We start from the raw sequence: 115,343 nt of genomic DNA, 5'->3' as shown, positions 1-115,343 counted from the left end.
ACGGCGGCGTTTCTACTTTAAACGGCGTAACACTTGAGCTAAGTAAATACTTAAAAGTAGCTTTTATGCACCGTTTTTATAGTGCCAAATATCAAACCCTTAATGCCAGCGCCTTTGGCGAAAACAGCCAGCCAAACAACGAAACCGGATTGTTTACGGGCGTGCAGGTTGTGCCATTTCCAAAGTGGACACTTACAGCCTATGTAGATATGTACCAACACCCCTGGCTGCGGGCATCGGCAAACGCGCCTTCAAACGGCGTAGATATAAAAGCGCAGGCAAATTACAAGCCATCACGGTATATAGAAATGTATTGGCGTTTTCAAAACGAAACCAAGCTAAACAATATTGATATTGATGAAGAAGCAGAAGAAGAAACTCCGGAAACTGATATTGTAAGTAATTATTTGGTTCCGGAAAAAACCGGAAGAGTGCGCTATAATTTACAATACAGTCCAAGGTCAATTTTACTTCTAAAAGCACGCGCCGAGGTAAGCTGGTTTAAAAACGGAGACCAAACCATTCAAAATGGTTATTTTTTAAGCCACGATTTTAAATATACCCTGCCTAAAAATTTAAAAATGATAGTATATGGCCGGGTTGCACTTTTTGACGCTAAAGCCTTTGATACCCGTTTTTATACCTACGAAAGCGATGTTTTATATAGTTTTTCAGTTCCGGCACTATCGGGGCAGGGGTTGCGTTGGTATGGAATGGTTAAATTTGAACCACACCGTAAAATTGCCTTTTGGCTGCGTTTTGCCCAAACCCGCTTTACCGACCGCCAAACTATAAGCGCTGGCGATACCGAAATTAAAGGGCGCATTAAGTCAGAAGCCAAATTAATGCTGCGCTATAAATTATAAATTTTTATCTTTATTAAACTCTTAATTCTGTGATAAACTGCAAATAATAAAATTCATTTTGTAATATATACTTATGTTTTTGGATGGTAAACTGGCCTTTATTAAAATTGACTTCCTTGAAATAGGATTTTGGGATATTATTGACATTCTTTTAGTTGGCATTTTGTTTTACAAACTTTACCAGCTTTTACGCGGCAGTTTTGCCTTCACTATTTTTATTGGCTTTTTGGTCATTTATTTGTTATCGTTAATTGTACACGAATTAGGAATGGGTTTATTGGCCAATTTGTTAAATCAGTTTATTGGGGCTGGTATTATACTTTTGGCAATTGTTTTCCAGCAAGAGTTGCGCAGGTTTTTATTTTATATTGGCAAGGGCAGCGGTATAGGCAACGATGGGCTTTGGCGTAGAATTTTAAACCGAAATATTAACGATAAAACGCAAAAAAGCAAATCGAAAGAAGAATTATTAAAAGCTATTAATAATATGGCTAACAACAAAGTAGGTGCGCTGTTGGTTTTTGCCGACGAAAGTGAAAAATTGTATTTTGCCAATACCGGCGTGGCTTTAAATGCCGAAATTTCGAGTAAAATTGTAGAAAGTATTTTTGCCAAAAACAGCCCCCTGCATGATGGTGCGCTCATCATTGCAAATCAGCGTATTTTGGCGGCAGGTTGCATTTTGCCAGTTTCTGAAAACCCCGACCTGCCCAAACGTATTGGTATGCGCCACAGGGCGGCAGTTGGCCTAACCGAAAATTTAGATGCCCAGGTAATTGTTATATCCGAAGAACGGGGCAAAATATCGCATGCCCATAATGGGCAAATAAAACTTAACCTAACTCCTAAAGCCCTTAACGACGCCTTAGATGCTGCGTTATAAGATTAAAAAACACACAAAACCTAAGCCTCACTAAGCAACAAACCACCTTGAATTAATTACTGTTGTTTTGAATGATGATATTAATTAAGCAAATAAAAATATCCGGATTTAATTTTGATACACTAAAAGCAACCGCAGTAAATTTTTTACTGACGTTTCTGTTTTTTAGTGCTGTTTCTATTTTGTTTCATCCGGATAATAAATTGATGGCACAAACGCATACTGATACTCACCTACAATTTGGAGACGACAAAAAATTAATCGAAATTGAAAAATCCGATTTACTTCAAGGAACCCGAACCAAAGCGGGGGGTGATATAAAACGTTTGGTTGGCAATGTGCGCCTAAGTCAAGGCAATACCATTTTATACTGCGACAGTGCTTATTTTAACACCAACGCCAATACCGTTGAAGCCTTCGGAAAAGTACATATTGTAGATGGCGACTCGGTTCATATTTATGCCAACAAATTAGATTTTGATGGCAACAAACGCACTGCCTTGCTGAAACGCAATGTGGTAATGAACGACGGAAAATCGGAGTTAAAAGCTGAGGAACTGAATTATAGTTTAGCCAACAAACGCGCTATTTTGACCAAAAATGTGTATCTAACCGACCATAAAACACAGGTTAGAGCCGAAAGATTAGTTTATGACGTAAAACCCAAATTTGCCCGCCTAAGCAAAAACGTTCGGCTAACCGATGGCAACGTTAATGTGCGCAGCGATAGTTTGCATTACGACGTTAATACCACCCAGTCCGATTTGTTTGGCCGCGCCCAATTAGTGGATAAAGAAACTGAAATTACCTCTAACCGAATGCGCTATAACTCGACCACGCGCGAGGGTAGCTACCAAAAAGGAGGCAAACTAAAAGGGCGCAACAGCACGCTAACAAGCGAAAATGCCCAATATTATGGCGAAAAACGCTTAGCTGTTTTTACAAATAACGTCGATTTAACCTCACCTCAATACCACCTCCGCACTGCCCAGTTAGATTATTATTTAGATACCGAAAAGGCCGAATTTAACGGCCCTACCGTTATCAATACAAACGACGGTAACACTATACACACCAACAAAGGTGTTTACGACGCCCAAAACGACGAGTTAACCTTATTAGAGCGAGGCAAAGTGCGGCAAGATGGCCGGGAAATTGATGCCGATAAATTTAATTACAACAAGCGCACCGGAATTGGTATTGCACGCGGCAACGTGGTATTAATTGATACAGCCCAAAACCTTACCATAAAAAGCCAAAATATTGATTTTTTTGATGCAAAAAAGGAAATGATTGCCTACGGAAAACCGCTGCTAATGAATGTAATTGACAACGACACCTTATACATTACAGCCGATACACTTAAATCTATTTCAAAACCAAGACAAAAAGCAAACAATAATCCGGAAGACAGCACCAAACTAATTGTAACGCCCGCCCCTCCTACCCTACCCGACACCATCCGAACGTTTTACGCCTACCGCAATACACGCATCTTAAAATCAGATATGCAAGCCGTTTGCGACTCACTAACATACGCCTCCTCCGATAGTATTTTTAAAATGTTTGGCACTCCGGTTCTATGGTCAGACAGCACCCAGTTTACCGCCGATACTATTTATTTGCACACCAAAAACAACAAAATAACCCAAGTAGCTTTGCTTCAAAATGCCTTTGTGGCCAACAAAGTGCAGCAAGGTATTTACAACCAAATTAAAGGCAAATTTGTTGACGGATATTTTACTAACGGCCAAATTAAAACGGTACACGTGCGCAATAATGCCGAAAGTATTTATTTTATGCAAGACGAAAATAAAGCCTTCTCAGGGATGAATCAAAGCCGCAGTGCCGCCATCCGGATGGATTTTAGCGACAAAAAATTACACGCTATTTCTTTCCTTACCAACCCCGAAGTAGTATTAACTCCTATAGAGCAAATAAAACCCAACCAAATAAGGCTAAAAGGTTTTGTTTGGCATCAAGATAAACGGCCTTTAACATTGAACGACCTGTTTTAATGAGGTAGTTAAAAAAAGCAAATAACTCCGGATAAAATTTTCTATCCGGACAACAGCATATTAAACAAGCCCTTAATTTTGCGTTAAACTACCAAGCCGTCTTTCATGGTTAATTTGCGGTCGCTCATATTGGCAAGTTCGGTGTTGTGCGTTACAATTACAAAAGTTTGTTTAAAGGTTTCGCGCAGTTTAAAAAATAACTGATGTAGCTCTTGCGAGGTATCACTATCTAAATTCCCCGATGGTTCATCGGCCAATACCACTGCCGGACGGTTGATAAGTGCGCGGGCAACGGCTACCCGCTGCGCCTCGCCACCCGATAATTGTGCCGGTTTATGGTGCAGTCGTTGGCTTAAGCCCAAAAAATCAAGTAAATCTGTTGCCTGTTTTTTAGCTTGTCCTTCAGTTGTTTTGGCAATATAAGCCGGGATACAAACATTTTCTAAAGCTGTAAACTCGGGCAATAAATGATGAAACTGAAACACAAAGCCAATATTTTTATTCCGGAAACGAGCCAATTCACGGTCATTAAGGGATGCTATTTTTTGGTTGGCAATTTCAAGTTCACCACTATCGGCGCGGTCTAAAGTGCCAATAATATGTAATAAGGTGCTTTTTCCGGCACCCGATGCGCCCACTATCGAAACAATTTCGCCCTGTGCAATTTGAACATCAACGCCTTTTAGTACGGTTAAATCGCCGTATTTTTTCCAAATTTTTGAACCGTTTATCATCATGCGGCAAAATTCGGTAAAATTTTATGTTTTACGGCTTAAATTTGCCTATTTTTTAAAATTCGTTTTAATTTATCACTCGCAACCCAATGAAACGCTACTTTGTTGAAATCGCTTATAACGGCTCGGCCTATTGCGGATGGCAGGTACAAAAAAACAAACCAACCGTACAATTAACGCTAAACAATGCCCTTAGCACCCTGCTAAACCAACCCATTGCTACGCTGGGATGTGGCCGTACCGATGCTGGCGTTCATGCAAGTTCGTTTTATGCCCATTTTGACGCCCCCGACCCACTTCCGGATGATTTGTTGCACCGCCTAAACCGTTTTTTACCCACCGATATTGCCATTAAAAACATATATACCAACGTTCCGCCAAATGCACATGCCCGCTTCGATGCCACTTACAGAGCCTATCAATACCACCTGCATTTTAATAAAAATCCGTTTAAACACAGTTTTAGCACCTTTTTTCCATGGCTACCTTTGAATATTGAACTTATGCTTCAGGCTGCCCCACTTCTTTTGCAATACAGCGATTTTCCGATGTTTTGTAAAACTAACGGTGCGAATCAAACCACTATATGCCAAATTTATCGCTCGGAATTATGCCACGACCCGCAGTTACAAACGCTTACTTACCATGTGGCTGCAAACCGGTTTTTGCGCGGCATGGTACGGTTAATTGTAGGTGCTTTAGCCTGGGTTGGGAAAGAAAAATTGCCGTTATCTGTGTTTGAAGAGGTATTGGCAACCAAAGGTAAAATACCCCGTAGTTTTTCGGCTCCGGCAAATGGCTTGTTTTTATCCGAAGTTCGATACCCGTATATTGTTAATGACTAAAAACTACACTCAAACATGCATAATGCTAATCATCTGATACCCCTTTAAATTGGTGGTCTTTTTCTTTGAATAACAGGTTAAAAGTAGTTAGCGAGCCATAAATCCGGGTTATATATTGTTGCAAGTTAATTTTTTCTTCGTCAGTCAGATTGCTGCTATTGATGCGTTGCTCCATAACGCGCAAACGGTCGCGTACCATTATAATTTTATGGAAAAAAGCCTCAATAGGTATTTCTTTGGGTTTTTGGCTCTCATCTGCGGGTTTAATAATAATTGTTCCACCCTGCCAGCGGCTGCCCAAAGGTACTACTTCGCTAATATGCCCCCATTTATCGAACATCCTTTCTAATAAACGCCCCACTTGATGTAGGGCAAGGCCATCTAAATCGGGCGAAATTGCGTCAATAATTTCGTCAAACTGGGTATTTATGGGTAGTTCTTGCAGGCCGTGCTGTACAAAACTTAACTGGTAGGTTGTGGGCGTTAATTTAACCACTACACCCAAACCAAATTTAGCATGTCGTACTCTGCTTCCGGGGCCTAAAATAGTAGGATTGTTCATAAATAAAGTTTTGTTACATGTATTGTTGTTGCTATAAATTATTCACTACTATAAAGTTAAGGTCAGGACAAAATATTTAAAAAATAGTAATTGAGCAAAAAAATGCAGGTTAAACGCATTAAAATAGTGGTTGGATTAATTTGAGGAGATACATATCGTTCCAAGCGGCGATGTGTCTTCGTTTTTAATACTGTTTTTGTCGTCATTTTGGGTTAAGATTTGTAGGGCTATTTTTCTGAGAGTAGCAAAGTTTTCAGCAGCATATTTGGTTCTGCTACGATTATGGTCTTCATTAAAGACAACATCGAGCATCCAGTGTAGGTTGTTTTCAATACCCCAGTGGTTTCGGCAAATTGTCAAAGCGTTTTGTGGACTTATATCGAGACTGGGTGAGGTAATAGCGAACTTCCTGAGTAGTTTTTTCGGGTTGGTTTTTCAAAGTTCGCTCGGCAATAATACGAATAATTGATTGGCAATCCTTGAATTTTGCAGCCGAATCGACAAAAAACAATTGATTTAGCACCGTACAGGTGCGTTTTTTCGATGCGTCCGCCGTTGTACTCCACTTTTTCGAAACTTGGCAGTTGAGCAGCTAATGATGAAAATCGGCTGACGGTTTCTTCAAACAAAACACCTTGGTTCTTTTTCAGTGCCAGTACATAATCTGCCTTTTATTACGGATTTGCTCGGCTATATGGGGCTGACAAGCAATGGCATCTATACTAACTATGCTGCTGCCAGTTCGAGAGCATCCAAAGTTCGGGGATTGCCGTCTTTTCGTTGCTCTTGCTGCCACCTTTGCTGCCCCAACACCAAACGCTGCTCACACGCCCAAGCAGTTACAATGCATATACCGCTTTTTTTGACCCTGAACGGTCGGTTCCGCATAAAACCTTGCCATCAATACAGACCTGTTTGTCGGCTAAAAACCTAAAAAGTTCCTTCGACCAACGATATAAACTTGACGAAAACGCATCTTTGTCTAAGTGCTGAAATACTCGGTTGAAAGTGTCGTGAGAGGGAATGCCGTTGGGTAATTCCATAAATGTCTTTAAAAAGACAATTTTTGACGACCATACTCGGCTATTTCCTCAAAATCCTCCGCACCACTTACCACTGCACATAAACTAATAAGCAATATCTCAGGCAGGCTATACAACTTCTTGCGGTTTATACGAAAATCCTTTACTTCGGCGAAAAATTTAATTGTTTCCATGCCGCAAAAATAATTCCTATCTGGCTTTCTTTTATTTTTAATGCGTTTAACCTGTTAAAAATGCCACTAATTGTTTAGATTGAATTCTGAATTAAAAAAATCCGGATGCACAAAATTTATATCGTTCATCCGGATTTTTTTCTTGCGACTGCCAATTGGTTTTTAGTTTTATCAACAATCTCATCAAATAAAACTGTTTGTTTACCTTACAAATCGTTTTGTATCGGTTTGTTGGCCATTGGTAACAGTTACAAAGAAACACCACTGCTACCAGCGTTTGGCAGGGTAAATTAGCAGTGGTAATGCCTTTGCGCCGGGGCTTGATTTACTACCTGACGTGCGCTTACATCGTAAACACTTAGTTGAGTGGCTGGTGAGGTGGCTTGGTTAAACAGTAGTTGGTTGCTGCCATCGGTTAAAGGGTAATGGCGGCAATTTTAAGGTGTTGCCTACTTGTTGTTGCTGGCGGTTAATACTTGCCGTAGCCAATAACTGCGTTTGACCACTAAGGGCATCGGTGCTAAATAGTTGGTAATAGGTGGTGGCGTTAAATGCTTTAGCATCGATATCAATAAATCCGGTAGTCGTTTTGGTTTGTGGTGGTATTGTCTTTGGCCTCAATTTGTGCTATAGTTTCAAACTTGTTCTTGCTGTTGGCACTGCTTTTAAGCGTGTAAAAATCTATATTTACTCGGTGGCAGTTGCCCAATCAAGCTGGTTGCCATTTTGCAGGGGTTTGCCACTAAAGGTAAGGAGGTCAAGTGGTGTTTTAATACATAGTACTTCTTCGCTATAAGCGCCCTGGCAGCCCATAACATCGGTGGCCGTTAAACCCCATAAAAACGTTTCGGCCTCTTGAAAACTAAGTTCTACCGTTTCTTGGTAGGCTAAAATTGTAGTGGCATTACCCGCTACCTCGTAGGTGCTGGTATTGTCGTATTGGGGATAGCCACCTTTAAACGAAGCAACAACAGTGTAAAGACCTATTGAATAATCGCAGTATGCATTAATAACAGGTTCTATGGGTTGAAGAAATACAATAGGTGCGGCAGGACTAATTGAAATACATTGGTCGGCTAAATCGGGGTAGCCATTGGATAGCGAGTCGGCGGCTATGGCCGTAATATATAGGGTAGTATTGTACGGATAGCTGCCGTCGTTGGCAAAATTTCGGATAAGTTCGAATCGTATAAAGGTAAAACCGGGGCATTAAAATCGCTGTCGGGTTATTGTGCAGGTAAAAGGCAAGGGCATCTTCGGCTTGTAAAGCGTGCCATTGGTGGTGGCGGCAACAATATCCCGGCGCAGGCGATGGGTTTCGTTAAGCGAAACAGTGCCAACAACAGGGTCGGTTTCGGGGCTGCAGGCCTGAATAAAAATGGTAACCTCTTTTCGAGTATGCACGAGCCGACAATACTTTGTACGGTATAAGTAGTGGTGGCCAAAGGTATGGCGGTGGTAGTGGCCTCGTTGGGCGTGCCTAAACCTACCGAAGGCATCCATTTGTATTGGCCGCTGCCTCCCGTTGCACTAAGGGTAACAATGGTGCCGGGTTCAATAAGCGTTTGGTCGGCACTTTGGCCGTTAAAGGCACTAAGTCTTCAATATTTAAGGTGGCAGTTTGAAAAAACTGCATCGCAGCTGGTGGCAGGTTGAAATTAATGACAATACTTTCAGCACCTTCGGCCAAACCGTCTTCAATGCCATCAATTATAAACTCAACCTCTTGTTGTCCGGCTGGTATGGTAATAGTTTTAGGAAAAGAAACGTAGTCTTCGCCTTCGGTAGCAGTTCCGGCAATTTCAAAGCTCAGTACTAAATCCTCTTCAACCGGATTATTGGCAACAAATTTAACCTTTCCGTCCACGCAACCTTCTACCATATTATCAAAATCGGTGGTAGTAGTTGAAACGGTGGAGGCTAGCACTTCTACAAAGTCGGTATTTAAACTACCGGCCTCTAAAAACACACCCGAGTCGAGTACACAGTCGCCAGCATCGGCAATAGCTAATTTCAGGTGGTAGGTTTCGCAGGGGGTTACTTTAATTTTAGCTTGTAATTGCACAGTCAAGCCATCGTATTGCACTGTCGAGTTGGGGTCAACAGGGAAGCCACTGCCATTGTCCACATAATATTCAGAGTTTGAGGCATCGTTTAGATTATTAATGGAAACAGGAACGGTGGTGCCCGGAATAAGTGCAATATTTTGGAAACGGCACGCCCGCCCTTCGATAAAAAAGGCAAAAACGTCATTAAAACTACTTCCTACATACTCCAAATATTCTTCAGAGCCAAATACGTAATTAAACGACAAATTTTCGGAGTAAGGTATAAAGTCAAACTCCAAAATACAGGCATCGTTGGTGGTAAAACCAATGATAATATCGTTTAAATCCTGGTCGCCATCAACACAGGTATTTATGCCGGCTTGCACCACTTTCGTCATTGGGTCCGGGCATTTCATCAATGGTGCCCGAGCAAAGGGCAATACCTTCGTTAATGCCTAAATTGGTAAAACTCGCCGTTAAAAAAACCTGATCCTCCTTCGGGGCAGGTAAGTGTGGCATTAGAAACCTCAAGACCAATACCTACAAAGGCTTTAGCTAATTTTTCGGCATCAGATTCCTGAGTTACTTCTAATTGGGCAAATGCAGCTTGGTTAGCAAGCAACAAAGTCATAACCCAAAAACAGGATATAAAAAAGTAATTTTTGCTCATAAGATAAGAAAGGTAGCGTTATAGTTGTTATTATTAAATTTATTTATTTAATGGCACATGGGTAGAAAGCGACCATTTTTAAATATTGGGCAAAATTAAGCAAATATTGGCGAACTTGTATGAGATTAAGAACAAGCAAACCAAAAATGATTTGATATTTACTTAGCACACAACCAACTGGTTTTGTTTGGGTAAAAAGGTTTGATATTTGTGTTTTGGGCGAATTGATAAAACTTTAGTGCAATTAAAATAAAATCCGGAAAAACTTGCCTTTTTACTAATAAAAATAGCTTTTTTAATTGTAAAATCTGTTTTTTTTAGTAATTTTGTGTTCCAATCAAAAAATATAGTAAATTTGCAGTTAAAACAATAATGGCACACGAAACTAATAAACCCGCTCCACCCGAAACACCCCTAATAACTTACAACGAGGATAGTGTACGCTCGCTCGACTGGCGCGAGCATATACGCTTGCGCCCTGGCATGTATATTGGCAAATTGGGCGACGGTTCGGCACAAGACGATGGCATTTATATTTTACTCAAAGAGGTAATAGATAATTGCATCGATGAATATGTTATGGGGTATGGCAAAAAAATTGAAATTAAATTAGACAGTAAACGCCTGATTGTGCGCGATTACGGGCGCGGTATTCCGTTGGGCAAAGTTATTGAGTGTGTATCAAAAATTAACACCGGCGCTAAATACGACTCTAAATCGTTTCAAAAATCGGTTGGATTAAATGGTGTAGGCACCAAGGCAGTAAATGCACTTTCGGCCTCGTTTAGCGTACAATCGGTTAGAGATGGGCAAGTTAAATTAGCCGAATTTAAACAAGGTGAGTTAGTAAACGACCATCCGGTTAAGCCTTCGAGTGAACCAAATGGAACAAAAATAATTTTTGAACCGGATGAGCATATTTTCCGGAACTTTCATTTTATTCCGGAATTTATAGAGAGCCAGATTTGGAATTATGCCTATCTTAATGCCGGATTAAATCTTTATTTTAACAACCAAAAATTTTACTCACAACATGGTTTATTAGATTTGTTGTCGAGAAAAACGGATGCGGATGAGCTTTGCTACCCCATTATTCATCTTAAAAACGATGATTTTGAAGTGGCCATCACCCACGGAAACGCTTATGGCGAAGAATACTACTCGTTTGTAAATGGCCAATACACGCCGCTTGGTGGTACACATTTGGCAGCATTTAAAGAAGGTTATGTAAAAACTATCCGAGAGTTTTATGGTAAAAATTTTGATACTGCCGACATTCGAAGCTCTATCATTGCAGCCATTAGCATTCGGGTTCAAGAGCCAGTTTTTGAGTCGCAAACTAAAACTAAATTAGGTTCGCTAAATATTGACCCCAACGGAGGGCAGTCGGTACGCGGTTTTGTTAGCGACTTTTTAAAAGCCAATTTAGACAATTTTTTACATAAACACAAAGAAACTGCCGAAGCACTTCAAAAGCGCATATTAAAAAGTGAGCGCGAACGCAAAGAATTAGCCGATGTTAAAAAATTAGCCAAAAAACGCGCCAAAACCGCCGCCGTTCATAACCGAAAACTGCGCGACTGTCGATTTCATTTAACCAACGACGCCAAAGAGCAGCGCCGCTTTGATAGTACCTTGTTTATTACCGAAGGCGACTCGGCAAGTGGCTCGCTCACCAAATCGCGAAATGTTGAAACACAGGCCGTATTTAGTTTGCGCGGAAAACCTTTAAACTGTTACGGTTTAACTAAAAAAATTGTCTATGAAAACGAGGAGTTTAATTTGCTGCAACATGCCTTAGACATTGAAGATGGTATTGAAGGGCTGCGGTACAATAAAATTGTTGTTGCTACCGATGCAGATGTTGACGGCATGCACATTCGTTTGTTGCTATTAACGTTCTTTTTACAATTCTTTCCGGATGTTGTGCGCAACGGCCATCTTTATATTTTGGAAACGCCATTATTTAGGGTGCGCGACAAACAGCAAACTTTTTATTGTTATGACGAAAAAGAAAAACGCGCTGCTATCAAAAAACTAAAAGGAAAACCAGAAATTACCCGATTTAAAGGCTTGGGCGAAATTAGCCCCGACGAATTTGGCAAATTCATTGGCTCAGATATTAGGCTCGACCCCGTTATTTTAACCGGAGATACCTCAGTACCGCGTGTTTTAGAGTATTATATGGGGCGCAATACCCCCGACAGGCAATTATTTATCATAGAAAACCTACACACAGAGGAAGCACTGCCAACCGACAACATAGAAGAAGTGTCAATGGCTACCGAAAATATTTGATTGATTATTGCTTGGCTTTGGTTTGCAGCCAAATAATCATCTCCGGATTAATTACCGCTTACTTATGCAACTCGGCAATAACAGTTTTGCCCGACCGTACTTTTTGCTTTAATTGCACGTTAATCTTAGCGTTGATAGGCAAAAATATATCCACACGCGACCCAAATTTTATAAAACCCAACTCATCGCCTTGCGACACTTCCATACCTACGCTCAAATAATTTGAAATTTTACGCGCCAATTTGCCAGCTATTTGACGAATTAAAATAGATGAGTTTCCGTTTTCAATGACGCTGGTATATCGCTCATTTAAAATAGATGATTTAGGATGCCATGCTACTAAATAATTGCCCGGATGGTAGCGTGTGTATTTGACAACACCACTGATAGGCGTGCGATTTATATGTACATTAGCCGGCGACATAAAAATAGAAACTTGTATCCGGCGGTCTTTAAAATATTCTGGCTCATCTACTTCTTCAATTACTACAATTTTACCATCAGCGGGAGCTAAAATTTTGCCGTCGTCAAAAAAGTCAATAATTAAATTGTAATACCTGAAAAACGATACAACACCCAAAAACAACAACACACTAGATACAGCAAAAACTATAAAACCTAAACCATTGACACCTAAAAAATAAAATAAAAGGATGTTAAGGACAGCCAATAACAGAGCCGAAACCGCTATGATTTTATATCCCTCCTTGTGTATCCGAGCAATTTTAATACGCATAATTATACAATACAATAAAATAAAAAAAATTAGTTAATTTGTAAACCAGGCAAACCCCTACAGCGCAGGCAACAAAGGTTTTAAAGTACTAATTAACTAATTAATTTGAGCCGCAAAGATAGCCATTTTTTTGCGTAACTAAACGCCCCACAAATATAAAAACGCAAAAACAAAGGGCAAGACAAATAAAAGTGCATCAAAACGGTCAAGCACACCGCCATGTCCGGGCAATAAACTACCCGAATCTTTAACCCCTAAACTTCGTTTAAGCAAGGATTCAATGAGGTCGCCCCAAGTGCCACAAAGAACAGCTAAGGCAGCTATGCCTAACCAGGTTGTAAGTGAAAAAACCGGAAACAAAATGCTTAACAGCCATCCGACAAATAAGGTAAACAAGCCGCCACCAATGGTACCCTCCCAAGTTTTTTTAGGCGAAATCCGCTCAAACAATTTATGCCGTCCAAAAGCACGCCCACTTAAATAAGCGGCGGTATCATTTGACCAAACTAACAACATAATTCCTAAAATACGTGTTGGTTCAAAATGGCCGTCAAAATAGGCAATAACATTTACCAGTGCACAAGGCAGCGTAATATAGATAATTCCGGTAAGGTTTAACGATAATTTAACAAACGGACTAATGGCCTGCGCGTATAGTTCTTTAACAAAAAGTCCAAATATAATTGGCAAAATCCAGGCGATATGATGCCAGTCAATCATAGATAATGCCGTGCCAGTTAAAACAATATATATTATACTGCTTAACAGCGATAAAATTATCTTTTCTTCTAAGGGAAGTTTGTGTTTGTTGTACGGGTATTGGTCAACTAAACTTTGGTATTCCCAAATGGCTAAAAAATTAACCACCATCATTAACAAAATTAGACTGGTTTGGCTATAAAAAAGCCCCGACAGCATAACAATTAAGAAAAAAAATGCTGTAATTGCGCGCCTAACTATATCGTTCATAGTTAGTTTAGATTAGATTTCGCGCTTGGCATCAAAATTTTCTAAATACCAGGCGACCTTGCTTAAAAACGAACTACCTAAAGCGCCGTCAACAATACGGTGGTCGTAAGATAAAGACATCATCATCATGTGCCTGATTGCAATTACGTCTCCGTGTTCAGTTTCTAAAACGGCGGGCTTTTTCCGGATGCTGCCCGTCGCCAAAATAGCTACTTGTGGTTGGTTAATAATGGGCGTTCCCATCAAACTGCCAAAGCCACCTACGTTTGTAAGCGTAAAGGTTCCGCCTTGGATTTCTTCGGGTTTTAATTGGTTTTTTCGGGCGCGGTTGGCCAAATCATTTAAGTTTTTTGTCAGACCTAATAAATTCATACGGTCGGCTGCCTTAATTACCGGAACAATTAAATTGCCGGTTGGTAACGCTGCAGCCACTCCTATATTTATGTCTTTGCGCACAACAATATTATAGCCATCAACAGAAGAGTTAATGAGCGGATAGTCTTTAATGGCTTTTACACATGCCTCAATAAATACAGGTGTAAAGGTAATTTTTTCTCCTTCGCGCTTTTCAAATTTCGATTTTACGGCATTGCGCCAATTTACCAAATTTGTAACATCTACCTCTACAAACGAGGTTACGTGTGGCGCTACATGTTTAGACATTACCATGTGGTCGGCAATAAGGCGGCGCATTCTGTCCATTTCCTGTATTTCAACATTGCCACTAATATCAACCTTGGGTGGTGTTAGATTGGGGGCTGTTGATTTTGCGCTAACTGCCGGTGTGGTTGTAGTGGTTGCGCTTTGTTGTTGTACGGGCGCAGTACTGCGGTTTTCGATATAGGATAAAATATCTTTTTTTGTTACCCTGTTATCTTTGCCGGTTCCGGATAAATTATTGAGTTCGGCTATGGTTATATTTTCTTGTTTGGCTATATTGCGCACCAAAGGCGAATAAAACCTGTTTGCTTGTTGTTCCGCCCCCTCATTGTTATTACTATTAATTGGCAACTGTTGAGCTGGTACTACAGGTTGTTGTGCAGCGGCGACCTGGTTATTCGATTGGCCACTTCTGGAGGAAGTATTTTCCGTTGTTGTTGCGCCCGCGCTGCCCGATGAAATATAGGCAATAGGCTCGCCAACTTTTACTACTGCCCCTTCGGGATATAAAATTTTGGCAATTGTACCCGCCACAGGGCAAGGAACTTCAGAGTCCACCTTGTCGGTAGCTATTTCTAAAACGGCTTCTTCTTCGGCAACCATTTCGCCTTCTTTTTTCAGCCATTTTAGTATGGTGGCTTCCATAATACTTTCGCCCATTTTAGGCATTACCAACGGAGTTTCGGCCATAATATATATCGTTGTAATTTTAGTTTGATGCGTGCAAAGTTACACATTTTTTGTCAGGTAAAGCCTAATCCTTTATCCGGAATTTTTTTTCCTTGACCAATAAACTAACTTTGCGGCCTATACAGCAATTGCTTACGCTCTATTTCTCTTAAATTATGGCTCAAAACGACCGTTCATTAAACTTTGAATCCATATATATAGCTGCCCGAAGAGCCGAAGGGCGCATTTTTACCGATGATTTGGTTGCCCAACTTCCAAACCTACCCCCTAACCATAAATTAGCTAACGAATGGAAAACACGAAAGGCAACATTAAAAATTTTAGAAAAATGCCTTCCGCCCTCTAATAGTTTACCCCTTACCTCCAAACTATTAGATATTGGTTGCGGGAATGGATGGTTTACAAATTGGTTGGCAAACCGCTATCCGGATGCCCAAACTTACGGCCTCGAAATAAATCAAACTGAATTAGAGCAGGCAAAGCGCGTATTTAAGCATAGTTCAATTTTTTGGGACTCGACCGATATTTTTGACTCAAATCATTGGCAACCCAATTCCTTCGATTTCATTTTTTTAAATAGCGTAGCCCAATATTTTTCAAATTTTGAGGCGGTTTGCCTTCATTTGCGGCAACTGCTTACCAATAAAAGCGATGCCCGCATTTTTATTACCGATACGCCTTTTTACCCTTCAGACCAAGTAGAGGCGGCTCGCCAACGCTCTAAAACTTATTACACTAATCTGGGGTATCCGGAAATGGCTGATTATTATTTTCACAGGCAATTACCCCTTGATTTGAAGGGGCACCCACATCAATTTTTATATCGCCCAACATTTATAAATAATATGTGGAACAAAATCTTTGGGGGCGTAATGCCAGTTTTTCCGGTAATTGCCATTAAAAAATAGTTTATTTTTAATTACTCAACAAATACACATTAATTTCGCGATAATTTTGCGCTTTGATACCATGAAAAATTTATACTCTTTTTTGCGCGTTAAGCCCAGCGGTTTTTTTAGAAGATTGAGCTTTGTTGTTATACTGATTTTTTTAAGTGTTTCGTGCCAACAAAAAGCAAGTGAGGGGGGCAAAGTGTTTCGCTACAACCAGTCGGCGGGCATAACCTCGCTCGACCCGGCTTTTGCCAAAGACCAGGCCAATATATGGCCTATTAACCAAATTTATAACGGCTTGGTTCAGTTTGACGATGCTTTAAATTTGCAACCTTGTTTGGCAAAAACCTGGCAAATTAGTCCCGATGGATTAACCTATACCTTCCAGCTACGCACTGATGTTTTGTTTCATCCGGATGCTTGTTTTAACGACCCTAAGCTCCGGAAAATGACTGCTCACGATATTGTTTATAGTTTCGAGCGCTTAAACGACGAAAAAATAGCCTCGCCAGGGCGTTGGATTTTTAACAACCGAATAGCGGCGCAAAACCCTTTTGTTGCACCAAACGACAGCACTTTTGTTTTGCAGCTAAGCAAACCCTTTAGACCCATGCTTAGCCAATTAGCTATGCAATATTGCTCGGTTGTGTCGAAAATTGCCGCCACACATTATGGCACTGAATTTAGGGCGCACCCCGTAGGAACAGGGCCTTTTTTATTTGGCAAATGGGTAGAAAACGAGGCAGTTATTTTGCGCAAAAATCCGGATTATTTTGAACGCGATATACAAGGAAACAATTTGCCCTATATTGATGGTGTTCGGATTGAATTTGACAACAACAAACGCAGCGAGTATCTTAAATTTATAGAAGGACATTTTCATTTTTTATCCGGATTAGATGTGGCATGGAAAGACGAGTTATTAAACGCATCGGGAGAATTGAAAACGGAATTAACTTCAAAAATTCAACTTTTGCGCTCGCCCTACCTAAACTCCGAATATTTAGGGTTTAATACCGCCTCGCCTAAACCTGCTATTTTGGGCAATACTAAAATAAGGCAGGCTTTAGCCTACGCAATAGACCGCAAAACAATTATTGAAACCTTGCGCAACAATATAGGCACGCCCGCGCATAGCGGATTTGCCACCCCCGGACTTCCATCGTATAATGACAAAGCCGTAGTTGGTTATATTTTTAACCCCAGCAAAGCCCGGCAGTTATTGGCCGAAGCAGGTTACGCCGATGGTAAAAATTTGCCGCCTCTTACCCTCGACATTTCGCAAAACTCGGCTGAACTGGCAACCGCCCTTCAAAAACAATGGGCTAATATTGGTATAACCGTTAAAACCGAACTGCATCCGCCTGCCTTATTGCGTACCAAAATGGCAAAAGGTGAGTCATCATTTTTTCGTGGCTCGTGGATAGCCGACTACCCCGATGGGGAGAGTTTTCTATCAGTATTTTACGGAGAAAACCCACCCCCGCCCAACTACACACAATATAAAAATGCAAAATTTGACGACCTATACCAACAGGCATTGCTTGAAAACAACGACCAGCAACGCTATGCTTTGTACGCCGCAATGGAAAACGAAATTTTAAAAGATGCGCCCGTAATTCCCTTGTTTTACGACGAAGTATTGCGTTTTACCCAAACCAAAGTACAAGGTCTAGGCATCAATGCTTTCAATTTGCTTAATCTTAAGCAAGTAGAAATTGTTGATTAAGAAATTAATCGCCTTGTAAGGTTAAAACGGCAACTATTTTACGACTGTAACCGCCAAACGTTTTCCATCAGGCGAGGTAGCTATTCGGCTAAAATTAGTTATACCTACTTGCGTAAAATCGGCAATTAACTCCCATTTTAACAAGTTTTTATCGCGTTGTTTTTCGGCCTCGGTGGTATTGTGTAAATATAATTTTCCATCTTTTCCGGTTAGAATTTCATCGGGAGTGCGCCAGCAAAAATCCTCACTCCCTTCTAACATTGGAATTATGGTTTCAATGTCCCAATTGTCTAAGTTTAAACGTTTTAAAAACCATCCATTGGGTGTTTTATGTACAAAACTAAGCGCATTTTGTTGCGGTATGCGCTGTAAGCAACGGCCAATTTGACCTGTTATCAAATTGGTTAGTGTGTCGTTAAAATTGTAAGTATGTAATGATACTGGGTTGGTTACTAAGAACAAGGCAACAGCTTGGTTGGTTAGCCACTCGTAATAGCCTATCACTACAACTTTTGGTAAAAGAACTTGTGGGGGTTCAGTTTTATTATTTAATGGTAATTTTACCAAATGTTGAGTTATAGTATCTTCTTCAACACGCACAACGGTAAAATAGTCGTTGTTTGGCATTAACTTAGGCGAATACTCGGCTGTTGTGGGTGTATTTGTTAAGTTTTCGTGGGTATTATCTTTTACCGAGTAGCGATAAATATCGGTGTATTTACCTTTTTGGCCGCTATACATCAACGAGCCATCAGGCATAAAATAGGGTTGATTTTCGTAGCCTTTGCGGTTGGTAATATTTACAGGCGATTTTACCATCCAGCGGCCTTTTTTGTCGCGGTCAATCTCGGTCAGGTAAATATCGGCTTCGGGCATTGTTTGTGCACATAAGTCATAAAAAATGCTTGTTAGCCAAAAAATAAGCAACAAAATTATACGCATACGAAACAATCAAATAATAAAATAGACACGAAAAGTTAATGTGGGTGGTAAAATTGTACTTTTTAGATAAGCAAATAGAAAGAAACTGCTTAATAGGCAAAACCATATAAAATATCCGGAATAGCTATAAAAATCCGGAAATTAAAACTATGGCTTCAAATACAAACGAAAATTGTTGGGCAAATATTAATCCAATGTTCCTCTAAGTGATTGCTCATGCTCTATGGCCTCGAACAAGGCTTTAAAATTACCTTTTCCAAACGATTTTGCTCCTTTTCGCTGAATGATTTCAAAAAACACTGTTGGTCTGTCTTGCACGGGTTTAGTAAATAATTGCAATAAATAGCCTTCGTCATCGCGGTCAACCAAAATATTATTTTTGCGCAAGTCGGCAATATCTTCTTCAATCACTCCAATCCGTTCCATTAAATCGTCGTAATAATTGTCGGGGACGTATAAAAAGTCAACGCCTCTTTTGCGCAATTCGGTTACAGTATGTATAATATCGTTAGTTGCAACGGCAATATGTTGTACGCCTGCACTCCTGTAAAAATCTAAATACTCATCAATTTGCGATTTTTTACGACCTTTGGCGGGTTCATTTATTGGAAATTTTATATAACCATTTCCATTACTAACAACTTTGCTCATCAGTGCCGTGTATTCTGTCGAAATATCATTATCATCGAAGGTAATTAGCAATTTAAAGCCCATTACCTCTTCGTAAAACTGCACCCACTCGTTCATGTGGCCAAGTTCTACATTCCCTACACAGTGGTCAACATATTGAAGGCCAACGGGGGAAGCTGCTATTAAACTTTGTGCGGGTTTAAATCCGGGCATAAAAGCACCGTTATAGTTGGCTCTGTCCACAAAAATGTGAAGGGTTTCGCCGTAGGTATGGATACCCGAATAAGTTATCGAGCCAAATTCATCGGTTAAGGTAGTAGGCTCAAAAGCGGGCATAGCGCCGCGTTTAACTGTTTCGTTAAACGAGTATTCGGCATCGTTTACCCATAGCGCTATTACTTTTACGCCATCGCCATGGCGGCGCACATGTTCGGCTACTGGCGAGTCGGGGGTTAGTGCTGCTGTTAGTACTAATCTTATTTTGCCTTGTTTTAACACATACGAGCAGCGATCTTTAAGGCCTGTTTCAAGCCCGGCGTAGGCAATTAGCTCGTAGCCCCAGGCAGTTTGGTAGTAATAGGCAGCTTGTTTGGCATTGCCCACATACATTTCAACGTAATCGGTGCCGTTTAAGGGCAAAAAATCTTCGGAGTTTGGCATGGCTACCGCGGTAGCTTGTTGGTTATCGAGGTGGTGTTTATAGTATGGTTTCATTGTTTATATTTTTTATACGTTGTGAACAAAAAATTGAATTAATAGTTGTAAATTGCGGTATTGCGATTGAAAAAATTTTATAATTAAACAGAAGATGCCTTATAATTAGCTTGTTTTATCCGGATGAAAAAAACGATTCCGGATAAATAAACATCCGGATGAGCCGAATTGTTAATTATAGTGCTGCTGGCTTCAAACATTTATCCTGCATAATCTAACCAAGATTGATAATAGGTGGCGTCTTCAATAGCCAGGGCGGCTTCAGTAATTTGCAGGGGTTTAAAAGTATCGACCATTACAGCCAACTCGTGTGTTTCTTTAACACCAATACTTTTTTCGACTGTTGTAGGGTGTGGCCCATGCGGAATGCCGCCCGGATGGAGTGTTATTTGCCCGCGTTCAACGTTTTTGCGACTCATAAAATCGCCATCAACGTAGTACAATACTTCGTCGCTGTCAATATTACTATGGTGGTAAGGTGCTGGAATTGCCAGTGGGTGATAATCGTATAAACGGGGGCAAAACGAGCATACCACAAACCCACGCGATTCAAAATTTTGATGAACGGGCGGTGGTTGGTGTACGCGCCCTGTTATTGGCTCAAAATTATGAATAGAAAAGCCATAAGGGTAATGGCAACCATCCCAGCCTATTGCATCAAACGGGTGGAAGGCATATAAATAAGGGTACATCATGCCCTCTTTTTTAATAAACAGTTCAAAATCGCCTTTTTGGTCAAAGGTAACCAAGTTTTGCGGTGTTTTAATATCGCGCTCGCAAAATGGGCTATGTTCTAAAAGTTGGCCAAACTCGTTGCAATACCGTTTAGGGTAACGAACTGGGCTAAACGATTCGACAATAAAGAGTCGGTTTTGGGTGCCGCTAAACTCAATTTGATAGATACAACCGCGCGGAATTACCAAGTAGTCGCCATATTCAAATTCAATTTCACCGTACAGCGATAATAATTTTCCGCTTCCTTCATGAACAAATAAGATTTCGTCTGCATCGGCATTTTTAAAAAAATATCCGGAAGTGCCCTGCGTAGGTGCAGCTAAACTTAAATGGCAGTCGTTATTTACTAAAACGGGTGTACGGCTTTTTAAATAATCAGCTTGGGGGGCAATTTCAAAGCCTTTTAAACTGCGGTGTAATAATTGTTTATGGTGTGCAATTTTTGGTGCTGCCGAGTAAGGGTCGGCTATTTGCCTTATTACGGTGGGTGGGTGGCAATGGTAAATCAGCGAATAAACATCGCTAAATCCTTCGGTCGAGAAAAGCTCTTCGGCATATAGTGCACCGTTGGGTTTCCTAAACTGAATATGTCGTTTTGGTGGCACTTGCCCTCGACTAATATAGTGTGGCATTTATAATTTATTATATTTATTTATATGTGAAATTAATTATTAACGAACAAAGAAAGCAAAGACAATTTTATTACTAATCAAAATGAGCGTATTCATCGGTCATCATAATAGCTTGCTGTACTTTTTGAAAATCGGGTTGGATTAAAAAATCGGGTAGTAGCTGGTAAGTCTCTGACGAGTTGGGTTTTCGGGCTAAAAGGGTTTCGTAAGCCCAAGTAATGAGCCCTTCTGAGATTTCGGGCGAGGCTGCAATAATATTAATATACCCTTCTTTTGAGTTGGCAACTTTACCCCAAAGTGTAGAGGTTTGGTTGGCTTCAATCATTGGAAAAGCAGCGTTGAACTCTTCGTCAGTTGGAAAACGATAAAACAAATTATCAAAGGTTGCCCTAATATAGTTAAATGTATTCATGTTTATTTCGTCAAAAATAGCATTAAAGGCCAGCCTGCGCATGGCTTCGGTTATGGTAATTTGCCCATTGTAATACTGGTTATCAATTTTTAAGACATCTTTTAATTTTGTAATTTCTTTTTTTACAGCCATATATTCGGCAGATGTTGAGTCGCCCTCTAATTTCATTATATATAAGGAAAATTCTAATGGGCCAATGCGCTCGTTAATTTCGTCATCGCTGGCGCCTTCAATTAACCTCGATTTCATGAGGGCATAAAGCCATTTATGATAGGTGCGTTTATACGAGCTATCTCCTACCCGAAAGCTAGTATCTGTTTGTAATTTCCGGATAAGGCTTATGCGAACGGCTGCATTTAATTTTGCTGCTCGCAATGTTTCAGTTTCGGCTGCCAGTTCTTCATCTGTAGCCTCTCGCCCTAATAAATCAATAAATAGTTTGTTGATGTAGTTATGAATTAAAAGGGTGGGCGTTTCATCGTAAAACGGTGGGTTATTATTCTCAATTACAACGAGTTCGTGTTCATGGCACGAGGAAATGCCTGTTATTAAAAAGGCAAACAGTAGGGCTAAACCGCAAAGCGAGATGCTTTTAGTGCGCATTGTCAAAAGCGAGTTTATATTGTTAGAGCTGATTTAGCCGCTAATTTAGGGTATTTTTCCGGATTTTTGCACTAAAACCCATCTATCCGGAATAAAAAAAAGTGGCTACCGCGTTGGCAACCACTATCTTTCCGTTTTAGGCTAACAAATTTTTTATTTTATTTTTGAAGTCAGCGGGTATTTAAGTCCGCTAAAATCGGTTAAGTATGCTTTGCCCCAACCAACTTTTAGGGGCGACTCTATATAAACAGGGAGGCGGTTCTCGTCATCAGTTACATATATAGTCATGCTTTCTGTATCGTCAAAAACATCGCCTTTAATTAAAGTGGGTGTATATTTTACGCATCTGAAAGTACCTACATCCGTTTTTATTTTACTTTTGCCAATATAGGTCAGGGCTATGGGGTATATTTGATTATCTAAAATTAAATCAACCTGAATTTCTTCTCCGGGGCCTAACGAGTTTTGGTCGGCGGTGCGCATATAATACAAGGCCGAAAGTAGGTCTTGGGTACAATTTGGTATGCTCATCCATTTGTTTTTAGCTTGAACTACCCCTTTGCGTATTTGGTGGTCAATTAAAACTTGTTGGTTGTCGTGGTAAAAAGTTAATTGATTTTTAAGCGTATAATCGCCCTCTTTAATATCGCGTATAAATTTAAGGGGTCTAATATTGTAGGGGTCTATATAGCTTTCGTAGCGGTCGTTTACATGAAAAAACCAATTAAACGCAGATGCCGTTTTGCCTTTACAAACCATGTGAAACACGTTTTGGCCGCCAAGTTCGGCATCATTAACTTTAAAGGTTACATTTCCGGCAGTCATCCAAACGGCTGTCCAGTTATAATAAACTTTATATTTTAGATATTCGCCTGTTTGAAAAGCAGGCTCGCCCAATTTACAGCCCCCGCCATACGACTCGGTGGCCGTCATATTAGGTTGGTAGCCAATTCCATTTGCCGCCCTAACTTGCATTAAAAATTGTAAGCAGGTAAAAAGCAGCGCAAAACTAAAAAACCGAAATAAGTGTTTCATATATTAATACTTGTATTTTTCTTGAGAAATTAAAATTCAATATTATGGATATAGTAAATTGACTGTAAGTTGTAATAAGCGTTTAATTTGGGTAAATTTTACTTCAAAAAACAAGAAACCAGAAAGGGCATCAATTAAAAAGCGTTAATGCATTCTGTCGCCGCGGGGTGTTAGTTGTAAAAGAATTTGTTTTTCGTGCGCCAACCATTCAAGCCAACGTTCGCGCACGCGCTCGGGTGGCAGGTAGGTGCGGGCAAGGTCTAAGAACAGGGTATAATGTGCGGCCTCGGCTACCATCAATTGGTAGTAAAACGTTTGCAAATCGGCATCATTAATGCCTTGCCAAAGCAGTTTAAACCGTTCGCAGCTACGCGCTTCAATTAAGCCGCACATCAGCAATTTATCCAACATTTGTTCATCGCGCGGTACGCCTTTCCTAATAAATTTAAGCAGTTCGTTTACATATTCGTCTTTGCGCTGCCGGCCTAATTTAAGGTTGCGTTTTTCGAGTTCTTTTAACACCATTCTAAAATGTCCCCACTCTTCGGTAACAATGGGGGCCAAAGCTTTTACCAATGCTGTGTGGTCGGGGTATTGCTGAATTAATGAAATACAAGACGATGCCGCTTTTTGTTCGCAATAGGCGTGGTCGGTTAAAATATCTTCGATGCTTTTTTCGGCTAAGTTTACCCAACGTGGGTCGGTAGGCAGTTGAAGTCTTAAAATAGTATTTGGTACTGATTTCATGGTTGATGACAGGATGAGTGGCAAAAAAGTATATTTTAGGCAAGCAGGTACAAAGTTAAAGCTATTTCGTATTTGGGGGTACCGTGCTTTTTATCCGGATAAATTATTTTGTGAATTACCCCTATCTTTGGGGCAAAATACGGATTGTTAAATGATAAAAAATTACTTATCGTTAGTTAAATTCAGCCATACTATTTTTGCTTTGCCCTTTGCTATTTTGGGCTTTTTTACGGCAATTAAATATTATGGTTATGCTTTTGAGCCTTTAAAATTAGCCTTGGTTTTAGGTTGTATGGTTTTTGCGCGCAGTGCTGCAATGGCGTTTAACCGTTACGCCGACCGCCATATTGATGCAAAAAACCCCCGCACAATTATTCGCGAAATTCCATCCGGAATTATTAGTGCAAATGCAGCCCTGTTTTTTGTTATTCTTAATTGCTTGTTATTTGTTATTTGTACTTTTTTTATCAATCGCTTGTGTTTCTACTTATCGCCGATTGCTTTATTGGTTGTACTTGGTTACAGTTACACAAAGCGTTTTACCGCCCTTTGCCACTTGGTTTTGGGCTTAGGTTTGGCTTTGGCGCCTATTGGGGCATTTATAGCTGTATCTGAACGTTTTGAGGTGCTACCTGTGTTGTATAGTTTTGCCGTTTTATTGTGGGTAAGCGGCTTCGATATTATTTATGCGCTGCAAGACGAGCAATTTGATAAGGCGATGCGGTTATATTCTTTTCCGGCAGCAATTGGCAAACGCAAAGCATTACTGTTATCGGGCGGATTACACTTATTTTGTGCTATTTTTATTCTAACCGCCGGATGGTACGCCAAATTTATACTGTGGTATTGGGTGGGGGCGGCTGTGTTTTTGGGTTTGTTGTTTTACCAGCATACTTTAGTAAAACCTAACGATTTAAGCAAGGTAAATATTGCTTTTTTTACTACCAATGGTGTTGCCAGTATTGTTTTTTCGGCTTTTGCCTTGATTGAGTTGTTTTGGTTCAACAAATAGCAAATTTTAGTTTAATTTAAGTAAAACGAGATGCTATTGTTGAGGGTTGATGTGCCTTGAAATAAATTATATCCGGATTAATTTGTTTGTTCGTTTGTTAAAATGTTTCTCCGGAGTAAAAATAAATTATTTCTATTCAAAGAAAAAAAATATTCCACCTTTGGGGTTAAAAAAACCCAAATAAAAGGAAACTTATTACTACGTCAGTTCCTTTAGGATATTGGCTGAATTAATTAAAAGCCAAAGTCAAAAATGCTTATTTTCCGAGCATTTTTTCTTCACTTTCAGTAAACATTACGGCAAACTTCGAATTAAACTCTAAAATAGTATCGTTTAGTTCTTTTATTCGGTCATAATTAACTGAATAGTGTATAAATTTTCCTTCTCGCTTAGCTTCTACCAAATTAGCGCTGCGCATAATACGTAAATGCTGCGAGGTGATAGATTGTTCTAGTTTTAGAGAGTTGTAAATTTTGTTTACGTTGATTACCTTTTTTTCGTCGATAAATCGCAAAATAGATAAACGTAATGGGTGCGCTATTGCTCTTAGCGCTTCGGAGGCACTATCTAAGTGCTTTTTGTTTAACGAAGCCATATAAGACAAGTATTAAAAGAAGAGAAAAATTTGATCGAACAAACTAATCTGCATTTAAATAGGCAAAAATTAGTGCAATAGTTAAAGTGTAAAGGTATGTAAATGTTTAATAGGATGTTCTATAATTTAAACATTTTTTTTATTTTAATGCAAAAACTTAATTGATAAATCAAATTTGTAAGTGCTATAATTTAATACCACAATAATTATACCGTTTTTTACTTAAATACAATATTCTAACTGTATTATTTTAGTAATAAGTAATTTACAAAAAAAATTATTTAGTATTTTTATATAAAAACATGTTCGCTAATAACAATAAAAGACTACTTATTATAATATAAATACTAAGCCATAAATCACCCGAAATAAAACATAACAATAAGGTTAAAATTAACCATGGTTTTACTAAGTTAGTCTCCTTTTTTTGTGCTGTTGGATTGCTACGGGAGGGTCTAAATTTTAAACGATATCTTAATCGTTCGGTATCGGTATAATTAGTTGTGTAATGCTGCGTCTGTTTATTATAGCGGTTTTGATAATTAAATTTCCGGGTTCGGGGCAATCGAAAAAAAACCATTAGACTAATATTGGTATTAATATTTATAAAGCACGATAGGTCAACTGTGCAACATAATAAAATAAATAAAAGCTAATAATATTTTAAAAAGGCAATTGCTTACCGGTTACCCAACATTCGACCAAAGTTGTGTAGTCAGACAATTTGCCAACGTCGTAAAATTCGGAGTAGTCAAACGACCTAGCGCCTTTCATGTCTAAGCGGTAAACGGTACCCGGCGGCAGTGGCGAGGCATGTATTAAATATTGCCCCCGCCCGTCATTATATAAAAAACCTACATGGTAACTAAACCCTATTACATACAGCCCTTTTCCTCGCTTGGCAACAAATGTTTCAACTTCAGAGGGGGTAGTAAAATGGGTGAGGTATTGTGGGCTACATATTGCCTGAGCAATTTCGAGTGCACTTTTTTGTGCTAATTTTATTCTATTAACTTTTAAACCAGCCTCCATAAACATAGTTGCCACAAAATAACTGCAAGCTATTGAACCGCTTCGCGGCGAGGTTGTCAATCCTTCTTTATCAAATGGCACACCATACCAAAAATGGACAATTTCTTCGGCAATTACATTCTCTAAATAGCCCCAAGCCTCTTTTAAAATCTGTTCTTGTTGTTGGGGCTTATCAACTGCCTTTTTATAAGCATTTTCAAAGCGTTTCCGGTTTTCATATACTTCTTCAATTGTAATTTGATAGGCTTCGTCGGCACTTAACGACTGTTTTTCAACTATGTTTCCTTCGCCTGTATTTTCTCCTTGGTATTTGCGATAAAGCGGCACTAATGGGCCATTTAAATATACGCCATTATTATCAACCGTAGTTGTTGCAGACTGATGCTTTTTAGCCATCTCTTTAAGCTCCGGAATTTGCTCCCACCAAGGTAATTTAGTATTGTATTTTGAGACAAATTTATTTTTGTAAAACAATTTTCTATCAATAATTTGCACATCGGGCAAGTATTGTTCCCAATTAACCGGAAAATCCGGCAAAAAATCACTCGAATCCGATTTGTCTTCAATTTCACGTTCAATGATGGCAATAGAATCGTTATTTGTTGTTGAACCTGCGTTGGGTAAAAAAGAGCTCGTCAAACTTATATTATTTGCTAAATCATAAGCATAATTTTTCTGCTCAGCAGCAGGGTTTGAAATAGCTGGTATATCTTTATCAACAATAGCGGGCGTTATACTTGTTGGACTTAGCGGGTTTAAATTGTATAGGTCAACTTTGTTGTTTGCTGTTGCGGCTGTTAGAATTGGAATATATTTTGTTTGCTCACTTAAAATGAGGTAATTAACAAACAAAGAATGATCCTTGCTGTTGGTGCAAGTACTGCGCAATGCCTTCCGGATAAAAATAGCCTCATAATTTGCATCCGGATATTTTAGCGTGTCGGCATAAGTAATAGTATCATGCACCCATGTAAATTCTATGTCTGCAGCTAATCTTGTGTTGACCAGTGAATCTATTCTGTTATTAAAATTGAATGCCTTAATACTAACAGAACTTGTAATCAATAGTACATGCAAACATAGTATTATTGCGGGTGTAAAATAGCCAATTAATTTCCGGTCAACTACAATCATATATTTTAAAACGCCAATAACCGTTCGTTTGTTTACAAAGCCAAATTGCATAAATTTTTTTCAAATAAATTGAGTAAAACTTAAGTTCAATAATCACTTCTAATTCTATGGGCAAAATTACATAATTTATTACGAAGTTGTTTAAAAATTAGTTTCTTGAACTAATTTGAAACTATGTACTATTAAAGTAATTGCGAACCTAAGTCGTCAATATATCTGTTTTACATTTTTGCAGCTTGTTTTATCTCAATAGTTTTTTAGTATCGAAGTTGCTTAAAGCGGCCACTCCTTTTAATGCTTAAACAACTTCTACAAATAAAAGCAAAAAACACTACTGTTAGTAAAGCAAGGTTTTTAAATTAATTGCTTAGCATAATTTGTTTATACTTCACATGTCTAATACAATATATACACAGCAAATTCTTTCCTATTCAAACTGAACAAATCCTCGTGTAATCATGCTTTTTTTAAAACGGATTAAAATCCCAATTTGGCATGAAAATTGCCCTACAGGTAAAAAAGTTTTTGTTTTGCAAATTTTATTTTTATGATTAATATAAACTTTATGAACACTTATTTTAGGATGCGTTTCCGCCATCCTCATTTAAAACACCTATTGATGCTTATAGTTATGACTTTATTGTCAAATTACATGTATGCACAGGTGAGCGGTACAGTGTTCCGCGATTTTAATGCCAATGGGATAAAAGACAATGGTGCTTCGTATAACGAGATATTTATAGAAGGAGTTACCGTAAAGGCCTATGACGCATCGGGGGCAGAAGTAGGAAGCACAACAACTGACCAAGACGGTGCCTACTCATTTACCGGGCTAACGTTACCGCTTCGGATAGAATTCATCCCATTTTTAGAGGAAGACTATGCCGCACCAAATGGGAGCGGATCTAAAACTAGTGTTCAGTTTTATGCTGCTGCAACAACAACAGCCAATTTTGGGATAAATTACCGCGGGCAATACACACCCAATAGTAATCCAAAAGTGTACGTCCCACAACATGTGTCAGGTAATCCACTTGGCGGCGGAGATGCTGGTAATGCTGTAGGACTTTGGTCGTACCCATACAATCATTCAACGTCTAATAGCCCGCCGTCCGGACAAAACACCGAAGAACTGTCTTCAATAGGAGCAACATGGGGTTTAGCTTATAGCAGGCAAGCTCAAAAAATATTTACTGCTGCTTTTATTAAACGGCACTCCGGATTGGGTCCTTTAGGCACAGGAGGTATCTATATGCTTACAGATAATGGTTCTTCTTATACCACAACTAACTTTTATGACTTGGATGCCAATGGCTATAGAACCAGAGCCGATGCCTCGGCAATTGCTTATGGTGCAGGTTCTTCGTACACTGTTACCGGAGGTAAAGTTGTTACATTTAATGGCCCAATTGACCCTGTTTCAGGCGATAAGGAGGGATTGGGTGTTGTCGGCAGTAATTCAGCCGATCGTTTATTACCAGCCAATATGAATGCAGACAGCTATGACCCCGCTGCTTTTGACCAAGTAGGCAAAGTAGGCTTGGGCGATTTGGAAATTAGCGATGATGGAAAATTCCTTTTTGTCATCAATTTATATAGCCGCAAACTAATGCGCTTAGAGTTGGACGATGCCTATACTCCAACAAGTGTAGTGGCGGTTACAGAATACGCTCTACCTGCAGTTACTGTTACTAATGGTGTATTGCGTCCTTTTGGGGTTGGATTTTATAGAAACAAAGTCTATGTTGGCGCAGTAAGTACAGGAGAAAATGGTGGTGTTAATAATGTAAATGGCACTACAGACTTGTATGCTTATGTGTTTGAAGTCAATACGCCAACGGCTACACCCACCTTTAATAGCACTCCAATTATTAGTTTTCCTCTAAATTATTTAAGAGGGTATATCGTACAGCCTAAGGATACGCCAACAAATAACAGATGGAAGCCATGGACAAACGACTCCGATGATATAATCCAGGCCAATGATTCAGGTGAATTTTTTTGGTCTAGCCCAATTTTCAGTAATATAGAATTTACAGAGAGAGGTGATATGGTATTAGATTTTATGGACAGAGGAGGACACCAACATGGATACAAAAATTATACTTACCTTGACAATAGCGTTACTAACAAAGTTAGCCAATATGATGTTGGGGGCGAAGTGCTTGTTGCAGGCTATAATCAAACAACAGGTGTTTTTACCTTAGAGTCAAACGGTAGCTACAATTCGAATAGTAAGACTTACACCGGTCAGTCAAACAACGAAGGCCCAGGCGGAGGAGAGTTCTTTCATAAGGATCTTGCACCAGACGACTATCACCACGAAACCAGCCAAGGTGCGGCAGCAATTGTACCTGGGACTACAAACGGTATATTTACCCTAATGGACCCAACAGCCCCATTTTCCGGAGGTACTGCCCATTTTTCTACGACCAACGGAGCTACAAGCGAAGGAGTGTACTTATACGGCGATGATGATGGCTATCTCTCTAAGGCGAACGGCTTAGGCGATATTGAAGTATTGGAACAAGCACAGCCTACCGAAATAGGCAATCGTGTTTGGGAAGATACTGACGGCGACGGCATACAAGATGCGGGTGAATCCCCAATTGCAGGCGTCACCGTGCAACTATTACAAAACACAACAGTAATAGCTACGGCTACCACCGACAACAACGGAAATTATTATTTCTCGAATGCTGCTGGCTCTAACACAGCATCGGCAATCTATGGTATCACAGCATTACAGCCCAACACTGCCTATACAGTTCGTATTCCTAATGTACAAGGTGGAAGCAAACAAGCAGTACTTGGTATAAACATCTTAACGCTGGCCAATATAGGTGGCCCGGGGCAACCCAATGTGCGCGACAGTGACGGGTTGTTAGTAGGTGATAATGCCGATGCAGCTGTGTTAACCTCCGATCTTCCAGCCGAGGGCGCTAATAACCATACGTTTGACTTTGGATTTTGGCCCAAACCTTGTAATCTAGTTGCGAGCGCCGATGGCACACCTGTCTCTTGCCATGGCGGCAATAATGGCACCGCAACAGCCACACCTACGGGCAATAGCGACCCTGTGAGCTATTTATGGAGCAACGGCGCAACCACCCAAACTATTAGTGGTTTATCGGCTGGCACTTATACCGTTACTATTACCGAAACACCAACTTGTACGGCAACCGCTAGCTACACCGTTACTGAACCCCCTGTAATGGATGTAACTTGCAGCAGCACCGATGTAACCACCAACGGTGGCAGCGATGGCACAGCCAGCGTAACAGCCAGCGGCGGCACACCACCCTACACCTATTTGTGGAACACCGGCGCAACAACTTCGAGCATTAGCGGCTTAGTAGCGGGTACATACAGCGTAACCGTTACCGATGCCAGGGTTGTACTGCCGAGTGCAGCACCACCGTTAACGAGCCAGGTTGTAACCTTAGTGCAAGTGCTGATGGTACACCTGTATCTTGCAATGATGGCAGCGATGGTACCGCAACAGCCACACCTACAGGCAATAACGGTGCGGTAACTTATTTATGGAGCAACGGCGCAACCACCCAAACTATTAGCGGTTTATCGGCTGGCACTTATACCGTAACGATAACAGATGCTGTTAATTGTACGGCAATAGCCAGCTACACCGTTACCGAACCCCCCTGTAATGGATGTAACTTGCAGCAGCACCGATGTAACCACCAACGGCGGCAGCGATGGCACAGCCAGCGTAACAGCCAGCGGCGGCACACCACCCTACACCTATTTGTGGAACACCGGCGCAACAACTTCGAGCATTAGCGGCTTAGTAGCGGGTACATACAGCGTAACCGTTACCGATGCCAAGGGTTGTACTGCCGAGTGCAGCACCACCGTTAACGAGCCAGGTTGTAACCTTAGTGCAAGTGCTGATGGTACACCTGTATCTTGCAATGACGGCAGCGATGGCACCGCAACAGCTACACCTACAGGCAATAACGGTGCGGTAACTTATTTATGGAGCAACGGCGCAACCACCCAAACTATTAGCGGTTTATCGGCTGGCACTTATACCGTAACGATAACAGATGCTGTTAATTGTACGGCAATAGCCAGCTACACCGTTACCGAACCCCTGTAATGGATGTAACTTGCAGCAGCACCGATGTAACCACTAACGGCGGCAGCGATGGCACAGCCAGCGTAACAGCCAGCGGCGGCACACCACCCTACACCTATTTGTGGAACACCGGCGCAACAACTTGAGCATTAGCGGCTTAGTAGCGGGTACATACAGCGTAACCGTTACCGATGCTGGCGGTTGTACTGCCGAGTGCAGCACCACCGTTAACGAACCAGGTTGTAACCTTAGTGCTACTGCTGATGGTACACCTGTATCTTGCAATGACGGCAGCGATGGCACCGCAACAGCTACACCTACAGGCAATAACGGTGCGGTAACTTATTTATGGAGCAACGGCGCAACCACCCAAACTATTAGCGGTTTATCGGCTGGCACTTATACCGTAACGATAACAGATGCTGTTAATTGTACGGCAATAGCCAGCTACACCGTTACCGAACCCCTGTAATGGATGTAACTTGCAGCAGCACCGATGTAACCACCAACGGCGGCAGCGATGGCACAGCCAGCGTAACAGCCAGCGGCGGCACACCACCCTACACCTATTTGTGGAACACCGGCGCAACAACTTCGAGCATTAGCGGCTTAGTAGCGGGTACATACAGCCTAACCGTTACCGATGCTTGGGGTTGTACTGCCGAGTGCAGCACCACCGTTAACGAGCCAGGTTGTAACCTTAGTGCAAGTGCTGATGGTACACCTGTATCTTGCAATGATGGCAGCGATGGTACCGCAACAGCCACACCTACAGGCAATAACGGTGCGGTAACTTATTTATGGAGCAACGGCGCAACCACCCAAAGCATTAGCGGTTTATCGGCTGGCACTTATACCGTAACGATAACAGATGCTGTTAATTGTACGGCAATAGCCAGCTACACCGTTACCGAACCCCCTGTAATGGATGTAACTTGCAGCAGCACCGATGTAACCACCAACGGCGGCAGCGATGGCACAGCCAGCGTAACAGCCAGCGGCGGCACACCACCCTACACCTATTTGTGGAACACCGGCGCAACAACTTCGAGCATTAGCGGCTTAACCGCCGGCACTTATACCGTAACCGTTACCGATGCCAAGGGTTGTACTGCCGAGTGCAGCACCACCGTTAACGAACCAGGTTGTAACCTTAGTGCTACTGCTGATGGTACTCCTGTGTCTTGCCATGACGGCAGCGATGGTACCGCAACAGCCACACCTACAGGCAATAACGGTGCGGTAACTTATTTATGGAGCAACGGCGCAACCACCCAAACTATTAGCGGTTTATCGGCTGGTACTTATACGGTTACCATTACCGATGCCGTTAATTGTACGGCAACAGCCAGCTACACCGTTACCGAACCCCCTGTTATGAATGTAACCTGCACCAGCACCGATGCAACCACCAACGGTGGCAGCGATGGCACAGCCAGCGTAACAGCCAGCGGCGGTACACCACCCTACACCTATTTGTGGAACACAGGCGCAACAACTTCGAGCATTAGTGGCTTAACCGCTGGCACTTATACCGTAACCGTAACCGATGCCAAGGGTTGTACTGCCGAGTGCAGCACCACCGTTAACGAGCCAGATTGCACACTTTTCGATGCTGGCAAAACAGGCGAAACCTGTAACGATGCAAGTACAAACAGCGATGCCACCGACGATTATATCACCTTTAGCTTAAATCCTACGGGTAGTGGTTTAGCTGCAACCTATACTGTTTCGGCAAGTGGAGGTTTTACTATTAGTCCAACATCCGGAACTTACGGCAGTGCAACGGCTTTCCAATTAAGCGCAGGCTCGGCAAATGGCAGTTTAATTACCATCACGGTTACCGATGACAACAGTGCTAATTGTAGCATAACCACAACGGTAATACAAGAGCCCTGCTCTAATTGCCCGCCTGTTAAATGTACCCCAGTTTCTATTACTAAGAATTAAACTGTAACTGCTAATTTAGGCAGCCATTTATCTTGGCATAAATTTTAGTAAATTCTCGAAATCACCACCCCACTTTTTGGATAAAATTTAAAAAATCCGGAAAATTGGGGTGGTATTTTTTTAGGCTTAGAAATAAATGGATGAGGTAAGGCAAATTTCAAATAAATTGCTGAACGAGGTCACTATTCATTCGTTTGAGCCTTTCTATTTAATGATTTATTCAGAAAAAAGCGCTTTAAATACTCGCAATATTTCGGCTAAAACTGAAGCGACCTAACAGCGCGAAAACAACTATGACCAATATTTTTGCGCTTAAGATTTATTCGTCCCGGATATTTGCTGCGAAGCAAAGGAGTTAGCACCTTACATAAAAAGCGTAAATCATAATATAGACAATCATACTAATTGGGTGTCCTATACATTTATGATTTTACGCAACAAGGCCCCCGTAACAGCCGCCATGCTGCCAACTGTGGCAACCAAAGTGCTTGCCGTTGTAATAAGCCACATACGGTTTGGTATTTGTAAAATTTGTGCTACTTTTTGGCTTAAAAGACTGGCATTCATAGAGTCAAAAAGCATACTTAGGCCAAACCACACCAAAAAAATACCCGAAAATGAAGCAGCCGATACTTTAGAAATTGATAATTTTGACCAAAAGCCAATAATGCCCACAAAGGGAGCAAACCACCACCAAGCTAAAAACCATCCGGATAAAAAGGTGCAAACGGCTACTAAAATAGTAACTAACAAAACACGTTTCATTGAGTTAAAATCGTTTCAGCGTATAAAAAAAATTTAAACAAGGTCTAAAAGTACAACATTTGCCGTATTTATAGCGTCATTTTTTTAATTATTGCTTTTTGCCCAATAAAAAACCATTTAAAATTGGCACGACTACTAAATATTAGTTACTTTCGCCCCCTAAATTAATCACAATTTAGGTATGTCGTTATCGCACGAGCAGAATAGATTAGGTATTTACGATAAAATTATACCGAACTTAACCGATTGGCCAATTAGCAAACTAAGCCAAAACCGGCAATCTTTTATTGATGCCCATATTGAGCAAAGTAAAGCACAAATTTTAACGGGTTTAAAGCATCCGGATGAGTTAAAAAAAGTGTTGGCCAAAGCCCTTTACTTAGAGCGCATAAGAATTAAAGAAGACCCTTGGCGCGTTGACCCCTCTGACGAAAAATCTTTTTGGAATAATATTACCCGGAAATTGATAAAAATATCGCAGCTAAAGCCCGGAGAACCCGAAACCGAACTTGACGACGAAGCTTTTGAAGAAATAATAAGCCGTTATAGCCACGAAATTGCAGGTCATTTTAGCCCACGTGCCTATAAATTTAGTACTTGGATTTTGCCTTTTTTGTTCTCACAATTTTTAAATAAAGCCTCAATATGGAAAATTGGTAGCCCTCGCCTACACCTGCGCGACCGCATTGAGTTTACAGGTAATATTGAACTTGTGCGAGAGTTAAGCACAAAAGGTACGGTAGTGCTTACACCTACCCATTTTAGCAATTTAGACTCGCCGCTTATTGGTTGGGTGATACATGTCTTGGGGCTTCCGGCATTTTTGTATGGTGCCGGACTAAATTTGTTCAACAGCAAACCTTTTGCCTTTTTTATGAGCCGCTTGGGAGCTTATAAAGTTGACAGGCGAAAAAGAAACCTGCTGTATCTTGAGACGCTTAAAACCTATAGCCGGATGACCCTGCGCGAAGGCTGCCATAGTTTGTTTTTTCCCGGAGGTACGCGCTCGCGGTCGGGACAAATAGAAAAACAACTTAAGCTGGGTTTATTAGGCACCGCTTTAGAAGCACAACGCCTGAATTATACTAGCCCGCCACCAAATATAACAGGAAACCCGCGCAAATACGGCGATAAAATATTTATTGTTCCGCTTATAATTAACTACCATGCCGTTTTAGAGGCTGTTTCGTTAATAGACCAGCATTTAAAAGGTAGTGGACGCGAAAAATATTTTATGGATAAAAACGTTTTTCCGAGTTGGTACCAAGCCCTTAAATCAATGAATAGATATTTTGCCGCCAAATCAGAAATGATAATATCTTTTGGCCAGCCAATGGACGTACTTGGAAATATTGTTGATGCTAATGGCACCAGTTTAGACCGGCAAGGAAACCCCATCGCCATTGAACGCTATTTTATGACCAACGACCAATTAGTAAACGACCGCCAACGAGATGAAGAATATACCCGCATGTTGGGCGAGCATATTTTAGCCCAATTTTACAAATATAATACAGTTTTATCGAGCCATTTAGTGGCTTTTACCGCCTATCAAATATTAACACGCAAATATCATTGGTTAGATACTTACGGCTTAGTTCGACTTCCGGAGGAAGATCGCGAAATTGATTATCAACAATTTATTGAAACATGCTCGCGCCTACGCACCGTTTTACAAGGTATGCAAAGCGATGGTAAAATTCAAATGGCCGACACCCTGCACGGAGATATTGAACGCATTGTAAAACATGGCATTTTAAATGTTGGGGTTTACCACAATAACCGTCCGTTAACTACCACCACACAAGGCAATATTACCAGCCAAGATATGACCTTGTTGCTCTACTACCACAACCGACTTTTAGGCTATGAATTAGAAAAAAACGAAACTATTTTTAGTCAAACCACCTAACAAAGACTGTTAACCATTAGTATTTAGTATTTATTATTGTTCGATTTAGCCATTATTGGAGGGGGCATCATTGGTTTAGCTACTGCCTACCTTGCCCAACAACAATACCCATGTTGGAAAATTGCCATTTTTGACAAAGAACCCAAGGTAGCCCAACATCAAACAGCCCGAAACAGCGGTGTTATACACTCGGGCATTTATTACCCATCCGGAAGTTTAAAGGCTCAAAATTGTTTGCACGGCTACCAACTTTTATTGCCGTTTTGTCGTCAGTACGAAATACCACACCGTATTTGCGGAAAAATTATTGTAGCTACTAAACCTACACAATTAGGACAACTGCAAACTCTTTACCAAAGAGGGGTTGATAATGGCCTAAAGGGCATTAAAATGCTAACTCAAGCCCAAATATTACAATACGAACCTCATTGTGCCGGATTAGCGGGTATTCACGTGCCACAAACAGGCGTTGTTAGTTTTTCGGAAGTTTGTGCCAAACTTGCAACTATTATTCAAGAAAAAAATGGCAATATCCATTTGAGTGCCGAGGTTAAATTACTGCGCGAAAACGCCTATAATAACTGTATTGAGTTGGTTACCCCAAGTAAAACTTACCAAGCCAAAAGATTTGTAAACTGTGCCGGACTTTATTCCGATACCCTGGCAGCTACGCTAAATCTAAACTTACCCCTGCGAATTATTCCTTTCAGAGGCGAATATTACCATTTGAAACCTAACAAAACAGCATTAATAAACAACCTCATTTACCCTGTTCCCGACCCGGAGTTTCCATTTTTGGGGGTTCACCTAACCAAACATATTGACGGCAGCGTGAGTGCCGGCCCCAGTGCAGTGTGGGCGCTTGGCCGCGAAGCATACCATTGGAGGCATTTAAACTTAAACGAAACTATAAATACTATTACCTGGCCCGGATTTAGGCGTATAGTAAAACAACATTGGCGCATGGGGCTAACCGAAATGTACCGCTCGTTGTACAAAACAGCTTTTACCAAGGCCATTCAACAATTAGTACCTAACCTGCAAACCGCCGACTTACTGCCTGCCCCATCGGGTATTAGGGCGCAAGCCTGCGATGCTAAAGGTAATCTTTTAAGCGATTTTTGTTTACTGCCACACCGCTTAGGTATTCATGTTTTAAATGCACCTTCGCCAGCAGCTACCTCTTGTTTAAGTATTGCCCAAACCATATTAAAAAACCTAAATTAATGCTTGCTACTAAAAATAGTTTGCCCTACTTTATAGATGCCTAACAATGAAACCTCCGCTTTTTCAAATTTTCATCCGGATAAAAAAAACCTTGCTTAGTCAAAAAAATAATTGTTTTATGACTTTGTATAGGTTGTGTTTTGCTTTTTTGATTCTAAGTCTATTCCCAGCAATTACTGCAAAGGCACAAACCAATAATATACAGTTACAAATAATTATTATCGATAGCGAAATTAACGACTCGACCGCAATAAGCAAAACCTTAGTATGGAAAAATTTACCGCGTTTTTTTCCGGATGAAACAAGTTGTAAAACAGCTTTGTTTGACTGGGCTAATAGCTTGCGCAATTCCGGATGGTGGGCATTTTCAATAGATAGTTTCAGTTTAAAACCAAGGAACGAAAATGAAAAAATCTTAGCGGCCTATACCTATATTGGCCCGCGTTATGCGTGGAATCAAATAGTTGCATCAAAAAATAATTCACCCCCCCCTACCCTACCCTTTTTAGCCGATACTGCCAAACTAAACAAACAATTAAGCAGCAACAAAAACCTGCCACAAGCACCGTTATTAACCCACCCAAAAGCCCTGTTACAAGCCGCCGAAAACAATGGCTACCCCTTTGCCGAAGTGATTTTTGATAGTTTAACCATAAAAAAACCACATCGTGCAACCGCTTATTACCAATTTAAAGCCAACAACTATATTGTATTAGATAGTTTTACCGTTTTTGGCTCGGCAAGGTTAAACAAAACCTATTTAGCGCGCTACTTAAACCTTAAAAAAGGAAGACCATACAGCGAAGCTCAACTACATAATGCCAGCAATAGGTTGCGCGAACTGGCTTTTGCCAAACCAACACAACCTCCTCAAATCAGATTTGCCGCCGATAAAGCCTATATTGATTTTTATGCCGATGCACAAAAGGCAAGTCGGTTTAATTTATTATTAGGCGTATTGCCAAACCCACAAGCTAATGCCATCAACGGCCAAAAGCGCTATGCACTTACCGGCGAGGGCGAACTATTATTGCTAAACGCATTTAACGGGGGCGAATTATGGCAGTTGCAGTTTAAACAATATCCGGGAAAAACTTCGCAATTAATGATTCAAACACAATATCCTTACTTGCCGGTTGTTCCGTTGGGTGCTAACGTAAAATTCGATTTATACTTGCGCGATACCTTGTACCGCGACCTAACAATTTACGGCAGTTTGCAATATATTTTATCCGGAAATAACTGGATAAAAGGTTTTATTGAAAACAAAACAACCACCTTATTATCGGTCAATACCAACTGGATAAAAACAAACAAAACACTGCCTTCCAATTTAGACCAGCAACACTTGTTTTATGGTTTTGAAGCCAATTACGAAGCCCTCGATTTTAGGCTTAACCCGCTTAAAGGGTGGCAAATAATGCTACAATTAGCCACCGGAACCCGCAAACTAAAACAAAATACAGCCATTATTGCCGCCGGCAACGAAGCTGGCATTAATTTAACAGAGGCATACAACCAACTCAACACGCAAAACAGGCAATGGCGATTGCACTACTCGTTGGCTAAATTTTGGCCGTTAAGCAAGCGAATGACTATTAAAACCCAAGGGGCCGGCGGTTATTTGGCCGCTTTTGAGCCTTCGGAAAACGAACTTTTCAGAATAGGAGGCAATAAGTTATTTAGGGGATTTAACGAAGATGCATTTTTAACTGCCAACTACCAAATAGCAACCCTTGAAGCCCGTTTTTTGTGGAGTGCCGAAACCTATATTTTTTTGTTTGCTGATGGCGGCTATCTTTGGCGAACTAATAAAGTAGCTTTGCAAAAAACTAATCCGGATGCTGCTTTTGCCGATTTTACATTTGCCACAGGTTTGGGATTTACTTTTCCGACAAAAGCCGGCATTTTTGGCCTCAGTTACGCAGTTGGCAGTATATTGCCCGCCTCGCCCACGTTTAAATCCGGAAAAATACATTTAGGCTATGTTAACTATTTTTAAAAAAGCACAGCAAGAACAATGCGCCCTCCTACTTTTATTAGGCCGTATCATCCTTAATTAAATAGCTGCATATCTGGCAATTACAAGCTCAATTCTTATAACTGCCAATAAAAATGCCTAACTTTGCACTATATAAACTATAGAATATCAAGAAGTGTTATTAAACGCTTTAACAACATAAACATCCAAAGAAAAGTAAAAGGTTAGCCTTATTTTATTAAAACCAATTTTAACATGAAAAAAAATAATTTATTTGCATTTTTGCTTTTATTATTCCTTAGCACTTCGGCAGGTTTTGCCCAATCAAGTGACGTAATGAGTGCCTACACCTACCTTAACAATTACATAAGCTACAAAGAAGATGACTACCTAAACAAAGCCAAAACAGCTATAGACGACGCCATTAACAAAATGAAAACCAAAGGTGAGGACACCGTTAAGGGCAAATCGAGCGCGAAAGCTTTTTTATACAAAGGTCAAATTTATACCGAATTAGCGTTAAAAAAACAGCAGGGTGCCGCCCTTGAGGCCTACAACGCTTTTAAAAAATCAAAATCTTTAGACGACAAGGGCCGTTTTACCGACGAAATTGAAAATGGCTTGTTTAGAATAACCGGTGTATTATACGAGGCCGGATTTGATTTTTATAAAGCAGCTAATTATAAAGAAGGCTATAATCATTTTATAAAAGTGCTTGAAATAGGCGATTTGGATGCCAAAAAAACCAAATCGGGGGCTATTGATACGACAACTATTTACGCTGCCGCCCTTTGCGCCGATAATGCCGGAATGAAAGACGAAGCAAAAAAATTATATCATCAGTTAATGGACGTAAAATACAAAGATGTAGCCGTTTTCCTTTCTTTGTCAAACATTTACAGGGCCGAAGGAGATGATGCCAAAGCAAATGCCATTTTAAAACAAGGTCGCGAAATGTTTCCAGATGATAAAAATTTGGCGATCGAAGAGGTAAACTTCTTATTAAAAAATGGAAAGCAAGACGAAGCAATTCAAAAAATGGAAGAAGCCATAAAACTTGACCCAAAAAATGCAAGTTTACATTTTGCCCTTGCCACAGCTTACGACAGTAAAAAATTAAACGACAAAGCTGTTGAAAGCTATCAAAAATCGCTTGAAATTGATCCAAAGTATTTTGATGCACTCTATAATTTGGGCACTTTGTACTACAACCAAGCCACTGAAAAAAATACTGAAATGAATAATGTTGATTTTAGAGACCAGAAAAAATATGATGCCCTAAAGGCCGAGCGCGATGCACTTTTTAACAAAGCATTGCCATTTTTTGAGCAAGCCTACAATGTTAACAATAAAGATGCCAGTACCTTAATTGCATTAAAAGAAATTTGGGCAATTAAAGGCGACCTTAAAAAATCGGGTGAGTTTAAAGCACAACATGAGGCTTTAAAATAGAACCCAGAGAAAAGAACAAATTAAATTATTAATTGCCTGAACCATTAGATTTAGGCTGTCGAACGATGGGGGCTGTGCGAGGCAAAAGCATTACTGATGCCAAAGCAAAGCCCTCATCGGTTATATATAGGGCAACTTCTGTTTGATTAAACTTAAAAATAGCATCAGCGCTGATTGCATGGACGCAAATTGCTAACTAATTATTGGCAATAGCAATAATTACTCCTTTTCGGGCATATTATCAAAAGGCGGTTCAGGTTTTTGTACTTCTTGTTGTTGTTGGGAGTTGATATTGGCTGGCAACCGGCCTTTTTGTTTTAACATTTCTCGTATTATCCACTCTAATTGTCCATTGGCACTTCTAAACTCATCGGCAGCCCAGCGCTCAACTGCATTGAGCAGTTGAGCATCTACGCGCAAGGCAAATGTTTTTTTCTTTTCCATAGTACAAACAAGTTAGTTATAATAAATAAATTAAAAAAACCAAAGCGAAAAAATACGATTGCGTTTTGTTCATTTTTCTTTTGCCCAAGAGCAAACAAATATCCGTTTCGCTTTAGTTTTAGCCAAGGGTTAAGGGCATTTTGTTAATAAATTGAGCCAGCATTTACAACTGGTTGGGCGGCATTGTCTGAGCAAAGTACTACCAACAAATTGCTTACCATAGTGGCTTTTTTGTCTTCGTCTAAGTGGACAATTTCTTTAGTGCCAAGTTCGTGCAGTGCCATTTCGACCATGCTGACTGCGCCTTCAACAATACGTTTGCGGGCGGCAATTACGGCAGTTGCTTGTTGTCGTTGTAACATAGCGTGGGCAATTTCGGGGGCATAGGCTAAGTTGCTAATCCGGGCTTCAACAATTTGGATTCCGGCAATGCCTAAGCGCTCTTGCATTTCGTGTTCTAACAAATGGTTTACCTCTTCTCCGCCAGAGCGCAATGAGGTTTCTCTGTCGTGGTCGTCAAACGAATCGTAGGAAAAACTTCCGGCCAATTTGCGCAATGCCGATTCAGTCTGTATTTCAACAAATCGCTCGTAGTGGTCAACTTCAAAAGCACTTTTATAGGTATCTAAAACACGCCATACCACCACGGCACTAATTAGTATGGGGTTGCCCAATTTGTCGTTCACTTTTATAGGTTTGGTTTCGAGGTTGCGGGCGCGCAATGAGATGCGTTTTTTAGTATAGAACGGGTTAGTCCAAAAAAATCCGTTGTCGCGCACCGAGCCAACATAGTCGCCAAACAAGGTTAAAACACTCGATTCGTTTGGGTCGAGCACTAAAAAGCCGGCCATGGCTATTAAAAAACAAAGCCCAGATATAATTGCAACAACAACACCTAATATTGGGTTAATTGATAGCAAGCCAGTTGCAGCATAAATAGTTAAGCCTAATAATATTGCCAATAGCAATAAGCCCATAAAGCCCGAAATGGGGCGAGTTAGCGTTTCTTTTGAGTTCATTTTTAATTGTTTTAAATGTATTTTGATATTATTTTGATATTATTTTAGATTAATAACGATAACAGCAGGTAAATAGTTCCTTTTCCGGAAAAAATTTTTTTTTATCCGGATTTATTACCTAAACAGTCCTGTTCAAATAGTTGAAGTTAAAAAGACATTCCAGAAAGACTTGCTTGCCAATCTATTTCCGGAAACAAATAATGGAACAAAGTTTGCGCCCTTTTCTCTGCTTTCAGTTAGTAATTTTGTTTGTTCCAATAGATATTTGGCAATCCGTTTTGGGTATAATACACAATAACGCGGCCTGTTACGTTGTAATTTTGGGCTATTTGGGGGTTGTACTTTGTTTGTTCGGCGTTGGTGCTAAGCACTAAGTTTGAAATCTGCCGTATATCTCCTTCATAAAAGCAATGCAAACGGCCGTCATTGTCAGTAAAAGCCACTACTCCTTCAAAATCGCATTTAAAAGAGGTAGGTGTATAGGGGGCAACTTTGTAATTTTTTCCTTGGTACCAAATATTAAAAAAGCCTAAATCGTCAATAAAAATGAGGGTATTGTCAACAATAGTAAAACTGCGCGGTGCAACGGGCAATAGTTCGGTAATTTGGTTGTTGGCGTAAAGTTTAAACGAGTTGTCGTAGGCAACCCAAGCGGCTATATTTTTGCCAACTTCAAACGAGTTGTGCCAGTTTTCTTCGGCTAAGGTTGTGTTGCCGGCATCCCAAATAATAAAATCGTTTGCCTTGTTTTTGTAAGCAACAAAATTATCTCCGGGTATAAAATACTCCGATGCATTGTTATCAATTTCAATTTCCTGGCCATTTTTCCAAATAAAAAGAGCATCATTTTCGGTAAGCCAAAACACGCTTGCATAGTTGGCATCAAACTGAATAATAGGATACCGTCCTTCAATACTTACCTCGCTGTTATAAAAAATTTTAAAATAGCCGTCATAATCAACCCAAGCTAAAACACTATCTGCTAAGGCGTACCTAAGTTCGCCGTCGGTACTGGGAATTCCAAGGCTAAGGGGCTGCTTAACATCGTCATAAATTACTGATAAAATATTGTTTGTGTTGTCTAAAGTAAGGTATCGGGTAGTTTTTATTTCGCTGGTGGCAAAACGGTGCAAAATATACGTTGTGTCTTGCCAAACCCGAATAATATTTTCGATGGGCGAAGTGTAAATAAAAAAATCGCCGCCGGTTAAAATATTATTAACTTTATGATGCGTAATTGGGGTGGTTTTTCCGGAATTAAAAAACTGCAAACGCAACTCTTGGTCTATAAACCAGGTGGCATTTTGAGCTATTACGCCATTAAAAGCAGCTAAAAATGTAAGGAAGGCGGCAATTTTGCTTATAAATACAAACATAGAAAAATAAAAATTAAAAAAAACTTGCCTAATAAAAAAATATTTGCGTACTTTGCAAGTAATAATACAATAAATAAATGACAATAAGGTTTATGAGCCTTTGCTATTTATTGACAGTTTTGACAACAATTTGTTAAATAAAATTAAGTAACAATACAATCAAAACTTTTTGTGCTGTAAGTTTGTACTTAATTGTAATGATTTCATTTTTTTGGCAAGATTGTTGCCTTAATCATAAAACAAATAACTGTTTGCATTTATCACTTTACTCGTTCTTTTAACAACTATAAATCTAAAATTATTACCCATATTGTATTAAACTAATTACACCAACCAAAATAATTTTATGAAATATCTATTTACACTTATACTTTCTTTTTTATTTGTTACCTTAATATCAATAAGTGCCGAGGCTGCTAATAATAAATTAGGACCAGAAATGGCTACTGCCAATGTAGTGGTTAATGGTAGCCCCAATGTTACACTTGCACCCAACCCTTGCAACACATATAGTATAATTAAATTTGAAAACCCGTTGGGCTTAACCCATTCAGTTGAAGTCTTTGACTTAATAGGTAACAAAGTTTACGAAGTACAAAATATCGAAGGAAACTCAACTCGTCTAAATGTTAACAGCCTTGAGCCGGGTATGTATTTTGTATTTCTATACCGCGAAAATCAAAAAATTTACCGTAGCCGATTAATTATAAGCCGCAACTAAGTTTTGCCGCTCCCAGTCAACCAAATTAATAAGTTTTTTTTTCTTTTTTTTTACCACATTACTTTTGTGATGTGGTTTTTTTGTTTTACAACTAAAATAATTGATTGCGCTAAAAAAGTATGCTCGAAATTTTATTGCTTATATTTTATTTTGCGTTGTTCACCATCCTCTTAGGCTGGCAGCTAAAAAGAACTAATTCAGTGCCGCCTACTATAAACCTACCTAAATACTGGTGGTTTGCTGCATTATGGCTACACCTGCTTGGTGCATTAAGCTATGGCCTAATACATTGGTATTTTTTAAATAAAGCCGATACGTTTCAATATTTTATAGAGGGAAAACGAATATTTAGCTTGCTCGAAACACATCCATCCGGATTTTGGCGCATGTTGTTAGGCCCAAATGCACAAACTACCAGCGACCCCGTTTTAAATCAACTCCTGCCCGAAATTTCATCTTGGAGCGATGCAAGGTCATATATGATGGTGCGTTTAGTTGCCGCCTTTTATTTTTTTGCCGGAGGCAGTTATATTGTAATGGGTTTGTTTTGGGGGGCCATATCGTTTTGGGCGTTGCGTTTATTTTACCACATTTTTGCTCTATATACTCAATATAAATTATTTTTTGTTACACTGTTTTTAAGTCCTTCAATTGCTTTTTGGGGCGCCGGCCTTCATAAAGATGCGCTTACTATTGCCAGTATTTGTTGCATTGTATCTGGGTGCCATTTATTATTTTTTAAGTCCCATTATCCCAAAACAAAAGCTATTATTTTGCTGCTAATAGGTTGTATCGGTCAATGGTTAATACGCAATTATGTTTTGCCGTTTGTTCTTTTACCCTGTCTGCTGATGGTATTTACAATTAAATGGCCACAAAAACAAACTATAATATTTGTACTTGTTTACGGCTTTGGTTTCGCTTTACTGCTACTTACAGCCAACAGCCAACACCCCTTAGCCCTAAAAATATGGAAAGAATTGCGGTTTTTGCAATGGTATTTTGTAGTCTATAACCACGGAAATGCCGATATTGCCGTTAATTTGATGCAACAAAACCCTTTGCAGCTATTAGGCAACAGTTTTGCTGCCTTGTTAAACGCAGGGTTACGCCCACTTTGGAATGATATTAAAAACCCCTTTGCTTTAATAGCCTTTTTTGAAACTGTTTTGCTCTTAGCCATTGGTATTTACCGAGGGATAGCGGGTAATTATGCGCCGCTTAAAAACTTAGGCTTACTAAGTTTGTTCTTTGTGGTAAGCTATTTATGGTTTATAGGCTTAATTAATGATAATATAGGAACAACTATTCGCTACAAAGTGGTTGTAATGCCATTTCTTGTGGCTTTATTGTGGTGGGCACCGCCTAATTTATCCGGATTAAATGAGACAAAATAAACACCATGTTTAGTTTTTTAAAAATAAGCAAATATCATAATCTAATTTTATCCGGATAAATTTTATGCTTTACCTTGGCTTTTAAATTTACCAACCGCATGAAAACTACTTTACACTTTTTTATTTTCCTTATACTGGTTTTAACTTTCTATCAATGTCAAAACAAAATTAAAACAACAACCATGTTACAAAATAAAAATACAAAAAATAGTAGCAACCCTTTGCTTTGCGACCCCGATACCGGTGTTTGTGCCATACCGTATTTAACCGAAAAAAGCCAAATGACCGCCGAACAAAATTCAAATGAATTATTACCTGCCTCTAAACCCATTCGTATTATTTATTTTACCGACCCCATTTGCTCGTCTTGCTGGGGTATTGAGGCGCAACTGCGCAAATTAAAACTTCAATATGGGCATTTAATACATATTGAATACTGTATGGGTGGACTTTTGCCTTCGTGGGAGGTGTATAATAGCGGCGGAATTTCGGAGCCAGCAAACGTAGCACAACATTGGGACGAAGTTGCCCTGCATTACCAAATGCCCATTGATGGCGGAGTTTGGCTTGCCGACCCACTGCCCTCGTCGTACCCGCCTTCGATAGCTTTTAAGGCGGCACAACTTCAAAATCCGGATAAAGCACTACTGTTTATGCGCATCATTCGCGAAATGGTGTTTGTTGAAAAAAAGAATATCACAAAATTGGAGCATTTATTAGATGCCGCTTCAAAAGCCAAACTCAACATCGAACAATTTAAAGCCGACTATACTTTGGGGGCTGCTAAACAATTATTTGAAAACGATTTACATTTAGCTCAAAAAATGGGCGCAAGGGGTTTTCCAACTTTATTTTTTAGCAATAATTTTGAGGAACAAGTAACGGTTTACGGTGCACGCCCGTACGAAACTTTTGAACAAGCCATTTTTAAACTTTATCCGGATGCAGCAGCCCAACCCGGCTCAGCTCAACCCTTACCCGATGATTTATGGAAAATGTATAACAGTTATACTGCCAAAGAGTGGTCGCTGCTAACCAACAGCAGTTTTAGCGCCGCCGAAAAGCAAATGGATGCATTAATGGGGATCTATAATTTAGAAAAAATCACAATTAAAAGCGGTAGCCTTTGGCGCAAAAAATCAATTAACAATTAAGTTTATAATTTTCCGGAGTTTAAAAGTTGCATTACTAAAAGGTCAGGCTCAAACTTGGTTAGTTTCATTTTGCTGGTCATTGGGTGAGGCTGCTAAGTCGGGCGCGGCTAATTCGCCCTCCGAGCGAGCAATAACGGCACTTGCTAAGCAATTACCTATCACGTTAACCGATGTTCGCGCCATGTCCATTAGCTCGTCAATACCCATAATGAGGTAAATAGGCCACTCGGGCAGGCCAAACGATGCAGCCGTGCCAAATAATATTACAAGCGAGGCTCTTGGCACGCCAGCCACCCCTTTGCTTGTAAGCATTAAAGTTAATAAAATTAGTAATTGTTGCCCCAAACTAAGGTCAATGCCAGCAGCTTGTGCCACAAAAATGGTTGCCAACGAAAGGTAAAGGGTTGTGCCATCGAGGTTAAAACTATAACCCATTGGCAAAACAAAAGCAATAATTTTTCGTGGTACACCAAATTTTTCCATCGCATTCATAGCCTTGGGTAAGGCTGCCTCGCTGCTTGTAGTAGCAAATGCCAACGAAACAGGTTCGGCAATAGTGCGCAATAGGCGTAAAAAATCAATTTTAAAAATTAGCGCTACGGGCAACAAAACGCCAAAAATAAATGCCAACAACGCGATATATAAAGTTGCCACCAATAAAAATAAATTTTTAAGCACGCCTAATCCCATGTGGCCAACTGTATAAGCCATAGCTGCTCCAACAGCAACAGGGGCAAAATACATAATAAAAGCAGTAAATTTAAACATGACCTCGGTAAGGCTTTCGGCCCAATGAAGCATGGTTTTTCGGTGGTCGGCGCGTACAAACAACAAGGCTATTCCGAATAAAATACTAAATATCACAATTTGTAAAACCTGCCCATCGTAAATCATTTTTGCAGCGTTTTCAGGAAATATATGCAGTACAACCTCCTCCCATTTTTGTTTTACGGGTACTGGCATGGGGCTTAACGCTTTATCGCCGTTTAGTAGCTGAAAGGTATTTTTTGTTGTATCTAATTTTACCGTTAACTGGCTGGCTGGCATTAGCGTTGTTGTTTCAACTTCTTTTTTGGCTATACCCAATCCGGCACCAGTTATATTAATCGCTGCCAAACCAATAAACAAGGCAATAGTTGTAACAATTTCAAAATACAATAACGACTTCCAGCCCATACGCCCTACTTGTTTTATATTACTGTGGCCGGCAATACCCACTACCAAGGTTCCAAAAAGTAAGGGCGCAATTATAGTTTTGATGAGCCTGATAAAAACCTTGTTGCAAACATTCAAATGCTGCGAAAAATCCGGAAAACTATATCCCAACTCAATACCCAGCACCATGCTAAACAAAATCCATCCGGTAAGTGCACGGCGCAAATACGTCCAATAAGCTATCGAACCGATGGTTGCCCACCTAAAAAGGGTCAACACCTTAGACGGTATTGCAATAGTAAACTCGTGCACCAAAACGTGCAAGAACAAAGTAATTGTACCCAAAAAAATAAGAGCTAAAATAGTGTTGCGATTTTTCATGTATTGATTTAAGGTGATTTTAATTTTAAGTCCTAATGGTTGAACTGAGTTAAAGGCAAAAGTCCGGATAATTTTTGAGCTAAGGAAAAAATAGAATTTATTTTCGTAAAAAAACTGTGTGAGTACTAAACCATAAAAAAACAGAAATGTCAAAGTAAAGACAACAACTTTAAATTCTATCTGTTATCAAAGTTAATATCAATAAGAACAACTTATTCATAACCTAAACCTTTTTATTATGCTAAATTTATTTGTAGTTATTTTCGTTTGGCTGTTAAATAGTTTTGCCACCCCCTATTATTTGCCGGCCGAAACCCCACAAGCAATAAAGCCTGATTGGGAACTTGTTAAAAACCAAAAGGGGATTAAAGTTTATACTAAAGTAATGCCGGGCTACTCGTTAAAAGCTTTTAAAGGCACAGTACGTATAAATACTGATAGCGATGCGTGTTTGGCCTTGCTACAAGATTTTGACAGCTATCACACTTGGATGCACACTTGCCCCGAAAGCAAACTAGTAAGGCAAGTTAGTAAATATGAACATTATGTTTATACCGTTACCGATGCCCCCTGGCCAATTACCGACCGAGATTTAATAAGCCATTGCCTTGCCACTACAGATGCCAGCGGCACAATAACAATAGCCTTATCATGCGCCCCAAACGAAATTCCAGAAAAATCCAATCGCATCCGGATAAAAAAATTAGACGGTTATTGGAAACTTACCCCGGTTAATGCCACAACCACCGATGTAGTTTATCAGGCCGTCAGCGACTCGGGCGGCTCGGTACCTGCTTGGGCGGCAAACATGACCATGACAGACGTGCCCTTTTATACCTTGCTTAATATGAAAAGCAAATTAGAAAAATAGACGATTGCAGTTTTTTTGCTAATTTTGCGTGATGATAGAACTAATTGTAGTAGAAACTATATTTTATTCTTAATTTATACATTTTCCGGATGTAAAACGCTTTTATATCCGGAAAATGTTTTATTGTTTTAGTTTGGTTGAAACCCTTTCTTCTTACTTTTTATTATCTTATCTATGCCTAAAGGTGTGTTTTCGGTGCCGTTGCCTACCAACGAGCCAGTTTTAACCTATGCGCCCAATACCCCCGAGCGCCAGCAATTAAAGGCTGCCCTTGCCGCTGCCAAAGCCCAACAAATTACTGTTCCGATGTATATTGGCGGCAAACAAATTACCACCGACAATTTGGTTGCCATGCGCCCCCCTCACGAACATGCCCACATTTTAGGCCATTTTTACAAAGGTAATGCCACCCATGTGCAACAAGCTATTGAGGCTGCCTTAGCCGCTAAACCCGATTGGGAGGACATGGCTTGGGAACACAGAATTGCCATATTTTTAAAAGCCGCCGAGCTAATTGCCGGCCCCTACCGCGCCCGAATTAACGCTGCAACCATGCTGGGGCAATCTAAAAATGCTTTTCAGGCCGAAATTGACTCGGCTTGCGAGTTAGCCGACTTTTTGCGCTTTAACGCCCATTATGCCGAACAAATTTACCAAAACCAGCCAGGTTCGTCGCCCGGTGTGTGGAACCGGATGGAATACCGCCCCTTAGAGGGGTTTGTAGTAGCTATTACGCCTTTCAATTTTACAGCTATTGCGGGTAATTTGCCCTCATCGCCCGCCATGATGGGTAATACCGTAGTTTGGAAGCCCGCCGAAACCCAAATTTTTTCAGCCCAAGTTATAATGGAAGTGTTTAGAACTGCTGGACTGCCCGATGGCGTTATTAATTTGGTTTTTGCGCCCGGCCCCGATGTTGGTGCTGCTTGTTTTGCGCATCCGGAGTTTGCCGGCATTCACTTTACCGGCTCAACCGGCACGTTTCAATATATGTGGCGCACCATTGGGCAAAACATAAGCAATTATAAATCGTATCCACGCATTGTAGGCGAAACAGGCGGAAAGGATTTTGTGTTTGCACACCCATCGGCCAACCCCGCCGAAGTAGCTACCGCCTTAAGCCGCGGCGCCTTTGAGTATCAAGGGCAAAAATGTTCAGCAGCATCAAGGGCATATTTACCCTCGAACATGCACAAGGAAATCATCCGGAAAATGGCAGAAGATATAGCAGCTTTCAAAATGGGTACAGTCGAAAATTTTGGCAATTTTATTAATGCCGTTATTGACGAAAAATCGTTCAACAGTATTACAAAATATATTGACGATGCCCACCAAGCCAGCGGCGCCGATGTAATTATTGGTGGCAACTACAACAAAAGCACCGGATATTTTATTGAGCCAACTGTAATTTTAACCAATAACCCGCATTATACAACTATGTGCGAAGAGATTTTTGGTCCAGTTTTAACTGTATATGTTTATGACGAAAACAAATATAACGAAACCCTACAGTTGGTAAACAACACCTCGCCGTATGCCTTAACGGGCGCATTTTTAGCCACTGACCGCAAAGCAATTGAACACGCCAGTAAAGTGTTGCGCCATGCCGCCGGTAATTTTTATATTAACGACAAACCTACCGGAGCCGTTGTAAACCAACAGCCCTTTGGCGGCGCACGCGCCAGTGGAACAAACGACAAGGCTGGCTCGTACCTTAATTTAATTCGCTGGGTTTCGCCAAGGGTAATAAAAGAAAATTTTGTACCGCCTACCGATTTTCGCTACCCGTTTTTAAACGAAGATTAAAAGTAGCATTTCGCAAAATAGCTTCCTGATGAGGCTAAAACCTAATTTTCATCCGGATAAATAAACAAGTGCCTAAAATATTAGTACTGCGTTATAGTGCCATTGGCGATATTGTTCTAACCAGTCCTGTTTTGCGCTGCTTGTATCAGCAATTACCCAATTGCGAAATACATGTGGCTACCAAGCAGGGTTTTGCAATAATACATAGCGCTAACCCATATATATACAAAGTACATTGTTTGGATGATTCGTTATGGGAACATATTTGCAGTTTACGGCAGCACCAATTCGATTTTGTTGTTGATTTGCACCACAATCAGCGGACATTTATTATTAAAAATGCCTTGACAAAACCCAGCAAATCGTTTCCAAAATTAAATATTGAAAAATGGCTATTGGTTAATTTTAAAATCAATAAAATGCCAAATTTACATATTGTGGACAGGTATTTTGAGGCAGTGGCAGGGCTTGGTATCAAAAACGACCACGCTGGCTTAGATTTTTTTATTGATCCTAATAACGAAATTGATTTACAAGTTTTTTTTCAACAAACAGAAAAGCAGCCTTATATTGCCTTGGTATTAGGGGCAACTTACGCCACAAAAGCACTTCTTACGGCGCAACTCATTGCCTTGTGTAATACAATAAAACTACCTACTGTGCTTTTAGGCGGCAAAGCCGAGATGCCTACTGCACAAGCCATTGTACAGGCGTGTGCAAAAAATGCCAATTTAGCCATCTTTAATGCCTGCGGTATTTTAAATTTACATCAATCGGCATCGGTTTTGCGCCAGGCCCATAAAGTAATTACCCACGATACCGGCCTGATGCATATTGCGGCAGCTTTTAAAAAGCCAATGTTTACAATTTGGGGTAATACAGTGCCAGGTTTTGGTATGTACCCTTATTATCCGGAAGCAGAACAGCACCTCTACCAAATTTCGGAGGTTGCCGGTTTGCCCTGCCGACCTTGTTCAAAATTGGGTTATTCAGCTTGCCCTAAAAAACATTTTAATTGTATGCTTTTACAAAATTTGCCTCAAATAACAAGCTGGGCTAACGAATAAATTTATTTATCGGCATAAGATTGGTATCGTTTCTGCGTTTTCCAATATTTTTTAAGCTCGCCAAATGTATAGTAAGGTATTGCTTTACTTCGGTGATTGTGCCGGGCAATTTGGTAAACTAATTTCCAATGATACAATAAATCGCGCTGGGCTGCCCAATAGGGGTATCCGGATTGATAGATGTGGGCTGGCTCGGCTCCGACACCATTAATTTCTAAAATTTGTAAGTTCCGCCCCGCTGCCAAATCATCTAAGCTAGGGCATCTCAAATCGAAACGCACGTAATACATGCCCGGCAAGGTTTGCATAATCTGGGTAAACGCATGGTGCATTTGCGGTGTAATTAAATAGTTGCCGTTTATAAATTTAGTGCCCCTGCAATGATTGCCAACAGGCTCGAGCAGAATAGTTTGCCCATCAAAGGGTATTTGCGCCAAAACATCCGGATAATGGGTTTCAAAACGGCTTAATTGCATTGAGGTGTGGATGTTATTTGCCATTAATTGCCTGATATTGCTTTTGCCATCTCCGGTAACGCTCATAAATGATTTTAAGGTTACCGATGTTACTACCGTAGTCGAGGAAGAGTTCGGTTGGACACAACAAAATATACCGGCTTCTATGGGATGTAACACATAGGCTTGCACTATTACATCCATTTCCGGATATTTATTAAGGTACGCTTGTAATTGGGCTTCGTTTTGTATAACTTGCACCAATAAACCCCGGCAGCCTACATCGGGCTTGGCAATTAAGGGGTAGCTAATGCCTTTTTGCGCTATGCCTTGCGCGGTAAGATGCCAATTTTGCCTCGCTTTTACCAAAACAATGGCGGGCTGTAAATGGGCGGGTAACTGGGCTAATATTTTACTTTTCGACTCGCCAAAAATACCACCCGTTTCAATATTTGGGTTGGCTGCCGTAAAATAAAACAACGACCTTGCTTTTAAACTGCACCAAAGCCAGTACACCATTACAAAAGGGTAAACCATAAAAAACGGCCAAAACTCCCATTGGGTAAGCCGTATATACCAAACTGGTTTTATATGCTGAGACAAAATAAAGGTTGTGGTTAAATAAGAGTGATTTTTTACCGAGGTTGTGGTTCAAATTCCATCCGGATGCGTTGCTGGCTATTGTCAACCAAATCAAAATAGGTAAAAATGGCGCTGTGTTGTTGTACTTCTATCTGGCTAATACTAATTGTTTGGACTATATTGTTGCGGTTCATAACCAAAGCATTTTGGGGGTCGTGGCTGCCTGCCGTGCGGTGAAACTGCAAAATTTGGGCAGCAGTAGGCGGCGCTTGTTGCTGATGGCTTAAAAAATGGTCAAACCATTGTTGCCGTTCGCTGGCTATATGGGTTGGGTACAAGGTTGATGAGGACCAAATTTCGGGTTGATTTGCATTAAGCGGTTTTAGGGTTGCAAAATGGCCATTCCAGCGCAGCAAAGCTAATTGGTTGTTTTCAAAAATTATTAAACTAAACGGTTCAATGCCTTTAAGTTGGTAACCCGAGGCAAAATCGTCAAGGGTGGCAAATTGCATAGCATCGAGTAGTACCAGGCCTCTGCTTTTGCGGTAAGGTGTTTGGCGTTTGTGGGCAAAATCGGCACCATTGAGCAAACATACCAAACGGCGTTGTGCCGACAAAACTAACCAAGTGCCGCCGGCAATAGGCTCGCGGGGGTAGGCAAGCTGCGTGTCGCCGTTATAAAACAATACCGAAGCGTGACGATGAGGGGCTTCGTCTCGGTTGTTAGTTAAAATAAAATGAGCAGGGCCATTAAGCGGCAAATATGTTACCGTACACATTGCTATTATTTAATGTTTGTGGCGTTTGTTGCTTCTTGTTGCTGTTAGCTGCCAATATTAGCGTTAGTGTTATTTTGAAGGCGATTTTGATGTTGATAATGAATAGTGGTTGGGGCAATACCAAACGCATCGGGTACGGTTAGCGAAGGAGCTATTGTATTTAGGCCAATCCGGATGATAGCCATGTGATGAATAGCGTGTTCTAAATTATACACCAATTCGCGAATTAAAGTGGTGGGCGTATGTATAAACTCGTCGGGGTTATCCGGATGAAAATGCGAAATCAGCACCAGTTCGCTGTTTAGCGTGTTCTCTTTATCATCGCCCAAAGAAGCAATTTGCTCACAAACTTGGGCTATAGCATTTAAAGCATAGCTTGGGTCGTTTTCGAGGTGTAAATTGCGCTGCCTAAGGTCGTAGCTAACCTGTTTTTGTGGATATTGTTGCAACAAGCATTGGCAAAACTCAACAATATGGCGGGTGTGTTGCCCTATACTTGCCCCCATTAAAATGGGTAAGGGTGTACTATAATCGCGGGGGCTTAATACTTGTAAATAACAATACAAGCTTGTAAGCGTATTGTTTAAATAATTTACAACTTGCATATAATTATCAGTGTATAAATAATATTTGGCTTGCAATTAAATTTTTATATATACAAAACCGGCAACAAAAATACAAATAAAAAAGGTAATAAAGCATAATTTTTTAACCGTTCATCAAAATAGCCACCATTTAAAAATACCTTTCCGGTTAGCGCGGCGGTTGGCGCGTTCTTGTTTTTTTAAATCGCGGTGGCTAATGGCAACATACCTCAATGAAACCCCGGTATGCCATCCGATATATTTATTATCCGGATGATATAGGTGGAAAGCCGGTTTTACATCAAACGAGAATTGAATGCGCAGAATGGGAAGTTTCCATTCAAGGCCGGCAATAGCAGTCGCCCCCCCATAAAAACCCAAAGTGTAATTATAACCCAAGTGTGGCCCCGCACCTACATAATAGTTAAACCACTTGCCTATAATGGGTATATGGTACTGTGGTAAAACAGTTAAGGAAGCTGAATTTAGATTAAAATTCAAAATAGGTTCGATGGTGGTACGGGGCAAAACCCTATGTTGTACTGTTATTCCTACGCCATTGTTGCCCCCCCTAAGCCCAACACAAGTGCCGTAGCGTTGCGCCTTTAACGGCACACATATCATTGTAAATAACAATAACGCAGCTATACCTTTTAGCAATTTATCTTTTTGCATCTTAATTTTGTCCATGGTGTTACGGTAGCCGTAGTGTTTTAGAAGGGCAAATTTCGGAAAAAATAAGGCAGTTACCCTGTTTTTGTAAATTTATTGCTAATTTTGCCCCTCTCCAAATTTTTTGCTTAGTTTAATTCCTTTTATTTACCAACACTTATTACTATTTATATTTATTTATGGCCGAAATACTTACAAGCGCAGGCTTAATTAGTTTAATTACCCTAACCTTTATGGAAATTGTATTGGGCATAGACAATTTAGTGTTTTTGTCCATCTTGTCGGGGCGTCTGCCTAAAAGCCAACAATCAAATGCAAGGCGTATTGGTTTAGTTTTGGCTTTGGCAATAAGAATTGGATTATTATTTAGTATTTCTTGGATTGTAAGTTTAAAAGAACCTGTTTTTAATGTGCACATTCCTATTGCAAACGATGCCCATTTAGCTATGTCTTGGCGCGATATTATTTTATTTTTAGGGGGCATTTTTTTATTGTACAAATCAACCAACGAAATACACCAAAAAATTGAAGGCGAAGAGCACCACCCACAAGCACGGCAGCGTAAGCTTAGCTTTAATAGCGTAATATTTCAAATTGTTATGCTTGACATTGTGTTTTCGTTCGACTCAATTTTAACTGCCGTAGGTTTAGTACAAAATGTTACGATTATGATTATTGCCGTTGTAATTTCTATGGTCGTTATGATTATTTTTGCAGACAGTATTGCCGAATTTATAAACCGCCACCCAAGCATGAAAGTATTGGCTTTGGCTTTCTTGTTGCTAATAGGCTTTATGTTAGTGTTCGAGGGTTTGCACAGTTTACACCACCAAGAAGTACCAAAAGGCTATATTTACTTTGCTATTTTCTTTTCGTTGGCCGTTGAGTTGCTTAATATCCGTATGCGCAAAAAACAAGCTGATATTATTTCAGAAGCCCATAGTACCGATACCGCTCCTAATCATCCGGAGTAAAATTTTAAGTCAACTTTTTGCCGCCAAATCTGGTATCGTTTGTATTACTTGATCAAAAATTATTTTGCCTAACTCCTCCTTGCACACAGCAGCAAGTTCAAAAAATAGCCATAAATTAAAACAGCTATTTATAACTTCGTTGCTCGATTTTACGGCATTTGGCATCATTATGCCCTTGTTGCCCTTTATTTTCTCGACCAACCCCGAAAAAGGGCTATTTGCCGCCAATTACACCCAACCTACCCTTACAACCTATTACGGTTTATTATTAGGCGTATTTTCGATATGTTCGTTTTTGTCTTCGCCATTATTAGGAGCTTTAAGCGACAGAATAGGCCGGAAAAAGGTATTTTTATTGGCCTACCTAGTAAATTTTGTTTCGTATGGGTTAATTTTATCCGGATGCTGGTTGCAAAGCATTAGTTTATTTTTTATAGCTCGTATTTTGCATGGCTGTTTAGGTGTAACACAAATTACCCTCCAATCGGCCATTGCCGACCTTAGTACACCCCAAACAAGTGCTAAAAATTTTGGCATTGTTGGCGTAACCTTTGGTTTAGGTTTTGTAGTAGGCATATTAATAGATGTTGGCTTACAAACGCTTCATTGGTTTAGCTACGAGTTGGCAATTGGCTTAGCTATGGGAATATGTTTTGTAAATATTATTTATTTGCACTTTTTTATGCCCGAAACCCTGCAAAACCCCACACACAAACCGCTATATTGGTTTACTGGGGTCTTAAATGTAAAAAAAGCATTTAGCGAGCCGCGTTTTAGATTGTTATTTTTAACCATTTTTGCCTTAACCATTGGTTTTATATTTTTTGTTCAGTTTTTTCAATATTTTGTTACCCTGCGTTTTCATTTAGATTTTAATGGCACCGGATTAATTTTAATATATACCGGATTGTTAATTGCCCTGATGCAACAACTGGCTTTGCCCTGGTTTAGCAAACGGTTTGAGCCAAAAATTTTACTGCGCTATTTTATTCCGTTGTTTGGCTTGGGATTTGCCGCTTTGCTGCTGCCCACCCAAGTTTGGCAATTAGTAGTAATGCTGCCGCTTTTAGTTTTTTTTCAAAGTATTGTTTTTCCTTGTTTGTTGGCATTGGTATCGGATTTGGCTACGCCAAGCGAACAGGGGCAAATAATGGGTATCAACCAATCGGTGCAGGCATTGGCCAACGCACTGCCGCCTATTTTAATAGGTTTTGCAGTGGGGCATAATGTTGCCTTTGCTTTGGCTCCGGGAATGGTTGGCAGCTTAATTGCCACCTGGTTGTATTTTCGTTATCAAGCGAAATCGAAATTACAATCATCTATATCCTCCTTTAACAAATCGGCATAATGGTTGGGGGTGTTTATATTAAACAAAACCGGAAAACGACCTCTTGTAAATTTTTGTAACGAAACAATTTGCACCGCTGGTTGAAGCGTTTCAATAAACGCTTGTAATTTAAATTGCTGCTGGTTTAAGTACTGGGTAATGTTTGGAAGCAAATTTTTAGCATACAAACCCAATAAAGGATGGCAGCGTTGCCCATCACTGGCTATTATTGCGCGCGCGCTTGTGGTTTCAGCCTGCTTAATTAAATAACCCAATGCAGTTCGTGTAATTAAAGGCGTATCGCAGCTAATTATCAAACAGTAATTGGTTTTTGCAGAGGCGTGGCTCAGGGCTGCTTCAATACCAGCCAATGGGCCGCAATCTGTGCGTAAATCACTAATAGTTGTAAATCCCAATTGCGTGTATTGCGGCTGGTTGGCTACTACTACAATTTGATTTACAAAAGGCTGTATAACTTGGGCAATATGTTCGATAAAAGTTTTGCCCTGCCAACTCAATAATCCTTTGGGCTGCCCCATCATGCGGGTACTTTTTCCGCCGGCTAAAATGTAGCCGGTAAGCAGCGATGATTGTAAGGAGGAGGACTTCATTAATTTACAAATGTCTGAAACTATTGAATAGCATACAGTATATACTTCGCAATTTACAGCAATTTTTAAAATTTCCGGAGTAATGTTTAATGTGTCCGTAGTTTCCTAAGTCTAAAACCCTTTGAAACAAGGGAATTAGTACAAACAAAACCTTAAAAACTCTTTAATCCAAGATCCGATAGCTTAGGTTTTTTTACTCAAACACATACAACTTAAAATAAATGTCGTAAATTGCGGCAATATAGAACTCACCATTTAACGGCCATTTGCTATGATTTTCTACCTTGCCACCACCTCCCGCGCCGGCACCAGCCGCGCTTTAAGCAAGGGCAGGAGTAAATACTAAACGTAACGTGAATTCGGAGCTAAGCTATAAAAAATAGGGGGATTAGTATAGTTGATAGGAATAAAAACAGGAGCATAGTTATCTTTGTAGTGTCCAAAACTGCAAACAATACTACCCCCTGTTTTTATGAAGTCCAAAGATACAAAATTTGATGTGTCCATGTTATTTGAATTATTTTTTTTTGTAGATAATGCCTGTTTGCTGATGCAACAATGGGTTGCTCAGCATTGGCTTAGCGAAGGTAAAACAATGCCACGCCTTTAGTAGTGCCCAAAATTTCGGAAAGTGAGATACTTACGATTCTGATTTTCTACCACTATTCGGGCTATAAATGTTTTGAATATTACTATAAAGCATTGGTTTTGAATGACTTAAAGACCTATTTTCCTACTGCCCCATCCTACAACTATTTTATAGAGTTAATAGAACGGGTTGCTCTTCCTATGGCGATTTTAGCCAAATTAACCTGCCAGCAAGCAGAAAAAACAGGAATTTATTACATAGATGCCAAAGCGCTACCTGTTTGTGACATGCTGCGAGCCAAGCAACATAAAGTTTTTGCTCAAACCGCCTCGAAAGGAAAATCTTCTATGGGGTGGTTTTTCGGCTTTAAGCTCCACCTGATAGTCAATCACAAAGGACAAATCGTGGACTTTGCTTTGACTACAGGACAGGTGGCAGACAATAGTAAAGACCTCTTAAACAAGCTATTAGAGAAAATATCAGGCACATTGTTTGGCGATAAAGGCTATTTGACTACCTTATGGAACAACTTTTTTGAAAAAGGACTAAAAATAATTACCAAAGTCAAAAGAATATGAAAAACAGACTAATGTCCTTAGAAGAAAGGCTCTTATTGAAAAAAAGACCTATGATTGAAGCCATTAATGATATTTTGACCCTCGGCTTTTGACTTAGAACATACCAGACACAGAAAACCACAGAATGCTTTTGTCCATATAGTCGCTAGCTTGGTAGCCTATCAGTTTTACCCCAATAAACCTCAAGTAGATCTTGCTAAAATTTACTAAGTAAATCTCCGAACTCACGTTAAACGTAAGCTTACCGCCTTGTATTTGCCCCTAATTCCCTCATCCGGAAGATTAACACACCCTGCCCCTCCGAGGAGGGGAAATTGCAAAATCTTGCTAATCCGTTAATCCGTTACATCAGTGGTTCAGACAATATCCGGAATAAAAAACCAGAAACCAAACCCATTTTTTAACTTCAAAAAAACGATGAATTGAGCCTGCCGAAATTTCATAGTTAAAAACAACTTTATACCATGAGAACAATCAATATTACAATATATTCATTTGTTCTATTAACAAGCCTGCAATACGCAAATACAACCCAAGCCCAAAACACCCTACAAACCTTTTTTAATAAAACTTATAAAACCGATAGCATAAATATATTAGCCTACGGTGCTATACCGCTAAATGATGGAGCATTATTTACGGGTATATTTGGCAGCACCTACTACCAACATTATAGTTCTTACATCTGTAAAGTTGATTTATGGGGCTATTTTAAATGGATAAAAATAATTGATGCAAAACCTATAACCGAAACTGAAGGGTATTGTAACGGCGCATTCTTTCCAATATGCAGCACAACCGAAGATGATATATTAGTAGCTTATAGCAAAAACGATACTACCACCCAAAACGATGATATTTTTGTAAGTAAATTAGATAAAAACGGCAAAGAAATATGGAACAAGAAAGTAGTGAGCACCAAACTACTTGAACGTGTTTATGGCATAAACCCCACCAATGACGGAGGGTTTATAATAAATGGGTCGGCAAGCGATAAAACCTTAAACCCTTTTGATGAAAAAGCAATAATATATGCCACAATATATAAATTTGATGAAGAAAGTAATTTAGAATGGGATATAAGCTATGCCCCCTATAAAAAGAATTACAGTTATAGGTTTAGCGAGGTGCCAGGCAAGGGGTATTTAGTGCCAACTGTTTCAAAAGTTGTATCAGGTACAAGCATAAAAAGATATAGTAATCTTATATTTATAGATTTGGAAGGCAAAATAAGTTGGGAAAAAACCTATTATAACCAAAAACAAACAGGCATACTGCATATAAATTATAGTAAAAAAACAAATAGCTATTTTTTGCTTGGTCAGGTAGCCAATTTTAACGACCTGCAAGAAACCATCTATTTAGCCAATATAAATGCCGAAGGCGAATTGCTTTGGGATTCGACTTATTATGCTCCTACCGCTGGAGTTTATAACGACTTTTTGGGAATTTATGAAGGACCAGACATTTGTTCTTCCCCATTAATGACAGAAACAGGGATACTAATACCAATAGTAGTACGCTACGAATATAATGTGTTTAAAGTGGTACTCTATAAATTGAGTTACGAGGGCGAAGTGTTGTTTGTGAAGGAGATTAGAGGGTCAGAGGACATAAACCACCACGAGTATATTTTTGATATAGATACCATGGCTAATGGCGGTTATTTACTAACCGGATTTGACTATCAAGGGCAGGCGGCGTGGTTGGTTAAAGTAGGCGAAAACGGCGAAACCTGCCAAACCTTAGGCTGCGATAGTTTCAGCGTTAGCACAGCCATTCCCCTGCCTCCACAACATGGGTTTCTCCCTCTTTGAGAGCATTAGGGGCAGTAACCCCCAACCCCGCCCACCAAACGGCTACCCTAACCATCAACCCCAACTATTCCCATTTAATAAAACAAGGCGAAACCCTTGAGATTTTTAACACCCAAGGGCAGTTGGTTAAAACCATTCCTTTATCCGGATTTGAGACAACCACGTTTACCACCGCCAACTTTACATCCGGAATTTATTACTGCCGCCTTCAAAACCATCCGGAGATAGAGGGTGTTAAAATGGTGGTGTGGTAATCCATCCCTTGGGATTAAGGAGACGAAGGATACATGTAAGTTTTTTGCACTAAGCACGATTACGCATTATTAAAACAAACTATTTGAGCTATTTAGGCCGAAAAAATAAGTTTAACTGCGGCAATGAGCAAAACAATAGCCAAAAGCCATTTTAAAGTGGGTTGGTTAAAATGTTTGGCACCCAAATAAGCACCCAATAAACCGCCGCCCAAAGCTAAACCTACAACTAAAGTCATTTCGGGTAGTGGCATTACTATTATTTTTTCCACCCCAAATAAGCCCGATATCGAATTACAAAAAATAAACAAAGCACTAATTGGGGCGGTTTCTTTAACAGTAGTCCATTGTAACCATATTAAGATGGGCGATAAAATGATTCCTCCACCAATTCCTATCAATCCGGATAAAAAACCTATGACCAAGCCCATTATCAAAGCCAAGGCCCAATTATACGGTACTTTCTTTGCCGTATCTTGCGCTCGGTTTGCCTCTAATTTTTGTATGTAACGCTGTAAACCCATAAGCCAAGCTGTAGGAAAAAGTAAAAAAATACCTAATACAACTTTGTAGCTGCTTATAGGTAAACCCAATTTGCCCCCCAAATAAGCGGCTGGTATTGACCCTGCACACAGCCAGCAAAAAAGTGTCCAATGCCCTCGCATAAAGCCTCGGCGCGCATACTGCTCAAACGCCCCAACCGACACAAATACATTTAACAACAAAGCTGTTGGGCGCATAAACGAAGGGTTAACACCAAACAAGCCCATTAAGGCCAAATAACCGCTTGCGCCACCATGCCCTACACTTGCGTATAGAAACGCTATGACCGGCAACAAAATTAAAAACCAAGTTGGCAACATAATTACAATAAGTTAAACTATTTTATTAAGTAAAAAAATTTAATTTGATTAAACGTCATTAAAAAGGCTTGCCAATACGGCTACCGAGCGTAGCTCGCCAAAATTTTCTATATGAAGCCTGTAATAACGAAGCAAGGCATATAATAAATTTTTCCGGATTTGAGCGGGTGTATTTGGAATATTTATTTGAGTTGGGTTATCAATAGCCTGCATCCATGCTGCCAAATAATGGCTTTCGGTATGGGGTAGCAAAGCCGAATCTAACAATTTACTGCCATGGCTATTGGCAGGTTGTTTTACAAAAAAACCTTCGTTTAAATGAAACAGCCATGCTATTTGAGGTTGGTTATTGGCATTGTCAAGGTCATTTGAGGAATCAAAATTGTGTGGATAATTATTAAGAGGTAAAATTCCCAAAAAACGGCTTAACTGCAATAAAAAACTAACCGGAACATGGCCAACAGGCGTGGTGGTTGTATCTAACCAGGTTAAATACTGGCTTAACCAATCGAAAAGTTCGAGGTTTGGATGCTCGCCTTTTAAGGTTTTGTGCAATACTTCGGTAATAAACATAGCTATTGCCATTTTATGCATTGAAAAGGGCAATTCGGTATAATTTATCGCCAACTGCATCTCTTTAAGGTGGTTAATATCGCGATTTTCGCGGTGGTAAACAACCAAATTTAGCAAATAAAGCGGTTGTAATAAGGCAGCCTTGTTGTGTTTTGCACTTCGGGCTCCGGCTACGCTATAAGTGCGCATTCCGAATAAATCGGTATAAATATGCACCAGCAAAGTGGTTTCGCCGGTTTTAATCGTTTTTAAAACAATACCGCGTAAATGTTGTAACATGTATGAATGGCAAAGATACAAAGTTAATTATAAAATCAAAAATATTGAATAACTAATATATATTTTTGCGAAACAAACGCTTGAGGAGAAATTGATTTAAGACAAAAAACAAGGAGAACGCCACCAAATAGCAATCAAAAACCAAAATCATACCAGTATATCCGGATAAACTCATTTTTATAGAATATCTTTGCATAAAATTTAGAACAAGGCAATTGCCGTTGTTTTACTTTTGACGAATTTGCTGGTCGAATATTGCCGAATTATTGTTTGTAATCAATTTAATAAAATTTTTAAAATGAAACATTTATATCATCTGTTATTTTTAATCTGTCTTTCAGTTTTATTTTCCGGAAATTTGTTTGCCCAAAAGGGGGGAACAGCTGCCAAAGATTTGGCGGTTTTGCCCGGTGCTTTATACGAGGTTCGGTATTGGACAAATATGGCGGCCATGGGCGACAGCAAAGTATATATAGACACGATGATTTATTTTGGCGACCGGGGCTTGTTTTCGTACACCAATAAAGATGCTGTTTCGCAGGAGTTTAAACTTAGCGACTCGCTTATTTACACTATAATGCCGCAATTTGGCTCTACCACCGAAAAAGAGTGGACACTTGGGCAATACGTAGTTCGCAGATACCATTCGGTTAGTATCCCTTTTCGTAAATACGACCGCACCATATACCGCGCTTATACAGCAACAGAACCCAACAAAGATACCGGAATTGGTGAATATGCCTTGGTTTCGAGGCAGTTTGGCGTTATGTACCGCTACAACAACAAAGGAGAGGCTTTAATGTTAAACCGAATTGACATTTATCAGGATGGAAAACTTAAAGAAGAACTTGATTTGTTACCCTTACAAATGGATTTGCAAAAAACAGATATTTTTACAGGCGGTTATTAAAAAATAATTAGCCCCAATTAAACAAAAAAACATCCGGAATTGGCTTTATTTGTTTAATGCCTACATCAATTCTTTCGATTGCTAAATAGTTGTTGTTGAGCCATGCAAAAAAATGTAAAGGCAAGCAAACCGTAAAGATAAAAGAAAAACTTTTTTTTACATTTTCATAATTTCTTCGTAGGCCTTTTTTAAGCCTTTATCAATATCGTAAATAATAGGATAAAATTTGTCGGCTTTATACAATTGTCTGGCTAAATAAGCTTTCATCATTAGTTGCAGGTCGTTTTTATCTTGGTTGAGATTAGTTTCTGAATAGCCTTTTTTTACCTCTTTTTGTACTAAAGTCTTAAACCCATTCCACATGGCAGGGGTAACTGTAAAATTATTTTTAAAAGCATCAAAGGTATTGCCGTTACTATATTGGGCAAACTCGGTTTTATGATTACTGTAATAATCGTAAATATAGCGGGGCACTAACACACGTGCGCGTAATAGCATAGGCGTGGTGTTGGTGGTATCTAACGGAACATACACATCGGGCATAATGCCGCCGCCGCCATAAACAATGCGTTTTTCAATTTTTGTTTCAAATTTTAACGAGTCGGGCATGTTTTTTAAACTATCCGGATGAAATAATTCGCCATCATCGAAGCGTTTTTTAATTTCGTCATCATACGATTCGCGGTCTTGGTTACCTACGTATGGTTTTTGAATACTTCGCCCAGATGGTGTATAATATCTGGCAATAGTTAAACGAAGCGCAGCTTTATTGCTAAGCTCGTATTGCTCTTGTACCAGGCCTTTGCCAAACGAACGGCGGCCAACAATCAGCCCTCTATCCCAATCTTGTATAGCACCTGCCACAATTTCGCTGGCCGATGCCGAGCCTTCATCAATAAGTATTACTAAAGGGCCGTTTTCAAACATGCCGCGCCGTTTCGAGTAGTATTCTTTACGTTTGACTTTGCGGCCTTCGGTATAAACTATAAGGTTGTCGTCGGGCAAAAATTCATCAACCATATTTACGGCAGCCGTTAAATAGCCGCCGGGGTTTTGTCTTAAATCTAAAATAAGGCGTTCCATACCTTGCTCGTTCAGGTTGTACAAAGCTTCGGCAAATTCGTTGTATGTAGTGGCACTAAATCTGTTAATTTTAATGTAGCCTACTTTGTTGGACATTATATAGCTGGCATCTAAACTGTAAATCGGAATTTCGTCGCGTGTGATTTCAAAATCCATTAAGTCGGGCACACCTTGTCGGTAAACACTAATTTTTACCGATGTGCCACGCTCTCCGCGCAAACGACTGGTAACTTTATCGTTGGTAATTTTAACACCGGCTACAATTGTATCTTCAATTTTTATAATTTTATCGCCGGCGGTAATACCTAATTTTTCCGATGGGCCTCCGGCAATAGCGGTAATAACTACAATGGTGTCGCTCACAATCGAAAACTCAACACCTATACCATCAAAATTACCCTGAAGCCCCTCGTTAACTTCGCCTAATTCGCTTGCCGGTATATAGCTCGAGTGGGGGTCAAGGTCGTGCAAGGCTTGTTGTATTACGTCTTCAATAAGGGCGTCGCTGGTAATATCGTCCACATATTTAGCATCAATATAATTAAAAACCTCTTGTATATCGGCTAATTTATTACTCGTTGAATCTTTACCCGAACTTGAAACTTTGCCTTTAAATGGCTCGTACATTTTAAACCCTATTTGCATGCCAATAACCAGAACAACCGCTAACAACAAGGGCAAAAAAACATTAAAATTGGCTTTGGGTTTTAACTGCATAATCTAAAAAAATCAAAAAAATATAAAAATATAATACTATAACGCAAAATAACGGTGCAAAATTCCGAAAAATTGCTTGCAAAACCACTAATTACCTTTTATTTAACGAAAATTAAATACTATTTGAAGATTTCAACAGATTTATCCGGATACAGCATTATGGCAATAATATCCGGAATTTTTATTTTTGAGCGATAAAAAAGTCTTTTACCCCCGTTTATCCTTCCGGATTGTTAACTCATCCATTTTCTCAATTAACCAACTCGATAAAGCATTGGGTTTGTTGCTGCTTACAATTTGATGGCGCAAATTTTGCAAGGATGAGCGGCTGCCTAATTTAATTCGCATAAGTTTTTTAACATGCCCTAAAAATTGATTATACACTTGTTTGTTGGCCAGCGATGCCATTTTGTTGCGCAGCAAATAAAGTTTCAGGGTTTCTATAATGCCAAAAAGGGCTATCGCCTCGTCTAACTCGTAATAACATTTTACCAATAAAATTTTGGTGTCCAAATGGTAGTAGGTGTCGGTAAACTCAACTTGGTTAAGTAATTCGACAGTATGACCGAATTGTTTTTGAAAAAAATGGTAATAAGCTAAATTAAAGTGATAAGCGTTTTCGCGACTTTCGGCAGGCAGCCATTTTTTATACTGTTCGATAAACTGTTTAGCAAAGTCAAAATCGTTTAATCGCAAAGACAAATTGACGATATTTTTATACCACCACTCCGACAATTCGCCCGACACGGTTAATATTTCGTTTTCGAGCAAGGTTTTACTTAATTTAAACAATTCGGATATATATTTTTCATTGCCGCTATTTATTTGCCGTACACAGTAATTGCAGGCATAAGTGTAAATATCGTGCAGTTCGGTTTTGCTAAAAGCCATATCGAATTGTCTAAGCAAATATAGCAATTCGTGGTAATATGATTCGGTTTCAAAATTGGTAAGGGTAAGTAAAACCTGCCTATATACCCGGATGGTTGGCGGCTGGTTAAGCAAATTAGTATCTACGTAATTAACTATGGCCTCCCAAAAAAGCGGGTCGGGGTAATCAACACTAAAAACGTTTCGGTTATTAACAAACTCGCAAACATACCGAAGTTTATTAGCGATATAAAACGTATCTAAATTAAGCAGCATTTGGCTTAGTTCATCAATAGCATAATTATTGCGCTGCGAAACAAAATCGTATTTTTCTTGTTCGAGCAAATACATATTCAAATGATATTGCCCATCGCGCAGTGCGCTTTGAGATGTTTTTACTATTAGCTCGTTAATACTTTGGTAAAAAAACTTGTCTAATTTTAGGGAGGCATAGGCGCGGTGTAAAAAGGGGTTCTGTTGCTTTATAGCCTCGTTAAAATTTTGTTGGGTAATAAATTGCTCGAGCATTTTAGTCAGGTCGCTCATAGCATAACGAAGGCGTTGTTCGCTAAAAGTTTCTTTGGGAAATAATTGCCTGAAAATGCGCTGGCGGGTAGTTTGGCTTTCCGGAAATTCCGGATGCTGTTTGCGCAAAATTTTATACAGGGCTATGCCGGCAACCGGATGTTTCCAATAAGGACTATTAATGTACTCATCAAACCGTTTAAGTTCTTTTGTATTAAATGAACGCAATATTTGAACCGGCTTACTCTTTACCATGCTTTTTCTTTGGTTATTTAAGCCGAAAAATAAGTTAAATTTACTAAAGTTAAAAAAAATTAAGCAAAACAAACCCAAATTCATTTATTTTTCGTTATTATTGTGCGCAAATTGCGTTTCTTTTATCTCGAACTAACAAACAACCATTAAAAATAACCAGCACAATTTATTGTCTATGAAAATTTACTACTACTTACCCTTTGTTTTATTATTGGTAGTTATAAATTTACTGCCGCAGTTTGCCAACGCCCAAGAGGTAAAAATTGTAAAGCCAGGCAAAGGCAAACCTTTTATTGATAATATTACCGTTATATTTGGCGCTCATACCATCCACCTTGACGAATATTTTGATGATATAGTCAATGAGCAGGATACAACGACCCACAACACTACGCCCAGTAAAATTGTTATTGCCCCTACAAGCACCAGCTATAATACGCAAGGCCAAACAGCCCAAAATGATAACGCCGAAGCAGGCGGCGCCGAAAATAACAGCAGTACCAACGACAACGAGGTAAACACCGAGCAAGGCCAAATTGAAGGTGTTTCGTATGCACCAGCTTCGCAAATATCGCCCACAAGTTTAACACCGCAATGCCTGAACCCCGCTACCGAAGAGCTTATTTTAAACTTGCCCCTAAGCCAAAAAGACTACAAAATTGTGTTGTATAATACGGCAGGGCAAATAGTTTTAACGCATACAAGCGCAGGCAATATTTTAAAAACAAGTGCACCCATTAGTCACCTGCCAGCCGGCGCTTATTTGTTGTGGGTAACCAATAACGACCAAATTAATACGGCTATTAAATTAATTATAGCCAAACAGTAATTAATATAACAAATTGTGTTGTTTCTTTTACTTACACGACCCGCGCTTATATTGCCGGGTCGTGTTTTTTTATGTAGCCCAATTTACAACCGAATTATGAGTTATGAATTAGTTTAGTCGTATTTTCTTTGTAAAATTTCGGTATAAATAACAGCATCAACCGCATTAAATTGCCATTTGGGTTTTGTTAGAATTGCTTTTACCGGATTTACCGTTGTATTTGCTGTAGTTTGATTTATGGTGTTGGCAGTTGTTGGAGCTTCTTCAGGTTGGGTTTGGGTTTGTATTTGTATTTGGGTGGCCGCTAAGTTGCTGTTTTCGTTAGCAGTTGTGGGCGTTACCTGTGTTACGGGGGTAGGCGCGGGAATAGGTGTGGTGGCCGCATTTATGATAACGGGAGCATTTTCAGTTGGAGGAGAAATCTTGGTTGGTTTATACTCAGCTAAAATATCGGCAATGGTTTTTTCTTTGCCTGTCATTTGCTCGGCATCTAACCACGAAGGCAGGCGTTTGTTTTGCAAATATGTTGTAATGGTTAAATACAACAGTAAGATAACGGCTAAAATTATGCCCAAGGCTTCAAAAAAATCCATAAATAACGGTGTATTAAGTTTATAACGGGCTAAACCAGCGCAATATTACGCATTTTTGCTAAATGTTTCAATTATTTGGCTGCACAACAATATTTAACAATTAAAGCAAAAACAATCCGGCAATTTTGAAGGTTTATAGTAATGCTTCCCACTTTTGGGTATTTATTTATTTGTTTATTTCCTCTTTTTATCCGGAAAATGAATTTAGCTAAACAGAATCTACTAAAATTAGTTTTTTTGCTCTCTTTAATCTGCCCGTTTTTAATTACGCAAGCACAAACACCAAGTGGGGCAAGTGGCCAGCGCAGCAACAGTATGCCACCCACAGGTAAAATTTGGGGAGCTGTACTCGATTCGGCAAATAAACAGCCGGTTGAGTTTGCAACTGTTGCCCTTTTTAGCGCGCGCGACTCGGCACTAATCGGAGGAAGTGTTACCGATGAAAAAGGTTTTTTTGACGTATCCGGATTAAAACCAGGAAGTTACCAGCTTAGAATTAGCTTTGTTGGCTATAAAACACTAAAAAAGCAACTATTATTATCATCTAACGATGCCAATAATAAGGCCTCAACTATGCAACAAAACCTGGGCAATTTGTGGTTAGTTGGTAGTACCCAAACGCTTAATACCGTTACTGTTACCAGCGAAAAGGGTTTTATGACGCAAACCATTGATAAAAAAGTGTATAACACTGATTTAATTCCGGGCAGTGGAGTAGGTACTGCTAACGAGTTGTTGTCAAATTTACCTTCGGTAAGCGTAGATAACGAGGGCAAGTTAAGTTTGCGCGGCAGCGAAAACGTTACCATTCTAATTGATGGGAAACCGTCGGGCTTATCCGGAAATAATTTAGCCCAATTGCCCGCAGCTACCGTTAAAGAGGTCGAAATTATAACTAACCCTTCAGCTAAGTACGACCCCGATGGCACTTCGGGCATTATTAATATTGTGCTAAAACGCTCGCGAATGGAAGGGTTTAGCGGCACCGCCTCCTTAGGATTAGGAACAAGAGCGAGGCTGCTTCCGGGTATTCAACTCAACTATCAAACTAAAAAATGGAGCTTTTTTGGCGGCATGAACGCCGTTTTTAGCCGTACACCTAACTGGATGAATGGAGAGCGAAGTTTATTAAAGCCCGATACCACCGGAATTTTAATTAGCAACGTAAATGGTAGCACTTTAACTAAAAGTGGTGTGTTTAGGCTTGGAGTTGATTTTTTGCCCAATAGTTTTAATACTTTTTCGGTTAGCGGTATGTTTAATTTAGCCAACAAAGCCAACGAATCGACTACTTTATATAACTGGACTACTCTTGAAAATACAATTCCGCTACAAAACAGCATCCGGGAGAGCGATGAAATCGAAGAAAAGTTAATTGGAGACCTTAATTTTTCCTATCGCCGAAATTATAATATTCCGAAAAAATCGTTTGGGGTCGATGTGTTTTTTAACCGCAGCCGCGAAGACAAAACCGTTAACTATTTCGACGATTTTTACGTGGACGGCCAAACTGTTCCATTATTGCAACGAACCCAAACCGACTCGCTGCCTGTAATAGCCAATACCTTGGTTGCAAATGCCGATTTGGTGCATCCATTCAGCAAAACAACAATTTTTGAAGCTGGTGCACGTTTTCAAATTCGGATGAGCGACAACAACAGTTTAAACCAAATTGATACAGTTAATACCTCCCAATCTCCGGATATAGCCTATCTGAACCATTTTTTGTACCGCGACTATTTATATGCGGCTTATGCAACACTTGCATCGAGCATTGGCGGACTTAATTATAAATTAGGGCTAAGGGCTGAGCAGGTTAACATTTTAGGCGAATTGTTAACGACAAACGAAAAATTTGAAAATCCGTATTTCAGTTTATTTCCAACGCTTAATTTAACTTATGCTGTTGCACCCGGAACTCTCAGTTTTAGTTATAGTCGCCGTATAAACAGACCATCTATAAGAAATTTAAACCCCTACATAGAAATTAACGACCCCTACAATCAACGGCGAGGAAACCCACAGCTAAAACCCGAATATATTAACTCGTTTGAAGTGGGTTACTCGCAGCCCATTGGGCCAAGCACTTTTTCTACTACTTTGTTTTACCGTAAAACTTTAAATGGCTTTACCCGTATTGTTAGCGTTGATACCACCAACTATATTGCTACTATTACTATGCAAAACCTCGATCATAACCTTAACTACGGTGCCGAGTTTGCATGGAATGGCGCTTTAGCTAAATGGTTAATATTTAATACAAGTGGTAGCGTTTTTAGCAGCGAAATAAACGCCGATGCCGTTGATGCAAGTTTATCGAACAAAATTTTAGGATGGACGGCAAAATTATCGCTGACAGGTAAATTGCCCAAACAAACCGACATACAGGTTAGCGGCAATTATCGCTCGCCGCGCAACACCCCGCAAGGCCGAATGTCGCCATTTACCACCGCCGATATAAGCATATCAAAAAAATTACTACAAAACAAAGCCAATCTACGGTTAGCCCTTAACGATGTGTTTAATACCATGCGATTTCAAATGCGCGGCAATGCCGATGGCAGCCCTTTTTGGATTAAGCACAAACGCGAATCGAGGGTGCTAAGTTTAACCTTTACTTACAATTTTGGCAAAATGCAAGAAAACAACAAACAGCGTCGCTCAAGCGAACAACGAAGCAACGAAATGCGGCAAGATGGCGGTATGGATGATTTTTAGGTAAAAAACTTTAAGCTAATTAGACATGCTTTTTTGAGGATATTTTAATTGATTTTTTTGTGCGTATTAAAAAATCCGGATGAATGTCTTTGCTCATTTTCATCCGGATTTTTATTTTAATTTTCGCCTAACTCCCTCGTTAGCTAAAAACAGTGTAAATTTGCCACAACAAAGTTTCTTTTTGCCTCTCTGACTTTACTTTTGTTTGCTTTTTCAACAATTTTACGCCCAGCCACCTACACCTCCATTTATGTATTATCACTTCGAAACCGTTTGGCAAACCGCCGCACCCGCCGATGTAGTGTTTAATTTTATATACAATAGCGATACCTGGCCAACCTGGTGGCGCGGAGTTTTAGCAGTCGAAAATATTACAAGCGGCAACCCAAATGGCATTGGTGATGTTAAACGCTATACTTGGAAAAGTATACTGCCCTACCGCCTTATTTTTGACATGGAACTTACCGAAAAAATACCCAATCAAAAACTAGTGGGTAAAGCAACCGGCGAATTGCAAGGCGATGGCACTTGGACTGTTGAAAAACAAAACAATTTAACTACTATTACCTATATTTGGCGCGTAAAAACCACCAAAAAATGGATGAATTTTTTAGCCCCAATTGCCAAGCCGTTTTTTGCATGGAACCACAACGTAGTTATGGATTGGGGACGGCAAGGTTTGGCCAAACAATTAAATATGCCTGTAATAAGCCTAAAGGGATAAAAAATAACCCGCTACTTTGGCAATCAGGCAAAAATCATGAAATCAGACCCCGAATATAAGTTACCCCCCCGCCTACCGCAAAAATCTTGGTTATATTCCCTTGTTAAACAGTGGGTTAAATTAATCATTCCGGTCTTTTTTAAAGAAATAGTAGTCGAGGGGCAAGAAAATATACCGGCATCTTGTGCTGTAATTTTAGCGCCAAACCATCAAAATTCATTTTTAGATGCAGTTGTAACCCTTTGTTTTCTGCCTCGCCCGGTAGTATCTCTCGCACGTGCCAATGTTTTTAACCACTCTATTGCGGGTAAAATTTTAGCAGCCCTGTATATGCGCCCGGTATTTAGGCAGCGCGATGGGGTAAACACCGTTGAGCGCAACAAACCCATTTTCGACCTAACCATAAACGATTTGTTAAATGGCCGTGCAGTGTTAATTTTTCCCGAAGGGAATCAAGATTTTAAACGCCAACTGCGCTCCTTGCAAAAAGGCTTTGCCCGTATATGTTTTGGAGTGTTGACAAAACAGCAAATGCCAGGAACAAACATACAAGAACCCCAAAAACCTTTAGTTATTGTTCCCGTTGGCATTAATTATACCCGGCACAGATGGTGGCGGGGGCGGGTTTATGTGGTATATGGGCAGCCTATTGATGTTGGCAATTATTACCAAACGTACACCGAGCTACCCCAGCGTGGGCTTAGGCAAATTACCGACGATTTAGCTGCCAAAATGCAGGCTTTAATCGTACATATTGCGCCTACCGAATATTACGAGGTTATTAATTTTTTGCGGCGTTTTTATAGGTTCGAGCAGGTAAAAAAACTACATCCTTCAAAAACATCAACCCTGCCACAACGCCATAAAGCCGAGCAGCAAATAGTAAACGCCCTTAACCAATACGCCCAAACCCAACCCGATGAAATGGCTTTATTGGCACAAACTACACAACTCTATTTGCAACAATTGCGCGCCATTGAACTGCCATTTTATAGCACCTTACAAGTACCAATAACAATAAAGCAACAAATGCTGGCTGTAGTCAAACACATAATTTTGCTGCCCATTTATGTTTGGGGTTTATTGCACAGCGGTTTGCCTGTATTTATAGCACAAACACTTGGTATTAATCTTGTGCGCAAAGAGCCGCAGTTTCAGGCATCAGTTATGTTTGCCGCATCTTTACTGCTTTTTCCTTTGTTTTGGTTGCTAATTTTTTGCCTTGTTTTGGCCATTTGGCAACCAGTTTGGTGGATAGCTATTTTATATGCTATATCCATACCACTTTCCGGAAAAATAACTATCTGGGGGTTTGAGCAGCTAAAAAGACTCAAATACCAATTCCGATACGCCTATTACTATCGCCATCATCCGGATATTATAAAACGCCTAAATGCCACCTGTAGCGAAATTTACGAATGGATGCGCAATATTGTTCCGTAAAATATTTTTAGTCAATTGCTTTGGCTATTTTGTTCTTGTTTACCCTTTTTTGGGCCAGCCATCTTTTAGGGTTACCGTGCGATTAAACACTTTGGTGCCACTATTTTCATTGGATTGTAAGCTGGAGTCTGGGTCGGTACAAAAATAGCCTTTCCGGATGAATTGAAAATGCTCGCCCACCTTGGCAGCTGCCAACGAAGGCTCGGCCAATGCCTGTGGCAGCACTTGTAACGAGTCGGGGTTCAGCAATTCTAAATAATTATCGGTAGCAGCGGGGTTTTCGTGCATAAACAGCCTATCGTATTGCCGTACTTCTATGGGTAGGGCATGTTGCGCCGATACCCAATGTAATGTGCCTTGCACTTTTAGTCCCGAGGTATCGTTGCCGCTTCGGCTTTCGGGCAAGTAGGTGCAACGCAATTCAGTTACTTCGCCGGCCTCGTTTTTAATGGCCTCGTCGCAACGAATAATATAGGCACTTTTAAGCCGCACCATATTGCCAACGGCCAAACGGAAAAACTTTTTTGGTGGATTTTCCATAAAATCTTCTCGCTCTACATACAATACTTTTGAAAAAGGAATTTCGCGCGTGTCAGCTTGGGGGTCTTCGGGGTTATTTTCGGTTTTAAGTTGCTCTACTTTGTCTTCCGGATAATTGGTAATTACTAATTTTAAAGGGTCGAGCACTACCATAACCCGTTTGGCTATTTTATTAAGGTTTTCGCGCACGCAAAACTCTAACAAGCCCATGTCTATAATATTTTCGCGGCGGGCGATGCCAACTTTGTCGGCAAAAAGGCGTATGCCTGCGGGGGTATAGCCACGCCTGCGCATGCCCGATATAGTGGGCATACGTGGGTCGTCCCAGCCGTTAACGTACTGCTCTTCGACTAATTGTTTTAATTTTCGTTTGCTCATTACGGTGTAATTGAGGTTTAGCCGGGCAAACTCGTATTGTTGGGGTTTGTATATGTTTAATTGTGCTACAAACCAATCGTAAAGTGGTCTGTGAACCTCAAATTCAAGGGTACAAATACTGTGTGTAATGCGTTCAATACTATCGCTTTGGCCGTGCGCCCAGTCGTACATGGGGTAAATACACCATTTATTGCCGGTTCGGTGGTGGTGGGCAAATTTAATGCGGTACAAAACGGGGTCGCGGAAATGCACATTGGGCGAGGTCATATCAATTTTAGCGCGCAGCACACAACTGCCTTCGGCAAACTCGCCGTTTTTCATGCGTTCAAACAGTGCTAAGTTTTCGGCTATGGTGCGGTTGCGGTAGGGGCTTTCTGTTCCGGGTGTATTTAAATTGCCTCGCATTTGGTTAATGGCTTCGGGCGAGCTGTCATCAACATAGGCTTTACCTTCGCTAATTAATTGTACCGCCCATTGGTATAATTGGTCAAAATAATCGGAGGCAAAAAATAAAGCATCCCACTCAAAGCCCAGCCAACGAATATCGGCCATAATACTGTCCACAAATTCTTGTTCTTCGGCGGCAGGGTTGGTGTCGTCAAAGCGGAGGTTGGTTTTACCGCCGTATTTTTGTGCTAAACCAAAGTTTAAGCATATAGATTTTGCGTGCCCAATATGCAAATAGCCATTGGGTTCGGGGGGGAAACGAGTGTGTACGCGGTTGCCGTATTTTCCGGAGGCAAGGTCGGCTTCGATAATTTGTTCTAAAAAATTTAACGATTTACCATGCTCGGCGGCATTGTTATTTCCATCATCCGGATGATTATTATGGTGTGTAGGTGTTTCTGACATAATGAACTAATTGGTAAAGTTTTCCGGCTCAAGCGGCTTAACAAGGTGCAAAATTACGGCAAAAAATTGGTTTGAAAATGGTTAGCGAGGAGAGGGGCTTGTTGTGTTTTCTGATTTTTGGGTGGTCTGAGTTTAAAACTGCACATAGGGCAAAGTAGCAATGGAATTTTGATTGTTAAACTCGCTAATAACCGTTTTAAGTTGTTTCCATACTTCTGCGTTTTGAGGTTCTGAATTGTACCATGTTTTAAATGCGTTTTTATCGAAGCCCCCTAAAAGCCAGTACTGATAAGCTGTGTTTAGTTGCAAATTTTCTATTTTCTGATTAAACTGCAACCACACCGAAGGGGCAAAATTTGCCGCTTGTTTTAGCATAGCTTGGGTATGGGCAACGCGCCAGGCAACTATTTGAGGTAGTTCAAGCGGTTGGTCAGGTATTAATTTTAGCTTTAAACTGTCGGCAATAGGTTTTGCCAATTGCTGGTAGGTAGTTTTAAGAGGCGCGGTAAACTGGTTTGTCTCGTCGGCCAGAAGTGCTGCCGAATCCTCTTCGCTGTCATCGGCATCATCAAAGTTTAAGATTGAATTTAGTGCTGCCGATTGGCTAAAAATTGGATTTATTTTGTTGTTATTTGTAGCAGCGTTGGCGTTAAACGCATTTAAAATAGTTTGCCCCATTAGGCTACTGATAGCAGGGGTTTGGGCATGTCCGGGTTGTAACAGCATATACATCTCGGCATAAATTAGCCCTTTGTATTTTTCGGATGAGCGGCAATAGAGTTGTGCTGCCCAATAGTAGTTGTCGGCATAAGTGGGGGCGTTGGCGATGCCTTTCTCCCACCAGCGAACGGCTTCGTCGTTATTTCCGGAATAATAGGCATAGCCACCGCGTAGGTCGTAAAATTGGCCATTATCCGGATAAATTTCGAGGGCATTTTCTAATAAGTCGGTGGCCTTTTTTTGCTGTTCTGTATCCCAATAAATATTAGATAAAAGGTAAAAATGTTCGGCTTGGGCAGTTTTATTTGTAGCCGTTAATGACTTTAAGATTTTTATAGCTTTTTTATAATTTTTTAGCTGGTAGTAGGTATAAGCCAACTCGTAGGCACAGTTTGCCGCCTTGCTTGGATAGGCTTTGGTACATAATTTTAAAGTGGAAATAGCCAAATTATACTGATGCTCTTTTGCCGCCGCTACGCCTTGCAGCAACAACGAATCGGGCGGGGGCAAATTTGTTTGTGCGTTTAGGAGTGTCAGTTTCCCATTTGCAACAAAAAATAAAAAGTGCAAACAAAGCGTGGTAAAAAATGGGCGTATCAATATTTTGCAAACAGCTTGAACTGACATGTATGTAAATTGGGCAAAATCGTATTTGTGGCACAAATTTACAAAAAAATGAAAAACGGTTAAGGTGTAAATCCGGAATTTAGTACAAAACTTGCCGAAACAGGTAGTATTTGTTTAAGATTTAATTAGTATTTTCGCACCTTGCACGTATGGACAAAAGAAATCGCATTGTTTTGGCAACTAATTTTACCGAGCAAGAAAAACCTGCCCGAGATGCTGCTATATGGTTATCGGCCAAGTTGGAAGCACAAGTGCAACTACTTCATATTTACGAGCCAGACCCGGTTGCTAAGGGATTAAACAGGCAAGAACTTAAAAATTTAGTCTTAAGTTTTCAAGAAAACTTACAAGCACGAGCAAATAGTTTTATGCGGGGCACAAATTTTGCAAATGCTGCGCCTTTGCTGCCTATTAGGGGGTATTTTAACAAACGTTTGGTACAATTAGCGCAACTAAAAACATGGCAGGGTATGGTTTTTAGAATTAGACACCCTTTTGATGTGCGCGATTATATTTTTGGGCATGTTTTTGATGATATTATAGCCCTCGCAAATTGTGTACTGCTTTTTATTCCGGATGATAAACCTTTTTTGCCCTTCGCAAAAATAATTTATCCTACCAAATTAATGTACGACAATTTATTGGGATTGTATCAAATAGATATGTTGGCGCAAATGTTAAATATTCCGGTATTATTGCTACACGTCGAAAACTCAAATTTACCTATTGCCCCCTCTATGTTGCCCCAATACATCGAAGCATTAGACCGCATTTTAGATTGTAGGTTTGAGGTAAAAATAGTACGCGCGCCATCAATAGCAGACGCACTTAATAATGAAACACAGGCCGAAAACAATCAAGCTTTAACAGTAGTTTTTCATCGAAAGCGCAATTTTTGGGCTAATTTTTTTTTAGATGATTTTGCTATTCGTTTATTGCGCAGTTTTAACAAACCATTATTAGTTTTGCGCGAAAATACATCTCTTACCGCCTAATTACCGAATTGGTTAATTGCTAAACACACTTTTGCCGGCGCGAGTTTCTTTATTTTTAACGGGTTTTAAAGGCTGCAAAGCATTAAGCCATAAAAGAAATAAATATCGGGCGGCATACAAACTTGGGGCAATTACGGCAAAATTTAAAATACCCCAAATAACAAACTCAACAATACAAGCAGCCGACAAATTGTTTTGGTTGCAATAAGTATAATCGTTAGACCATAAAAAATAAGTAGCAAGCAAACTTACAAAAACAGCAATCGTAAAAATAAAAAAATGTTGGTTTTTGGTAATGGTAGCAAACTTTTTCATAATAAAATAATTTAAAACACCTGTTTTCCCAAACTCATTCAACGCTCAATAAACAAAAACTATAAACTTGATGTAACCTGTTTAAAAATGGTTGCAAGCAGTAAAAAATAATTCAAAAAATACTTTCACTTTAAAAACAGCATATTTGCCAATATTAAGTACAAATTTTAGTTGTTACCATGTAAAAAAATAAAAACTATTGCGTAAAATTGCCGTTATTTTTCATTTCATCTATCATATCCTAATTTTTTTTTCTTAATTATGAGTATTTTAAAAGCACTTTTTGGACCAAGTCGAAAAGAAATTTGGACGCAGTTAAGCAACGAAATTGGCGCTACCTATAATGATGGTGGAACCTGGAAAAACGATGAAGTAAGAGCGAAACATAAAGAGTGGATGATTATTTTAGATAAATACGTTGTTAGCTCCGGAAAAAGCTCTATTACCTACACCCGTATGCGCGCACCTTTTATTAACAAAGATAAATTTAGATTTACCATTTACCGCCGCAGTTGGTTTAGCGATGTGGGCAAATGGTTGGGCTTGGTGAGCGATGTTGAAGTTGACCAAGAAGATTTTGATTCTAACTATATCATTCAAGGAAACGACCATTATAAGTTATGGAAATTTTTTAACAACGAGCATATCCGGATGTTAATTAGCCATCAACCCGAAATTTATATTACTGTAAACAAGGCAAACGCACACGTCTTCGATAATACCTACCCCGATAATGTTGATTGCGTTACCTTTATGGTGGTAGGCGTAATTAAAGACATTAACCGCCTTAAACTATTGTTTGATTTATTTGCCGAAATTTTAGACCACCTTTGCCATATTGGAACTGCTTACGAAGACGACCCAACACTTAAAAATTATTATATTTAATATTTATTTTGCATTTTACTTTATTGCTTAACACAAACTAAACCCAATGCGTACCCCTTATTATTTTTCAGGCACGATATTACTCGTTTTAGCCTTTGTTTTTTCCGGATGCCATAATAACGATTTGGGTTATGGGCCTATAATCGAAAACAATATTTATTTTTTTGGTCCTAATACCGAAAATATAGAAGCAAAACTTCAGGAAGCCCTAATTAATATGAACAATAACGGCATAATTGATTTGGCATCCGGAAAATACGAGTTCAAAACTACCCTATCGCTCGATGGCAAAGATGGCATCACCATCCGGGGGGCTGGTCTCAACAAAACTATTCTATCGTTTGCCAACCAACAAGCGGGTGCCGAAGGTTTAAAAATTACTAATTGCACTAATCTACTGCTTAAAGGCTTTACCGTTGAAAATACCAAAGGCGACGGCATTAAAACCAAAGACTGCACAGGCGTAACTTATTATCAGGTTGGCGCTGTATGGACTAACGGCGCAAACGAAAAAAATGGTGCTTATGGCTTATACCCAGTAAACTGCCAACACGTATTAATGGACGGCTGTTATGCCTATGGTGCATCTGATGCAGGTATTTATGTGGGTCAGTCAAATACAGTAATTGTGCGCAACTGTAAAGCCGAGCAAAATGTAGCGGGTATTGAAATTGAAAATACTTCAAACAGCGATGTTTACAATAATACCTCTATAAATAATACAGGGGGCATTTTGGTCTTCGATTTGCCTAATTTATTAATAGCGCGAGGCGCAAAAACAAGGGTTTTTAACAACCAAATTATTGACAACAACCAAGATAATTTTGCCCCAGCAGGAAATATTGTTGGTGAGGTTCCGCCCGGAACAGGCGTGCTAATTTTGGCCACCGACACCGTTGAAGTATTTAATAATACCATAAAAAATAACAATCGCGTAGGTGTTGGCATTATTAACTACCTAACCATTGATGCCAATGTTTTAAGCAAAGATGCCGACTACGACCCCTACCCCGAACATATTGCCGTTTATAATAACAACTTTAGTAAAACTAATGCTATTACCCCCAGTACAAAACCATTTGCACTGTTGTTTACCATTGGCTTTGCCGGCAAACCTATGCCCGATGTATTAATTTAGGCTTAATGGACAAAAATGATGCTAAAATCGTCTAGAAAGCTTAATATTATTAGCTTTGAGGACAATCAAAGGTTATGAATAAAAAAAGTGCTTTTACTGCGGTAGTTCTGTTACCAAGAAAAATGGGTTAGTAAAAGGTAAACAGCGATATAAATGTGCCTGCTGTAATAAACAATTTTTAGGTGGGCAACGCATCAATAACGAGCAAATATGGGAAGAATACAAAAGTGGTAAACAGACCTATTTGCAGTTAGCTCACAAGTATAATTGTTCTGTTAAAACGATTCAAAGGCGGTTAGACAAGATTAAAATAGTGGCTACGGAAAAAACAGGTAGAGTAGTCGTTGTATTAATGGACACCACCTATTGGGAGCGGGGTTTTGGCGTAATGCTTTTTAAAGATGCCTACACCAAAGAAAACCTTTTGAAATATTATGTGAAGACAGAGACAAATGCGCTGTATATAGAAGGAATTAAGGAGTTAAAAAGGCGAGGTTTTACTATTTCGGCTATTGTTTGTGACGGAAGAAAAGGCTTAATTGCGTCGTTTAAGGGTATTCCTGTTCAAATGTGCCAGTTTCATCAAGCAGCAATAATTCGAAGATATTTGACCCGTAAGCCAAAGCTAAAAGCTGCACAAGAGCTGATGGATGTTGTAGATTTGATGAAGCAAACAGACAAAGAAAGCTTTGTCGGAACATTAGGGCTATGGCTTGAAAAATGGAAAGTGTTTCTAAACGAGAGAACTGTAAATCCGACTACAAACAAATCGTTTTATACGCATAAAAGGCTTAGAAGTGCTTATCGTAGTTTGAAGAATAATTTACCTGGTTGTTTACTTGGCACGATAACAGGGAACTTCAAATACCTAACACAACCAATGCTATTGATGGACATTTCGCAGATTTAAAAAACAAATTAAGAAACCATAATGGCCTATCAATGAAACGGAAAATGAAATTTATAGATGGGTTTTTAAAGGTATAAGGGCTTTCTGAAAATATCAAAGGCTTACAATATACAGTAAGCCTTTGATAAGACATTTTCGTCAAGCATCTGTTTTATCCCTGACAAGTTGCTCCCCAGCAGAGCTTGTTTCCGTTTTTACAGACATGCAAAGAAATAAAATATTCAAGAATAATGTAAAAAAGTGAATAAAAAAACAGCATTAAAAATGTCCACTTGAACCAAGCGTCTAAAAAATAGCATTAAAAATGTCCATTACTCCTTAATTGACAATGTTTTTAAAGCAAATCCTGCCGATGCCCATTTATGTATTGGCAATAATGGCACTATTGATGCCTATACTATACAAGCAACATTACCTCCCGTTGTTAGTACCGATATAGCCGCTTTTACTAATTGTAGTTTGACGCCACTTGCCGAAGTTAAGGTGATAGCCCCCAACCCAAATTAAAGTTTTATTTTCAAGGTTAAAGAATGAGAAAATTTGTTCGAGTTTTGTTTTTTGCCTTGTTACAAGCTGTGCTTAATCAGTTTTGTTTGGCGGAGTTTTTTTTGTAAGTTTGCGTTTTACTAAATATTTTGCCCTACCATAATGAGTGCGCCAAGTAATAATAAAAATTTTTTACAGCAAATTACGCCCAAACATTTATTTATATTGTTCTTAGCCCTTCTTTTAGCAGGGCTAACCTGGCATATTTTAAACAAACCGCCGCAGGTGCAACCAAACAATTTGTTAACAAATGCCGGCGCAGTAAACCAAAATGCCCCTTCAGCAACAACTTTGCCCTTAAACGATGATAATAAAACAGTAATACAACTGAGCAAAGAATTAGAGCAAATTATCCGAAAAAATAAGACCCAGGCAAGTCTATATCCGGAGGAAAAAATAGCTATCGAAAATGCAATTAAAGCATTATCTACACAAATTGAACGCCAAAAAACTGAATTCAAACAGTTAGAAAATTTAAAACAGCATTAGAAACTACGCTTAAATAGTGTGCATTTAATAAGCAAATAAAGCCCCTAAGCCTTGCCGAAGGCTAAAAAAATTGGTTTTGCTTATCATTTTTACTTCTTTGCGGTCTTTAGTAAATTCGCGGTCTTCGCAATGGCAGTCGCTACCGTTTTCAAAGCCGGTAATTTCGCGGCAATTGGTGCTGCATACGTCTAAAATAGTAGTTGGAGTAAAATATAAAGCGCTATCAGTGGCGTTAATTTGCAAACCAAGTCTTGTTACGGTACGCCAACCATCATTAGCGTTGCTGCCATAGCCCAACAAAATATATTGGCCTGAATTGGCCAACTGTTTTAGTTTAACTTCGGTAATTTGGGTGCCATCGCTAAGCTCTTGGGTTAGGGCTTGTTGTAGTTTGGTGGCATCGTAATTAATTGTTTTGGTATTTGCGCTGCCAATTATTACGATAGGTTGCCCGCCCGGCATACCATCTTTGGCTTGAAGGCGGGCTTCGGTAAGCAGTTTGCCAATACCTTTGGTAGTCAATAAAAATCCGGTTTGGGCGGCATACATGGCCATACCTTCGGTGCTTGGGTCGTTGCAATTACAGGCATCGGTGGCAAAGCTCATATCTTTGCAATGCACCGCATAACAAGCCTCAATAGCCGATTTGTTGGTAATATACAAGTCGTTGTTAATTCGCTCGAGGCTAAGGCGAATAAGTTTGGCTGTTCCGGTTATAACTTTGGCGTTTGCCCACAAGTAATAAACACCATTTGAAGTTTTAATTTCGAGGTTTTCAACCGTTGTGCCGTCATAATATTCGGTTTCGATAGCTTGTTTAAGCACCGCCTCATTTTGGGTAATAAGAGGTTCGCCGGTAGCTGAAATTTGCCCGATTAAATATTTTGCCACCGGACTTAATTCGGTAGTAACAGTATAAGAGTTGGTGGTGGTTTTATAGCTGCTGCTTGTTTGTGCAACAAGCAAAACCGTATGGGCAAACAAAACAAATGTAAAAACAAATACTTTTTGCATACTAAAAATTAACGAGTTGAAATAATTTAATTAATAAAAAACAAGCTCTTGTTTTGCGAATATAAGCGTGCAAATTTAAGAAAAAATATGTACTTTTGAGGTGATTTTTTGAATAAAATTAATAATAACATATTTAAAAAATAAAATAATAGTAAAAATAATTTTATTTAACTTAAAATACTATGCTGCAAATAGCGCGTTTACCATTTAACCCATTTGAAACAAATTGTTATATTGTTTATATTGAAGAGGGGTCCGATTGTCTTATTTTTGATGCATCGTGCCATAGTGCCAGCGAGCAAAAAAAATTACAGACCTTTATTTCCGGAAAAAATCTGCGCCCAACTCGCCTCATAAATACTCACTGCCATATTGACCATGTTTTTGGCAATGCCTTTGCACACCGCACTTGGGGCTTATTACCCGAACTGCACCCCGAAGAGTTGAATTTACTAAACGAAGAAACGCCCCGAATTGCCCACCTTTATAATTTGCCCTACGAACCATCACCCCAGCCTGCTTTGCCCTATTTAAACGAAGGCGATAAAGTACAGTTAGGTAGTTTTGTGTTTGAAATTTTACACACGCCCGGCCATTCGCCCGGAAGTTTAACTTTTTACTGCGCCCAAGCACAAACTTTAATAAGCGGCGATGTTTTGTTTCACGAAAGTATAGGCCGCACCGATTTTCCGCCTTATGGAAGCATGGAAAAGCTAACTCATAGCATAAAAAATAAATTGTACACCTTAGATGACAAGGTTATCGTTTATCCGGGGCATGGACAGCCAACCAATATCGGCCACGAAAAAAAATACAACCCATTTGTAAGAGGGTAATTTAGTTTCGATTGTTTAGTTTGACTGTTTTTTTCTTTTGGCCTCAAGATATCTTTGACGCAAACTCATCATAAAACCAATAAAAAGTACCACGCAGCCAATCCAAAGTACATTAATATAAGGGAAAACAACTGCTTTCATGATAATAAAATCTTGTGGTGCTGTTGATTCGAGCAGTCCTAATTTAATAGCATTTTTATCCGGATAGATTTTTAAAAACCGGATGCTTAGTTGCTGCTCTTCAATTGTTGTTTCAATAAAATTCTCTTGGCTGTTCCGGATATAATAGACCGGCGCAACTTCTACGGTTTGCGATGGGTTGTGCAAGTCCGTAACAGTCAAATGGGCTGCGGCGGCAATATCTCCGGGCAGGGCAATGTAGCGTGGGTCTTGAGGTTGGGGGCTTATGCTGTTCAAAATTATTAGTCGGCGGTTTACAACGGCAGTATCGCCTGGTTTCAGCTCAATTTCTTTTAGTTGCTCAGCGGTTTCGCTTTCGGTTTGGGTTTTATCTGCAAACGAGGTTATATGGGTAAATACATCTTTGTGCAGGTAATGTTTGGTTGAGGGGTTGGCAACTAAACCCATTTTAGGATTTTTTTGTGCGTGGGGGCGCAAGGTAAACGACTCTGTTGGAGCATCGTCTATGGCTTGTTTTTTCTCGTAGAGTACCGGAAAATAGGAGTCAATTTCATTTTTAATTTCTTCGCCTTTATAAGTAACCCAATATTGCCCCATTTGCACAGGTTGGTTTTTGTACAATAAAATATTTTCGGCATTAGTTTTTGCGTCAAAGTCTTTGCCGTATTCAATACCCATTGTATTAATCGAAATTACATCTTGATAGCCTTGTGATATAAGCGTTCCGAATAAAATTAAGGCAAACCCGATATGTGCAACCGATGCACCTGCTACGCGCATTTTTCCGGATTTTATTTTTTGGCCAAAATAGGTGGCATTGGCAATAAAAGCATAGGTTGAGGCAAATAACATAACCATATAAGGCCAATACTTCATACCCATAGCCCATGCAATCGCTACTGTTAAAACAGCAGTTAGTGTTAAAGGTATTATTTGGCTGGCGGCAAATTTTTTAAGGTCGCTGGTTTTGAAACGCAAAAACTGTACTGCTCCACTTAAAATGGCAATTAAAATGGCAAACCAAATAGCATATCTATTATAATGTTGTACGGCATCGGTAATAGTAGTGTTAGTTCCGAGCAGTTTATTGATTACCGGCCACGAGGTATCTACCGATATCATACCGCCAATAAGCAGTAGTAACAAAGCGCCAATAAACATCCAAAACTCGCGCGAGTAGGCACTTTCTTCTTTTTTTACGTCTGGAATACTGCGCCATCGAGTAAAAAGTAAAATTTTTGTAATGGCGATAAAGAAGAATAAAAAGGCCAATAACTGCCCCGACATGCCTAAATCGGTAAACGAGTGTACCGAGGTTTCGCCTAAAACACCACTACGGGTTAAAAAAGTTGAATATAAAATAAACAAAAACGATAGCGGCAGTAAAATAAGGGTTGCTTTAAGTGCGTATCCGGTATGTTTGTAAACCAATAAAGTATGTAATCCGGCAATTAGCACTAACCAAGGTACTAACGAGGCATTTTCTACGGGGTCCCAAGCCCAAAATCCACCAAAAGTCAGCGATTCGTAAGCCCAAGCCCCACCCATTAAAATTCCCAAGCCTAAAACGCCGCCTGCAAATAGGGTCCATTTTAGGGTGGGCAAAGCCCAGTTGGTATAGTCGCGCTGCCAAAGTGCTGCTAAGGCGTAGGCAAAAGGTACAATTACCCCGGCAAACCCTAAAAATAGCACCGGCGGATGTATTACCATCCAATAGTTTTGCAGCAAAGGGTTAAGACCGTTGCCATCTGTTATCATTGAAACGTAATCGGCACGTCCAAAAATTGGTGCAAGTGGAGTGTCGTCGCGCATTAAAATAAAGGGACTACTGCCTAATTTATAGCCAAAAAAGTAAATGCCTATAAGCATAACGGCTAAAAATATTTGGGTAGCGCAAACAAAAGTCATTGTGGGGGCTTCCCAGCGTTTGGCGTTACGTATTAATACCAAGCCTAAGACGGCGTGCCAAATTGTCCATAACAAAAAACTACCTTCCTGCCCTTCCCAAAAACACGAAATCATGTAACGCAAAGGCAAATCTAAAGATGAGTGCTGCCAAACGTATTTATACTCGAAACGATGGTTAAAAATTAAGTAAAAAAGTATAATAAAAATAAGTGCAACTGCCGTAGCATGGATATAAAAAGCACCACGAGCCAATTTTAACCAAGCTTGTCCTTGTTTTTCGCTTTCGGGGTTTTGGGGTTGGAGTTGTACAGATGTGGTATTGTATAAACTGGCGCAATAGTAGCTAATAGTAGCAACAATTGCCGCCACTAAGCTAATGAGCGTACACAAATGGCCAATTTGTCCGGTAATAAACCACTCGCCAATATAGTTCATTTTAAATTATATAATTTTTAGTTTAAAAAACACGGCCATTTGGTTTTTTTCAAATTAAACCAATCAATCGTACAAATAAACAAAATAAGGTTGATTGCTAAACGGGAACAAGTTATTTTGTAGTGCTAAACTCGGTAAATTCACCTTGTTTTGCCCCTACGCCTTCTTCAATATATTTTGAAGGGCATTTGAGTAATATTTTTGAGGCTTGGAAAGTATCGCCGACCATTTGCCCTGTTAAAACAATTTGTTCGGAGCGTTCAAAATCGCGCGGTTTTGGTGCTCTATATACGACTTGTTTTTCTAAGCCTTTGTCATCTTTCATGTAAAACGAAAAAAAGTTAGGGTCAGTTTGAGGGTCGTAGTGCATTTCGGCTGGGCGGCTTAATAAACCTACAACTTGAAACTCGCGACCATTTCCGGCCAATTTACTGGCGGTGGCAAAGTTTTCGTAGGTGCTGTAATTGGTTGAAGTTACAACGACATAAGCCAATAATCCGGCAATAATAACAATTGCTACAATATGTAATTTTTTCATACGCTATTGTTCTTTTTACGTTTATATTGTCGCAAAGATACGGCAAAATATTGAGTTATTAGACTTACGATTAAGCCTTTGCCGCTAATAGGTTTTTTAATTATTTGGGGTTGCTGCCTTTGTGGTTATTTAAGTTTTATCCGGATAGATTTTAGGCGTTGTAATAAAACTTGGTATAGATATCAGCAGGTGGATTTCTTATTTCAAAATAAGTTCGTTGATTAAAATAAAAACTGCCATTAACAAAATTGCATAGGCAAATATTGTTTTTAAACTTTTATTATTAAACTTTGTACTTAATTTTACTCCTATAAAAATGCCAAGCAGTGCTACTGCCAATACTGCGGCTAAAAACGGCCAGTTTAATGGGTAAGGATGTAATAAACTTACGGCAAAACCCAGCAGCGCATTTAAAGCAATGACACCCAAGGCTGTGGCAATGGCTTGTTTCATGGTTAAATGTGCAAAAAGAACCAAAGCAGGGGTAATAATAAATCCGCCGCCCGCCCCTAATAGCCCCGTTACACAGCCCGTAAAAATGCCAATTGTAGTAAATTGTGTTTGATTTGGCAGGGAGGTGTTGTTATTTTCAATTGTATTATTGGTTTTTTTGGTATTTGATGAGTTAGCAGTTCGAAACATATGCCAGGCAGCAAAAAGCATTAAAATGGCAAATGATAACAACAAAAAGCTATTTTTAGACAACTGCAAATCTGTACTTATTAGTATTTGGTTTGGTATAGCCGGAACAAGCCAAAACCGTGTAGCAAAGACAGCTAAAGTACTGGGCACACCAAATTTTAACAATACCGGATAATCGACCAATTTTTTTTTTGCGTGTTGAAGCATTCCTGCCAAGGCGGTGCCACCCACAAGTAGCAGCGAATAATTGGTAGCCAAGCTTGCCTCAAATCTAAATAAATAAACCAAAATAGGTACGGCAAAAATAGACCCGCCACCGCCAATTAAGCCTAAAGATATGCCCATAATCATTACCCCTATATAGCCCAAAACAGTTAGTACCATAAAGAAATAATTTGGTAATTTTGTTTACAAAGATAAATAAACAAAAAAACTGCTGCATAATAGGTAGTTGTATGCAGCAGTTAATAAGATAATAAACAAAAGAAGTCGGGGAGACTGGATTCGAACCGGCGGCCCTCTGCTCCCAAAGCAGATGCGCTACCGGGCTGCGCTACTCCCCGATTAGGCAATAAACAATTTTATTTGTAATATAGCCTTAATGTTGTTTTAATAGCCAAAATTAAAGAACGCGGTGAGAGAGGGATTCGAACCCTCGATACCCCTTTCGGAATATGACAGTTTAGCAAACTGTTGGTTTCAGCCACTCACCCATCTCACCCGGCTGAAAAAAAATGGGCAAACTACCGCCTGCCGCATCAATCGGGTGCAAAGGTAAGGTATATTTGTTGGTTGTGCAATGCTTTTGCTAAAAACATTTTTATTTTTTGGAAATTCAAATTACCTGTTGCCAATACCTAAGACAATAAACCCACTTCAAGCAATTTATTTTTTCACTTTTAACTTTTAACTATTCACTATTCACTATTCACTATTCACTATTCACTACCCACTATTCACTACCCACTTTTAACTTTAAACTAACCACCATTACTAAGCACACTTAGGCACCCTTTACTTTAAAAATCTGGTCATCAAAAAAGGTTAGCGGTTCAAAAAGAGCAAAAATTATTTTCATTTATGCATATGTGTTATTTTTTAATGACATAAAACTATCACATTATTAAAATAAAATTTTAAAAGAAATGAAAAATTATTTGAAAAATTACAAACACATAAATTACCTTTACGCACAATACTCAAATTAGCATTTTATAATAGTTTTCAATTTATTCAACTCTACTAGTATGCATTTTTATCAACTCATTAATACAAATGTTGTCGGAAAGACAGGTTTTTATCCATATTTGGATTTTTCTGCCATCATCCCTAAGTATACGAATTTTCAAGTAAATTTAAAGAGCGAAACCGCACTAAAGTTAATACACCAATTAGTATTAACTCAGTTGGTTTTATTGCCCCAACAAGGGGCACTATCCTATTAAGTGTTATTGCACTAACAAAGATATTTAATGCCTTTAAACCGAAAATTCTATTTGAAATTGAAAAAGAAAATCTGAATTTTCTTAAATTGCAGCCGAATATACCCCCTAATGAAAACATCTTATTTTATTATATCGTTTCTGGTAGTAATATTTGCCGCTACCCTGCTCAACCAGTACCGATTGTATGGCAGTTTTAGCGGCGTTTATGTGGTGGTGGTTTGGTTTTTAATATTGAATATTTTAGTTAATTATTGGGAATTTATTCTTTGGAAAAAAATTGATTTAATTGAAGCTACAAGCAATAAATATTACCAAACCTATATAAACGAAAAAGCAACGCCTTTGGCGCAGTTTATGAACCAAAAAATGAGCTTTAGCCGTTTTTTTAGCGCAAGTTTTTGGTCGGGCTTGTGGGTTGCCTATTCAATGTACGACCGCTCATATGCCGACAAAAAATCGTTTGGCTTTGCCATTGATGTAGGCAATGGGTTAAGCACGCTTATTCCTTGTCTGATATTGCATATTGGCTTTTCGTACCACTTTTTCGAAGCCAAAGTTTTTGGCATTATTATGCTGGCTTTAATGTGGCAGATGGCTTATGGCACCTTGGTTTACTGGTTTAGCTTTATTGTAAACAAACGCTACGAACTATTATCGAAAAGGCAAAATTTCAATATTATAGTTGGTTCTAATATTTCTTGGCTAATTTTTAGTTTGGTTGGAATTTACGCCGCTATCAGGTTAATTTTTGACAATAATTTTTCTGTTTTTGGTATTTGAGAAATGTTTTTTAAAGGAAACTGCCTTTTTATCCGGATTTTTTTAGTAGGCAGGGCTTCAATCCATTTTTAGCTTCAAACCTTCGCGCTGCTTCACCTGAATTTCAATTTAGCAAACGCTACAATTTCAGAGCTTTTAATGCCCATTTGATAGATGGGTTGTCGGGTTTGGAAAGAGTATGGCTATTTGACCCTAGTTGTCTTAAAAAGAGTGGCAAACATACGCCCGGAGTTGGTTCTTTTTGGTCGGGTTACGCCTAAGCCATGCGGTGGGGTTTCAAGATGGTAGGCTTTGCCTTAGGCGATGTAGAAAATCATACTGCCCTACATTATCAAGCTGTTCAAACCCAGTATATTAAAGGAGCAGATGGCGACAGCCTTAGGCAGTACTATGCTGGTATAATAGTAAACCACGCAAAGGAGTTGTTAAAAATCTCAAAATACATGGTTTTTGATGCTTATTTCTCAAAGAAATCATTCGTAGATGGTTTGGTCGGGCAAGGATTTACCATGATAAGCCGTTTACAGTCGAACTGCTATTTACGCTATGCCTACAAGGGTGCACAGAAAGGTGGACGAGGCAGACCAAAAGCCTTTGACGGAAAAATTGACCTTAAAAATATTTCGACCCAACACTTTACCATTATACCAAGCAAGGAAACAGAAATTATTTATCAGGACATTGCTCATGTACGCACTTTAATACGCTGGTGTAAACTTGTTATTGTTCAAAAACTTCAAGCCGAGGGCAAGGTCAAAAGCACCTGTGCTTACTTTTGCACAGACCCTCAAACCGATGGACAAAAAATACTACAATATTATCAACTCCGTTTTCAAATTGAATTTCTTTTTAGAGATGCCAAACAGCATCTTGGCTTACAAGACTGTCAGGCGAGAAGCAAAGAGGCATTAGATTTTCACTTCCGTAACGCCTAACAGTTGGCAAATTTGCTAAGGCTTTACATTGGCAAACTACGCCAAAATCTACCTACTAACAACGACAGTTCTGCCCTCGTTTTAAACCACTATCCACCATTATTAAACACACTTAGGCAACCTTCACCTTAAAAATCTGGTCATCAAAAAAGGTTAGCGATTTGTACTTAACGCTTTTAATAAGTAATACACAGCGTTTGTTTGTACCTTTGCCCTGTTATTTTGCCTTTTTTTGAAATTTTAATACTTGATTTAGTTTATTTTTGCTTCCGGAAACTGACTCAATATTTAACTAATCAACGTTACTATATCCGGAAAAATTACCCCTAAAATATTCCTGTCTTACTTCAATAACGCCTAAATAAAAATGTGTTATAATTATAATTTATTCTCTGCTTTATTGCCCAATAATTTTCACCTCAAAAACTATTGCACCATGCCAATAAGGTGGTTCAAACGGCCAATATTATGGTTAGTTTTTACAGCCCTAATACTGGTAGCACTACCCCATATTAGTAGGGCACAAAGCACCGACCCATATATTTATGGGCGTGTAACCGACGAAGGCGACCAGCCATTGCCCGGCGTTAGTGTAGTCGATTTATCAACTAGTAAAGCAACCACAACCAACGAAAATGGCGATTACAAACTTAATTTTAGCGATGGACACATGGCGGTTATTCAATACTCGTTTGTTGGAAAACGCAAAGAATACCGCGAAGTATCGCTTCGTCAAGATGATATCCGGGAAATAAATGTTGTGTTATTCCCCGAAAATATGCTATTAGAACCAGTTGTAAAAACCGGTGAACGCGCCAAAAGCTCAACCATCCAACCATTAGATATTAAAATAATTGAAAACATACCAAATACAAGCGGTGGCATAGAAGCACTTTTGCGCGGCAGGGCAGGCGTAGTGGCTAATAACGAGCTAAGCAGCTCGTACTCGGTGCGCGGTGGCAATTTTGACGAAAATTTGGTGTATGTGAACGATTTTGAAGTGTATAGACCTTTTTTAGTGCGTGCAGGTCAACAAGAAGGGCTTAGTTTTGTAAATCCGGATTTAGTTAGCAGTGTAGGCTTCTCGGCAGGTGGTTTTGAAGCCAAATACGGCGACAAACTTTCATCGGTTTTAGATGTAAAATATAAAAAACCGCACGCCTTTAAAGGCTCGGTAGCATTAAGTTTGCTAATGGCCAGCGCACATGTTGAAGGTGTGGACAAAAAAGAGTTAACTACTTTTGTTTTTGGGGTGCGCCATAAAGCAAATTCCTATTTATTAAACGCCCTGCCTACCGATGGGCAATACAGCCCCTCGTTTACAGACGTACAAACTTTTATTACCCGCAAACTTACCACTAACTGGGAATTGCAGTTTTTGGGCAATTACTCGGGCAATGTTTACAAGTTTAAACCGGCCTCGTTAGTATCGAGTTTTGGCACGTTTAACGAAGCTTTTCAGTTGAATGTTTATTACGATGGCCAAGAACGCGACAGCTATCAAGCCGGATATGGGGGTATTGGCGGCGTATTTACTAGCGATAATAACAAGCTGACTTTAAAATTTATGACATCGGGGTTTGTTACCACCGAGCGCGAAGCCTATGATATTATTGGGCAATACTGGATTAGCGAACTCGATAAAAATGCCGGAAGCCAAACTTTTGGCGAAGCAGTAAAACTACTCGGCGTTGGAACAACACATAACTGGGTGCGCAACGAGCTGCGCGCCAATATTATTAACCTTACCCACCGCGGATTGTACGAAATAAATCCACGAAAATTAGCTTTAAGCTGGGGGCTAACTGGCCAACGCGAAAAAATTACCGACCAACTTAATGAATGGGGGCGTTTAGATAGTGCCGGATACACCATTCCCTATACAGGTGTAAGCATTAAAATACGCGATGTATTAAAAACCGAGCTAAAATTAGAATCTTACCGGATAACAGGCTTTGCGCAAAACGAATGGAATATAGATGACGAAGGCCGTTTGCAGGTAACAAGTGGCGTTAGGGCAAGTTGGTGGAGTGCAAATGAAGACTTTTTAGTGAGTCCGCGGGTACAAATTGCCTACAAACCTCGATTAGCTGCACCCGATAGCACCGAATGGACAGCCTTAAAACAACGTTTTGATAATTTAGTTGATAGAGATTTGCTATTGCGGTTTTCATCCGGATTGTATTACCAGCCACCTTTTTACCGCGAAATGCGCAATGCAAAAGGGCAACTCAACACCCAACTCCGCGCCCAAAAATCGGCACATTTTGTATTAGGCAGCGAGTATAGTTTCAATATGCTCAATAGGCCATTTAAATTAACCGCCGAAGCTTACTATAAATATCTTTGGGACTTAGTGCCCTACGATTTAGATAATTTATTGATTAGATATTTTGGCGAAAATCGTGCCACCGGATATGCCGCCGGATTAGACCTTCGCTTAAACGGAGAGTTTGTTAGAGGTACCGATAATTGGCTTAGCTTGTCAATAATGCAAACCAAAGAAGACCTTAAAGACGATTTTTATTACTTATATCTAAACGCCGGAGGCGATACCATAAAAATTGGTATTACCGAAGACCTGATACCCGTAGATAGTATTAAAATGGATATTGGCGCCGTGCCGCGCCCCACCGACCAGCGGGTTAATTTTGGCATTATGTTTCAGGACTATTTGCCTTCGAACAAAAATTTTAAAATGCACTTGTCGCTGGTTGTTGGTACAGGCTTTGCCACAGGCCCAAAAGATACCCCTAAATTGCGCGGCATTTTTAGAATACCACCCTACCGAAGGGTTGATATTGGATTTTCGTACTTGTTGTATGATAAAACTACCCGAGCAAGCAAATTACACGAGCGCAGCATTTGGCGAAAATTTGAAAGTATATGGGCTTCGGTTGAAATTTTTAACGTGCTGGGGGTAAACAATACCGTTTCGTACAATTATTTTAAAGCCCTAAGCCCCGATTATGCTACCGAACGCTTGTATGCGGTGCCTAATTATTTAACAGCACGGCGTATTAATGCCCGCATTTTATTTAAGTTTTGAGTTAAAATAATAGCAGCAACGAAACAAAAAATTTTTTATTTATTTAAAAAACTTCTTCAATAACGGCTATTAAATCTTTGCTAATTATATCAATATCACCTTCGCCATTTATGTGGTGGGTAACATTTTGGTAATGCTCGGCAACAGGAGCGGTTTGAGCCAAAAACACGTTGTAACGGGCTATAATAGTTTCCACATCTAAATCGTCGCCACGCCCAGATGTTAAACCACGCTCTAAAATACGGCGCACTATTTCATTCTGACTAACCTCTAATAATAGAACAGCATCTATCTTATTGTCTCGCTTTGCCAATAATTCATCTAAAGCCTCAGCTTGGGCAATCGTTCGTGGAAAGCCATCAAAAATAATACCGTTGATACCAGGCTCTAAAGCGTTTAATTTATTATCAATCATGCCAATTACTACCGAGTCCGGAACCAAATGGCCGGCATCCATGTACATTTTAGCCTCTAAACCCAAGGCTGTCTCTTCTTCTTGCTCAGCACGCAACAAGTCACCCGTCGAAATATGCAGCAAGCTATAATTATCTTTAAGCAATGCTGCTTGTGTGCCTTTGCCGCTTCCGGGGGGGCCAAACATAATAATATTAAGCATATAAATGGTGTAAAAAGTACTATAAGTGTCTAATATCCGGCACAAAGATACGAAAATTAGCCGGTCTTTTCAATTAAAAAACCCTTAGTTAGCTTGTTTTACCTTTCTTGACTTCTTAAAATGACCATAAAACAAGTAAACAATTGCTGGCTAAATTGGATTTATATTATATTATGTTGCCTGTTTGGGTATTTACCCCCATATTTGCAGTTTCATTTTGAAGTTTTTATGATCCAATACTGATATGATTACTTATTCGGAGAACATGTTACAAAAACTTAAAACCTTATTAAATGAGGGTGGGTATGCCGTAAAATCCGGAAAAGGGAATTTTAATACCGGACATTGCCTTCTATCCAGTAAACGAGTAGTAGTAATCAATAAATTTCATTCGACCGAAGCCAGTGTTACCGCATTAATCGAACTAATTGAACATTTAACTTTTAGCGAAACCAATTTATCAGATGCCTCGCGACAGGTATTGCTTGATGTTAAGAACCACCTTGTAAAAAACAAAACACGTTTGTTTTAAAAAATGAATTATTACCAGCAAAATCCATTTCAACAGGCCCATGTTACCCGCAATTTGCTCTATCTCAACGTAGCTTGCTTTGCTGTAAGCTTATTATTTGAAGGCGCAATGGGCATAGATCTTAATCGAATTTTGGGTATGTACTTATGGGAATCTCCCAATTTTAAACCCTTTCAGTTGGTTACACATATTTTTATGCATGGCAGTTTAATGCATATTTTTTTCAACATGTTTACTTTGTATATGTTTGGCCCATTGATAGAATTGCGTTTAGGCCCAAAACGTTATTTTTTTTACTACTTTTTTACCGCTTTGGGAGCAGCATTTTTGTTTAATTTAACCTCAACCTACGAAGCAGCAGCTATAGCCGCCGACCATAATGTTAGTACAGCCGAAATAGTTTCAATGATGCCTCCGGTGGTGGGCGCTTCGGGTGCTATTTATGGACTTTTATTAGCATTTGGCTTGTTTTACCCTAATCAGTTATTATATATCTATTTTGTTATGCCCATAAAAGCCAAATATTTAGTATTGATATTTGCCATTTTCGAACTTGTAATGGGATTGCAACATAATCCACAAAATAATATTGCCCATTTTGCCCATTTGGGCGGCATGTTATTTGGTTTTTTACTTATAAAGTACTGGCAGCATAAAAAAACGATATAATGCAATAGAAGTTTTTAATTTAAAATATCAAAAAAATATTAGTTATTTTGCTAAATTAAATTAGCTGTAAATGCTGCGTTCGTGCGTTTAACCATTGCCGCCAGCGTTGCTTTTGGGCTAAACTCAAAAAACTCAGTTGCTCCGTCCAAAATCATATTTTCGAGGGTTTGTTGCCAGCGCACCGGAGAGGTCATGTGGACAATAAGATTATGCCTTATTGTATCGGGGTCTTGGGTGGGTAGCGCGGTAACATTTTGATACACAGGGCAGCCGGGCGGCAATATTTGGGTGTCATTAATTGCCTGAGCCAGTTCGTCTCGGGCGGGCTGCATAAGCGGCGAATGAAAAGCTCCGCCAACTTGTAAAGGTATTACGCTGCGCGCTCCGGCTTGTTTTATTAACTCAGATGCCATTGCTACGCCAGCCAAACTTCCGGATATAACCAATTGTCCGGGACAATTAAAGTTAGCAGCCACAACTATTTCGTTAGTAATACCATTGCAAATTTCTGTTACCTTATCATTATCAAGCCCTACAACGGCAGCCATTGTTGAGGGGGTGGCCTCGCAGGCGCGTTGCATAGCTTCGGCGCGTTTTTTTACTAAGTTTAAACCATCGGTAAAACTAAAAGCCCCCGCTGCCGCCAATGCCGAAAATTCGCCTAACGAGTGCCCCGTAAGCATATTGGGGGCAAAATTGGGCAGGGTAAGCGCTTTTATAACCGTATAAACATACATGGCAGGTTGTGTTACGGCAGTAGCTTTAAGGTCGTTGGCGCTGCCATTACACATTACTTCGCTAAGTGAAAAACCCATTACAGCATCGGCCTCGTTTAATAGTTGCTGGGCATTACTTCCTAAATTTACTAAGGCGTTGCCCATACCCTCGGTTTGCGAGCCTTGTCCGGCAAATAAATAAGCCCTTGTCATAGTTGTCAGTTATTAGTTATTAGTTATTAGTTATTAGTTATTAGTTATTAGTTATTAGTTATTAGTTATTAGTTATTTACCATCAGCCATTAGCCATTAGCTTTTAGCCATTAGCCATTAGCCATTAGCCATCAGCTTTTAGCCATCAGCTTTTAGCCATTAGCTTTTAGCCTTCAGCCATTAGCCTTCAGCCATTAGCCATCAGCCATTAGCCTTCAGCCATTAGCCATCAGCCATTAGCCACCAGCCACCAGCCATTAGCCTTCAGCCATTAGCCATCAGCCAAAACATTACAAGTGCCAAAGGTAGGATATTTAGTTTAAATCCGGATAAAAAATGCCCGATAAAACGAGATACGATAACAAACTCCCTGTTTTTTTCGTTGTAATACGGCAATCTTATTCAACGTAGTAACATAATTTTAAGCAACTAAATACAAATTGTTAAAATGCTTAAATATCCGGTTAAAATACGTTAATCGGTTTGGCCGTTGAAATCTTTTGCTCTTATTTTGCGTTACAATCTCATGCTTTGTTTTTCTAAGACGAGATAAAAAATTATTTTCAGGCTACTTTTTAACCATTTGCCCCATTACCAATCAATTAATTAGTTATACAACACAAGATACACTTTACTTCAACATTTATTTAACAAATTCCAAACTTAAATTTAATCAATATGGCACGCTTCGGTCAATTGTTACTTGCCGCCGCTTTAGGTAGTGTTATTACTTTAGGCGCATATAAAGCCTTTAGTCTTGATAAAAAAATTATTAATGTTAGCGCCGAGGGGCAAACAACCCCTGCTACTTTTACCAGTTTTGGGCAACAAAATGTTAGCACTACAAACGGTGCATTTGCCCCAGTCGATTTTACGCTGGCTGCCTCAAAAACTACGCCAGCCGTAGTACATATTAAAGCCACCGAAATTGCAAATACTACCAATAATGGCAACCAATTTTGGGGTTTTCCGTTTTTTGATAACGACGATTTTTCTCGCCCGCGTGGCGGCGAAGCTACCGGGTCGGGGGTAATTATTGATGCCGATGGCTATATTGTTACCAATAATCACGTAGTAGATGGCGCCGATAAATTAGAAATTACGTTACACGACCAACGCAAATTTGAAGCCAAAGTGGTTGGCCGCGACCCCTCGACCGATTTGGCCGTCATAAAAATTGACGCAACAGGTTTGCAAGCTGTAACCTATGCAAACTCTGACCAAGTTAAAGTAGGCGAATGGGTGCTGGCTGTCGGAAACCCGCTTAATTTAAGCTCAACAGCTACCGCAGGTATTGTTAGTGCTATTGGCCGCAATATTCATATTTTAAAAGACAAACGAGCTATTGAATCGTTTATACAAACCGATGCCGCCGTAAATCCCGGAAACTCGGGCGGTGCCTTGGTAAACTTGCAAGGCGAGTTGGTGGGCATTAACACCGCTATAGCCTCGCCTACGGGTAGCTATGCCGGATATGCCTTTGCCATTCCGGCTAATATTGTTAAGAAAATTGTCGAAGATTTGCGCACCTCCGGAAAAGTACAACGCGGTTATTTAGGCGTTAGCATCCAAGAGGTAAATAACGAGCTGGCCAAATCTAAATCGTTAAATATTACCCAAGGCGTTTATGTGGCAGGTGTTCAGCCCGGAACCAGCGCCGAAAAAGTTGGCCTCCGCGAAGGTGATGTTATTGTTGGCATTGATGGCAATACTGTTCAAACCCAGTCGAGATTGTTGGAATTAGTGGCACGCAAACGCCCCGGAGAAACGGTGAATGTAGCTGTAAACAGAAGCGGCAGCGAAAAACAATTTAATATTGTATTGGCCGGAGAAAACGACTTTAAAAACTTTAGCAGTGCAGCCGGCAACACCAAGGTTTACGATGAGCTTGGCGTAGGACTTAGCGAACTTGGATCAGACGAAGTACAAAAATTAGGTATTAGCGGTGGTTTAAAAGTAGATAAAATTGCCACCAATGGACTAATTGGCTATTATACAGATATTAGACCCGGATTTATTATTACCAATATTAACAACGAACCAGTTGCAAGTATTGACGATTTTGAAGAAACCATTGCCAATGCTAATAACAATGTTGTGCGTTTAGAAGGATTTTATATGAATAGGCCAAATTCGGTTTATCAATACGCATTCAAAATGCCTAACTAAGCAAAACAAAATAAATCAAAGCGATAAACAGAAAAGAAATTAAATAGGTTTCTCCGGGTGGATATATTGACGGCCTTATGCTTAAAGGTTTTGGCAAGAATATTCATCCGGAGTTTTTTTTGTTTGCAAACAATTTTCTGTTTAAACCTAAGCAGCCCGTAAACTGAATATCGCCTTATTTTTAATAAAATTTTCATTTTAGGAACTTTTTATTCCGACTTGTAGTTTATGGTAAACTTACAGCCACGAAAATAAACCTCGTGAGACGGCAATTAATTATTTTGAATCGCCAAATCAAAACCCTAAAAAATATTTTACTTAAAACGAACTATATTATTGCCCCCTTTGTTTAACTTTTTAAACGAATTTTGTACCTAAAAACTAATACAACCAGCAAAAAAGAATTGTTAAAAACTACCAAAACTTTATTTTTATACTTGGGGCTGCCTTGGTATTGACAGTATTGACATTGGTAGGTAAGCGTGTCGAGCCTTGCCATATTTGCTCGTTAACCGAATGGGTAAAAATTTTAAGTGGCGACTATAGCTACAAGCTTGCTGCCTAATCCAAGGGATTAAGCATAAGCAGTCTCCGTTCCTGCCCCGTGCCGTTTCGTTTGGTTTGTGCCCGCAGGACGAGGCTTCATAACCCTCAAACCGAAATAGCTGTTCGAGTTGCCCGGCAAAACAGCAAATCTTAGGGCATAAGGTATAAATTGGTAAGTGTTGCCCCGTTTTATACCCTACAATTAACGCAGCACTACACACGTAGAAAGCCTATGGGTGCTTTATCTGGACGAGGGTTCGACTCCCTCCAGCTCCACTCTTTTTGTTAATTTAGCCGCTTGTTGCCCTGCAAAAATAATTGCACCACAAGCGGCTTTTGTTTTGCGCTGATTGGCTGCACGTTGGATGAGAAATAAATGCTTTAAATTAAGCATATCTTCAAAATTAATTCATCTCAAGAATTTTCTTCTAAAAAAGCGTTTGAACCAATGATTTCGCAAATTAAATTTAGCCTAATACATACAGGCTAAAATAAAGTGTCGTACATTTACCACATATAGCCGTTTCTATATATTAAGGCTTAATTTTTCGCTCACAATTTAACCGCCGTTTGCTATGATTTTTAACACTTCCTCCCGCACCGGCACTTGCTACACTTTAAGCAAGCGCTGGGGTAAATACTAAGCCGCAGCTCACCGCTTTGTATTTGCCCCCACTTCCCCTCATCCGGAAGATGAACCCACCCCTGCGCCCCTCCAGCGGAGGGGATGATGGCGAAATCCTACTAATCCGTTAATCCGCTAAATCAGTGGTTCTGACAAAATCCGGATAAAAAACCACAAACCAAACCAATTTTTTAACTTCAAAAAAAACATTTTAAATGAAAAATTTTTTTCTTAAATTTGTAGGCTCTATACCTACAACAGCCCAACAGCCCAACAGCCCAACAGCCCAACAGCCCAACAGCCCAACAGCCCAACAGCCCAAAAGCCCAACAGCCCAACAGCCCAACAATTTAAAGACCACAAAGATACTACTACTATTGCTTAGTATGGCAATAATAACGCAGAGAACCCCCTTGTTAGCGCAAAATTACCTGTACGATTTTCAAAAAGAATACAACTGCATAACGCAAGACCCCAATATTGATGCGGTACATTATGTAAATGAAGAAGCCCAAAACCAAGGTAACACTTTTAAAAGCCTTCCCAAATACGCGATAGAAAACATGGTTTGCCCAGATAATACCGACCCAAGTTGCAGCCCAACCGAAAACAACCAAGGTTGTGGCACAAATCAATACGCTGCTGGCTTGTTTTCTTGTTACGATGATTGGACGAATACTCCATGTATTGAACCGCATTGTTTTCAACTATCAACCTGTGCAGTACAAGCAAAAACAGGCAAAGCCACTGCCTGCGTTTGTTCAGACGAAGGACTAACAGAAGACTGCTTATTGCTTCCGGATTTAATACCCTCGCCTTGGTCTTCGTCTAATTACAAGGTAAATTATCAGGGTACTATAATGAAAGGAGTACATTTTGACCCCTTTACCTTAAAACTACTAATATCCAGCGACTTGGGAAACCTTGGCCACGGACCCATTGAGCTAAAAGGCACCAACGACTATGTATGCTGCCCTATTGAAGGCTCGGCTGCTTGTGAACCATCAACCGAAACGGCACCCTGCCCCCTTGGATATATTAAAAAACAAAAATTAGAACAGTATATTTACAAAAAAATGCCAACCATTGACGGAGAAAACGAATTAGTTAAAACGGCGCATACCGACCCCAAAATGTATATGATTACACACCCCGAACACGACCATTTACATGTTGAAAACTGAGTAGAAATTAGTTTGCGCAAACGCAATTTTAACAACGACGACCCTCGAACATGGGATGTTTTAGGCAAAACCGAAAAACTAAGTTTTTGCGTAAGCGACGGCAACAATGCCGTTTGCTCGCGCCCGTTTAGTGCTACCGACCTATTAAGTTATAGCAACAACCCAAACGACCAAACCATTACCGATATATTGGCAAACTACCCAGCGCAAACAACCTCGAACCCGTTGTATGCCAACCCTTGGCAAGACCCCAACTGGTCTATTTGGGACAACCCCAGTTTGCTTAAAAATAAACTGGCAGATTACGATAATTACGCCTTAGGCGGACCGTATTGGGATTGCAATAATCCGGAGGTGCGACTAGGACATTCGCCCGGATTTATGGACTTGTATGGCTCAGAAACATCGGGAAACCATATTATGTTAAACTGCAATGAAGTTTTCGACCCAAACGAAAAATACTATGTGGTGCTGCATGTGAACCCAAAAGAAATTTTTAAAGAAGAGCGGTACGATAACAACTTAACCATTATACCTGTTGAAATAAATATGCCTACTACTATTTCAGAATCCGGAATAACAATAACCGGAGAAGACCTCGCAACAATTGGCTCGCCCGATTTACCCGTAGTTAACCACGACCACCATTTTCCTGTTTGGTCAATCAATAACCGCATAAACGGCAAAGTGGTAATACCCAATGGCTACGAACTAACCATACAAAACTGCACTATTGAGTTTATGACCCCCAATAGCGGTATTATTGTTGAGCGAGGAGGCAAACTAATTGTAAAAAATGCCACCCTTAAAGGTAACGACTGTTTAGGTAATATATGGCAAGGTATTGAAGTACACGGTGCCGACAACCCCCTCTTTAATGTCCACCCTACCAACCCAAACGATTTTATTACCGGAACCTACCCCTACAACGAATATTACCACGGCGTAGTAGTGCTACAAAATGCCACCATCGCAAGCACCAACACCGCCATTACCACTAAACGCACCGACGAAATTGGGCAGTTTGGCAGCAACCCCAACTATTACGGCGGTATTGTTTATGCCGAAAATTCTACGTTCAGAAACAACGGTCGTGCCGTTGAGTTTATGAAGTTCGAACCCGATAATATTAGCCAGTTTAACAACTGCTTATTTGAAATAACCACCGACAACACCTTACCCATTAACCCATGGGCACATATAACCATGTGGGAAACCAAAGGCATTAAATTTAACCACTGTACGTTTAGTTTCCCAGCCACCTTGCTAAATGGCATAGACCCTACCATTCGCGGTATATATAGTATTGACGCCAGCTATACCATTAGCAATCAAAACACGTTTAACAACTGTGTTTCGGGCGTACACGCCACCGGCACTGGGCTTATTACCCCCATAAGTATTGGTCTTGGCGAAGTTTATAACCCCCAAACCGCCAATATTTTTAACAATAACCGCTATGCAATTATACTAAGCGGCACCAACAAGGCAACCGTAACCAACAACCTGATAAGCCTGCCTGTTGATGTCGATTGTGCCGGAATATACAACGACGGTGCCCTGCACAGCAGTATTTTACACAATAAAATAGTAAGGGGCAATACTGCCAATAACTACCAAAATTTTGGCGTGGTGTTAACAAATACGGGTAATTTTGAACAACCTTACGAGGTGAAAAAAAATCGCTTTGAATACCTCACCGAAGGCGTTGGCGCACAAGGCATTAACGACGGCGCCAGCATACTTTGCAATAATAATATAAACGTAACGGATTGCATAGCCTTGCACTTAAACCCCAACCTTGGGGTACCCAGTATAGCCGCTTTACAAGGTTCTGAACAAAAACCCGCCGGAAATGTATTTACCCTCGATTGTGCCAATAGCAATAACCCCGCCCTACACCTTATTGCCGACCCCATGGCTATGCCCTACGAATATTTTCACCATACCGTAGCGCAGTATATACCCACTTGCAACGAAGATGCCGGCAATAAAATAACCATCACCCCCACCAATATTCCTTATAGCCCTGATTGTATGCCCGATAATTACTGCCCGCAACCGCCTTGCAACGAAGCATACAGCAGTATTACCGCCCAGCTAAATACCTTAAACAACCAATTAGCGGGTTTAACCCCTAATACCCCTGCCTATATAGCAAAACAAGCCGAAATTTACGAAACCAATCGGCAGCGATACCAAATGCGGCAGGTTCGGGTAGCCTATTATGTACAGCAGGGCAATTTTGCCGAAGCCCTAAATAGTTTGACAAACGAAACCGATGCCGCCGCCCAACAACAACGAATTGCTATTTGGTTGCAAAGCAACGACACCACCGCTGCCTCCGCTATTGCCAATTTACCCGATACGAATACCAACCAGCAAGTATATAAACAGTTTAATACCTTAACCTATACCTTGCAAACCACCGGAAACCATTGGCTAACGGCTGATAGTGTGCAAAATGCCACTATTGCGCAGTTGGCAGCCGAACCAGTGCAAGCGGGCAGCTACGCTAAAGCGGCCTACCAGTTTATTAACAAGACATTTATTTACCCCGTTTTACCCAACCAAACCGATACCGCCGGAAAAACCCTGCCCAAACTGCGAACTGCCTTAGCAAATGGCAACCAGTTTTTATACCCCAACCCTTTAAAAAATGGCAGCAGTATAGCCATAGTATTACCTGCTGGCAGCAGCGCTGCGCAGTTTAGTTTATACAATGTGCTAGGGCAGGTGGTATGGCAACAAACCATAAAAAGCAGTATATCACAGTTGGCAATACCCGCCAATATAGCCAATGGCGTGTATTTTGCGCGCATAACCAATACCCAAACAGACCTTAAACAACGCTATATCATAGCGCGATAAATGCTTAATTAACACGCTTCTACACCCATAAAGGGTGTAGAAGCGTGCTTATTTTACCCATAAACAATAAAACCATGAAATTATATATATTAGCCCTAACCATATTGGTTATTAATACCCCTTTTATACACGCCCAAGAGAATACGTTTGCTAAACTATGGGCTTTAGAGGATAGTTTAAAAAGTTGTGGCAGCACCATTACCCTAAGCCCCGGTGGCGATAGTATAGTAGTGGCAAATAGTTTGTTAGACTACCATGTGAACCCCAAAAACCCACCCTATATAAAAGGCAATGCTTTGGGTATGGTATTTTTTAATTTAAACGGCGATACCCTAAGCAATACCCCCTATTATGGCGCAACGGGACCCTACGGGCGCGAAGTAATGGGCGATATTATTGCCAAAAAACAGGGGGGGTATTATATGGTAAGTTTGAGTATAGATACCGCCCTTAGTGCCAACGACAACCAGGCCGTAGCCGTTTATAGTTTTGACGAAAAAGGCAAATTGCTTTGGAGCAAACTCTATGGGCAAAACTACTATTTTTATATGCCCTGGCATAGTATAGTAGGTAACCAAAACGAGTTGGTAATAGTAGGCAGGTATAATAAACAATTTTACGGCTCAAAAGCAGACGGCTTTATGCTAAAAATAGACAGCACGGGTAAAAAACTATTTACCAAATACTATGCCCATAAAACCGAACCTGCTAACTACGAGATGATACATAAAGTAATACTCACCGCTGATAAAGGGTATTTATTGGGTGGGGTTACCGGCGACAGTTATATAGGACCCATGGTACATGATGCCGAGAATGGGGAGGGCATGTTGATAAAAACCGATAGTATGGGCAAAGAACAATGGCGAAAATACTATATAATAGAAAACTATACCGAAAACCACGCTGCCATGCTTATTGAACCCTTTGCCGATGGCAAATCGTATATGTCGGCATCTGTTTATTATTTAGATTTTTGGGACAGGCAACCCTATATTGCCAAATTAGACGAAAAAGGCGAAATGTTGTGGTATAAAGATTTGGGTTATTTTGGCATATTAAGCCTAAAACGCCTGCCCGATGGCAATTTTATTGCTTCGGGTTATGAGGCTACCTGTAAACCTTGCGCCCCTGTTTGGGGGGCATTGGCAAAAATAGATACGAATGGCAATATATTATGGAAACGCAAATACAAATATTATGAAAAGGGCGACCCCAAAGGGACAGCATACAACCAGTTAACAGATATTGTTTTATTACCCGATGGGGGGTATATGGCTACGGGTAGGCAGTTTATAAAAGAGTTGCCATTTTACAGTTATTTATGGCTCATTCGCACCGATAGTGTAGGCTGCATAGCTGGCCATCCCTGCATAGATAGCCTAAACCTCGCCAACCCCTACCCAATGGTTGGCATAACCGAGCCACCGCCCAACCCCGCCCAATGGCTACTATACCCCAACCCGGCAAATGGGTTGCTAACCATAGCCAATACTAATTTAACCACCGCAACCATAAGTATTTACCATGCCAATGGCAGCCTTGTTTACCAACAGGCGCAAGCCCCAAGTCATGCTATTAATACTGCCAACTGGGGCAGTGGTATGTATTATGTAGTAATTGCACCCAACCAAGGGGGGCAAATACTGCATAAAAAAATAGTGATTTTACACTAAGATAAAATAAATGGGGGAAGGTGTTTGCTTACACCTTCCCTCCATTATTACTATTTTTTAACACTTAAAAAATTACAACTATGCGGTTTTATTATTTTTCTATAGCCCTTTTGGTAGGGCAATTAGTATATAGTCAAAACAACAACGAATTTATTTATTTTAATAAAACATTTAAACCAGATACAATGACCATCTACACATCAAGCGCAATTTCTGTAGATGGAGGGTATTTGTCGGTAGGTACTTTTACAACGTATAATACGCTTCAGCGTGGTTTTTATGCTCGCAAAATCAACTTATTAGGCGAAACGGAATGGTTAAAGAGTTATGAACAATCTGAGTTTATTAGATATGTTTTGGGAAGTGAAATATTAATACCTACATCAGACAATAATTTTTTAATGATAGGAAGCCATGCGCATAAAAACAATACCTTAACAGACATAGTTCGGAGTAATGGACAAAAATTAGGCTATTTTTTAGACGATTGGTTCAAGCGGACATTTTTTAGGCTCTATTTTTAGCTCAAATTTGGTTAGCTTCCTAATTGGTTTTAAATTCGTCTGTCTGTAAAAACGGAAACAAGCTCTGCTGGGGAGCAACTTGTCAGGGATAAAACAGATGCTTGACGAAAATGTCTTATCAAAGGCTTACTGTATATTGTAAGCCTTTGATATTTTCAGAAAGCCCTTATACCTTTAAAAACCCATCTATAAATTTCATTTTCCGTTTCATTGATAGGCCATTATGGTTTCTTAATTTGTTTTTTAAATCTGCGAAATGTCCATCAATAGCATTGGTTGTGTTAGGTATTTGAAGTTCCCTGTTATCGTGCCAAGTAAACAACCAAGGTAAATTATTCTTCAAACTACGATAAGCACTCCTAAGCCTTTTATGAGTGTAAAACGATTTGTTTGTAGTCGGATTTAGAGTTCTCTCGTTTAGAAACGCTCTCCATTTTTCAAACCATAGCCCTAATGCTCCGACAAAGCTTTCTTTGTCTGTTTGCTTCATCAAATCTACAACATCCATCAACTCTTGTGCAGGTTTTAGCTTTGGCTTTCGGGTCAAATATCTTCGAATTATTGCTGCCTGATGAAACTGGCACATTTGGACAGGAATACCCTTAAACGACTGAATTAAGCCTTTTCTTCCGTCACAAACAATAGCCGCAATAGTAAAACCCCGCCTTTTTAACTCCTCAATTCCTTCCATATACAGCGCATTGGTCTCTGTCTTTACATAATACTTCAAAAGGTTTTCTTTGGTGTAGGCATCTTTAAAAAGCATTACGCCAAAACCCCGCCCCCAATAGGTAGTGTCCATTAACACAACCACTGCGCTACCCGTCTTTTCCGTAGGCACTATTTTAACTTTGTCTAACCGCCTTTGAATCGTTTTAACAGAACAATTATATTTGTGAGCTAATTGCAAATAGGTCTGCTTGCCACTTTTGTATTCTTCCCATATTTGCTCATTATTGATTCGTTGCCCACCTAAAAATTGTTTCCCACAATGAGCACACTTATACAATTGAACTCCTTTTACAAGTCCGTTTTTCTTTACAAACCTTTTACCACAGTAAAAGCATTTTTTTTATTCATAACCTTTGATTGTCCTCAAAGCTAACAATAGTAATGCTTTCGGAGGTTTTTAGCCTAAAAAATGTCCATTAAGCCCATAGTTCTGATAAAATTTACTCCCGATGGCACCCATTTATGGACAAGCATTATAGATTCGCCCGATACACATGAGCATCCATATTTTGTTATGCCCACGCCCCAAGATGGGGGGTATATATTGGCTGGTATGAAACAATATAACAACAATTTTCCAAATGGGCAGTTTTATGTGCTAAAAGTAGATAGTTTGGGTCAAAAACAATGGGATAGTATCTATGGCTCAAACGTTAGGGGGAAAGCTTTTCAAATCATACCATCGCCACAAAATGATGGCTATATTGTAAGTGGCGGTCTATGCACTAACCCAAACGATGAGAACTCATCCGATAATTATGCGGCTAAAATTGGGTTTGACGGCAGTTTAATATGGGGTAAACTTTGGGGCACTAACGAAAGCGATGATGCTATACAAATTAATCCCACGCAAAACCCCTTAGAGTATGTTGGTTTTTCTACTTTATATGATTATGCAAGTTTGCAATGGTTCTTAAAATTTAACGAAAATTTCGACACCATTTACAGCAAAACCTTTAGTTTGCCCAACCACGAAGCGTTTGGCTCAAATGTACTGGTTACTCCCGAAAACGAGTTTTTAATTATTAGCAGTTGTGCCAACGATGTGGGTGGGCGTTTTTCGCAATTAGTAAAGTTTAGCAATATGGGCGATATTTTATGGATAAAGCAGTTTCCGGATTTAAACCCCAAAGATGACTACTATTTACAAGACATTGAACCTACACCCGACGGGGGTTATATATTAGCTGGGTTTAATTATAGCCAACAATATGCGTGGTTGGTTAAAATAGATTCGTTGGGTCAAACTTGTTCGTATATGGGCTGCGATAGTATTGGCACCCTCAACTGTGTGGGTCAAATAAGTAAACCCGTTGCCAATTTTACTACCCAAATTAACGAACAAGCACTCTATTTGCAAAACAAATCGTTATATGTTTACCCCGACAGCCTCAACGGGGGGCATTATATTTGGGATTTTGGAGACGGCACCCCGCCCTTTATTACCCAAGACCCTTCGCCGTTTACACATTATTATACCAATCCCGGCTATTATAATTTAACGCTTATGGCAACGGTATGCGGCGATACCAGCACCAAGCAGCAAACCATTGTAACCAACTGTTATGGTCAGCCAAACAAACCAGAGGCAAAATTTACCATAACCCCTACTGCAAACGAAAAAAAGATATGGCTATATAACGAGTCGTTATACGTTTTTGCCGACAGCACCGATGGCGGTTATTATCATTGGATATTTGGAGACGGCACCTCGCCGAATATAACCGCCAAAGACGAGCCATTTCAACATACCTACAAGAACCATGGTAATTACCAAATTACTTTATATGCCATTGTTTGCGGCGATACCAGCGTTTCGCAACAATGGGTAGCCATAGAGGTGGTTGGTATAGAAAATTCCCCTCCTTGGGGTGGTTCTTCGAGGGCGTTAGGGGGAGTAACCCCCAACCCTGCCCACCAAACCGCCACCCTAACCCTCAACCCCAACTACACCCATTTAATACACCAAGGCGAAACCCTTGAAATTTTTAACACCCAGGGGCAGTTGGTTAAAACCGTTCCTTTATCCGGATTAGAAACCACCACGTTTACCACCGCCAACCTAATATCCGGAATATATTACTGCCGCCTTCAAAACCATCCGGATATTGAGGGTGTTAAGTTCCTACTCTACTAATTCCCCCTCAAAAAGCTAATCTTGTAGGGGTTTTGTAAATGGAGAATAAAAATCTAAATTTGCACTAAAAGATGCAATAAAAATGTCAGAATTTGCAAACCAGTCGAGTTTTCGCCTTCTGAGCTATTTTAACTTTTAGTTTGGTGCTCGTTTATCTTCTTTTTGTTTTGCTTTTTTTACTGCTGCCGCTGCTGCTACGACGACTGTTACCGCCTGTAGAATCACCCGTATCTTGGTATTCTATCCGGATAGTGCGCCCCCTAAACTCAAAACCATCTAAATAATTAAATACTTGTTTGGCAGCACTTGTTTCAACCTCAAAAAAAGAGTACACGCCTTTAAGTGTAATTTTGCCAATATTTGCCTTTTTAAGGCGGCAGCGGTCGCAAAGTATTGCCAATAGCCGGCCTTTGTCTAAACCGTCGGCTTTGCCCAGGTTAATAAACAGCAGTTTACCTTGTGCGTAACTAAAATTGTCGCCATACGGAAGCCCCTCGTAACGGTCTGTGGGATAGTCTTTTTTGCCGGTTGAGCCTGATTTTGTAGCTGCCGGTTTTTCCGGAATATTGAGGTCGGTGGCATCGCGGTAATAATCTAACAAATGGTTAAACTCTAAATAAGCAAAACGTTTAATAATCTCCTCTTTGCTCAAGTCGCTAAACTCGTCATACAGGTCGGGCAATAAGTTTTCAAGGCCCGTTTCCTGCATATCAACCTCGTGCAAACGATGAACTAGGTGCAACATTTTATTTTCGCAAATTTCTTGGGCTGTTGGTATGCGCAAAGCCTGAAATTTTATCTGTAAGGTTTTTTCCAACTGTTTTACTTTGTACTGTTCACGCGGGGACAGTAATGCAAGGCTGATTCCGGTTTTACCCGCCCTGGCAGTGCGCCCGCTTCTGTGGGTATAAAACTCTAATTCGTCGGGCAATACATAGTGAAAAACGTGGGTAATATTTTCAACATCTATACCGCGTGCAGCCACATCTGTTGCAACTAAAAATTGTAAGGTGCGGCTTCTAAAATTTTTCATTACGCGGTCGCGTTGGACTTGGGTAAGGTCGCCATGCAGCGCATCGGCGTTATAGCCATCGTTAATCAGTTTTTCGGCAATTGTTTGTGTATCAATTTTGGTGCGGCAAAAAATAATGCCGAAAATAGCTGTTTGTTGGTCAATAAAACGTTTTAAAGCGGGGTAGCGGTCTTTTTCGTGGATGGTTGCATAGCAATGCGCAATGTTTTGGTTGGTAATTTGCTGGCCACTTACGCTAAGTTCAACGGGGTTATACATGTATTTTTCGGCAATACGCTTAATAGCGGTAGGCATAGTAGCCGAAAAAAGCCATATATTTTTATCATCGGGCGTAGCCGATAAAATAGTTTGAATATCCTCTTCAAAGCCCATATTCAGCATTTCATCTGACTCGTCTAAAATAGCATAGCGCAAGGCCGATATGTCAATAACTTTGCGTTTCATTAAGTCCATCATCCGGCCTGGAGTGGCTACAATTATATGTGCTCCCTGCTTTATTTGTTTGATTTGATGCAGTATATTAGCGCCGCCATAAACGGCAACAATATTTAATGGTTTAACGTTTTGTGCATATTTGGTAAGGTCGTTCATAATTTGCACACATAGTTCGCGGGTGGGAGCTAAAACCAATGCCTGGGTTGCTGATTCGTAAACTTCACAAAGCTCAATTAGCGGCAAGCCAAAAGCGGCGGTTTTTCCGGTTCCGGTTTGTGCCATTGCCAATAAATCGCGGTTGTTGTGCAGTAAAAACGGAATGGTTTTTTCTTGTATGGGTGTTGGCGTTTCAAAGCCCATTTGGGTTAAATTGCTTAGGAGTTTTTGCGAAAGTCCTAACGATTTAAAATTTTGCATGTATTTTTAATTGAATAATTTATGGCACAAAAGTATAAGTAGAAGCAAAAAGGCTATCTAATATTAATCTGTTTATTAATTTAGCTTAAGGAATAAAAAATTTGATGCGGTGTTTATTGTTGCGCACCAAGGAGATTGCACCGGATACAATAGAAATAACAGGTGTTTGGATTTTATAATCTTTATCCGGATTAAAAAAATTTAGCTCATTTTTACCTCGCTGCACGCAGTTTTATATACCTAATATTACTTCCTCCGGTTAAAGTATTTGGTTTACATACGCATGAGTTTTACAAATAATTTACTTAAATAAACCTATCTTTGCACAATAGAGCGCAGCTCAATTTAGTTATACAAATATAAATTATTTGTTGTTTGATATTGCCAAATATGAATTTTTTTGCAAAGGTACAAAAACGTTTTCAAATTGTGGTATAAACTGCGCCGGTGCGCCTTAGATTTGTTAATAATAAGAATAAAATTTTAATTTCATTTATTTATACAATTCATGTACAAAGAGCGATGGGTTTTACATGGTGTTTTGCAGCAACATTTAATTGAGTTGTTTCACTCGCCAATTTCGCGCGAGTTGTTAATTCGACTCGATGGACGCGATTTGTACCACGAAAAAGTTGAAACCAATAAATTGTATCAATTTTTTGTTGACAGCGAATTATGTGAAATAGTTATCACAAAAAATGCCAATGGCTTTAAATATACGCTCAATAGCCCCGAATTTTCGACCAGCAAATTAGGGAAGGCCAATAAACGCAAAAATTTACTGCAAAAGTTTGGAATTGGATTTGGGTTTTTATCAATTTTATTATTTATTATATTTTTTGGTATGCGTATTATCAAATGGCATCACAACAACGAGCTTTCGTTAGCTTTTGAAAATAATGCTGCCGAAAACACCACCACTACTGCCGTTATTGTAAAATTAGGTCCTAAAGTAATGCCTATTGATACCTCCTATTTTCCGGAAAAAGCAAATAATAACCAAAACTTAGCAGTGTATGCTTACTCGGTTAATTCAGATATGTATTTTGGCACAGTTGAACTGCCTTTTAATAATTTACTCCAAGCGTATATTGCCCCCACCGGTTGGCCTGTTGATACAGGCTCGCGGTTTAAATTGGTATATCACAAAGACGACCCTACTTTAAACTGGCTGTTTTTAGAGCGCCCCGATAGTCTTGAAAGTCAGCGTTATAGGCAGTTAGCACTTAATAGCTGCGCCAAATATCATGCAAACAATAATAACAATAACGTCAATATGCAATTAATTACCAACTATTGCCATTGTTTGGTTGAGCAGATTTTACAAAATAACGGTGTGAATAATTTAAAATATGTATATTATTTAGGCCAACCCAATTATCATGCCGACAACGATTTTACACTTTTTTGGAAAAAACCTGAAAATAAAACTATTGATTCTAAATGCCGAAAACTGCTACAATTACACAAATAAGTTTGTGTTTAATGTGGTATCTCCGGATAAAGCCAAATATTAAACTTTACAAAGCAATTTTATGTTTATGTTTTAATTTTAGTGCTTACTTTTTTTCTATTTCTATATTCTCATGTTTCAAATTCGTGTTGTAGCTGCGGTAATGCAAAATGCAAAAGGGCAATATTTATTAGCCCAGCGTGCCCAAACTGACAGGTATGGAGCTGGCTTGTGGGAGTTTCCGGGCGGCAAAGTCGAAGGCAATGAAACCGACACTATTGCCCTAAAGCGCGAAATTAAAGAGGAATTGTCGCTTGATATTTTAGTGGGTAATTTGTTGGCAACCCATATAGTTTGTAAAAACACAAAAACCTATTTTATTTTAGCTTATCAGGCCACTATCTTGGCGGGTAATATTATGCTTACCGACCACGATGCCGTAGAATGGGTATATGCCAACGATATCTTAAATTTTGAATTAGTGCCTGCCGACATTGACATTTGGCGACAAATAGCAAAAAACATCTAATTTAACAGCCCAAGAAAAACCCAGTTTTTTTGCCTTAAAAAGAGCAAAAATAAGCCTATCTTTGTACGGTAAATCTTAAACAAAATTAAATTTTATCAAGAAAGATATGCGTCAAAAAATTGTAGCCGGAAACTGGAAAATGAACCTGTCGCCCACTGAAGCCCATGATTTAGTGGCCGGCGTAGGGGCATATTTATCCGGATTAATAAACACACCCGCCCTACCTCCAAACCACAAACAGCACACCGTTTTATTTTGTCCGCCTTCAATTTATTTAGCGCAAGTGGTACAGCAGGTAACCGCTTTAAATTTACCTAATTTATTAGGCGTAGGAGCACAAAATTGCCATTGGGCTACAGCGGGTGCTTATACCGGCGAAGTGGCCGCACAACAAATTGCCCAAACCGGGGCGGGTTATGTTATTATTGGCCACAGCGAACGCCGTCAGTATAACCACGAAACCCACGACATACTTGCCCAAAAAACCTTAGCCGCACTAACTGCTAATTTAAAGGTTATTTTTTGCTGCGGCGAACCGCTTGAAGTGCGCAACGCCAACGAACAGTTCGAGTGGGTGGGTACACAACTTACTCAAAGTTTGTTTGATTTGCCTCAAACAGCCATGCAGCAAATTGTAATTGCCTACGAACCCATTTGGGCTATCGGCACGGGTCAAACCGCCACCCCACAACAAGCCGGCGAAATGCACACCTATATACGGCAACACTTAACCAACCAATACGGGCAAGCTACTGCCAATCAAATACCTGTTTTGTATGGCGGTAGCTGTAATGCCCAAAATGCGGCCTCGTTGTTTGCCCAGCCAAATGTTGACGGTGGTTTAATTGGTGGTGCATCGCTTAAAGTGCCCGATTTTTGCGCTATTGCCCAAGCTTTGCTTACAAGTGATATTTAGTAGGTGCTTTCTTTTTGAAGGGCAAATTTGATAGAAATAATTGTACGCAAGCAAGGGCATAAAAAGTACTAATAACTCCGGATAAGCGTGCTGTCGAAACTGCTTAATGGCTGAATTTTATTGGCACTGTAAATTGTTTTGTCAAACAATTCTTGGTTTAGAATTGTGTTTTCAAAAACAGTGGAGCAAACTGTATTGGTTTTCGTACTTTCAGTGGCTAATTCTATGGTTAGCCTGCCTAACGATGTAACATTTACATAAGCATTATAGCCCAATATAAGTTGTTTAATAGTTCCGGCATCTGTATTGATAGTCGGATAATGTCTTGTTGTTGTTTCAGTATTTGGTATAACTACCACATCCCACTCATCGGGTACGTGATGTAAAGACCAGTTAGCGGGGGTGTTCCAATTGTTTGGGTTGCAAACAAACCCACCAAGCCAAACATTTTGAGCCGAACAATTCGCAGTGAAGTTAACATAGATAAAAAGAAGAAAGATAAATTGTAATAATAAAAAATTAAACCTGTTCATAACTAAAGTTGATTGTAGTGTTGTTAAATTTAAGCCATAAATTGTATTATTACAAATACGCATTGACTTTTATTCAACTACACGCTGCAATTAAAATTTTGTTAGCCGCAGATTATTAATTTTTTAAAAAAATAATTTATCCGGAGAAATGGAATTTATAAGACCGCCTGATTTGCCCTCCATCGCCTACTTTTTTATCCGGATTCAAAATTAAGTGGTGACCATTCATCTGGCCCACTATCAAATACGCAGTTAAAATTTATTATTTAAATTTTGTT

General features: G+C 39.8%; 103 protein-coding genes, 2 tRNA genes, 1 other RNA gene and 1 pseudogene (1 of these 107 cut by a window edge). 56 read left to right on the top strand and 51 right to left on the bottom strand.

The genetic code is table 11. The features are described 5' to 3' along the window. From IPI59_10270 to IPI59_10260, 3 genes are all read left to right on the top strand, one after another. Positions 1 to 866, top strand: partial view of a helix-hairpin-helix domain-containing protein gene (locus IPI59_10270; GenBank protein ID MBK7527917.1) — the 3' end only. Its footprint begins 1,324 nt before the window's first position; the window shows 866 of its 2,190 coding nt (coding positions 1,325-2,190); its start codon lies beyond the left edge, outside the window; the stop codon is at positions 864 to 866. A gap of 79 nt (positions 867 to 945) precedes the next feature. Then, positions 946 to 1,749: a TIGR00159 family protein gene (locus tag IPI59_10265; GenBank protein MBK7527916.1), complete on the top strand. Its 804-nt coding sequence runs from the start codon at positions 946 to 948 to the stop codon at positions 1,747 to 1,749. A 71-nt stretch (positions 1,750 to 1,820) separates the two neighbouring features. Beyond that, complete coding sequence (locus IPI59_10260) at positions 1,821 to 3,767, top strand: hypothetical protein (protein ID MBK7527915.1); 1,947 nt, start codon at positions 1,821 to 1,823, stop codon at positions 3,765 to 3,767. 83 nt (positions 3,768 to 3,850) lie between these two features. Here the strand turns inward: IPI59_10260 and IPI59_10255 are convergent, their stop codons facing one another. After that, positions 3,851 to 4,501 (bottom strand): ABC transporter ATP-binding protein, encoded by a 651-nt coding sequence (locus IPI59_10255; GenBank protein ID MBK7527914.1) that lies wholly within the window; start codon positions 4,499 to 4,501, stop codon positions 3,851 to 3,853. A gap of 89 nt (positions 4,502 to 4,590) precedes the next feature. Here IPI59_10255 and truA point away from each other — a divergent pair, with 89 nt between their 5' ends. Continuing rightward, complete coding sequence (truA, locus tag IPI59_10250) at positions 4,591 to 5,346, top strand: tRNA pseudouridine(38-40) synthase TruA (GenBank protein ID MBK7527913.1); 756 nt, start codon at positions 4,591 to 4,593, stop codon at positions 5,344 to 5,346. Positions 5,347 to 5,371: 25 nt separating this feature from the next. On the opposite strand, the gene IPI59_10245 is transcribed toward truA, so the two are convergent. The 9 genes from IPI59_10245 to IPI59_10205 all read right to left on the bottom strand — a co-directional run bounded on the left by IPI59_10245 (position 5,372) and on the right by IPI59_10205 (position 9,803). After that, positions 5,372 to 5,908, bottom strand: coding sequence for a hypothetical protein (locus IPI59_10245; GenBank protein ID MBK7527912.1), 537 nt, complete (start codon positions 5,906 to 5,908; stop codon positions 5,372 to 5,374). 135 nt (positions 5,909 to 6,043) lie between these two features. Continuing rightward, positions 6,044 to 6,307, bottom strand: a complete 264-nt coding sequence (locus IPI59_10240; GenBank protein MBK7527911.1) for an ISAs1 family transposase — start codon at positions 6,305 to 6,307, stop codon at positions 6,044 to 6,046. Further along, positions 6,283 to 6,537, bottom strand: a complete 255-nt coding sequence (locus tag IPI59_10235; GenBank protein ID MBK7527910.1) for a hypothetical protein — start codon at positions 6,535 to 6,537, stop codon at positions 6,283 to 6,285. Before IPI59_10235 ends, IPI59_10240 begins: the two co-directional genes overlap by 25 nt. A gap of 210 nt (positions 6,538 to 6,747) precedes the next feature. Then, positions 6,748 to 6,951 (bottom strand): transposase family protein, encoded by a 204-nt coding sequence (locus IPI59_10230; GenBank protein ID MBK7527909.1) that lies wholly within the window; start codon positions 6,949 to 6,951, stop codon positions 6,748 to 6,750. A gap of 8 nt (positions 6,952 to 6,959) precedes the next feature. Continuing rightward, positions 6,960 to 7,124, bottom strand: a complete 165-nt coding sequence (locus IPI59_10225) for a transposase family protein (protein ID MBK7527908.1) — start codon at positions 7,122 to 7,124, stop codon at positions 6,960 to 6,962. A gap of 387 nt (positions 7,125 to 7,511) precedes the next feature. Beyond that, positions 7,512 to 7,745: a hypothetical protein gene (locus IPI59_10220; protein MBK7527907.1), complete on the bottom strand. Its 234-nt coding sequence runs from the start codon at positions 7,743 to 7,745 to the stop codon at positions 7,512 to 7,514. Between the two features lie 588 nt (positions 7,746 to 8,333). Next, on the bottom strand, positions 8,334 to 8,627 hold the full coding sequence (locus IPI59_10215; protein ID MBK7527906.1) for a hypothetical protein: 294 nt from the start codon (positions 8,625 to 8,627) through the stop codon (positions 8,334 to 8,336). Continuing rightward, positions 8,611 to 9,570 (bottom strand): choice-of-anchor L domain-containing protein, encoded by a 960-nt coding sequence (locus tag IPI59_10210; GenBank protein ID MBK7527905.1) that lies wholly within the window; start codon positions 9,568 to 9,570, stop codon positions 8,611 to 8,613. Before IPI59_10210 ends, IPI59_10215 begins: the two co-directional genes overlap by 17 nt. A 50-nt stretch (positions 9,571 to 9,620) precedes the next feature. Then, complete coding sequence (locus IPI59_10205; GenBank protein MBK7527904.1) at positions 9,621 to 9,803, bottom strand: hypothetical protein; 183 nt, start codon at positions 9,801 to 9,803, stop codon at positions 9,621 to 9,623. Between the two features lie 411 nt (positions 9,804 to 10,214). Here IPI59_10205 and IPI59_10200 point away from each other — a divergent pair, with 411 nt between their 5' ends. After that, a complete protein-coding gene (locus tag IPI59_10200; GenBank protein ID MBK7527903.1) occupies positions 10,215 to 12,140 on the top strand; it encodes a type IIA DNA topoisomerase subunit B in 1,926 nt (641 codons plus the stop codon). A gap of 58 nt (positions 12,141 to 12,198) precedes the next feature. Here the strand turns inward: IPI59_10200 and IPI59_10195 are convergent, their stop codons facing one another. The 3 genes from IPI59_10195 to IPI59_10185 form a co-directional block, all read right to left on the bottom strand. Next, positions 12,199 to 12,876, bottom strand: coding sequence for a phosphatidylserine decarboxylase family protein (locus tag IPI59_10195; GenBank protein MBK7527902.1), 678 nt, complete (start codon positions 12,874 to 12,876; stop codon positions 12,199 to 12,201). 138 nt (positions 12,877 to 13,014) lie between these two features. Then, the gene (locus IPI59_10190; protein ID MBK7527901.1) at positions 13,015 to 13,845 is read right to left on the bottom strand and encodes a phosphatidate cytidylyltransferase; all 831 of its coding nucleotides are present in this window, start codon (positions 13,843 to 13,845) and stop codon (positions 13,015 to 13,017) included. 12 nt (positions 13,846 to 13,857) lie between these two features. After that, entirely contained in the window at positions 13,858 to 15,195 is a 1,338-nt protein-coding gene (locus tag IPI59_10185; GenBank protein MBK7527900.1) for a 2-oxo acid dehydrogenase subunit E2, read from the bottom strand. A 155-nt stretch (positions 15,196 to 15,350) separates the two neighbouring features. On the opposite strand from IPI59_10185, the gene IPI59_10180 reads away from it, so the two are divergent. Both IPI59_10180 and IPI59_10175 read left to right on the top strand, forming a co-directional pair. After that, positions 15,351 to 16,103, top strand: coding sequence for a class I SAM-dependent methyltransferase (locus IPI59_10180; GenBank protein ID MBK7527899.1), 753 nt, complete (start codon positions 15,351 to 15,353; stop codon positions 16,101 to 16,103). Between the two features lie 61 nt (positions 16,104 to 16,164). Further along, positions 16,165 to 17,817 (top strand): ABC transporter substrate-binding protein, encoded by a 1,653-nt coding sequence (locus tag IPI59_10175; GenBank protein MBK7527898.1) that lies wholly within the window; start codon positions 16,165 to 16,167, stop codon positions 17,815 to 17,817. A gap of 33 nt (positions 17,818 to 17,850) precedes the next feature. On the opposite strand, the gene IPI59_10170 is transcribed toward IPI59_10175, so the two are convergent. The 6 genes from IPI59_10170 to IPI59_10145 all read right to left on the bottom strand — a co-directional run bounded on the left by IPI59_10170 (position 17,851) and on the right by IPI59_10145 (position 24,267). After that, positions 17,851 to 18,759: a PD40 domain-containing protein gene (locus IPI59_10170; GenBank protein ID MBK7527897.1), complete on the bottom strand. Its 909-nt coding sequence runs from the start codon at positions 18,757 to 18,759 to the stop codon at positions 17,851 to 17,853. A 186-nt stretch (positions 18,760 to 18,945) separates the two neighbouring features. Further along, complete coding sequence (hppD, locus tag IPI59_10165; GenBank protein MBK7527896.1) at positions 18,946 to 20,049, bottom strand: 4-hydroxyphenylpyruvate dioxygenase; 1,104 nt, start codon at positions 20,047 to 20,049, stop codon at positions 18,946 to 18,948. 254 nt (positions 20,050 to 20,303) lie between these two features. After that, complete coding sequence (locus IPI59_10160; GenBank protein ID MBK7527895.1) at positions 20,304 to 21,470, bottom strand: homogentisate 1,2-dioxygenase; 1,167 nt, start codon at positions 21,468 to 21,470, stop codon at positions 20,304 to 20,306. A 73-nt stretch (positions 21,471 to 21,543) separates the two neighbouring features. Next, complete coding sequence (locus tag IPI59_10155; GenBank protein MBK7527894.1) at positions 21,544 to 22,485, bottom strand: hypothetical protein; 942 nt, start codon at positions 22,483 to 22,485, stop codon at positions 21,544 to 21,546. A 153-nt stretch (positions 22,486 to 22,638) separates the two neighbouring features. Further along, positions 22,639 to 23,520: a DUF3108 domain-containing protein gene (locus tag IPI59_10150; protein MBK7527893.1), complete on the bottom strand. Its 882-nt coding sequence runs from the start codon at positions 23,518 to 23,520 to the stop codon at positions 22,639 to 22,641. 144 nt (positions 23,521 to 23,664) lie between these two features. Further along, complete coding sequence (locus IPI59_10145; GenBank protein MBK7527892.1) at positions 23,665 to 24,267, bottom strand: tRNA-(ms[2]io[6]A)-hydroxylase; 603 nt, start codon at positions 24,265 to 24,267, stop codon at positions 23,665 to 23,667. Positions 24,268 to 24,418: 151 nt separating this feature from the next. Between IPI59_10145 and IPI59_10140 the strand changes: the two genes are divergently transcribed. Beyond that, entirely contained in the window at positions 24,419 to 25,279 is an 861-nt protein-coding gene (locus tag IPI59_10140) for a UbiA family prenyltransferase (GenBank protein MBK7527891.1), read from the top strand. 256 nt (positions 25,280 to 25,535) lie between these two features. On the opposite strand, the gene IPI59_10135 is transcribed toward IPI59_10140, so the two are convergent. Continuing rightward, positions 25,536 to 25,874: a helix-turn-helix transcriptional regulator gene (locus IPI59_10135; GenBank protein MBK7527890.1), complete on the bottom strand. Its 339-nt coding sequence runs from the start codon at positions 25,872 to 25,874 to the stop codon at positions 25,536 to 25,538. 663 nt (positions 25,875 to 26,537) lie between these two features. Beyond that, complete coding sequence (locus tag IPI59_10130; protein MBK7527889.1) at positions 26,538 to 28,091, bottom strand: hypothetical protein; 1,554 nt, start codon at positions 28,089 to 28,091, stop codon at positions 26,538 to 26,540. Between the two features lie 580 nt (positions 28,092 to 28,671). Between IPI59_10130 and IPI59_10125 the strand changes: the two genes are divergently transcribed. The 5 genes from IPI59_10125 to IPI59_10105 all read left to right on the top strand — a co-directional run bounded on the left by IPI59_10125 (position 28,672) and on the right by IPI59_10105 (position 34,089). Next, positions 28,672 to 31,575, top strand: a complete 2,904-nt coding sequence (locus IPI59_10125) for a hypothetical protein (protein MBK7527888.1) — start codon at positions 28,672 to 28,674, stop codon at positions 31,573 to 31,575. Positions 31,576 to 31,707: 132 nt separating this feature from the next. Continuing rightward, the gene (locus IPI59_10120) at positions 31,708 to 32,160 is read left to right on the top strand and encodes a SprB repeat-containing protein (GenBank protein MBK7527887.1); all 453 of its coding nucleotides are present in this window, start codon (positions 31,708 to 31,710) and stop codon (positions 32,158 to 32,160) included. Then, complete coding sequence (locus tag IPI59_10115) at positions 32,160 to 32,285, top strand: SprB repeat-containing protein (GenBank protein MBK7527886.1); 126 nt, start codon at positions 32,160 to 32,162, stop codon at positions 32,283 to 32,285. The genes IPI59_10120 and IPI59_10115 overlap by 1 nt, the downstream gene beginning before the upstream one ends. Next, entirely contained in the window at positions 32,261 to 32,611 is a 351-nt protein-coding gene (locus IPI59_10110; protein MBK7527885.1) for a SprB repeat-containing protein, read from the top strand. Before IPI59_10115 ends, IPI59_10110 begins: the two co-directional genes overlap by 25 nt. After that, on the top strand, positions 32,611 to 34,089 hold the full coding sequence (locus IPI59_10105; protein MBK7527884.1) for a SprB repeat-containing protein: 1,479 nt from the start codon (positions 32,611 to 32,613) through the stop codon (positions 34,087 to 34,089). The genes IPI59_10110 and IPI59_10105 overlap by 1 nt, the downstream gene beginning before the upstream one ends. A 414-nt stretch (positions 34,090 to 34,503) precedes the next feature. Here IPI59_10105 and IPI59_10100 read toward each other — a convergent pair whose 3' ends face one another. Then, a complete protein-coding gene (locus tag IPI59_10100; GenBank protein ID MBK7527883.1) occupies positions 34,504 to 34,854 on the bottom strand; it encodes a hypothetical protein in 351 nt (116 codons plus the stop codon). Between the two features lie 181 nt (positions 34,855 to 35,035). On the opposite strand from IPI59_10100, the gene IPI59_10095 reads away from it, so the two are divergent. The 4 genes from IPI59_10095 (at position 35,036) to IPI59_10080 (ending at position 41,426) form a co-directional block, all read left to right on the top strand. Further along, positions 35,036 to 36,766 (top strand): 1-acyl-sn-glycerol-3-phosphate acyltransferase, encoded by a 1,731-nt coding sequence (locus IPI59_10095; protein ID MBK7527882.1) that lies wholly within the window; start codon positions 35,036 to 35,038, stop codon positions 36,764 to 36,766. A gap of 36 nt (positions 36,767 to 36,802) precedes the next feature. Further along, on the top strand, positions 36,803 to 37,993 hold the full coding sequence (gene lhgO / locus IPI59_10090; protein ID MBK7527881.1) for an L-2-hydroxyglutarate oxidase: 1,191 nt from the start codon (positions 36,803 to 36,805) through the stop codon (positions 37,991 to 37,993). A gap of 46 nt (positions 37,994 to 38,039) precedes the next feature. Beyond that, complete coding sequence (locus tag IPI59_10085) at positions 38,040 to 39,995, top strand: BamA/TamA family outer membrane protein (protein MBK7527880.1); 1,956 nt, start codon at positions 38,040 to 38,042, stop codon at positions 39,993 to 39,995. 234 nt (positions 39,996 to 40,229) lie between these two features. After that, positions 40,230 to 41,426, top strand: a complete 1,197-nt coding sequence (locus tag IPI59_10080) for a tetratricopeptide repeat protein (GenBank protein MBK7527879.1) — start codon at positions 40,230 to 40,232, stop codon at positions 41,424 to 41,426. Positions 41,427 to 41,645: 219 nt separating this feature from the next. On the opposite strand, the gene IPI59_10075 is transcribed toward IPI59_10080, so the two are convergent. The 3 genes from IPI59_10075 to IPI59_10065 form a co-directional block, all read right to left on the bottom strand. Then, positions 41,646 to 41,870: a hypothetical protein gene (locus IPI59_10075; GenBank protein ID MBK7527878.1), complete on the bottom strand. Its 225-nt coding sequence runs from the start codon at positions 41,868 to 41,870 to the stop codon at positions 41,646 to 41,648. 143 nt (positions 41,871 to 42,013) lie between these two features. Then, positions 42,014 to 42,889: an SPFH domain-containing protein gene (locus IPI59_10070; protein MBK7527877.1), complete on the bottom strand. Its 876-nt coding sequence runs from the start codon at positions 42,887 to 42,889 to the stop codon at positions 42,014 to 42,016. Positions 42,890 to 43,125: 236 nt separating this feature from the next. Further along, on the bottom strand, positions 43,126 to 44,265 hold the full coding sequence (locus IPI59_10065) for a hypothetical protein (GenBank protein MBK7527876.1): 1,140 nt from the start codon (positions 44,263 to 44,265) through the stop codon (positions 43,126 to 43,128). Positions 44,266 to 44,611: 346 nt separating this feature from the next. Between IPI59_10065 and IPI59_10060 the strand changes: the two genes are divergently transcribed. The 3 genes from IPI59_10060 (at position 44,612) to IPI59_10050 (ending at position 47,537) form a co-directional block, all read left to right on the top strand. Continuing rightward, positions 44,612 to 44,986: a T9SS type A sorting domain-containing protein gene (locus IPI59_10060; GenBank protein ID MBK7527875.1), complete on the top strand. Its 375-nt coding sequence runs from the start codon at positions 44,612 to 44,614 to the stop codon at positions 44,984 to 44,986. Positions 44,987 to 45,105: 119 nt separating this feature from the next. Continuing rightward, positions 45,106 to 46,383, top strand: coding sequence for a hypothetical protein (locus IPI59_10055; GenBank protein MBK7527874.1), 1,278 nt, complete (start codon positions 45,106 to 45,108; stop codon positions 46,381 to 46,383). Between the two features lie 182 nt (positions 46,384 to 46,565). Beyond that, complete coding sequence (locus IPI59_10050; GenBank protein ID MBK7527873.1) at positions 46,566 to 47,537, top strand: DsbA family protein; 972 nt, start codon at positions 46,566 to 46,568, stop codon at positions 47,535 to 47,537. 48 nt (positions 47,538 to 47,585) lie between these two features. Here IPI59_10050 and IPI59_10045 read toward each other — a convergent pair whose 3' ends face one another. Beyond that, positions 47,586 to 49,073: a cation:dicarboxylase symporter family transporter gene (locus IPI59_10045; GenBank protein MBK7527872.1), complete on the bottom strand. Its 1,488-nt coding sequence runs from the start codon at positions 49,071 to 49,073 to the stop codon at positions 47,586 to 47,588. A 238-nt stretch (positions 49,074 to 49,311) separates the two neighbouring features. Here IPI59_10045 and IPI59_10040 point away from each other — a divergent pair, with 238 nt between their 5' ends. The 3 genes from IPI59_10040 (at position 49,312) to IPI59_10030 (ending at position 52,817) form a co-directional block, all read left to right on the top strand. Continuing rightward, the gene (locus IPI59_10040) at positions 49,312 to 49,944 is read left to right on the top strand and encodes an START domain-containing protein (protein MBK7527871.1); all 633 of its coding nucleotides are present in this window, start codon (positions 49,312 to 49,314) and stop codon (positions 49,942 to 49,944) included. 174 nt (positions 49,945 to 50,118) lie between these two features. After that, the gene (pruA, locus tag IPI59_10035) at positions 50,119 to 51,750 is read left to right on the top strand and encodes an L-glutamate gamma-semialdehyde dehydrogenase (GenBank protein ID MBK7527870.1); all 1,632 of its coding nucleotides are present in this window, start codon (positions 50,119 to 50,121) and stop codon (positions 51,748 to 51,750) included. A gap of 68 nt (positions 51,751 to 51,818) precedes the next feature. Continuing rightward, positions 51,819 to 52,817, top strand: coding sequence for a glycosyltransferase family 9 protein (locus IPI59_10030; GenBank protein ID MBK7527869.1), 999 nt, complete (start codon positions 51,819 to 51,821; stop codon positions 52,815 to 52,817). A gap of 2 nt (positions 52,818 to 52,819) precedes the next feature. On the opposite strand, the gene IPI59_10025 is transcribed toward IPI59_10030, so the two are convergent. The 4 genes from IPI59_10025 to IPI59_10010 all read right to left on the bottom strand — a co-directional run bounded on the left by IPI59_10025 (position 52,820) and on the right by IPI59_10010 (position 55,907). Beyond that, positions 52,820 to 53,875 carry a hypothetical protein gene (locus tag IPI59_10025; protein ID MBK7527868.1) on the bottom strand — a complete coding sequence of 352 codons (1,056 nt, stop codon included), beginning with the start codon at positions 53,873 to 53,875 and terminating at the stop codon, positions 52,820 to 52,822. Positions 53,876 to 53,907: 32 nt separating this feature from the next. After that, a complete protein-coding gene (locus IPI59_10020) occupies positions 53,908 to 54,633 on the bottom strand; it encodes an NRDE family protein (GenBank protein ID MBK7527867.1) in 726 nt (241 codons plus the stop codon). A gap of 44 nt (positions 54,634 to 54,677) precedes the next feature. After that, on the bottom strand, positions 54,678 to 55,238 hold the full coding sequence (locus tag IPI59_10015; GenBank protein ID MBK7527866.1) for a hypothetical protein: 561 nt from the start codon (positions 55,236 to 55,238) through the stop codon (positions 54,678 to 54,680). A gap of 114 nt (positions 55,239 to 55,352) precedes the next feature. Then, complete coding sequence (locus IPI59_10010) at positions 55,353 to 55,907, bottom strand: hypothetical protein (GenBank protein ID MBK7527865.1); 555 nt, start codon at positions 55,905 to 55,907, stop codon at positions 55,353 to 55,355. 161 nt (positions 55,908 to 56,068) lie between these two features. Between IPI59_10010 and IPI59_10005 the strand changes: the two genes are divergently transcribed. Beyond that, a complete protein-coding gene (locus IPI59_10005; protein ID MBK7527864.1) occupies positions 56,069 to 56,863 on the top strand; it encodes a TerC family protein in 795 nt (264 codons plus the stop codon). A gap of 64 nt (positions 56,864 to 56,927) precedes the next feature. Beyond that, positions 56,928 to 58,211, top strand: coding sequence for an MFS transporter (locus IPI59_10000; GenBank protein ID MBK7527863.1), 1,284 nt, complete (start codon positions 56,928 to 56,930; stop codon positions 58,209 to 58,211). Here IPI59_10000 and IPI59_09995 read toward each other — a convergent pair. Continuing rightward, the gene (locus tag IPI59_09995; GenBank protein MBK7527862.1) at positions 58,157 to 58,801 is read right to left on the bottom strand and encodes a molybdenum cofactor guanylyltransferase; all 645 of its coding nucleotides are present in this window, start codon (positions 58,799 to 58,801) and stop codon (positions 58,157 to 58,159) included. The genes IPI59_10000 and IPI59_09995 overlap by 55 nt on opposite strands. Before the next feature lie 472 nt (positions 58,802 to 59,273). Here IPI59_09995 and IPI59_09990 point away from each other — a divergent pair, with 472 nt between their 5' ends. The 5 genes from IPI59_09990 (at position 59,274) to IPI59_09970 (ending at position 62,039) form a co-directional block, all read left to right on the top strand. Next, a complete protein-coding gene (locus IPI59_09990; GenBank protein MBK7527861.1) occupies positions 59,274 to 59,411 on the top strand; it encodes a hypothetical protein in 138 nt (45 codons plus the stop codon). Between the two features lie 2 nt (positions 59,412 to 59,413). Beyond that, positions 59,414 to 59,968 carry an IS982 family transposase gene (locus IPI59_09985; protein MBK7527860.1) on the top strand — a complete coding sequence of 185 codons (555 nt, stop codon included), beginning with the start codon at positions 59,414 to 59,416 and terminating at the stop codon, positions 59,966 to 59,968. Continuing rightward, complete coding sequence (locus tag IPI59_09980) at positions 59,965 to 60,060, top strand: hypothetical protein (protein ID MBK7527859.1); 96 nt, start codon at positions 59,965 to 59,967, stop codon at positions 60,058 to 60,060. The genes IPI59_09985 and IPI59_09980 overlap by 4 nt, the downstream gene beginning before the upstream one ends. A gap of 372 nt (positions 60,061 to 60,432) precedes the next feature. Continuing rightward, the gene (locus tag IPI59_09975) at positions 60,433 to 61,785 is read left to right on the top strand and encodes a hypothetical protein (protein ID MBK7527858.1); all 1,353 of its coding nucleotides are present in this window, start codon (positions 60,433 to 60,435) and stop codon (positions 61,783 to 61,785) included. Beyond that, the gene (locus IPI59_09970) at positions 61,782 to 62,039 is read left to right on the top strand and encodes a T9SS type A sorting domain-containing protein (protein MBK7527857.1); all 258 of its coding nucleotides are present in this window, start codon (positions 61,782 to 61,784) and stop codon (positions 62,037 to 62,039) included. The genes IPI59_09975 and IPI59_09970 overlap by 4 nt, the downstream gene beginning before the upstream one ends. 92 nt (positions 62,040 to 62,131) lie before the next feature. Here the strand turns inward: IPI59_09970 and IPI59_09965 are convergent, their stop codons facing one another. Continuing rightward, positions 62,132 to 62,899, bottom strand: a complete 768-nt coding sequence (locus IPI59_09965) for a sulfite exporter TauE/SafE family protein (protein MBK7527856.1) — start codon at positions 62,897 to 62,899, stop codon at positions 62,132 to 62,134. 48 nt (positions 62,900 to 62,947) lie between these two features. After that, entirely contained in the window at positions 62,948 to 63,751 is an 804-nt protein-coding gene (gene recO, locus IPI59_09960) for a DNA repair protein RecO (GenBank protein ID MBK7527855.1), read from the bottom strand. Between the two features lie 298 nt (positions 63,752 to 64,049). On the opposite strand from recO, the gene IPI59_09955 reads away from it, so the two are divergent. After that, on the top strand, positions 64,050 to 64,661 hold the full coding sequence (locus IPI59_09955) for a hypothetical protein (GenBank protein MBK7527854.1): 612 nt from the start codon (positions 64,050 to 64,052) through the stop codon (positions 64,659 to 64,661). Between the two features lie 156 nt (positions 64,662 to 64,817). Here the strand turns inward: IPI59_09955 and IPI59_09950 are convergent, their stop codons facing one another. Beyond that, positions 64,818 to 66,461: a S41 family peptidase gene (locus IPI59_09950; GenBank protein MBK7527853.1), complete on the bottom strand. Its 1,644-nt coding sequence runs from the start codon at positions 66,459 to 66,461 to the stop codon at positions 64,818 to 64,820. A 207-nt stretch (positions 66,462 to 66,668) separates the two neighbouring features. After that, entirely contained in the window at positions 66,669 to 68,111 is a 1,443-nt protein-coding gene (locus IPI59_09945; GenBank protein ID MBK7527852.1) for a hypothetical protein, read from the bottom strand. Between the two features lie 175 nt (positions 68,112 to 68,286). Between IPI59_09945 and IPI59_09940 the strand changes: the two genes are divergently transcribed. After that, positions 68,287 to 68,940: a T9SS type A sorting domain-containing protein gene (locus IPI59_09940; protein MBK7527851.1), complete on the top strand. Its 654-nt coding sequence runs from the start codon at positions 68,287 to 68,289 to the stop codon at positions 68,938 to 68,940. A 113-nt stretch (positions 68,941 to 69,053) separates the two neighbouring features. Here the strand turns inward: IPI59_09940 and IPI59_09935 are convergent, their stop codons facing one another. Further along, the gene (locus IPI59_09935; GenBank protein MBK7527850.1) at positions 69,054 to 69,533 is read right to left on the bottom strand and encodes a hypothetical protein; all 480 of its coding nucleotides are present in this window, start codon (positions 69,531 to 69,533) and stop codon (positions 69,054 to 69,056) included. 237 nt (positions 69,534 to 69,770) lie between these two features. On the opposite strand from IPI59_09935, the gene IPI59_09930 reads away from it, so the two are divergent. From IPI59_09930 to IPI59_09920, 3 genes are all read left to right on the top strand, one after another. Then, on the top strand, positions 69,771 to 72,251 hold the full coding sequence (locus IPI59_09930) for a TonB-dependent receptor (protein MBK7527849.1): 2,481 nt from the start codon (positions 69,771 to 69,773) through the stop codon (positions 72,249 to 72,251). Positions 72,252 to 72,456: 205 nt separating this feature from the next. Next, positions 72,457 to 72,975 (top strand): SRPBCC family protein, encoded by a 519-nt coding sequence (locus tag IPI59_09925; protein ID MBK7527848.1) that lies wholly within the window; start codon positions 72,457 to 72,459, stop codon positions 72,973 to 72,975. A 36-nt stretch (positions 72,976 to 73,011) separates the two neighbouring features. After that, positions 73,012 to 74,418, top strand: a complete 1,407-nt coding sequence (locus IPI59_09920) for a 1-acyl-sn-glycerol-3-phosphate acyltransferase (GenBank protein MBK7527847.1) — start codon at positions 73,012 to 73,014, stop codon at positions 74,416 to 74,418. A 39-nt stretch (positions 74,419 to 74,457) separates the two neighbouring features. Here the strand turns inward: IPI59_09920 and IPI59_09915 are convergent, their stop codons facing one another. Together IPI59_09915 and IPI59_09910 are read right to left on the bottom strand one after the other, a co-directional pair. Beyond that, complete coding sequence (locus IPI59_09915; GenBank protein ID MBK7527846.1) at positions 74,458 to 76,188, bottom strand: glutamine--tRNA ligase/YqeY domain fusion protein; 1,731 nt, start codon at positions 76,186 to 76,188, stop codon at positions 74,458 to 74,460. Positions 76,189 to 76,320: 132 nt separating this feature from the next. Further along, entirely contained in the window at positions 76,321 to 77,535 is a 1,215-nt protein-coding gene (locus IPI59_09910) for a tetratricopeptide repeat protein (protein ID MBK7527845.1), read from the bottom strand. A gap of 149 nt (positions 77,536 to 77,684) precedes the next feature. On the opposite strand from IPI59_09910, the gene IPI59_09905 reads away from it, so the two are divergent. Then, the gene (locus IPI59_09905) at positions 77,685 to 78,530 is read left to right on the top strand and encodes a universal stress protein (protein ID MBK7527844.1); all 846 of its coding nucleotides are present in this window, start codon (positions 77,685 to 77,687) and stop codon (positions 78,528 to 78,530) included. Positions 78,531 to 78,542: 12 nt separating this feature from the next. Here the strand turns inward: IPI59_09905 and IPI59_09900 are convergent, their stop codons facing one another. Further along, entirely contained in the window at positions 78,543 to 78,845 is a 303-nt protein-coding gene (locus IPI59_09900) for a hypothetical protein (GenBank protein ID MBK7527843.1), read from the bottom strand. 261 nt (positions 78,846 to 79,106) lie between these two features. Here IPI59_09900 and IPI59_09895 point away from each other — a divergent pair, with 261 nt between their 5' ends. The 4 genes and pseudogenes from IPI59_09895 (at position 79,107) to IPI59_09880 (ending at position 82,816) form a co-directional block, all read left to right on the top strand. Further along, positions 79,107 to 79,733 (top strand): DUF3137 domain-containing protein, encoded by a 627-nt coding sequence (locus IPI59_09895; protein ID MBK7527842.1) that lies wholly within the window; start codon positions 79,107 to 79,109, stop codon positions 79,731 to 79,733. Positions 79,734 to 79,779: 46 nt separating this feature from the next. Further along, positions 79,780 to 80,871, top strand: a complete 1,092-nt coding sequence (locus tag IPI59_09890) for a right-handed parallel beta-helix repeat-containing protein (GenBank protein ID MBK7527841.1) — start codon at positions 79,780 to 79,782, stop codon at positions 80,869 to 80,871. A 193-nt stretch (positions 80,872 to 81,064) separates the two neighbouring features. Next, a pseudogene (locus IPI59_09885) lies at positions 81,065 to 81,858 on the top strand (transposase). A 571-nt stretch (positions 81,859 to 82,429) separates the two neighbouring features. Beyond that, entirely contained in the window at positions 82,430 to 82,816 is a 387-nt protein-coding gene (locus IPI59_09880; protein ID MBK7527840.1) for a hypothetical protein, read from the top strand. Between the two features lie 24 nt (positions 82,817 to 82,840). Here IPI59_09880 and IPI59_09875 read toward each other — a convergent pair whose 3' ends face one another. Next, a complete protein-coding gene (locus tag IPI59_09875; protein MBK7527839.1) occupies positions 82,841 to 83,830 on the bottom strand; it encodes a hypothetical protein in 990 nt (329 codons plus the stop codon). A 182-nt stretch (positions 83,831 to 84,012) separates the two neighbouring features. On the opposite strand from IPI59_09875, the gene IPI59_09870 reads away from it, so the two are divergent. Continuing rightward, positions 84,013 to 84,666 carry an MBL fold metallo-hydrolase gene (locus IPI59_09870; protein MBK7527838.1) on the top strand — a complete coding sequence of 218 codons (654 nt, stop codon included), beginning with the start codon at positions 84,013 to 84,015 and terminating at the stop codon, positions 84,664 to 84,666. A 15-nt stretch (positions 84,667 to 84,681) separates the two neighbouring features. On the opposite strand, the gene ccsA is transcribed toward IPI59_09870, so the two are convergent. The 5 genes from ccsA to IPI59_09845 all read right to left on the bottom strand — a co-directional run bounded on the left by ccsA (position 84,682) and on the right by IPI59_09845 (position 89,051). Continuing rightward, positions 84,682 to 87,150, bottom strand: a complete 2,469-nt coding sequence (gene ccsA / locus IPI59_09865; protein MBK7527837.1) for a cytochrome c biogenesis protein CcsA — start codon at positions 87,148 to 87,150, stop codon at positions 84,682 to 84,684. 112 nt (positions 87,151 to 87,262) lie between these two features. Next, positions 87,263 to 87,688, bottom strand: a complete 426-nt coding sequence (locus IPI59_09860; protein ID MBK7527836.1) for a cytochrome c maturation protein CcmE — start codon at positions 87,686 to 87,688, stop codon at positions 87,263 to 87,265. A 198-nt stretch (positions 87,689 to 87,886) separates the two neighbouring features. Next, a complete protein-coding gene (locus IPI59_09855) occupies positions 87,887 to 88,714 on the bottom strand; it encodes a sulfite exporter TauE/SafE family protein (protein ID MBK7527835.1) in 828 nt (275 codons plus the stop codon). Positions 88,715 to 88,819: 105 nt separating this feature from the next. Beyond that, positions 88,820 to 88,893: transfer RNA gene (locus IPI59_09850), tRNA-Pro, on the bottom strand. A gap of 69 nt (positions 88,894 to 88,962) precedes the next feature. Further along, positions 88,963 to 89,051: transfer RNA gene (locus IPI59_09845), tRNA-Ser, on the bottom strand. 832 nt (positions 89,052 to 89,883) lie between these two features. Between IPI59_09845 and IPI59_09840 the strand changes: the two genes are divergently transcribed. The 3 genes from IPI59_09840 (at position 89,884) to IPI59_09830 (ending at position 94,539) form a co-directional block, all read left to right on the top strand. Continuing rightward, positions 89,884 to 90,555: a hypothetical protein gene (locus IPI59_09840; protein MBK7527834.1), complete on the top strand. Its 672-nt coding sequence runs from the start codon at positions 89,884 to 89,886 to the stop codon at positions 90,553 to 90,555. 263 nt (positions 90,556 to 90,818) lie between these two features. Continuing rightward, entirely contained in the window at positions 90,819 to 91,490 is a 672-nt protein-coding gene (locus IPI59_09835; GenBank protein ID MBK7527833.1) for a transposase, read from the top strand. A 367-nt stretch (positions 91,491 to 91,857) separates the two neighbouring features. Further along, complete coding sequence (locus IPI59_09830) at positions 91,858 to 94,539, top strand: carboxypeptidase-like regulatory domain-containing protein (protein MBK7527832.1); 2,682 nt, start codon at positions 91,858 to 91,860, stop codon at positions 94,537 to 94,539. A 43-nt stretch (positions 94,540 to 94,582) separates the two neighbouring features. Here the strand turns inward: IPI59_09830 and IPI59_09825 are convergent, their stop codons facing one another. Continuing rightward, positions 94,583 to 95,155: an adenylate kinase gene (locus IPI59_09825; protein MBK7527831.1), complete on the bottom strand. Its 573-nt coding sequence runs from the start codon at positions 95,153 to 95,155 to the stop codon at positions 94,583 to 94,585. 265 nt (positions 95,156 to 95,420) lie between these two features. Here IPI59_09825 and IPI59_09820 point away from each other — a divergent pair, with 265 nt between their 5' ends. Beyond that, a complete protein-coding gene (locus IPI59_09820) occupies positions 95,421 to 95,687 on the top strand; it encodes a hypothetical protein (GenBank protein MBK7527830.1) in 267 nt (88 codons plus the stop codon). Between the two features lie 3 nt (positions 95,688 to 95,690). After that, positions 95,691 to 96,356 (top strand): rhomboid family intramembrane serine protease, encoded by a 666-nt coding sequence (locus tag IPI59_09815; GenBank protein MBK7527829.1) that lies wholly within the window; start codon positions 95,691 to 95,693, stop codon positions 96,354 to 96,356. A 50-nt stretch (positions 96,357 to 96,406) separates the two neighbouring features. Here the strand turns inward: IPI59_09815 and fabD are convergent, their stop codons facing one another. After that, positions 96,407 to 97,285 (bottom strand): ACP S-malonyltransferase, encoded by an 879-nt coding sequence (gene fabD / locus IPI59_09810; protein ID MBK7527828.1) that lies wholly within the window; start codon positions 97,283 to 97,285, stop codon positions 96,407 to 96,409. 678 nt (positions 97,286 to 97,963) lie between these two features. Here fabD and IPI59_09805 point away from each other — a divergent pair. Both IPI59_09805 and ssrA read left to right on the top strand, forming a co-directional pair. Beyond that, complete coding sequence (locus IPI59_09805; GenBank protein ID MBK7527827.1) at positions 97,964 to 99,454, top strand: Do family serine endopeptidase; 1,491 nt, start codon at positions 97,964 to 97,966, stop codon at positions 99,452 to 99,454. Between the two features lie 439 nt (positions 99,455 to 99,893). Continuing rightward, positions 99,894 to 100,279: a transfer-messenger RNA gene (gene ssrA / locus IPI59_09800) on the top strand. On the opposite strand, the gene IPI59_09795 is transcribed toward ssrA, so the two are convergent. Next, the gene (locus IPI59_09795; GenBank protein MBK7527826.1) at positions 100,242 to 100,394 is read right to left on the bottom strand and encodes a hypothetical protein; all 153 of its coding nucleotides are present in this window, start codon (positions 100,392 to 100,394) and stop codon (positions 100,242 to 100,244) included. The two genes, ssrA and IPI59_09795, sit on opposite strands and share 38 nt — an antisense overlap. A 446-nt stretch (positions 100,395 to 100,840) precedes the next feature. Between IPI59_09795 and IPI59_09790 the strand changes: the two genes are divergently transcribed. The 4 genes from IPI59_09790 to IPI59_09775 all read left to right on the top strand — a co-directional run bounded on the left by IPI59_09790 (position 100,841) and on the right by IPI59_09775 (position 106,880). Further along, complete coding sequence (locus IPI59_09790) at positions 100,841 to 101,809, top strand: hypothetical protein (protein MBK7527825.1); 969 nt, start codon at positions 100,841 to 100,843, stop codon at positions 101,807 to 101,809. 12 nt (positions 101,810 to 101,821) lie between these two features. Continuing rightward, on the top strand, positions 101,822 to 104,680 hold the full coding sequence (locus IPI59_09785; protein MBK7527824.1) for a T9SS type A sorting domain-containing protein: 2,859 nt from the start codon (positions 101,822 to 101,824) through the stop codon (positions 104,678 to 104,680). A gap of 74 nt (positions 104,681 to 104,754) precedes the next feature. Then, positions 104,755 to 106,356 carry a T9SS type A sorting domain-containing protein gene (locus tag IPI59_09780; protein ID MBK7527823.1) on the top strand — a complete coding sequence of 534 codons (1,602 nt, stop codon included), beginning with the start codon at positions 104,755 to 104,757 and terminating at the stop codon, positions 106,354 to 106,356. An 80-nt stretch (positions 106,357 to 106,436) separates the two neighbouring features. Next, positions 106,437 to 106,880, top strand: coding sequence for a hypothetical protein (locus tag IPI59_09775; protein ID MBK7527822.1), 444 nt, complete (start codon positions 106,437 to 106,439; stop codon positions 106,878 to 106,880). Positions 106,881 to 107,046: 166 nt separating this feature from the next. Here the strand turns inward: IPI59_09775 and IPI59_09770 are convergent, their stop codons facing one another. Then, complete coding sequence (locus IPI59_09770; GenBank protein ID MBK7527821.1) at positions 107,047 to 107,841, bottom strand: hypothetical protein; 795 nt, start codon at positions 107,839 to 107,841, stop codon at positions 107,047 to 107,049. Positions 107,842 to 108,021: 180 nt separating this feature from the next. On the opposite strand from IPI59_09770, the gene IPI59_09765 reads away from it, so the two are divergent. Continuing rightward, positions 108,022 to 109,749 carry a PKD domain-containing protein gene (locus IPI59_09765; protein MBK7527820.1) on the top strand — a complete coding sequence of 576 codons (1,728 nt, stop codon included), beginning with the start codon at positions 108,022 to 108,024 and terminating at the stop codon, positions 109,747 to 109,749. 151 nt (positions 109,750 to 109,900) lie between these two features. Here IPI59_09765 and IPI59_09760 read toward each other — a convergent pair whose 3' ends face one another. After that, complete coding sequence (locus tag IPI59_09760) at positions 109,901 to 111,634, bottom strand: DEAD/DEAH box helicase (protein ID MBK7527819.1); 1,734 nt, start codon at positions 111,632 to 111,634, stop codon at positions 109,901 to 109,903. A 508-nt stretch (positions 111,635 to 112,142) separates the two neighbouring features. On the opposite strand from IPI59_09760, the gene IPI59_09755 reads away from it, so the two are divergent. The 3 genes from IPI59_09755 to IPI59_09745 all read left to right on the top strand — a co-directional run bounded on the left by IPI59_09755 (position 112,143) and on the right by IPI59_09745 (position 114,532). Continuing rightward, positions 112,143 to 113,108 (top strand): hypothetical protein, encoded by a 966-nt coding sequence (locus IPI59_09755; protein MBK7527818.1) that lies wholly within the window; start codon positions 112,143 to 112,145, stop codon positions 113,106 to 113,108. 112 nt (positions 113,109 to 113,220) lie between these two features. Further along, positions 113,221 to 113,616 carry a (deoxy)nucleoside triphosphate pyrophosphohydrolase gene (locus tag IPI59_09750; GenBank protein MBK7527817.1) on the top strand — a complete coding sequence of 132 codons (396 nt, stop codon included), beginning with the start codon at positions 113,221 to 113,223 and terminating at the stop codon, positions 113,614 to 113,616. 106 nt (positions 113,617 to 113,722) lie between these two features. Continuing rightward, complete coding sequence (locus IPI59_09745) at positions 113,723 to 114,532, top strand: triose-phosphate isomerase (protein MBK7527816.1); 810 nt, start codon at positions 113,723 to 113,725, stop codon at positions 114,530 to 114,532. A gap of 68 nt (positions 114,533 to 114,600) precedes the next feature. Here IPI59_09745 and IPI59_09740 read toward each other — a convergent pair whose 3' ends face one another. Continuing rightward, positions 114,601 to 115,065 (bottom strand): hypothetical protein, encoded by a 465-nt coding sequence (locus IPI59_09740; GenBank protein MBK7527815.1) that lies wholly within the window; start codon positions 115,063 to 115,065, stop codon positions 114,601 to 114,603. Positions 115,066 to 115,343 lie beyond the last annotated feature (278 nt).

The organism is Sphingobacteriales bacterium (assembly GCA_016706405.1).
Taxonomy (GTDB): domain Bacteria; phylum Bacteroidota; class Bacteroidia; order Chitinophagales; family UBA2359; genus BJ6.
The sequence above is the reverse complement of the archived record's forward strand: the minus strand, read 5'-3'. Positions and strand labels throughout refer to the sequence as shown.

What these genes read in the sequence shown, in the direction of transcription:
- IPI59_10260 (MBK7527915.1), top strand. Translation starts at nt 1,821, where the DNA reads ATGATGATATTAATTAAGCAAATAAAAATATCCGGATTTAATTTTGAT.
- IPI59_10255 (MBK7527914.1), bottom strand. Translation starts at nt 4,501, where the DNA reads ATGATAAACGGTTCAAAAATTTGGAAAAAATACGGCGATTTAACCGTA.
- truA (MBK7527913.1), top strand. Translation starts at nt 4,591, where the DNA reads ATGAAACGCTACTTTGTTGAAATCGCTTATAACGGCTCGGCCTATTGC.
- IPI59_10245 (MBK7527912.1), bottom strand. Translation starts at nt 5,908, where the DNA reads ATGAACAATCCTACTATTTTAGGCCCCGGAAGCAGAGTACGACATGCT.
- IPI59_10230 (MBK7527909.1), bottom strand. Translation starts at nt 6,951, where the DNA reads ATGGAATTACCCAACGGCATTCCCTCTCACGACACTTTCAACCGAGTA.
- IPI59_10225 (MBK7527908.1), bottom strand. Translation starts at nt 7,124, where the DNA reads ATGGAAACAATTAAATTTTTCGCCGAAGTAAAGGATTTTCGTATAAAC.
- IPI59_10215 (MBK7527906.1), bottom strand. Translation starts at nt 8,627, where the DNA reads ATGGATGCCTTCGGTAGGTTTAGGCACGCCCAACGAGGCCACTACCAC.
- IPI59_10210 (MBK7527905.1), bottom strand. Translation starts at nt 9,570, where the DNA reads ATGACGAAAGTGGTGCAAGCCGGCATAAATACCTGTGTTGATGGCGAC.
- IPI59_10205 (MBK7527904.1), bottom strand. Translation starts at nt 9,803, where the DNA reads ATGACTTTGTTGCTTGCTAACCAAGCTGCATTTGCCCAATTAGAAGTA.
- IPI59_10200 (MBK7527903.1), top strand. Translation starts at nt 10,215, where the DNA reads ATGGCACACGAAACTAATAAACCCGCTCCACCCGAAACACCCCTAATA.
- IPI59_10195 (MBK7527902.1), bottom strand. Translation starts at nt 12,876, where the DNA reads ATGCGTATTAAAATTGCTCGGATACACAAGGAGGGATATAAAATCATA.
- IPI59_10190 (MBK7527901.1), bottom strand. Translation starts at nt 13,845, where the DNA reads ATGAACGATATAGTTAGGCGCGCAATTACAGCATTTTTTTTCTTAATT.
- IPI59_10185 (MBK7527900.1), bottom strand. Translation starts at nt 15,195, where the DNA reads ATGGCCGAAACTCCGTTGGTAATGCCTAAAATGGGCGAAAGTATTATG.
- IPI59_10180 (MBK7527899.1), top strand. Translation starts at nt 15,351, where the DNA reads ATGGCTCAAAACGACCGTTCATTAAACTTTGAATCCATATATATAGCT.
- IPI59_10175 (MBK7527898.1), top strand. Translation starts at nt 16,165, where the DNA reads ATGAAAAATTTATACTCTTTTTTGCGCGTTAAGCCCAGCGGTTTTTTT.
- IPI59_10170 (MBK7527897.1), bottom strand. Translation starts at nt 18,759, where the DNA reads ATGCGTATAATTTTGTTGCTTATTTTTTGGCTAACAAGCATTTTTTAT.
- hppD (MBK7527896.1), bottom strand. Translation starts at nt 20,049, where the DNA reads ATGCCAAACTCCGAAGATTTTTTGCCCTTAAACGGCACCGATTACGTT.
- IPI59_10160 (MBK7527895.1), bottom strand. Translation starts at nt 21,470, where the DNA reads ATGCCACACTATATTAGTCGAGGGCAAGTGCCACCAAAACGACATATT.
- IPI59_10155 (MBK7527894.1), bottom strand. Translation starts at nt 22,485, where the DNA reads ATGCGCACTAAAAGCATCTCGCTTTGCGGTTTAGCCCTACTGTTTGCC.
- IPI59_10150 (MBK7527893.1), bottom strand. Translation starts at nt 23,520, where the DNA reads ATGAAACACTTATTTCGGTTTTTTAGTTTTGCGCTGCTTTTTACCTGC.
- IPI59_10145 (MBK7527892.1), bottom strand. Translation starts at nt 24,267, where the DNA reads ATGAAATCAGTACCAAATACTATTTTAAGACTTCAACTGCCTACCGAC.
- IPI59_10140 (MBK7527891.1), top strand. Translation starts at nt 24,419, where the DNA reads ATGATAAAAAATTACTTATCGTTAGTTAAATTCAGCCATACTATTTTT.
- IPI59_10135 (MBK7527890.1), bottom strand. Translation starts at nt 25,874, where the DNA reads ATGGCTTCGTTAAACAAAAAGCACTTAGATAGTGCCTCCGAAGCGCTA.
- IPI59_10130 (MBK7527889.1), bottom strand. Translation starts at nt 28,091, where the DNA reads ATGCAATTTGGCTTTGTAAACAAACGAACGGTTATTGGCGTTTTAAAA.
- IPI59_10125 (MBK7527888.1), top strand. Translation starts at nt 28,672, where the DNA reads ATGACTTTATTGTCAAATTACATGTATGCACAGGTGAGCGGTACAGTG.
- IPI59_10120 (MBK7527887.1), top strand. Translation starts at nt 31,708, where the DNA reads ATGGATGTAACTTGCAGCAGCACCGATGTAACCACCAACGGCGGCAGC.
- IPI59_10115 (MBK7527886.1), top strand. Translation starts at nt 32,160, where the DNA reads ATGGATGTAACTTGCAGCAGCACCGATGTAACCACTAACGGCGGCAGC.
- IPI59_10105 (MBK7527884.1), top strand. Translation starts at nt 32,611, where the DNA reads ATGGATGTAACTTGCAGCAGCACCGATGTAACCACCAACGGCGGCAGC.
- IPI59_10100 (MBK7527883.1), bottom strand. Translation starts at nt 34,854, where the DNA reads ATGAAACGTGTTTTGTTAGTTACTATTTTAGTAGCCGTTTGCACCTTT.
- IPI59_10095 (MBK7527882.1), top strand. Translation starts at nt 35,036, where the DNA reads ATGTCGTTATCGCACGAGCAGAATAGATTAGGTATTTACGATAAAATT.
- IPI59_10085 (MBK7527880.1), top strand. Translation starts at nt 38,040, where the DNA reads ATGAAACCTCCGCTTTTTCAAATTTTCATCCGGATAAAAAAAACCTTG.
- IPI59_10080 (MBK7527879.1), top strand. Translation starts at nt 40,230, where the DNA reads ATGAAAAAAAATAATTTATTTGCATTTTTGCTTTTATTATTCCTTAGC.
- IPI59_10075 (MBK7527878.1), bottom strand. Translation starts at nt 41,870, where the DNA reads ATGGAAAAGAAAAAAACATTTGCCTTGCGCGTAGATGCTCAACTGCTC.
- IPI59_10070 (MBK7527877.1), bottom strand. Translation starts at nt 42,889, where the DNA reads ATGAACTCAAAAGAAACGCTAACTCGCCCCATTTCGGGCTTTATGGGC.
- IPI59_10065 (MBK7527876.1), bottom strand. Translation starts at nt 44,265, where the DNA reads ATGTTTGTATTTATAAGCAAAATTGCCGCCTTCCTTACATTTTTAGCT.
- IPI59_10060 (MBK7527875.1), top strand. Translation starts at nt 44,612, where the DNA reads ATGAAATATCTATTTACACTTATACTTTCTTTTTTATTTGTTACCTTA.
- IPI59_10055 (MBK7527874.1), top strand. Translation starts at nt 45,106, where the DNA reads ATGCTCGAAATTTTATTGCTTATATTTTATTTTGCGTTGTTCACCATC.
- IPI59_10050 (MBK7527873.1), top strand. Translation starts at nt 46,566, where the DNA reads ATGTTACAAAATAAAAATACAAAAAATAGTAGCAACCCTTTGCTTTGC.
- IPI59_10045 (MBK7527872.1), bottom strand. Translation starts at nt 49,073, where the DNA reads ATGAAAAATCGCAACACTATTTTAGCTCTTATTTTTTTGGGTACAATT.
- IPI59_10040 (MBK7527871.1), top strand. Translation starts at nt 49,312, where the DNA reads ATGCTAAATTTATTTGTAGTTATTTTCGTTTGGCTGTTAAATAGTTTT.
- pruA (MBK7527870.1), top strand. Translation starts at nt 50,119, where the DNA reads ATGCCTAAAGGTGTGTTTTCGGTGCCGTTGCCTACCAACGAGCCAGTT.
- IPI59_10020 (MBK7527867.1), bottom strand. Translation starts at nt 54,633, where the DNA reads ATGTGTACGGTAACATATTTGCCGCTTAATGGCCCTGCTCATTTTATT.
- IPI59_10015 (MBK7527866.1), bottom strand. Translation starts at nt 55,238, where the DNA reads ATGCAAGTTGTAAATTATTTAAACAATACGCTTACAAGCTTGTATTGT.
- IPI59_10010 (MBK7527865.1), bottom strand. Translation starts at nt 55,907, where the DNA reads ATGGACAAAATTAAGATGCAAAAAGATAAATTGCTAAAAGGTATAGCT.
- IPI59_10005 (MBK7527864.1), top strand. Translation starts at nt 56,069, where the DNA reads ATGGCCGAAATACTTACAAGCGCAGGCTTAATTAGTTTAATTACCCTA.
- IPI59_09995 (MBK7527862.1), bottom strand. Translation starts at nt 58,801, where the DNA reads ATGAAGTCCTCCTCCTTACAATCATCGCTGCTTACCGGCTACATTTTA.
- IPI59_09990 (MBK7527861.1), top strand. Translation starts at nt 59,274, where the DNA reads ATGAAGTCCAAAGATACAAAATTTGATGTGTCCATGTTATTTGAATTA.
- IPI59_09980 (MBK7527859.1), top strand. Translation starts at nt 59,965, where the DNA reads ATGAAAAACAGACTAATGTCCTTAGAAGAAAGGCTCTTATTGAAAAAA.
- IPI59_09975 (MBK7527858.1), top strand. Translation starts at nt 60,433, where the DNA reads ATGAGAACAATCAATATTACAATATATTCATTTGTTCTATTAACAAGC.
- IPI59_09965 (MBK7527856.1), bottom strand. Translation starts at nt 62,899, where the DNA reads ATGTTGCCAACTTGGTTTTTAATTTTGTTGCCGGTCATAGCGTTTCTA.
- recO (MBK7527855.1), bottom strand. Translation starts at nt 63,751, where the DNA reads ATGTTACAACATTTACGCGGTATTGTTTTAAAAACGATTAAAACCGGC.
- IPI59_09955 (MBK7527854.1), top strand. Translation starts at nt 64,050, where the DNA reads ATGAAACATTTATATCATCTGTTATTTTTAATCTGTCTTTCAGTTTTA.
- IPI59_09950 (MBK7527853.1), bottom strand. Translation starts at nt 66,461, where the DNA reads ATGCAGTTAAAACCCAAAGCCAATTTTAATGTTTTTTTGCCCTTGTTG.
- IPI59_09945 (MBK7527852.1), bottom strand. Translation starts at nt 68,111, where the DNA reads ATGGTAAAGAGTAAGCCGGTTCAAATATTGCGTTCATTTAATACAAAA.
- IPI59_09940 (MBK7527851.1), top strand. Translation starts at nt 68,287, where the DNA reads ATGAAAATTTACTACTACTTACCCTTTGTTTTATTATTGGTAGTTATA.
- IPI59_09935 (MBK7527850.1), bottom strand. Translation starts at nt 69,533, where the DNA reads ATGGATTTTTTTGAAGCCTTGGGCATAATTTTAGCCGTTATCTTACTG.
- IPI59_09920 (MBK7527847.1), top strand. Translation starts at nt 73,012, where the DNA reads ATGAAATCAGACCCCGAATATAAGTTACCCCCCCGCCTACCGCAAAAA.
- IPI59_09915 (MBK7527846.1), bottom strand. Translation starts at nt 76,188, where the DNA reads ATGTCAGAAACACCTACACACCATAATAATCATCCGGATGATGGAAAT.
- IPI59_09910 (MBK7527845.1), bottom strand. Translation starts at nt 77,535, where the DNA reads ATGTCAGTTCAAGCTGTTTGCAAAATATTGATACGCCCATTTTTTACC.
- IPI59_09905 (MBK7527844.1), top strand. Translation starts at nt 77,685, where the DNA reads ATGGACAAAAGAAATCGCATTGTTTTGGCAACTAATTTTACCGAGCAA.
- IPI59_09900 (MBK7527843.1), bottom strand. Translation starts at nt 78,845, where the DNA reads ATGAAAAAGTTTGCTACCATTACCAAAAACCAACATTTTTTTATTTTT.
- IPI59_09895 (MBK7527842.1), top strand. Translation starts at nt 79,107, where the DNA reads ATGAGTATTTTAAAAGCACTTTTTGGACCAAGTCGAAAAGAAATTTGG.
- IPI59_09890 (MBK7527841.1), top strand. Translation starts at nt 79,780, where the DNA reads ATGCGTACCCCTTATTATTTTTCAGGCACGATATTACTCGTTTTAGCC.
- IPI59_09880 (MBK7527840.1), top strand. Translation starts at nt 82,430, where the DNA reads ATGAGTGCGCCAAGTAATAATAAAAATTTTTTACAGCAAATTACGCCC.
- IPI59_09875 (MBK7527839.1), bottom strand. Translation starts at nt 83,830, where the DNA reads ATGCAAAAAGTATTTGTTTTTACATTTGTTTTGTTTGCCCATACGGTT.
- IPI59_09870 (MBK7527838.1), top strand. Translation starts at nt 84,013, where the DNA reads ATGCTGCAAATAGCGCGTTTACCATTTAACCCATTTGAAACAAATTGT.
- ccsA (MBK7527837.1), bottom strand. Translation starts at nt 87,150, where the DNA reads ATGAACTATATTGGCGAGTGGTTTATTACCGGACAAATTGGCCATTTG.
- IPI59_09860 (MBK7527836.1), bottom strand. Translation starts at nt 87,688, where the DNA reads ATGAAAAAATTACATATTGTAGCAATTGTTATTATTGCCGGATTATTG.
- IPI59_09855 (MBK7527835.1), bottom strand. Translation starts at nt 88,714, where the DNA reads ATGGTACTAACTGTTTTGGGCTATATAGGGGTAATGATTATGGGCATA.
- IPI59_09840 (MBK7527834.1), top strand. Translation starts at nt 89,884, where the DNA reads ATGAAAACATCTTATTTTATTATATCGTTTCTGGTAGTAATATTTGCC.
- IPI59_09835 (MBK7527833.1), top strand. Translation starts at nt 90,819, where the DNA reads ATGCGGTGGGGTTTCAAGATGGTAGGCTTTGCCTTAGGCGATGTAGAA.
- IPI59_09830 (MBK7527832.1), top strand. Translation starts at nt 91,858, where the DNA reads ATGTGTTATAATTATAATTTATTCTCTGCTTTATTGCCCAATAATTTT.
- IPI59_09825 (MBK7527831.1), bottom strand. Translation starts at nt 95,155, where the DNA reads ATGCTTAATATTATTATGTTTGGCCCCCCCGGAAGCGGCAAAGGCACA.
- IPI59_09820 (MBK7527830.1), top strand. Translation starts at nt 95,421, where the DNA reads ATGTTACAAAAACTTAAAACCTTATTAAATGAGGGTGGGTATGCCGTA.
- IPI59_09815 (MBK7527829.1), top strand. Translation starts at nt 95,691, where the DNA reads ATGAATTATTACCAGCAAAATCCATTTCAACAGGCCCATGTTACCCGC.
- fabD (MBK7527828.1), bottom strand. Translation starts at nt 97,285, where the DNA reads ATGACAAGGGCTTATTTATTTGCCGGACAAGGCTCGCAAACCGAGGGT.
- IPI59_09805 (MBK7527827.1), top strand. Translation starts at nt 97,964, where the DNA reads ATGGCACGCTTCGGTCAATTGTTACTTGCCGCCGCTTTAGGTAGTGTT.
- IPI59_09795 (MBK7527826.1), bottom strand. Translation starts at nt 100,394, where the DNA reads ATGCTTAATTTAAAGCATTTATTTCTCATCCAACGTGCAGCCAATCAG.
- IPI59_09790 (MBK7527825.1), top strand. Translation starts at nt 100,841, where the DNA reads ATGAAAAATTTTTTTCTTAAATTTGTAGGCTCTATACCTACAACAGCC.
- IPI59_09780 (MBK7527823.1), top strand. Translation starts at nt 104,755, where the DNA reads ATGAAATTATATATATTAGCCCTAACCATATTGGTTATTAATACCCCT.
- IPI59_09775 (MBK7527822.1), top strand. Translation starts at nt 106,437, where the DNA reads ATGCGGTTTTATTATTTTTCTATAGCCCTTTTGGTAGGGCAATTAGTA.
- IPI59_09765 (MBK7527820.1), top strand. Translation starts at nt 108,022, where the DNA reads ATGTCCATTAAGCCCATAGTTCTGATAAAATTTACTCCCGATGGCACC.
- IPI59_09760 (MBK7527819.1), bottom strand. Translation starts at nt 111,634, where the DNA reads ATGCAAAATTTTAAATCGTTAGGACTTTCGCAAAAACTCCTAAGCAAT.
- IPI59_09755 (MBK7527818.1), top strand. Translation starts at nt 112,143, where the DNA reads ATGTACAAAGAGCGATGGGTTTTACATGGTGTTTTGCAGCAACATTTA.
- IPI59_09750 (MBK7527817.1), top strand. Translation starts at nt 113,221, where the DNA reads ATGTTTCAAATTCGTGTTGTAGCTGCGGTAATGCAAAATGCAAAAGGG.
- IPI59_09745 (MBK7527816.1), top strand. Translation starts at nt 113,723, where the DNA reads ATGCGTCAAAAAATTGTAGCCGGAAACTGGAAAATGAACCTGTCGCCC.
- IPI59_09740 (MBK7527815.1), bottom strand. Translation starts at nt 115,065, where the DNA reads ATGAACAGGTTTAATTTTTTATTATTACAATTTATCTTTCTTCTTTTT.